General features: G+C 60.1%; 122 protein-coding genes and 3 tRNA genes (1 of these 125 cut by a window edge). 61 read left to right on the top strand and 64 right to left on the bottom strand.

Annotated elements, in window-relative coordinates:
* The 4 genes in view from SynA1524_RS09400 to coxB are tightly spaced (at most 54 nt apart) and all read right to left on the bottom strand, a layout consistent with a single transcriptional unit that may run on beyond the window.
* On the bottom strand, nucleotides 1-50 hold the start of the coding sequence (locus tag SynA1524_RS09400; RefSeq protein ID WP_186497228.1) for an AbrB family transcriptional regulator. It extends 391 nt beyond the left edge of the window; the window shows 50 of its 441 coding nt (coding positions 1-50); the start codon lies at nucleotides 48-50; its stop codon lies beyond the left edge, outside the window.
* 54 nt (nucleotides 51-104) lie between these two features.
* Complete coding sequence (locus tag SynA1524_RS09395; protein WP_186497226.1) at nucleotides 105-713, bottom strand: cytochrome c oxidase subunit 3; 609 nt, start codon at nucleotides 711-713, stop codon at nucleotides 105-107.
* On the bottom strand, nucleotides 710-2380 hold the full coding sequence (gene ctaD / locus SynA1524_RS09390; RefSeq protein ID WP_186497224.1) for a cytochrome c oxidase subunit I: 1671 nt from the start codon (nucleotides 2378-2380) through the stop codon (nucleotides 710-712). Before ctaD ends, SynA1524_RS09395 begins: the two co-directional genes overlap by 4 nt.
* Before the next feature lie 4 nt (nucleotides 2381-2384).
* Nucleotides 2385-3200, bottom strand: coding sequence for a cytochrome c oxidase subunit II (gene coxB / locus SynA1524_RS09385; protein WP_186497222.1), 816 nt, complete (start codon nucleotides 3198-3200; stop codon nucleotides 2385-2387).
* A gap of 198 nt (nucleotides 3201-3398) precedes the next feature.
* On the opposite strand from coxB, the gene SynA1524_RS09380 reads away from it, so the two are divergent.
* Genes SynA1524_RS09380 through SynA1524_RS09355 form a run of 6 tightly spaced genes read left to right on the top strand, consistent with a single transcriptional unit; the run spans nucleotide 3399 to nucleotide 8310 of the window.
* Entirely contained in the window at nucleotides 3399-4328 is a 930-nt protein-coding gene (locus SynA1524_RS09380; protein WP_186497220.1) for a COX15/CtaA family protein, read from the top strand.
* Nucleotides 4321-5301, top strand: a complete 981-nt coding sequence (locus SynA1524_RS09375; RefSeq protein WP_186497218.1) for a heme o synthase — start codon at nucleotides 4321-4323, stop codon at nucleotides 5299-5301. Before SynA1524_RS09380 ends, SynA1524_RS09375 begins: the two co-directional genes overlap by 8 nt.
* Nucleotides 5302-5337: 36 nt before the next feature.
* Nucleotides 5338-6351 carry an ABC transporter ATP-binding protein gene (locus SynA1524_RS09370; RefSeq protein WP_186497216.1) on the top strand — a complete coding sequence of 338 codons (1014 nt, stop codon included), beginning with the start codon at nucleotides 5338-5340 and terminating at the stop codon, nucleotides 6349-6351.
* Between the two features lie 15 nt (nucleotides 6352-6366).
* Entirely contained in the window at nucleotides 6367-7215 is an 849-nt protein-coding gene (locus SynA1524_RS09365; RefSeq protein ID WP_186497208.1) for an ABC transporter permease, read from the top strand.
* A gap of 3 nt (nucleotides 7216-7218) precedes the next feature.
* Nucleotides 7219-7614, top strand: a complete 396-nt coding sequence (locus tag SynA1524_RS09360) for a hypothetical protein (protein ID WP_186497206.1) — start codon at nucleotides 7219-7221, stop codon at nucleotides 7612-7614.
* 6 nt (nucleotides 7615-7620) lie between these two features.
* Nucleotides 7621-8310, top strand: coding sequence for an N-acetylmannosamine-6-phosphate 2-epimerase (locus tag SynA1524_RS09355; protein ID WP_186497204.1), 690 nt, complete (start codon nucleotides 7621-7623; stop codon nucleotides 8308-8310).
* On the opposite strand, the gene groL is transcribed toward SynA1524_RS09355, so the two are convergent.
* Nucleotides 8311-10026 (bottom strand): chaperonin GroEL, encoded by a 1716-nt coding sequence (groL, locus tag SynA1524_RS09350; RefSeq protein WP_186497202.1) that lies wholly within the window; start codon nucleotides 10024-10026, stop codon nucleotides 8311-8313.
* Between the two features lie 130 nt (nucleotides 10027-10156).
* Between groL and SynA1524_RS09345 the strand changes: the two genes are divergently transcribed.
* Nucleotides 10157-10333 carry a hypothetical protein gene (locus tag SynA1524_RS09345; protein ID WP_186497193.1) on the top strand — a complete coding sequence of 59 codons (177 nt, stop codon included), beginning with the start codon at nucleotides 10157-10159 and terminating at the stop codon, nucleotides 10331-10333.
* Between the two features lie 4 nt (nucleotides 10334-10337).
* Here SynA1524_RS09345 and fabG read toward each other — a convergent pair whose 3' ends face one another.
* Genes fabG through SynA1524_RS09330 form a run of 3 tightly spaced genes read right to left on the bottom strand, consistent with a single transcriptional unit; the run spans nucleotide 10338 to nucleotide 13048 of the window.
* Nucleotides 10338-11090: a 3-oxoacyl-[acyl-carrier-protein] reductase gene (gene fabG / locus SynA1524_RS09340; protein WP_186497191.1), complete on the bottom strand. Its 753-nt coding sequence runs from the start codon at nucleotides 11088-11090 to the stop codon at nucleotides 10338-10340.
* 47 nt (nucleotides 11091-11137) lie between these two features.
* Nucleotides 11138-12205: a potassium channel family protein gene (locus SynA1524_RS09335; RefSeq protein ID WP_186497189.1), complete on the bottom strand. Its 1068-nt coding sequence runs from the start codon at nucleotides 12203-12205 to the stop codon at nucleotides 11138-11140.
* Nucleotides 12206-12214: 9 nt separating this feature from the next.
* A complete protein-coding gene (locus SynA1524_RS09330) occupies nucleotides 12215-13048 on the bottom strand; it encodes a glycosyltransferase family 9 protein (RefSeq protein ID WP_186497187.1) in 834 nt (277 codons plus the stop codon).
* Nucleotides 13049-13121: 73 nt separating this feature from the next.
* Between SynA1524_RS09330 and ispD the strand changes: the two genes are divergently transcribed.
* Nucleotides 13122-13802 (top strand): 2-C-methyl-D-erythritol 4-phosphate cytidylyltransferase, encoded by a 681-nt coding sequence (gene ispD / locus SynA1524_RS09325; RefSeq protein ID WP_186499602.1) that lies wholly within the window; start codon nucleotides 13122-13124, stop codon nucleotides 13800-13802.
* On the opposite strand, the gene SynA1524_RS09320 is transcribed toward ispD, so the two are convergent.
* Both SynA1524_RS09320 and SynA1524_RS09315 read right to left on the bottom strand, forming a co-directional pair.
* Nucleotides 13786-14664 carry a S66 peptidase family protein gene (locus tag SynA1524_RS09320; RefSeq protein WP_186497185.1) on the bottom strand — a complete coding sequence of 293 codons (879 nt, stop codon included), beginning with the start codon at nucleotides 14662-14664 and terminating at the stop codon, nucleotides 13786-13788. The genes ispD and SynA1524_RS09320 overlap by 17 nt on opposite strands.
* Nucleotides 14661-15554 carry a 4-hydroxybenzoate polyprenyltransferase gene (locus SynA1524_RS09315; RefSeq protein WP_186497183.1) on the bottom strand — a complete coding sequence of 298 codons (894 nt, stop codon included), beginning with the start codon at nucleotides 15552-15554 and terminating at the stop codon, nucleotides 14661-14663. Before SynA1524_RS09315 ends, SynA1524_RS09320 begins: the two co-directional genes overlap by 4 nt.
* Nucleotides 15555-15643: 89 nt before the next feature.
* Between SynA1524_RS09315 and SynA1524_RS09310 the strand changes: the two genes are divergently transcribed.
* Nucleotides 15644-17275, top strand: a complete 1632-nt coding sequence (locus SynA1524_RS09310; protein WP_186497181.1) for a Ppx/GppA phosphatase family protein — start codon at nucleotides 15644-15646, stop codon at nucleotides 17273-17275.
* Here the strand turns inward: SynA1524_RS09310 and SynA1524_RS09305 are convergent.
* The 6 genes from SynA1524_RS09305 to petC form a co-directional block, all read right to left on the bottom strand.
* On the bottom strand, nucleotides 17259-18020 hold the full coding sequence (locus SynA1524_RS09305; protein WP_186497179.1) for a helix-turn-helix domain-containing protein: 762 nt from the start codon (nucleotides 18018-18020) through the stop codon (nucleotides 17259-17261). The two genes, SynA1524_RS09310 and SynA1524_RS09305, sit on opposite strands and share 17 nt — an antisense overlap.
* A 98-nt stretch (nucleotides 18021-18118) precedes the next feature.
* Nucleotides 18119-18190 (bottom strand) — tRNA-Val (locus SynA1524_RS09300).
* A 27-nt stretch (nucleotides 18191-18217) separates the two neighbouring features.
* Nucleotides 18218-19024 (bottom strand): precorrin-4 C(11)-methyltransferase, encoded by an 807-nt coding sequence (gene cobM, locus SynA1524_RS09295; RefSeq protein WP_286188553.1) that lies wholly within the window; start codon nucleotides 19022-19024, stop codon nucleotides 18218-18220.
* On the bottom strand, nucleotides 18973-19809 hold the full coding sequence (gene lgt, locus SynA1524_RS09290) for a prolipoprotein diacylglyceryl transferase (RefSeq protein ID WP_186497177.1): 837 nt from the start codon (nucleotides 19807-19809) through the stop codon (nucleotides 18973-18975). The genes cobM and lgt overlap by 52 nt, the downstream gene beginning before the upstream one ends.
* A gap of 5 nt (nucleotides 19810-19814) precedes the next feature.
* Nucleotides 19815-20750: a cytochrome f gene (gene petA, locus SynA1524_RS09285; protein WP_186497175.1), complete on the bottom strand. Its 936-nt coding sequence runs from the start codon at nucleotides 20748-20750 to the stop codon at nucleotides 19815-19817.
* A gap of 40 nt (nucleotides 20751-20790) precedes the next feature.
* Nucleotides 20791-21327 (bottom strand): cytochrome b6-f complex iron-sulfur subunit, encoded by a 537-nt coding sequence (gene petC / locus SynA1524_RS09280; RefSeq protein ID WP_011128699.1) that lies wholly within the window; start codon nucleotides 21325-21327, stop codon nucleotides 20791-20793.
* 104 nt (nucleotides 21328-21431) lie between these two features.
* Here petC and SynA1524_RS09275 point away from each other — a divergent pair, with 104 nt between their 5' ends.
* The gene (locus tag SynA1524_RS09275) at nucleotides 21432-21791 is read left to right on the top strand and encodes a DUF3067 family protein (RefSeq protein WP_186497173.1); all 360 of its coding nucleotides are present in this window, start codon (nucleotides 21432-21434) and stop codon (nucleotides 21789-21791) included.
* Here SynA1524_RS09275 and tatC read toward each other — a convergent pair.
* A complete protein-coding gene (gene tatC / locus SynA1524_RS09270) occupies nucleotides 21772-22476 on the bottom strand; it encodes a twin-arginine translocase subunit TatC (protein ID WP_186499599.1) in 705 nt (234 codons plus the stop codon). The genes SynA1524_RS09275 and tatC overlap by 20 nt on opposite strands.
* 124 nt (nucleotides 22477-22600) lie before the next feature.
* The gene (locus SynA1524_RS09265) at nucleotides 22601-24295 is read right to left on the bottom strand and encodes an Rqc2 family fibronectin-binding protein (protein ID WP_186499600.1); all 1695 of its coding nucleotides are present in this window, start codon (nucleotides 24293-24295) and stop codon (nucleotides 22601-22603) included.
* A gap of 87 nt (nucleotides 24296-24382) precedes the next feature.
* Here SynA1524_RS09265 and gmk point away from each other — a divergent pair, with 87 nt between their 5' ends.
* Nucleotides 24383-24931 carry a guanylate kinase gene (gene gmk / locus SynA1524_RS09260; protein WP_186499598.1) on the top strand — a complete coding sequence of 183 codons (549 nt, stop codon included), beginning with the start codon at nucleotides 24383-24385 and terminating at the stop codon, nucleotides 24929-24931.
* 59 nt (nucleotides 24932-24990) lie between these two features.
* Here gmk and psaJ read toward each other — a convergent pair whose 3' ends face one another.
* Together psaJ and SynA1524_RS09250 are read right to left on the bottom strand one after the other, a co-directional pair.
* Nucleotides 24991-25107 carry a photosystem I reaction center subunit IX gene (gene psaJ / locus SynA1524_RS09255; RefSeq protein ID WP_007098612.1) on the bottom strand — a complete coding sequence of 39 codons (117 nt, stop codon included), beginning with the start codon at nucleotides 25105-25107 and terminating at the stop codon, nucleotides 24991-24993.
* Between the two features lie 32 nt (nucleotides 25108-25139).
* Nucleotides 25140-25616: a photosystem I reaction center subunit III (PsaF) gene (locus SynA1524_RS09250; RefSeq protein WP_011128694.1), complete on the bottom strand. Its 477-nt coding sequence runs from the start codon at nucleotides 25614-25616 to the stop codon at nucleotides 25140-25142.
* A 79-nt stretch (nucleotides 25617-25695) separates the two neighbouring features.
* Here SynA1524_RS09250 and tsaD point away from each other — a divergent pair, with 79 nt between their 5' ends.
* Both tsaD and SynA1524_RS09240 read left to right on the top strand, forming a co-directional pair.
* Nucleotides 25696-26760: a tRNA (adenosine(37)-N6)-threonylcarbamoyltransferase complex transferase subunit TsaD gene (gene tsaD / locus SynA1524_RS09245; protein WP_186497171.1), complete on the top strand. Its 1065-nt coding sequence runs from the start codon at nucleotides 25696-25698 to the stop codon at nucleotides 26758-26760.
* Between the two features lie 37 nt (nucleotides 26761-26797).
* A complete protein-coding gene (locus SynA1524_RS09240) occupies nucleotides 26798-26977 on the top strand; it encodes a chlorophyll a-b binding domain-containing protein (protein WP_186497161.1) in 180 nt (59 codons plus the stop codon).
* Here SynA1524_RS09240 and SynA1524_RS09235 read toward each other — a convergent pair whose 3' ends face one another.
* Nucleotides 26978-27856, bottom strand: a complete 879-nt coding sequence (locus SynA1524_RS09235) for a type IV pilus twitching motility protein PilT (protein WP_502707921.1) — start codon at nucleotides 27854-27856, stop codon at nucleotides 26978-26980.
* Between SynA1524_RS09235 and SynA1524_RS13255 the strand changes: the two genes are divergently transcribed.
* The 5 genes from SynA1524_RS13255 to SynA1524_RS09215 all read left to right on the top strand — a co-directional run bounded on the left by SynA1524_RS13255 (nucleotide 27815) and on the right by SynA1524_RS09215 (nucleotide 31424).
* Nucleotides 27815-27979 (top strand): hypothetical protein, encoded by a 165-nt coding sequence (locus tag SynA1524_RS13255; protein WP_502707895.1) that lies wholly within the window; start codon nucleotides 27815-27817, stop codon nucleotides 27977-27979. The two genes, SynA1524_RS09235 and SynA1524_RS13255, sit on opposite strands and share 42 nt — an antisense overlap.
* Nucleotides 27980-28240: 261 nt before the next feature.
* Nucleotides 28241-29353, top strand: coding sequence for a non-hydrolyzing UDP-N-acetylglucosamine 2-epimerase (wecB, locus tag SynA1524_RS09230; RefSeq protein ID WP_186497159.1), 1113 nt, complete (start codon nucleotides 28241-28243; stop codon nucleotides 29351-29353).
* Nucleotides 29322-29924, top strand: coding sequence for a DUF1643 domain-containing protein (locus SynA1524_RS09225; protein ID WP_286188552.1), 603 nt, complete (start codon nucleotides 29322-29324; stop codon nucleotides 29922-29924). Before wecB ends, SynA1524_RS09225 begins: the two co-directional genes overlap by 32 nt.
* A complete protein-coding gene (locus SynA1524_RS09220) occupies nucleotides 29924-30169 on the top strand; it encodes a hypothetical protein (protein ID WP_186497155.1) in 246 nt (81 codons plus the stop codon). The genes SynA1524_RS09225 and SynA1524_RS09220 overlap by 1 nt, the downstream gene beginning before the upstream one ends.
* Complete coding sequence (locus SynA1524_RS09215; protein ID WP_186497153.1) at nucleotides 30159-31424, top strand: cation:proton antiporter; 1266 nt, start codon at nucleotides 30159-30161, stop codon at nucleotides 31422-31424. The genes SynA1524_RS09220 and SynA1524_RS09215 overlap by 11 nt, the downstream gene beginning before the upstream one ends.
* Here the strand turns inward: SynA1524_RS09215 and gltX are convergent.
* From gltX to SynA1524_RS09185, 6 genes are all read right to left on the bottom strand, one after another.
* Nucleotides 31371-32804: a glutamate--tRNA ligase gene (gltX, locus tag SynA1524_RS09210; RefSeq protein ID WP_186497144.1), complete on the bottom strand. Its 1434-nt coding sequence runs from the start codon at nucleotides 32802-32804 to the stop codon at nucleotides 31371-31373. The two genes, SynA1524_RS09215 and gltX, sit on opposite strands and share 54 nt — an antisense overlap.
* A 21-nt stretch (nucleotides 32805-32825) precedes the next feature.
* Nucleotides 32826-32899 (bottom strand) — tRNA-Asp (locus tag SynA1524_RS09205).
* 202 nt (nucleotides 32900-33101) lie between these two features.
* A complete protein-coding gene (locus SynA1524_RS09200) occupies nucleotides 33102-33290 on the bottom strand; it encodes an SH3 domain-containing protein (protein WP_006043540.1) in 189 nt (62 codons plus the stop codon).
* 38 nt (nucleotides 33291-33328) lie between these two features.
* Nucleotides 33329-33401 (bottom strand) — tRNA-Trp (locus SynA1524_RS09195).
* Between the two features lie 62 nt (nucleotides 33402-33463).
* The gene (gene rplS / locus SynA1524_RS09190; protein WP_186497142.1) at nucleotides 33464-33934 is read right to left on the bottom strand and encodes a 50S ribosomal protein L19; all 471 of its coding nucleotides are present in this window, start codon (nucleotides 33932-33934) and stop codon (nucleotides 33464-33466) included.
* A 28-nt stretch (nucleotides 33935-33962) separates the two neighbouring features.
* Nucleotides 33963-34247 (bottom strand): PepSY domain-containing protein, encoded by a 285-nt coding sequence (locus SynA1524_RS09185; protein WP_186497140.1) that lies wholly within the window; start codon nucleotides 34245-34247, stop codon nucleotides 33963-33965.
* Between the two features lie 54 nt (nucleotides 34248-34301).
* Between SynA1524_RS09185 and map the strand changes: the two genes are divergently transcribed.
* On the top strand, nucleotides 34302-35141 hold the full coding sequence (gene map, locus SynA1524_RS09180) for a type I methionyl aminopeptidase (RefSeq protein WP_186497131.1): 840 nt from the start codon (nucleotides 34302-34304) through the stop codon (nucleotides 35139-35141).
* Here map and SynA1524_RS09175 read toward each other — a convergent pair.
* Nucleotides 35122-35871, bottom strand: a complete 750-nt coding sequence (locus tag SynA1524_RS09175) for an SDR family oxidoreductase (protein WP_186497129.1) — start codon at nucleotides 35869-35871, stop codon at nucleotides 35122-35124. The two genes, map and SynA1524_RS09175, sit on opposite strands and share 20 nt — an antisense overlap.
* Here SynA1524_RS09175 and ebsA point away from each other — a divergent pair.
* From ebsA to SynA1524_RS09160, 3 genes are read left to right on the top strand one after another with little or no spacing between them, the layout of a single operon-like run.
* Nucleotides 35852-36274: a type IV pilus biogenesis protein EbsA gene (gene ebsA, locus SynA1524_RS09170; protein WP_186497127.1), complete on the top strand. Its 423-nt coding sequence runs from the start codon at nucleotides 35852-35854 to the stop codon at nucleotides 36272-36274. The two genes, SynA1524_RS09175 and ebsA, sit on opposite strands and share 20 nt — an antisense overlap.
* Nucleotides 36275-36300: 26 nt before the next feature.
* A complete protein-coding gene (locus SynA1524_RS09165) occupies nucleotides 36301-37398 on the top strand; it encodes a phosphotransacetylase family protein (RefSeq protein ID WP_186497125.1) in 1098 nt (365 codons plus the stop codon).
* A 16-nt stretch (nucleotides 37399-37414) separates the two neighbouring features.
* Complete coding sequence (locus SynA1524_RS09160; RefSeq protein WP_186497123.1) at nucleotides 37415-37948, top strand: DNA-processing protein DprA; 534 nt, start codon at nucleotides 37415-37417, stop codon at nucleotides 37946-37948.
* A gap of 25 nt (nucleotides 37949-37973) precedes the next feature.
* Here SynA1524_RS09160 and SynA1524_RS09155 read toward each other — a convergent pair whose 3' ends face one another.
* Nucleotides 37974-38426, bottom strand: coding sequence for an MAPEG family protein (locus tag SynA1524_RS09155; RefSeq protein WP_186497120.1), 453 nt, complete (start codon nucleotides 38424-38426; stop codon nucleotides 37974-37976).
* Nucleotides 38427-38483: 57 nt separating this feature from the next.
* Between SynA1524_RS09155 and SynA1524_RS09150 the strand changes: the two genes are divergently transcribed.
* The 3 genes from SynA1524_RS09150 (at nucleotide 38484) to SynA1524_RS09140 (ending at nucleotide 40342) form a co-directional block, all read left to right on the top strand.
* Entirely contained in the window at nucleotides 38484-38981 is a 498-nt protein-coding gene (locus SynA1524_RS09150) for a YajQ family cyclic di-GMP-binding protein (RefSeq protein ID WP_186497110.1), read from the top strand.
* Nucleotides 38982-39052: 71 nt separating this feature from the next.
* Nucleotides 39053-40030 carry an extracellular solute-binding protein gene (locus SynA1524_RS09145; RefSeq protein ID WP_186497107.1) on the top strand — a complete coding sequence of 326 codons (978 nt, stop codon included), beginning with the start codon at nucleotides 39053-39055 and terminating at the stop codon, nucleotides 40028-40030.
* Between the two features lie 45 nt (nucleotides 40031-40075).
* The gene (locus tag SynA1524_RS09140; RefSeq protein WP_186497096.1) at nucleotides 40076-40342 is read left to right on the top strand and encodes a hypothetical protein; all 267 of its coding nucleotides are present in this window, start codon (nucleotides 40076-40078) and stop codon (nucleotides 40340-40342) included.
* Nucleotides 40343-40578: 236 nt separating this feature from the next.
* Here SynA1524_RS09140 and SynA1524_RS09130 read toward each other — a convergent pair whose 3' ends face one another.
* Nucleotides 40579-40818, bottom strand: coding sequence for a hypothetical protein (locus SynA1524_RS09130; RefSeq protein WP_186497092.1), 240 nt, complete (start codon nucleotides 40816-40818; stop codon nucleotides 40579-40581).
* Between the two features lie 35 nt (nucleotides 40819-40853).
* On the opposite strand from SynA1524_RS09130, the gene SynA1524_RS09125 reads away from it, so the two are divergent.
* On the top strand, nucleotides 40854-41249 hold the full coding sequence (locus SynA1524_RS09125; RefSeq protein WP_186497090.1) for a phosphoribosyltransferase: 396 nt from the start codon (nucleotides 40854-40856) through the stop codon (nucleotides 41247-41249).
* Nucleotides 41249-41716: a nucleoside 2-deoxyribosyltransferase gene (locus SynA1524_RS09120; protein WP_186497088.1), complete on the top strand. Its 468-nt coding sequence runs from the start codon at nucleotides 41249-41251 to the stop codon at nucleotides 41714-41716. Before SynA1524_RS09125 ends, SynA1524_RS09120 begins: the two co-directional genes overlap by 1 nt.
* 148 nt (nucleotides 41717-41864) lie before the next feature.
* Here SynA1524_RS09120 and SynA1524_RS09115 read toward each other — a convergent pair whose 3' ends face one another.
* The 8 genes from SynA1524_RS09115 to hemL form a co-directional block, all read right to left on the bottom strand.
* Nucleotides 41865-43745, bottom strand: a complete 1881-nt coding sequence (locus SynA1524_RS09115) for an adenylate/guanylate cyclase domain-containing protein (RefSeq protein ID WP_222930483.1) — start codon at nucleotides 43743-43745, stop codon at nucleotides 41865-41867.
* A 264-nt stretch (nucleotides 43746-44009) separates the two neighbouring features.
* On the bottom strand, nucleotides 44010-44927 hold the full coding sequence (locus SynA1524_RS09110) for a cache domain-containing protein (RefSeq protein ID WP_186497084.1): 918 nt from the start codon (nucleotides 44925-44927) through the stop codon (nucleotides 44010-44012).
* Nucleotides 44928-44995: 68 nt separating this feature from the next.
* Nucleotides 44996-46339 carry an ABC transporter substrate-binding protein gene (locus tag SynA1524_RS09105; RefSeq protein ID WP_186497082.1) on the bottom strand — a complete coding sequence of 448 codons (1344 nt, stop codon included), beginning with the start codon at nucleotides 46337-46339 and terminating at the stop codon, nucleotides 44996-44998.
* Between the two features lie 113 nt (nucleotides 46340-46452).
* Nucleotides 46453-47433 carry an AEC family transporter gene (locus tag SynA1524_RS09100; RefSeq protein WP_186497080.1) on the bottom strand — a complete coding sequence of 327 codons (981 nt, stop codon included), beginning with the start codon at nucleotides 47431-47433 and terminating at the stop codon, nucleotides 46453-46455.
* A gap of 298 nt (nucleotides 47434-47731) precedes the next feature.
* A complete protein-coding gene (locus SynA1524_RS09095) occupies nucleotides 47732-48331 on the bottom strand; it encodes a hypothetical protein (protein WP_186497078.1) in 600 nt (199 codons plus the stop codon).
* A gap of 26 nt (nucleotides 48332-48357) precedes the next feature.
* Nucleotides 48358-48768, bottom strand: coding sequence for a cytidine deaminase (locus SynA1524_RS09090; protein WP_186497076.1), 411 nt, complete (start codon nucleotides 48766-48768; stop codon nucleotides 48358-48360).
* On the bottom strand, nucleotides 48755-49222 hold the full coding sequence (locus tag SynA1524_RS09085; RefSeq protein ID WP_186497074.1) for a hypothetical protein: 468 nt from the start codon (nucleotides 49220-49222) through the stop codon (nucleotides 48755-48757). Before SynA1524_RS09085 ends, SynA1524_RS09090 begins: the two co-directional genes overlap by 14 nt.
* A 14-nt stretch (nucleotides 49223-49236) precedes the next feature.
* Nucleotides 49237-50538, bottom strand: a complete 1302-nt coding sequence (hemL, locus tag SynA1524_RS09080) for a glutamate-1-semialdehyde 2,1-aminomutase (protein WP_286188743.1) — start codon at nucleotides 50536-50538, stop codon at nucleotides 49237-49239.
* Between the two features lie 125 nt (nucleotides 50539-50663).
* On the opposite strand from hemL, the gene SynA1524_RS09075 reads away from it, so the two are divergent.
* Nucleotides 50664-52115: an FAD-linked oxidase C-terminal domain-containing protein gene (locus tag SynA1524_RS09075; protein ID WP_186499596.1), complete on the top strand. Its 1452-nt coding sequence runs from the start codon at nucleotides 50664-50666 to the stop codon at nucleotides 52113-52115.
* Nucleotides 52116-52122: 7 nt separating this feature from the next.
* Here the strand turns inward: SynA1524_RS09075 and xth are convergent, their stop codons facing one another.
* Nucleotides 52123-52959: an exodeoxyribonuclease III gene (xth, locus tag SynA1524_RS09070; RefSeq protein ID WP_186497072.1), complete on the bottom strand. Its 837-nt coding sequence runs from the start codon at nucleotides 52957-52959 to the stop codon at nucleotides 52123-52125.
* A 55-nt stretch (nucleotides 52960-53014) separates the two neighbouring features.
* Between xth and SynA1524_RS09065 the strand changes: the two genes are divergently transcribed.
* Nucleotides 53015-53317 (top strand): hypothetical protein, encoded by a 303-nt coding sequence (locus SynA1524_RS09065; protein WP_186497064.1) that lies wholly within the window; start codon nucleotides 53015-53017, stop codon nucleotides 53315-53317.
* Here the strand turns inward: SynA1524_RS09065 and SynA1524_RS09060 are convergent.
* A complete protein-coding gene (locus SynA1524_RS09060) occupies nucleotides 53271-54068 on the bottom strand; it encodes a tetratricopeptide repeat protein (RefSeq protein WP_186497062.1) in 798 nt (265 codons plus the stop codon). The two genes, SynA1524_RS09065 and SynA1524_RS09060, sit on opposite strands and share 47 nt — an antisense overlap.
* A gap of 91 nt (nucleotides 54069-54159) precedes the next feature.
* On the opposite strand from SynA1524_RS09060, the gene patR reads away from it, so the two are divergent.
* Genes patR through SynA1524_RS09030 form a run of 6 tightly spaced genes read left to right on the top strand, consistent with a single transcriptional unit; the run spans nucleotide 54160 to nucleotide 60690 of the window.
* Entirely contained in the window at nucleotides 54160-54780 is a 621-nt protein-coding gene (gene patR, locus SynA1524_RS09055) for a heterocyst master regulator PatR (protein WP_186499595.1), read from the top strand.
* On the top strand, nucleotides 54780-55427 hold the full coding sequence (locus SynA1524_RS09050; protein WP_186497060.1) for a hypothetical protein: 648 nt from the start codon (nucleotides 54780-54782) through the stop codon (nucleotides 55425-55427). Before patR ends, SynA1524_RS09050 begins: the two co-directional genes overlap by 1 nt.
* Nucleotides 55424-56656 carry a nickel pincer cofactor biosynthesis protein LarC gene (gene larC, locus SynA1524_RS09045; RefSeq protein ID WP_186497058.1) on the top strand — a complete coding sequence of 411 codons (1233 nt, stop codon included), beginning with the start codon at nucleotides 55424-55426 and terminating at the stop codon, nucleotides 56654-56656. The genes SynA1524_RS09050 and larC overlap by 4 nt, the downstream gene beginning before the upstream one ends.
* Entirely contained in the window at nucleotides 56650-57570 is a 921-nt protein-coding gene (locus SynA1524_RS09040) for a lysylphosphatidylglycerol synthase domain-containing protein (RefSeq protein ID WP_186497056.1), read from the top strand. Before larC ends, SynA1524_RS09040 begins: the two co-directional genes overlap by 7 nt.
* Nucleotides 57571-57575: 5 nt before the next feature.
* Complete coding sequence (locus SynA1524_RS09035; RefSeq protein ID WP_186497045.1) at nucleotides 57576-58529, top strand: esterase-like activity of phytase family protein; 954 nt, start codon at nucleotides 57576-57578, stop codon at nucleotides 58527-58529.
* 10 nt (nucleotides 58530-58539) lie between these two features.
* Nucleotides 58540-60690 carry a PhoX family protein gene (locus SynA1524_RS09030; RefSeq protein WP_186497043.1) on the top strand — a complete coding sequence of 717 codons (2151 nt, stop codon included), beginning with the start codon at nucleotides 58540-58542 and terminating at the stop codon, nucleotides 60688-60690.
* Here the strand turns inward: SynA1524_RS09030 and SynA1524_RS09025 are convergent.
* From SynA1524_RS09025 to SynA1524_RS09000, 6 genes are all read right to left on the bottom strand, one after another.
* Complete coding sequence (locus SynA1524_RS09025; RefSeq protein WP_186499594.1) at nucleotides 60669-62177, bottom strand: ABC transporter permease; 1509 nt, start codon at nucleotides 62175-62177, stop codon at nucleotides 60669-60671. The genes SynA1524_RS09030 and SynA1524_RS09025 overlap by 22 nt on opposite strands.
* The gene (locus SynA1524_RS09020) at nucleotides 62174-63217 is read right to left on the bottom strand and encodes an extracellular solute-binding protein (protein ID WP_186497041.1); all 1044 of its coding nucleotides are present in this window, start codon (nucleotides 63215-63217) and stop codon (nucleotides 62174-62176) included. The genes SynA1524_RS09025 and SynA1524_RS09020 overlap by 4 nt, the downstream gene beginning before the upstream one ends.
* Nucleotides 63218-63351: 134 nt before the next feature.
* Nucleotides 63352-63513: a hypothetical protein gene (locus SynA1524_RS09015; protein ID WP_011128656.1), complete on the bottom strand. Its 162-nt coding sequence runs from the start codon at nucleotides 63511-63513 to the stop codon at nucleotides 63352-63354.
* Nucleotides 63514-63550: 37 nt separating this feature from the next.
* Entirely contained in the window at nucleotides 63551-64690 is a 1140-nt protein-coding gene (locus tag SynA1524_RS09010; protein ID WP_186497033.1) for a CobW family GTP-binding protein, read from the bottom strand.
* Nucleotides 64691-64709: 19 nt separating this feature from the next.
* Nucleotides 64710-65006 (bottom strand): 4a-hydroxytetrahydrobiopterin dehydratase, encoded by a 297-nt coding sequence (locus SynA1524_RS09005; protein WP_186497031.1) that lies wholly within the window; start codon nucleotides 65004-65006, stop codon nucleotides 64710-64712.
* A gap of 35 nt (nucleotides 65007-65041) precedes the next feature.
* On the bottom strand, nucleotides 65042-65605 hold the full coding sequence (locus tag SynA1524_RS09000) for a secondary thiamine-phosphate synthase enzyme YjbQ (protein WP_186497030.1): 564 nt from the start codon (nucleotides 65603-65605) through the stop codon (nucleotides 65042-65044).
* 5 nt (nucleotides 65606-65610) lie between these two features.
* Here SynA1524_RS09000 and SynA1524_RS08995 point away from each other — a divergent pair, with 5 nt between their 5' ends.
* From SynA1524_RS08995 to SynA1524_RS08975, 5 genes are all read left to right on the top strand, one after another.
* A complete protein-coding gene (locus SynA1524_RS08995; protein WP_286188551.1) occupies nucleotides 65611-65901 on the top strand; it encodes a hypothetical protein in 291 nt (96 codons plus the stop codon).
* Nucleotides 65898-66323, top strand: a complete 426-nt coding sequence (locus tag SynA1524_RS08990) for a thiol-disulfide oxidoreductase DCC family protein (protein WP_186497028.1) — start codon at nucleotides 65898-65900, stop codon at nucleotides 66321-66323. Before SynA1524_RS08995 ends, SynA1524_RS08990 begins: the two co-directional genes overlap by 4 nt.
* A gap of 82 nt (nucleotides 66324-66405) precedes the next feature.
* Nucleotides 66406-66582: a hypothetical protein gene (locus SynA1524_RS08985; RefSeq protein ID WP_011128650.1), complete on the top strand. Its 177-nt coding sequence runs from the start codon at nucleotides 66406-66408 to the stop codon at nucleotides 66580-66582.
* Nucleotides 66583-66786: 204 nt separating this feature from the next.
* Nucleotides 66787-68301, top strand: a complete 1515-nt coding sequence (locus SynA1524_RS08980) for a carboxypeptidase M32 (RefSeq protein WP_186497026.1) — start codon at nucleotides 66787-66789, stop codon at nucleotides 68299-68301.
* A 124-nt stretch (nucleotides 68302-68425) separates the two neighbouring features.
* The gene (locus SynA1524_RS08975; RefSeq protein WP_011128648.1) at nucleotides 68426-69013 is read left to right on the top strand and encodes an inorganic diphosphatase; all 588 of its coding nucleotides are present in this window, start codon (nucleotides 68426-68428) and stop codon (nucleotides 69011-69013) included.
* Between the two features lie 65 nt (nucleotides 69014-69078).
* Here SynA1524_RS08975 and SynA1524_RS08970 read toward each other — a convergent pair whose 3' ends face one another.
* The gene (locus SynA1524_RS08970; RefSeq protein WP_186497024.1) at nucleotides 69079-69969 is read right to left on the bottom strand and encodes a phytanoyl-CoA dioxygenase family protein; all 891 of its coding nucleotides are present in this window, start codon (nucleotides 69967-69969) and stop codon (nucleotides 69079-69081) included.
* Between the two features lie 84 nt (nucleotides 69970-70053).
* On the opposite strand from SynA1524_RS08970, the gene SynA1524_RS08965 reads away from it, so the two are divergent.
* Nucleotides 70054-70536 (top strand): L,D-transpeptidase, encoded by a 483-nt coding sequence (locus SynA1524_RS08965; RefSeq protein ID WP_186497008.1) that lies wholly within the window; start codon nucleotides 70054-70056, stop codon nucleotides 70534-70536.
* A gap of 6 nt (nucleotides 70537-70542) precedes the next feature.
* Here SynA1524_RS08965 and hemC read toward each other — a convergent pair whose 3' ends face one another.
* The gene (gene hemC / locus SynA1524_RS08960; protein WP_186497006.1) at nucleotides 70543-71496 is read right to left on the bottom strand and encodes a hydroxymethylbilane synthase; all 954 of its coding nucleotides are present in this window, start codon (nucleotides 71494-71496) and stop codon (nucleotides 70543-70545) included.
* A gap of 223 nt (nucleotides 71497-71719) precedes the next feature.
* Here hemC and SynA1524_RS08955 point away from each other — a divergent pair, with 223 nt between their 5' ends.
* A complete protein-coding gene (locus SynA1524_RS08955) occupies nucleotides 71720-72076 on the top strand; it encodes a DUF6561 domain-containing protein (RefSeq protein ID WP_353616554.1) in 357 nt (118 codons plus the stop codon).
* Between the two features lie 540 nt (nucleotides 72077-72616).
* Nucleotides 72617-73291: a recombinase family protein gene (locus SynA1524_RS08950; RefSeq protein WP_186496996.1), complete on the top strand. Its 675-nt coding sequence runs from the start codon at nucleotides 72617-72619 to the stop codon at nucleotides 73289-73291.
* Between the two features lie 93 nt (nucleotides 73292-73384).
* Here the strand turns inward: SynA1524_RS08950 and SynA1524_RS08945 are convergent, their stop codons facing one another.
* Nucleotides 73385-74638, bottom strand: coding sequence for a hypothetical protein (locus tag SynA1524_RS08945; RefSeq protein WP_186496994.1), 1254 nt, complete (start codon nucleotides 74636-74638; stop codon nucleotides 73385-73387).
* Between the two features lie 414 nt (nucleotides 74639-75052).
* On the opposite strand from SynA1524_RS08945, the gene SynA1524_RS08940 reads away from it, so the two are divergent.
* From SynA1524_RS08940 to SynA1524_RS08925, 3 genes are all read left to right on the top strand, one after another.
* The gene (locus tag SynA1524_RS08940) at nucleotides 75053-75736 is read left to right on the top strand and encodes a recombinase family protein (RefSeq protein ID WP_186496992.1); all 684 of its coding nucleotides are present in this window, start codon (nucleotides 75053-75055) and stop codon (nucleotides 75734-75736) included.
* Nucleotides 75737-76165: 429 nt separating this feature from the next.
* Complete coding sequence (locus SynA1524_RS08930; protein ID WP_186496988.1) at nucleotides 76166-76453, top strand: hypothetical protein; 288 nt, start codon at nucleotides 76166-76168, stop codon at nucleotides 76451-76453.
* A gap of 378 nt (nucleotides 76454-76831) precedes the next feature.
* Nucleotides 76832-78085 (top strand): VapE domain-containing protein, encoded by a 1254-nt coding sequence (locus tag SynA1524_RS08925; RefSeq protein WP_222930482.1) that lies wholly within the window; start codon nucleotides 76832-76834, stop codon nucleotides 78083-78085.
* A 108-nt stretch (nucleotides 78086-78193) separates the two neighbouring features.
* On the opposite strand, the gene SynA1524_RS08920 is transcribed toward SynA1524_RS08925, so the two are convergent.
* Both SynA1524_RS08920 and rpoD read right to left on the bottom strand, forming a co-directional pair.
* Nucleotides 78194-80044 carry a site-specific integrase gene (locus tag SynA1524_RS08920; protein ID WP_222930481.1) on the bottom strand — a complete coding sequence of 617 codons (1851 nt, stop codon included), beginning with the start codon at nucleotides 80042-80044 and terminating at the stop codon, nucleotides 78194-78196.
* Between the two features lie 81 nt (nucleotides 80045-80125).
* Nucleotides 80126-81541, bottom strand: coding sequence for an RNA polymerase sigma factor RpoD (rpoD, locus tag SynA1524_RS08915; protein ID WP_186496982.1), 1416 nt, complete (start codon nucleotides 81539-81541; stop codon nucleotides 80126-80128).
* Between the two features lie 313 nt (nucleotides 81542-81854).
* Here rpoD and priA point away from each other — a divergent pair, with 313 nt between their 5' ends.
* Nucleotides 81855-84098: a replication restart helicase PriA gene (gene priA, locus SynA1524_RS08910; RefSeq protein ID WP_186499592.1), complete on the top strand. Its 2244-nt coding sequence runs from the start codon at nucleotides 81855-81857 to the stop codon at nucleotides 84096-84098.
* Between the two features lies 1 nt (nucleotide 84099).
* Here the strand turns inward: priA and SynA1524_RS08905 are convergent, their stop codons facing one another.
* From SynA1524_RS08905 to SynA1524_RS08895, 3 genes are read right to left on the bottom strand one after another with little or no spacing between them, the layout of a single operon-like run.
* The gene (locus tag SynA1524_RS08905; RefSeq protein ID WP_186496980.1) at nucleotides 84100-85149 is read right to left on the bottom strand and encodes a DUF3153 domain-containing protein; all 1050 of its coding nucleotides are present in this window, start codon (nucleotides 85147-85149) and stop codon (nucleotides 84100-84102) included.
* 3 nt (nucleotides 85150-85152) lie between these two features.
* Nucleotides 85153-86034 carry an acetylglutamate kinase gene (gene argB / locus SynA1524_RS08900; RefSeq protein WP_186496978.1) on the bottom strand — a complete coding sequence of 294 codons (882 nt, stop codon included), beginning with the start codon at nucleotides 86032-86034 and terminating at the stop codon, nucleotides 85153-85155.
* The gene (locus SynA1524_RS08895; RefSeq protein WP_186496976.1) at nucleotides 86027-86563 is read right to left on the bottom strand and encodes a DUF2854 domain-containing protein; all 537 of its coding nucleotides are present in this window, start codon (nucleotides 86561-86563) and stop codon (nucleotides 86027-86029) included. The genes argB and SynA1524_RS08895 overlap by 8 nt, the downstream gene beginning before the upstream one ends.
* A 71-nt stretch (nucleotides 86564-86634) precedes the next feature.
* Here SynA1524_RS08895 and SynA1524_RS08890 point away from each other — a divergent pair, with 71 nt between their 5' ends.
* Complete coding sequence (locus SynA1524_RS08890) at nucleotides 86635-86826, top strand: DUF8666 family protein (RefSeq protein ID WP_186496974.1); 192 nt, start codon at nucleotides 86635-86637, stop codon at nucleotides 86824-86826.
* A gap of 2 nt (nucleotides 86827-86828) precedes the next feature.
* Here the strand turns inward: SynA1524_RS08890 and SynA1524_RS08885 are convergent, their stop codons facing one another.
* A complete protein-coding gene (locus SynA1524_RS08885) occupies nucleotides 86829-87266 on the bottom strand; it encodes a single-stranded DNA-binding protein (protein ID WP_186496972.1) in 438 nt (145 codons plus the stop codon).
* Nucleotides 87267-87295: 29 nt separating this feature from the next.
* On the opposite strand from SynA1524_RS08885, the gene SynA1524_RS08880 reads away from it, so the two are divergent.
* Nucleotides 87296-88108 (top strand): precorrin-6A/cobalt-precorrin-6A reductase, encoded by an 813-nt coding sequence (locus tag SynA1524_RS08880; RefSeq protein WP_186496970.1) that lies wholly within the window; start codon nucleotides 87296-87298, stop codon nucleotides 88106-88108.
* The gene (gene cutA, locus SynA1524_RS08875; protein WP_186496968.1) at nucleotides 88101-88478 is read left to right on the top strand and encodes a divalent-cation tolerance protein CutA; all 378 of its coding nucleotides are present in this window, start codon (nucleotides 88101-88103) and stop codon (nucleotides 88476-88478) included. Before SynA1524_RS08880 ends, cutA begins: the two co-directional genes overlap by 8 nt.
* On the opposite strand, the gene SynA1524_RS08870 is transcribed toward cutA, so the two are convergent.
* From SynA1524_RS08870 to SynA1524_RS08855, 4 genes are all read right to left on the bottom strand, one after another.
* Nucleotides 88414-89418 (bottom strand): adenosine kinase, encoded by a 1005-nt coding sequence (locus SynA1524_RS08870; RefSeq protein ID WP_186496966.1) that lies wholly within the window; start codon nucleotides 89416-89418, stop codon nucleotides 88414-88416. The genes cutA and SynA1524_RS08870 overlap by 65 nt on opposite strands.
* Before the next feature lie 39 nt (nucleotides 89419-89457).
* Nucleotides 89458-90777: an adenylosuccinate synthase gene (locus SynA1524_RS08865; RefSeq protein WP_186496964.1), complete on the bottom strand. Its 1320-nt coding sequence runs from the start codon at nucleotides 90775-90777 to the stop codon at nucleotides 89458-89460.
* Between the two features lie 87 nt (nucleotides 90778-90864).
* On the bottom strand, nucleotides 90865-91290 hold the full coding sequence (gene psb27, locus SynA1524_RS08860) for a photosystem II protein Psb27 (RefSeq protein WP_186496962.1): 426 nt from the start codon (nucleotides 91288-91290) through the stop codon (nucleotides 90865-90867).
* A 25-nt stretch (nucleotides 91291-91315) separates the two neighbouring features.
* Entirely contained in the window at nucleotides 91316-93097 is a 1782-nt protein-coding gene (locus tag SynA1524_RS08855; RefSeq protein ID WP_186496954.1) for a proline--tRNA ligase, read from the bottom strand.
* Between the two features lie 146 nt (nucleotides 93098-93243).
* On the opposite strand from SynA1524_RS08855, the gene SynA1524_RS08850 reads away from it, so the two are divergent.
* The 4 genes from SynA1524_RS08850 to SynA1524_RS08835 all read left to right on the top strand — a co-directional run bounded on the left by SynA1524_RS08850 (nucleotide 93244) and on the right by SynA1524_RS08835 (nucleotide 95288).
* Nucleotides 93244-93708 (top strand): DUF8631 domain-containing protein, encoded by a 465-nt coding sequence (locus SynA1524_RS08850; RefSeq protein ID WP_186496952.1) that lies wholly within the window; start codon nucleotides 93244-93246, stop codon nucleotides 93706-93708.
* A 274-nt stretch (nucleotides 93709-93982) separates the two neighbouring features.
* Nucleotides 93983-94492 carry an inorganic diphosphatase gene (locus SynA1524_RS08845; RefSeq protein WP_186496950.1) on the top strand — a complete coding sequence of 170 codons (510 nt, stop codon included), beginning with the start codon at nucleotides 93983-93985 and terminating at the stop codon, nucleotides 94490-94492.
* Between the two features lie 71 nt (nucleotides 94493-94563).
* On the top strand, nucleotides 94564-94923 hold the full coding sequence (locus SynA1524_RS08840) for a 2Fe-2S iron-sulfur cluster-binding protein (protein WP_011128628.1): 360 nt from the start codon (nucleotides 94564-94566) through the stop codon (nucleotides 94921-94923).
* Between the two features lie 11 nt (nucleotides 94924-94934).
* Nucleotides 94935-95288 carry an arsenate reductase family protein gene (locus tag SynA1524_RS08835; RefSeq protein WP_186496948.1) on the top strand — a complete coding sequence of 118 codons (354 nt, stop codon included), beginning with the start codon at nucleotides 94935-94937 and terminating at the stop codon, nucleotides 95286-95288.
* Here the strand turns inward: SynA1524_RS08835 and SynA1524_RS08830 are convergent.
* Nucleotides 95251-96756 (bottom strand): hypothetical protein, encoded by a 1506-nt coding sequence (locus SynA1524_RS08830; protein ID WP_186496946.1) that lies wholly within the window; start codon nucleotides 96754-96756, stop codon nucleotides 95251-95253. The two genes, SynA1524_RS08835 and SynA1524_RS08830, sit on opposite strands and share 38 nt — an antisense overlap.
* 76 nt (nucleotides 96757-96832) lie before the next feature.
* Here SynA1524_RS08830 and lepB point away from each other — a divergent pair, with 76 nt between their 5' ends.
* A complete protein-coding gene (gene lepB, locus SynA1524_RS08825; RefSeq protein ID WP_186496944.1) occupies nucleotides 96833-97504 on the top strand; it encodes a signal peptidase I in 672 nt (223 codons plus the stop codon).
* Here the strand turns inward: lepB and SynA1524_RS08820 are convergent.
* Nucleotides 97501-98760, bottom strand: a complete 1260-nt coding sequence (locus SynA1524_RS08820; RefSeq protein WP_186496942.1) for an amidohydrolase family protein — start codon at nucleotides 98758-98760, stop codon at nucleotides 97501-97503. The genes lepB and SynA1524_RS08820 overlap by 4 nt on opposite strands.
* 3 nt (nucleotides 98761-98763) lie before the next feature.
* The gene (locus tag SynA1524_RS08815; RefSeq protein WP_186496940.1) at nucleotides 98764-100092 is read right to left on the bottom strand and encodes a histidine phosphatase family protein; all 1329 of its coding nucleotides are present in this window, start codon (nucleotides 100090-100092) and stop codon (nucleotides 98764-98766) included.
* Between the two features lie 76 nt (nucleotides 100093-100168).
* On the opposite strand from SynA1524_RS08815, the gene SynA1524_RS08810 reads away from it, so the two are divergent.
* The 6 genes from SynA1524_RS08810 to SynA1524_RS08785 all read left to right on the top strand — a co-directional run bounded on the left by SynA1524_RS08810 (nucleotide 100169) and on the right by SynA1524_RS08785 (nucleotide 106902).
* Nucleotides 100169-101437, top strand: coding sequence for a CPBP family intramembrane glutamic endopeptidase (locus SynA1524_RS08810; protein WP_186496938.1), 1269 nt, complete (start codon nucleotides 100169-100171; stop codon nucleotides 101435-101437).
* 54 nt (nucleotides 101438-101491) lie between these two features.
* Nucleotides 101492-101932: a hypothetical protein gene (locus tag SynA1524_RS08805; protein ID WP_186499591.1), complete on the top strand. Its 441-nt coding sequence runs from the start codon at nucleotides 101492-101494 to the stop codon at nucleotides 101930-101932.
* On the top strand, nucleotides 101932-103731 hold the full coding sequence (locus SynA1524_RS08800; protein WP_186496936.1) for a peptidoglycan D,D-transpeptidase FtsI family protein: 1800 nt from the start codon (nucleotides 101932-101934) through the stop codon (nucleotides 103729-103731). Before SynA1524_RS08805 ends, SynA1524_RS08800 begins: the two co-directional genes overlap by 1 nt.
* 50 nt (nucleotides 103732-103781) lie before the next feature.
* Nucleotides 103782-104954 carry a transaldolase gene (locus SynA1524_RS08795; protein ID WP_186496934.1) on the top strand — a complete coding sequence of 391 codons (1173 nt, stop codon included), beginning with the start codon at nucleotides 103782-103784 and terminating at the stop codon, nucleotides 104952-104954.
* A 79-nt stretch (nucleotides 104955-105033) separates the two neighbouring features.
* Nucleotides 105034-105417 (top strand): Crp/Fnr family transcriptional regulator, encoded by a 384-nt coding sequence (locus tag SynA1524_RS08790; RefSeq protein WP_186496932.1) that lies wholly within the window; start codon nucleotides 105034-105036, stop codon nucleotides 105415-105417.
* 9 nt (nucleotides 105418-105426) lie between these two features.
* On the top strand, nucleotides 105427-106902 hold the full coding sequence (locus SynA1524_RS08785) for an FAD-binding domain-containing protein (RefSeq protein ID WP_186496930.1): 1476 nt from the start codon (nucleotides 105427-105429) through the stop codon (nucleotides 106900-106902).
* Here SynA1524_RS08785 and SynA1524_RS08780 read toward each other — a convergent pair.
* Together SynA1524_RS08780 and frr are read right to left on the bottom strand one after the other, a co-directional pair.
* Nucleotides 106899-108044 (bottom strand): NAD(P)/FAD-dependent oxidoreductase, encoded by a 1146-nt coding sequence (locus tag SynA1524_RS08780; protein ID WP_186496928.1) that lies wholly within the window; start codon nucleotides 108042-108044, stop codon nucleotides 106899-106901. The two genes, SynA1524_RS08785 and SynA1524_RS08780, sit on opposite strands and share 4 nt — an antisense overlap.
* Entirely contained in the window at nucleotides 108041-108589 is a 549-nt protein-coding gene (frr, locus tag SynA1524_RS08775; protein ID WP_186496926.1) for a ribosome recycling factor, read from the bottom strand. Before frr ends, SynA1524_RS08780 begins: the two co-directional genes overlap by 4 nt.

Raw genomic sequence — 108589 nt, 5'->3', positions numbered from 1 at the left:
CGATTGCTGAGCGATCTGGCCTTGTTCAGCAGTTCTTCGCCGACCAGCATTGTCGCGATCAATTCAACTGAATTGTGGCCATGCATCCCAGCCCTGACAAGCGATCAGAGCAAATAAAGGATGACGAACAGAATGACCCAGATTCCATCCACGAAGTGCCAGTACAGCTCGGCCGCTTCGAGGGGGAAGTGATCCGCAGCCGTCACACGACCAACGTCAGCGCGAGCCTGCCACCAGACAATCAAGATCATCAGAGCGCCCAGGGTGACGTGCAATCCGTGGAAGCCCGTGGCGGCGAAGAAGGTGCTTGCGTACAGGTTGTCTGTCAGGCCAAAGGGGAGGGTGAAGTACTCGACCATCTGACTCACCAAAAAGGCGAGCCCCAACCCTGCCGTCACCAGCAGCCAGTTGCGGCAACGGCCTTGCAGGTTCTGGCGGATGGCCTGCCCGGCCTTGTGAAATGTGGCACTGCTCACCAGCAACAACACGGTGTTGAGGATGGGCAGCGGCAGCTCCAGCTCATAGATGGCTCCCTCAGGAAGAGGATTGACGGCCTTGAAGGTGAGATAGGCCGCAAAAAACCCGGCAAAGGTCATCGCATCAGCGACGAGAAAGGTGGCCAGGCCGAACATGCGGTGGTCAGCGTGTTCCTCAAGCCCGTGGGAGTCGATGGCATGGGAGCTCTCCGGCTGAACGGGGAGTGTCGAGGTCATTTGCCGCTGCTCCAGAGGTCGCGACCGCTGGTGGCGGTCAGGTCAAGTTGATCCATGGGAACGCCGTAGCCGTAGGGCTCCTCCACGAGAGGCGCGTCTCCGATCCAGTTCTCCACCGGTGGTGGTGAGCTGGTGAGCCATTCCGGTGTCAGGGCATTCCAGGGGTTGTCTCCGGCAGGTTTGCCGCTGAGGGCGCTCTGAACAACGTTCCAGAGGAATGGCAGCGTGCTGATGGCCATCAGCAAGGCCCCGACGGAACTGATCTGATTGATCAAGGTGAACTGCGGGTCGTATTCGGCGACGCGACGTGGCATGCCATTCAGCCCGAGCCAGTGCTGCGGACCAAAGCAGAGGTTGAAGCCGATGAAGGTGAGGGCGCAGTGGAGCCGCCCCAGGTCTTCATCGAGCATGCGGCCCGTGAACTTTGGATACCAGTGGTAAACCGAGGCGAAGATCACGAACACCGACCCACCGAAGACGATGTAGTGGAAATGGGCCACCACAAAGTAGGTGTCATGCACATGAATGTCGAAAGGCACCTGAGCCAGTGCCACACCGGTGATCCCCCCCAGCACAAAATTGACGATGAACCCGCAGGAAAACAGCATGGCGCTGTTCAGGGTGATGCGACCGCCCCAGAGGGTGGCTAGCCAGTTGAAGAATTTGATCCCCGTCGGTACGGCGATGAAGGCGGTCGCGATGGTGAAGAACAACCGCATCCAAGGCGGTGTGCCGCTGGTGAACATGTGGTGGGCCCAGACGACGAGGCCGAGCACCACGATGGCCATGATCGAATAGACCATCGTCACGTAGCCGAACAGGGGCTTGCGGGCGTGAACGGGGAGGATTTCACTCACCAGGCCGAAGGCCGGCAGCACCATGATGTAAACCGCCGGGTGGGAATAAAACCAGAACAGGTGTTGATAAACGACAACGTTGCCCCCCAGTGTCGGGTTGAAAAAGCCGGTGTGGGCCACGATGTCGAAACTGAGCAATACCAGTGTCCCCGCCAGCACAGGGGTTGAAAGAACCACCAAAATGCTGGTACCCAGCATCGCCCAGCAGTACATCGGCAATTGCATCAACTTCAGCCCCGGGCGACGCAGTTTGAGAATCGTCGCGATGAAATTAATGCCGCCAAAGATGGAACTTCCCCCCAGTAGAAGCACACTCAGAATCCAGATGATCTGACCTGTGGCAGGAGTGGTGATGCTCAACGGGGGATAGGCAGTCCAGCCGGACTGCGCAGCGCCAGTGAGGAAATAGCTGGTTATCAGCATCAGCCCCGCTGGGGGAATCAGCCAGAACGCCACCGCATTGAGTCGTGGGAATGCCATGTCCCGGGCACCCACATAAAAGGGAATCAAATAGTTGCCGAAGGCGCCATTCACCACCGGCACGATCCACAGAAAGATCATCACGGTCCCGTGCAGGGTGAGGACCTGGTTGTAAACGTCCCTGGCCATGAAGTCCGAGACCGGACTGGCCAGTTCCGTACGAATCGCCCCGGCGAGGGCTCCTCCGATCAGGTAGAAGAGAAAGCCGCAGACCAGGTATTGCAGGCCGATCACCTTGTGATCGACGCTGAAGCTGAAATAGCGAAGCCAGCCAGTGGGTTGAAGCCTTGGGCTGGATGAGCTGGTCTGAGGTGGGATTGCAACGGTCATCGGATCAGGTTGTGGTGGTGTCTTCCGTTTTGGCGTTGCTGCTAAACCAGGCATCCCATTCGTCCGGTTCGTCAACAACCACGGTGGAGCGCATGCCTCCGTGATACGGGCCACAGAGCTCTGCGCAGACGATCGGATAACGACCGGGTCGCGTGGCCGTGAAGCTGAGTTGGGTCGGTTGCCCAGGAATCACGTCCTGCTTGAGACGGAACTCAGGAACCCAGAAGGCATGAATCACATCCTTTGCCTCCATGTGGAGGGTCACTGGCCGATTGGCTGGTACGTGCAGCTCTCCAGCGGTGATGTCTCCCTCTGGGTAATGAAAGAGAAAGGCAAACTGCATTGCGGTCACATCAATGGGCAGTGCCGTTGCTGATGTGTTGTCCGTTAGCGTTGAGCCGGAGCTGATGCCTCCCCAGATGCGCTCTTCACCGGCCACAGCCATGTGGTCGTGAGCCAGCGGCACCATCCCGCCCATGCGGTCGTAGATGTCGTAGCTGTAGAGGCCAACGAACAGCACAACAACCGCCGGAACGGCTGTCCAGAAAATCTCTAGGGGGAGATTGCCTTCGATAGCAATTCCGTCTCCGAGCTGACCACTTCGTCGACGAAAACGGATCAAGCTATAAACAAGAAGCCCAACGATGCCCACAAACAGGATTGTTCCGATTGTGAACAGAACCTGAAAGAGCTCGTCGTAGATCGGTGCGTTCAAACTGGCATCAATCGGCAGAAGATTGATGTTCTGGCCGATCCAAAGCCCTCCCAAGGCGAGGAGCATTCCGATCACCAGAGTGACGATGGCTGATGGGATCTGCATGGCTCCAATCCCCAACTCGTCTTAGCGTATGCAGCCAGTTCAGCTTCTCCATGGATTGTTTGTTAAGGCGCTGGTTGTGTCAGCAAAGGTGCACCTTCGGGAGGTTGATGGTGTTGTAGATGTCCACACAAGGTGACGTTCAAAAAGACATCGCTACGTTCCGAGCAGGCCTTCGCAGGGTCTTGAGATGGACGGTCGATGATGCTTTCTGCCACGACTCCGATGCGACGTCGTCTTGGGCGCCTAACGGCTCACCTCGTTGTCGCTGTAATCGCGCTTGTGGTGATCGGAGGTGCAACCCGCGTCATGGAGGCGGGTCTGGCCTGTCCGGATTGGCCCCTTTGCTATGGGACGTTCCTGCCTGGGCGTCAGATGAACCTACAGGTGTTCCTGGAGTGGTTTCATCGCCTTGACGCCTTCGTCATCGGCATCGCTCTGGTGGTGATGTCCGTCGTCTCCGTCGTCTGGAGGCGATCTCTGCCGCGTTGGCTCCCCTGGATGAGCGGATTGTTGGTGCTGCTGGTTGTTCTGCAGGGTGGCCTCGGGGCTTTGACGGTGCTGCAGCTGCTCCCTTCAGGAGTCGTCACGGCTCACCTGGCTCTGGCCCTGACGCTTGTGGCACTGCTCAGCGGACTGACGCAGCGTCTGCTGCAATCCGGCGAGGGTCAGCCCCCCTGGTGGTGGCGTCCTTTGTCAGCCCTTGCTCTCGTTGGGGTGGTGAGCCAGTGCCTCCTCGGTGCGCGCATGGCCACCTCATGGGCTGCCCAGCGCTGCCTTGCCGGCGGTGAGGCCTGTCGCTGGCTGGTCTGGCATCGCTCCGCTGCAACTCCTGTCGCAGCTCTGGTTCTGCTTTTCGTGGTGTTGGCTTTGCTGGCCGGTGGGTGGAGCCGCCGTCAGTGGCCCCTGCTGCTCTCAGCGGTGCTGCTGGTGGCGACCCAGGTGAGCCTCGGTATCACCACGCTCCGACTCGGGCTGGATCAGCCCCTGGTCACGGTGGCCCATCAGCTGGTGGCGGCGCTGCTGGTGGGTGTTCTGGCGGCGCTGCTGGTGCGCTGCCCCGCGTTTGTTGCTGCCGTCCCCTGTCCTGTCGTCCTCGACGACTCCTCTCTGGAGCCCTGTCATGGCTGAAGCCATTTCCGCTGCCCTGCCCACCCGCGATCAGGTCGTTCCCTCAAGAAAACGGGTCAAGCTTCCCCCTTGGCTTGAAGTGGCCAAGCCAAGGCTGATCCCACTGCTTCTGGCCACCACCCTTGGCGGCATGGCTCTCACCGAGGGATGGCCCCTGTCGTCTCCCCGTCTGGTCTGCACCCTTGGCGGCGGTGCCCTGGCCTCCGCAGCGGCGGGAGTTCTGAACTGTTTATGGGAACAGGATCTTGATGGCCGCATGGCGCGCACCAGCGGCCGAGCCCTGCCATCTGGACGTCTCTCCCCGACGAGTGCCTTCATCGGCGCCATCGCCTGCACCCTGGCGGCGGCGATGCTGCTGGTGAGCGGTGTGAACTGCCTGGCGGCTGGTCTGTCTCTGCTTGGGCTCTGCAGCTATGTGTTGCTTTACACCGCTCTGCTTAAACCTCGGACAACGCAGAACATCGTCATCGGTGGTGTTGCAGGGGCGATCCCTCCACTGGTGGGAGCTGCTGCGGCGACCGGCCACGTGGGATTGGGGGGCTGGTGGCTGTTCGCTCTCGTGATGGTCTGGACACCCGCTCATTTCTGGGCGCTGGCCCTGTTGCTGCGTGAGGACTACCGAGCTGTCGGCATCCCGATGTTGCCAGTGGTGAAGGGACCCGTGGTTACGGCCCGTGCGATCCGTCGCTACGGCTGGGCCACGGTGCTGCTGAGCGGGTTTGGTGTCCTGGCCCTGCCAACGGGTGGTGTCTTCTACGGGTTGATGCTGCTTCCCTTCAACGGACGACTGATTCAGATGGTGCAGCGCCTGTCGATGGATCCCGACAGCCTGACGGCTGCCAAGGGACTGTTTCGCTGGTCGATCCTTTACCTGTTCGGCATCTGTCTGTTGCTGATCCTCAGTCGCACTGATCTCGCCTCGAACTTTGATCAGCAGGTGATGTTTGGTCTGCAGCATCTGCCGATCGTTTGATCGGTTCTTAGATTCCGTTTCTGGGTTGGCTGTGCGATGCCACTGATTGAACTTCGGCACCTGCACAAGGCCTACGGCTCTGTTGTGGCACTTGAGGACCTCAACCTTGAGGTGCCTGAAGCCTGTTTGTATGGCCTCCTGGGCCCGAATGGTGCGGGGAAAACATCAGCACTTCGCATCTTGGCCACGTTGCTGGAACCCGATGCGGGGTCTGTTGAGGTGGCTGGCATTGATGCTCTGAAGCATCCCAGAGCTGTGCGGCGGCATCTCGGATACGTGGCTCAGGAGGTGGCCATCGACAAAATCCTCACCGGGCGTGAACTTCTCCAGCTGCAGGGTGATCTTTATCACCTGCAACGCGCCGATCGTGATCAGCGGATGTCTGATCTGATCGAGCTGTTGGCCATGGGGGATTGGGTGGATCGACGCTGCGGCACCTATTCCGGAGGAATGCGGCGCCGCTTGGATCTGGCGGCGGGTCTGTTGCATCGGCCACGCCTTCTGGTGCTGGATGAGCCCACCGTGGGCCTGGATATCGAAAGCCGATCGGCCATCTGGGACCTGCTACGCCAGCTGGTCAGTCAGGGCACCAGCGTGCTGCTCAGCAGTCACTACCTCGAGGAGGTCGAGGCCCTCGCGGATCGAATGGCGATCATCGATTCCGGACGGGTGATCGCAGAAGGCACCCCGGATGGGTTGAAACAGCAGCTTGGGGGCGACCGTGTGACGCTGCGGGTGCGGGAGTTCAGTGATGCCGCAGAAGCGGACCGTGTGAGCGCACTGCTGCGGCCCCTGGACGGGGTCCGTCAGGTGGTGGTGAACCGTGCTCAGGGGTTTTCGCTCAACCTGGTGATCGATGGGGAAGCTGTGATCAACAGTGTTCGCCAATGCCTTGACCATCAGGGAGTGCCGGTGTTTGCCCTTGCCCAAAGCCGTCCCAGCCTTGATGACGTCTACCTTCAAGCGACGGGCCGGACCCTGATGGATGCGGAGCTGGCCCTTGCCGGTCAGCGCGATCTCAAACAGGAAAAGCGCCAATCCATGCGTTGAGTCCGCCATTCGCTCATGATCTCTCCAACCTCCCCTTCCCTCGCAGACGACTCCGGTGCTCTGTCGGAGCTCACACAGGAAACAGTGGCGTTGACGCGCCGGCTGTTCCTTCAGTTGCTGCGTCGTCCCTCCACCCTGATCGCCGGCATCCTTCAACCGTTGATCTGGTTGATCCTGTTCGGCGCCCTGTTTGCCAATGCACCGGAGGGCCTGCTTCCTGGGGGCATGAGCTACGGAAGATTCCTCGGCGCTGGCGTGATTGTCTTCACCGCATTCAGCGGCGCCTTGAATGCCGGATTGCCGGTGATGTTCGACCGTGAGTTCGGTTTCCTTAATCGGCTCCTTGTGGCGCCCTTGCGCAGTCGAAGTTCGATCGTGCTGGCTTCAGTGATCTACATCACTGCCCTCAGCCTTCTGCAGAGCCTGGCCATCATGTTGACGGCTGCAGCGCTGGGGTATGGCTGGCCGGGCGGGGCCGGCCTTGTGTTGGTGCTGGTGACCCTGCTGCTGCTGGTGTTTGCCGTCACCGCCCTCAGCCTCGGTCTGGCCTTCGCACTGCCGGGACACATCGAGCTGATTGCTGTGATCTTCGTGGCCAACCTGCCGCTGTTGTTCGCCAGCACAGCCTTGGCTCCGCTGTCTTTCATGCCCTCCTGGCTGGGCTGGCTTGCGGCCCTGAATCCCCTTACCTTCGCGATAGAACCCATTCGCGCCGCTTATCGCGGTCCACTGGATCTTTCGCTGGTTCTTTTGGAGGCCCCCTTCGGCGATGTGACCGGTTTCGGCTGTCTCGGCATCCTTGTTGCTCTCACCGTTGGACTCTTCCTTCTGATCCGCCCTCTGCTCAACCGCAAGCTGTCCTGACCCGTGCTCACCTCTCCGTTTCAGCCTCCGTCTCAGCGTCAGAACGTCCTCGCCGGCCAACTGAACGCCGCCCACGCCGCCGATGATCAGAAGCGATTGCTGCTTTTGCGCAGCCAATGGGTGCATCGGTTCGGTGTGGACACGCTGCCGGAGTTCTCACGCGTTGATCCGGTTGAAGAGGCCGAGTCTGGTGCCGACCAGCCGGGGGCATTCGAGCGGGTCTCGAGTGATCTGCGGCAATCATTCAGCGAGGTGAGCCGAGCACTGGATGAGCCGACGATGTCCGTTGACGATCCGGCTGATGAGCTCCAGGAGGTGACGGCTCCCCCGCTGAGCACACCACGATCTCTGCGGAGATGGCTGGTGTCGGGCGATGACAGCGTCCCTAAGGCCTCCTGATCGCTGATGATCCCAACCAACGAGCGGCTTGAACAGGGACTGATCGTTTCGGTGCAGGCCCCCCAAGGGTCTCCGATGCGCGATCCTCAGGTCATCGCCGCAATGGCGGAGGCGTCACTGCGCTGTGGTGCTCTAGGGGTGCGTTTGGAGAGTCCTGAGCACATCGGGGCCGTGCGGCGGCGGTGCCCTGATGCGCTGATCATTGGACTGTGGAAATGCACGTTCCCAGACAGTTCCGTCTACATCACGCCGGGGTGGAGAGAGGTTCAAGCGGTGTGGTCCGCTGGCGCCGATGTCATCGCGTTGGATGCCACCCAGCGTCATCGGCCTGAGGGACAACGGCTGGATGCGTTGATTCAGCGTTGCCGGTCTGAGTTGCGGGCTCCTCTGATGGCCGATGTGGATAGCGTCACCAACGGCATCCGTGCTGCCGAGCTGGGTTGCGACTGGGTTGGAACCACGCTGTATGGCTACACCGAGGACACGGCTGAAGAATCACCGCCGGCACTGGACCTGCTGCCGGAGCTGCGGAAGGAGCTGAAAACGTCGGTTCGCTTGATCTGTGAAGGGGGAATCTCCTCGCCAACCGCAGCACGCGCCGCCCTCGAAGCAGGCGCGGACAACGTTGTTGTTGGAACGGCCATCACCGGCGTGGACCTGCAGGTGCAGGCCTACTGCCGGGAGATGGGGGGCTGATCACATCATCCCGGGCATGCCCATACCGCCCATTCCACCCATACCGCCCATTCCACCCATACCGCCCATGCCAGGCATGCCCATGCCGCCCATTCCACCCATGCCTCCCATGGGATCACTGCCGCCATCGGCAGGGGGAGCCTCTGGCTCAGGCTTATCAGCGATCACCACTTCCGTGGTGATCAGCAGCGAGGCGATCGAAACAGCATCCTGAACGGCAAGACGCACCACCTTGGCGGCATCGACAATGCCGGCGGCCATCAGATCCTCGTAGGTGCCCGTGAGGGCATTGAAACCATGACCGCTATTGCGCATGGCTTCGATCACCACGTCGCCATTGTGTCCGGCATTCGTGGCGATGTGATGCACCGGTGCCACCAGGGCACGCTGCAGAATCTCGACGCCAGTGCGCTGATCGCCCTCCAGCTGCTCGACAAGGCTGCTCAACCCATCGGCCAGTTGCAGGAGTGTTGTTCCACCACCGGGAACAATGCCTTCTTCGATCGCTGCACGCGTGGCGTTGAGGGCATCCTCAATCCGCAGCTTGCGGTTCTTGAGTTCCGTTTCTGTTGGGGCACCGACCTTAATGACGGCAACGCCGCCGGCGAGTTTGGCGATGCGCTCGTTCAGCTTCTCGCGGTCATAGTCGGAGTCGGTGACATCGAGTTCCCGCTTGATCGCTGCGACGCGGTCTGTGACGGCGGCACGGTGATCATCCGTGGCCACGATCGTGGTGTTCTCCTTGCTGATGGTGACGCGACGGGCTTTGCCTAGGTCAGACAGCTGGACCTTGTCCAGAGTCATCGCCCGGTCTTCGCTGATCAGTGTTCCACCGGTGAGGATGGCGATGTCGGCCAGGGCCGCTTTGCGACGTTCTCCGAAGGATGGGGCACGGACAGCTGCCACCTGCAGCACGCCGCGGTTGCGATTCACCACGAGGGTCGCCAGGGCTTCGCCTTCCACTTCCTCGGCCAGGACGAGCAGAGGAGAACCACTCTTCTGCACCGCCTCCAGCACGGGAACCAGGTCAGCAATGGCGCTGATCTTGCGATCAGTGAGCAGGATCAGCGGATTTTCGAACTCACAGATCTGACGATCGGCGTCGGTCACGAAATAGGGAGAGCTATAGCCGCGATCGAAGGCCATGCCTTCAGTGACCTCAAGCTCCGTGTTCAGGGATTTGGACTCCTCAACGGTGATCACCCCATCGGCGCTGACGCGATCCATGGCTTCGGAGATCATCCGTCCCACTTCGTCGTCACCACCGGAACTGACGGTGGCCACCTGACGGATGGCATCTCCAGCTACGGGGTGACTGCGCTGCTGGAGGCCATCCACCACCTGGGCGACAGCTTTTTCCATGCCACGTCGCAGCTCCACAGGGCTGGCTCCTGCAGCGGTGTTGCGCAGACCTTCCCTCACCATCGCCTGGGCCAGCACCGTGGCCGTGGTGGTGCCGTCGCCGGCCTTGTCTTTGGTGCGCGAGGCCACCTGCTGGATCAGTTTGGCCCCGAGGTTCTCGAAGGGATCGTCCAGTTCAATCTCTCGGGCGATGGTGTCGCCGTCATTGACGATGTCGGGAGCGCCGAATTTTTTTTCGAGCACCACGTTGCGGCCCCGCGGGCCGATGGTCACGCGGACGGCGTCAGCCAGGGCGTCAACGCCGCGTTCCAGGGCGCTGCGGGATTCGTCAGAGAAGGAAAGGAGTTTGGCCATGATCTCGGGTCCGCCGTTGGTCACTGTCCCACAGCACTTGAGACCTTCAACAGGGGGGCAACGGTGGGGAAAGCCGAATCGGAGCGCCTCCGCTCCTGTCGGCATCACGCACCCTGATTAACGTCCGCACATGGGTGACAACGGCACGCTGTTCTTTGTCCTGATGGCGGGCTTGGCCGGCTCCATGGCCCTCGTTTACGTCCCGCTGCGGATTTTTCTCACGGCGACGGAACGAAGCCGGCGATTGCGCCTGCTGCAACGCATCCGACGCCTCCGGGAGGAGCTGGCTCAGCCGCTGGATTCCTGACCGATCAGGCCATCACCATGCCGCCATCCACCTGCAGCACCTGACCGGTGATGTAGGCAGCAGCTGGGTCCGCCGCAAGAAAGCGCACGGCTCCGGCCACTTGTTCCTGGGTGCCGAACTGGCCCAGGGGAATGTCCTTGAGGATGGCGTCGGCATCTAGATCCTTGGTCATGTCCGTGGCGATGAAGCCAGGGGCGACGGCATTAACGGTGATGCCCCGGCTGGCCAGTTCCTTGGCGGTGCTTTTGGTCAGGCCGATCACACCGGCCTTGGCGGCGGCGTAATTGGCCTGACCGGCATTCCCCATCAGCCCCACCACGGAGGTGATGTTGATGATGCGGCCGCTTTTCTGCTTCAACATCGGCCGAGCGACAGCGCGGCTGCACAAAAACACTCCGCTGAGGTTCAGGTCGATCACCGCGTGCCAGTCGCTGGTCTTCATACGCATCAGCAAGCCGTCCCTGGTGATGCCGGCGTTGTTCACCAGAACATCCAGGCGGCCGCTGCGCTCCAGCACTGCCTTGATCAGTCCGTCCACCTCCTCTTCGATGGAGACGTTGGCCTTCAGGGCGTAGGCCTTCCCACCGGCTGCGGTGATGCTGGCGATCACCTCGTCGGCGGCGCCAGCGGAATTGGCGTAGTTCACCACCACCTCAGCACCGGCTTCGGCGAGGGCCAGGGCGATGGCTTTGCCGATGCCACGTCCGCCTCCTGTCACCAATGCGGTCTGACCGTCGAGGGAGGCGGAGCTGAGCATGGCGGCTGCTGTGATCGGAGGATCGTAGGGATGCGCCTGGAGCCGGCTCAACCCGCCATGGTTTCGATGCTGTCGACCGCCTCGCCAAGCAGGTCTTGAAAACGCTTGAGTTGCGGCTTACTGCCCAGCACGATCAGCAGTTGGCCGGGGGCCAATTGGGTTTCCCCGCCTGGGTTGGCGATCAGCTCACTCCTGTCTCGGATGGCAAGCACGAGGGCTCCGCTGCGGCGGCCCAGTTCCAGTTCCGCCAGGCTTCTGCCTCGAATGTCCATCAGATGCAGAGGGTCACGGCTCAGCTGGAACTCCTCGATTTCGAAATCCGACCCCGCCAAAAGTTCCATGAAATTCAGGGCCAGTGGACGGAGTGCGGAGGCTGCCATCACCCGACCACCGGCCACATAGGGACTCACCACAACCGTGGCGCCGGCGAGCCGCAGCTTCGTGGCTGCTTCATCGCTGTTGGCTCGTGCAATGAGCCTGCAGCTGGGGTTCAACCCCCGGGCGCTGAGAGTCACGTACAAATTCGAGGCATCGCCAGGCAGGGCGGCCACCAGGCTTTGACAGCGTTCCAGGCCAGCGTCCAGGAGCGTTTCATCGAGGGTCGCATCCGCCTGAAGCACCTGCAGTCCATTGGCTTCTGCAACATCCCGACGATCCGGGTCGGTCTCAATCACCACGAGGGGAATCTGATCACGCTGCAGCTGGGCTGCGATCTCCTGACCGATGCGCCCGTAGCCGCAGAGGATGACGTGATCATGCAGGCTTTCCAGCATGCGGTGGATGCGGAACTCCTGCAGTCTGCGGAAATAACCCGCGTCCTTCAGGCCAAGCACCCGCTGAATGGCAAGTTGAACAACGATCAGGCCACCGACCACGATCAGCACCGTCACCAGCCGTCCAGCTGGGGAGAGGGTTTCCACCTCCCCGTAGCCGATGGTGCTGATGGTGATCAGTACCATCCACAGACAGTCCCCCCAATCCCAGCCTTCCGTGAGGCGGTAACCGATCGCACCGATCAGGATCACGGCCGATAGGGCGCTGAAGGGACCGCGCCAGGGGGCTGCCAGCAGCTTGAGCTGGCGTCGGCTCGTCCGGCGTCGGGATCCCTGGGTCATCAGCAGCGGTCAGAACCCGAGGGCCTGCAGCACCTCGCCATCCTTCAGGGCGCTGAGATCAGCTTGGTGCCCAAGACAGCGAATCTCTGGCCGGTTGGGAAGGTTTTCAGGTTGTGCTCCCAGCGCCACCAGCGGCACGCCGCTGTAGACCGCCAGCCGCTGGGTCACCGGACAGCTGCTGAGAACCACATCGGAGCTGGCGACAGCCGCTGCACGACGGTTCAGGGGCTGCTCAGGACTCAGCTGCAAGGTGCGCAGTCCCTTAAGGCGCTGCGCAATGGACTCAGGCAGTGATGTCCAGCGCTGCTCCGGCCAATCCCCTGTCGAGCCAGCAGGAGCGAGAAGCAGCATCGGGCCTTCGCCAGCGGGTTGCTCGGCGCGGGCGGCATCGAGATCCTTGCTGGAGAGGGCCAGGCGGAAGCGGTCCGCATCCAGGGTGCAGCCCAGTGGTTTCAAAAAGCTGGCCAGGCGCTGGGCACACCAGCCCTCGCCGGTGGAGACGATCACAGTGCTGGAAAAGCCACTGCTGGCGACGCGCGTGGGGATGTGACTCATCGACAGCATCAGGTTCACTTGCTGTCCTTCAGCGAAGTTGAGGCAGACCTGAAAATCTGGCTCGCGCACGCAGCCCAGCAGGTTGGCCCAGTCCGCCAGGGTGGGGGTTGCCTCGAAATCGAAGGGGAGGATCTTCTCCACCTGGGGAATGAAGTCCCAGGCCCCGCGACAGGTTGGGGCGCAGGCCACCTGCAGGGTGGCTCCCACCTGTTCGCAAAAGCTGACCAGAGCAGGCAGTCGATCGAGTTGCAGCGCAAGCGAGCCAGGGCTGAGAGCAAGAACACGCATGGACTCGCCTCAGGGCGTGGTGCGAGCTGATTGTATGGAGGCCGTTTCGGCCTGCCTGCGGCAGGAGTCGCTTGTGCATCTGTTGATCGCCGCAGCGGGCAGTGGTCGCCGCATGGGCGCGGATCGCAACAAGCTTCTGTTGCCATTGGCCGGGAAGCCTGTGATCGCCTGGACGCTGAAGGCGGCGTTGGCTGCTGAACACATCCAATGGATCGGTGTGGTGGGTCAGGAGATCGATCGCGAACCGATCCTTGACCTCGTGCGAGATGCCAATAAGCCAGTGACCTGGATCCAGGGCGGCAGCACGCGGCAGGAGTCGGTGTTGCGCGGACTGGCGGGCTTGCCGGAGGCTGCTGAGCAGGTGCTGATCCATGACGGCGCCCGCTGCCTGGCGGAACCGGCACTGTTCGATCGCTGCGCGATGGCCCTGGCATCGGGTCAGGCTCTGATCGCGGCAACCCCCGTCACCGACACGATCAAACGGGTGGATGCCGATGGCGTGATTACAGACACGCCGGACCGCTCGGAGCTCTGGGCGGCTCAGACCCCTCAGGGTTTCCAGGTGGACCAGTTGCGCCAGGGCCATGCCGAGGCTGAGGCCAAGGGGTGGACTGTCACCGATGACGCGTCGCTGTACGAACGCCTGGGCTGGCCAGTGCAGGTGCTGGATGCAGGACCGTCGAACATCAAAGTGACCACACCGTTTGACCTCAACGTCGCCGAAGCAGTGCTTGCCCTCAGGCATCAAGACTGAGGCTGCCGAGGTTGCCGTCGAGACAGGCCAGCTGCCCCATCGGCAAGGCGGCATTGCCGCAGATGTGGCCAACCGGAAGGTTCTTCACCACGGGAATGTTCAGATCGGCGGTGCGCTCGTCGAGCACTGCCTCGAGAGTTGTGGTGAGCGGGTCATTCAGGCTGCGGTCGCATCCTTCGAATTGACCGAAGCCAATGCCGCCGAGCTGTTGAAGTGCACCGCACAATCTCCAGTGGGTCAGCATCCGGTCGATTCGATACGGCGCCTCGCCCACATCTTCAAGAATCAGGATGGCGCCCTGAAGCTCCGGCACGTGATCAGAACCGAGCAGGTGGCTGGCCACGGTGAGGTTGGCTGCGATCAAGGGACCTGTGGTCTGCCCTCCTCCCCGTGGTTCCCCCTTCAGAGCTGGAGGTGTCTCTCCGAACAGCAGCTGACGCAACCGTTCCTGGCTCCACGCCGGTTCCGCCCCGAGGGTGGTGAGGAGCGGGCCGTGAATGCCGCCAGCCAACCCTGCTTTCAACCTGGACCAGAGCAGGGAGGTGATATCGGAGAAGCCCAGTAGCCAGCCTGGTTTCCATCGAATGGACCATTCCAGCAGCCGTGCCGATCCCCAGCCGCCCCGGGCACAGGCCAGCAGTGGCGCCTCCTGGCATAAGTCGCTGAAGCGCTCTTGGTCGGTTCCAGCCAGGTGCCCCCAACGACGCGCGCTCACGTTCTGCTCCAAGGGGCACAGCCCCCAGCCCCTTAGCACCGCCAGACCCTCCTGCAGGCGTTGGTCGTCCTCCAGGGCCGAGCTCGGAGCCACCGTGGCGACGGTGTCTCCCGGGCGGAGAGGGATGGCTGTCTGCATCGCGCTCATCCGGATAGCCCGCGGCTCACGATCAGCCCCAGCAGCAGCAGGCTGCCCAGCTGGACCTGACGGCGGAAGTGCAGGCCAAAGCTGGCCATGGTGGCGTTCCTGTGATTCAAGGATTGGCAACTGATCTGCATCAGCAGGGAGGCGCCGAGCCAGAAGATCCAGAACAGTGGATGAACCCCTGCGCTGGCGGCGGCCACCCCAAGAGCGACGACCGTCAACACGTAACAGGCTCTGACGGTGACGACGGCTCGGTTCCCCAGGCTCAATGCACTGCTGTTGAGACCGATGAACGCATCATCACGGCGGTCGGCCATGGCATAAACCGTGTCGAAGCCAAAGGTCCACAGAAGCGTGGCCAGCCAACAACCGATCAGGGCCGGCTGCAGGGTCAGGCTCCGTTCAGCTGCAGCCCAGGGGATCAGCACGGCAAAGCCCCAGCAGAAGGCCAGCACCGCCTGGGGGTAGGCGAACCAGCGCTTGGCGGAGGGATAGAGCAGGATCGCTGGCAGGGCGCCGATGGAGAGCAGCAGGCATAGCTGCCGGCTGGCTTCATCAAGGCTGAGAACCACGGCAAGGCTGAGGGACAGCAGAACGATCAACAGCACTAGGGCTGATGTCGGCCGGATCGCACCCCTGGCCAGGGGACGCTGTTTGGTCCGTTCCACCCGGCCATCAAAACGGCGGTCCCAGAGATCGTTGGCGATGCAGCCGGCACCACTCACAGCCAGGCCACCAACCACGATCTGCAGAAGCAGATCCAGTTCCGGCGGTGCTGAGGGGGACAACCAAAGGCTCCAGCCGGCGGGAATCAACAGGATTAGGCGACCCGTCGGCTTGGTCCAGCGCAGCAGTTCAAGCCAGGGGCCAAGGCGTTCACGAATGCTGTCCACGGAGCCCGAAGATTTGAAGAACCCTAGTCAGCGCCTGGCGAGAACGACCATCGGTGGCAAAGTGGATCGACTCCTGGACAGGGCCGACGATGCTGGACGCTGTGTCTGAATCAGAGGCTCCGGCAGGGTCGCAACCGACGAGATCGTCGGCCCAGACCCGCCGGGTGGCCGCCATCGACATCGGCACCAACTCCACTCATCTGCTGGTGGCCTCCGTTGACACCACCCTGGGCACCTTCAGCATCGAACAAGCGGAGAAGTCGACCACACGACTCGGGGAGCGGGATCCGGATAGCGGCGAACTCACGTCGGCGGGTATGCAGCGCGGCTACGAAACGCTGCGGCGTTTCCGAGACCTGGCGATCAGTCACGACGTTGAGCAGATCGTGACCGCAGCCACCAGCGCCGTGCGGGAGGCTCCCAATGGTCGGGAGTTTCTCCAGAGCATCCAGGACGGTCTCGGCATGGATGTGGACCTGGTCAGTGGCCCGGAGGAGGCCCGTCTGATCTATCTCGGGGTGCTGTCCGGTATGTCCTTCGGAGATCGCCCCCACCTGCTTCTGGACATCGGTGGCGGATCGACGGAACTGATCCTGGCCGATGGACGCGATGCCCGAGCCCTCACCAGCACCCGGGTGGGTGCGGTGCGGTTGCAACGGGATTTCGTCAAGGACGATCCAATCCCCCCCCAGCGTCGTTCGTTCCTGCAGGCCTTCATCCAGGGCTCCCTGGAGCCGGCCGTCGACAAGGTGCACCGGCGGATCAAACCCGGGGAAATTCCTGTTTTAGTGGCCACAAGCGGCACGGCCATGGCCATCGGGGCACTGGCGGCTAGTGAGGACGATCGCCCTCCGTTGAAACTGCACGGCTATCGGGTGTCGCGGCAGCGGCTTGATCGGGTGGTCGAGAAGCTGGTGACGATGACTCCGGAGCAGCGACGGGATCTATCGCCGATCAATGACCGAAGGGCCGAAATCATCGTGCCCGGGGCCCTGATTCTGCAGACCACCATGCAAATGCTCGGCGTGGATGAACTCGTTCTCAGTGAACGGGCGCTGCGGGAGGGACTGATCGTTGATTGGATGCTGCGCCATGGCCTGCTTGAGGACCGCTTCAGTTTTCAGAGCAGCATTCGGCAGCGCACGGTGATTCATCAGGTGCAGCGCTTTGCAGTGAACCAGCGGCGAGCCGAACGGGTCGCCACTCATGCCCTGAGTTTGTATGACGCCACGGAGGGCCTGATGCACCAGGACGATGGCCAGGGACGTGAGTTGCTCTGGGCTGCCGCGATGCTTCATGCCTGCGGACAGCACATCAACCTCAGTGCGTATCACAAGCACTCCTGGTACTTGATCCGTCATGGTGAGCTTCTTGGCTATTCCGAGGCGGAGCATCTGATGGTGGCGGCGATTGCCCGCTATCACCGCCGCAGTCTTCCCAAGAAACGGCATGAGTCCTGGCAGGCGCTGGTGACGCGTGACAACCGTCGTCGCGTCAGCGAAATGGCTCTGCTGTTGCGTTTGGCCTCAGCCCTTGACCGTCGACCAGAGCCTGTGGTGGCGTCGTTGCGGGTGAACACCACACCGGATGTGCTCGATCTGGTGCTTGTGCCGGAGCGACTCAACCAGAACCTGAGCCTGGAGCAGTGGAGTCTGGAAAGCTGCGCGGAAGTGGTTCGTGAGGCTTCCGGAGTGAAACTTCGGGTCAGCGTTCAGGGTTGAGCGAGTACCAGCGCAGGTCGTTGATGCCGCCGAGGGTGATCGGTTCGTCTCCAGCTCGACGCAGCGTCACCAGATCCGGACGACCGGGATAGATCTCAACGCCTTCGGAGTTCTCCACTGTTCTGGATGTCTCCAGCATCCCCTCGAATTCAACAGTTCCATCCCGCCGCAGGGCGATCCAACACGGTTCTGTGCAGTCAAGGGTGATCGAAGCGGTGGTCTCAGCTGCAACGATCTGATCCGCCTTTTGAGGCAGTTCAGCCGGGGTTTGCTTCACCGTTTCCGGAAAGGCCTTGATGGTGGCTCTTTGGCTTATAGCAGCACTGCTGGTGTTGGGTAGCAGACGACGGGCCCAGCTACCGATGCCGATCAATGCCAGAAGCGATATCAGTATGGCGAGCCATGGTGTTCCGGAGGACTGTTCGGCGGCTGATTGTGCGGGCGGAGTCGTGTTGGCAGTTGGGGGACGACTTAAAACAGGCCCGAGTTGCGCCACCAAAGAATCGGCATCAAGTTCCAGGTGACTGGCAAGCCGTCGCACCATCGCCTTGATGAACACAGGCTCCGGTAAACGGTGGCGATCCCCTTGCTCCAGAGCCTCCAGTTGCTCACAGCCCATGTGCAACCGCTGGGCCAGGGCATCGCGACTGATTGAACGGGATTCGCGCCCCTGACGGATCGCAGCACCCACAGCGTCGATGCCGGAGGGCTGAGTGGTGTTTGTCTTGGGTTCGCTTCCGTTCATCCGGAAGGACTTGCGTCAGAACACCCGGAAGGTAGGTCGTTTATGCGGAATTGACATTTTGTTGTCACGCAGAAGGCGTGACAAAACCAGAGCACATATGGGCGATACTGGATTCGAACCAGTGACCCCTTCCGTGTGAAGGAAGTGCGCTACCACTGTGCTAATCGCCCGCACAACCCAATCTTAAACCACCACCCTCAGTGTCTTTGTCGGAACAGGTGGTCGTGATCTGGTGAATACAAACGGGACCTTTGCCGACCTCCGTTGAGTGCCGGACTGATGATGTAAAGGGTTGTGCGGATCAGTTGGCGCTCCTTGCTGGCAGCGGCCATCTGCGCAAGAGGAACCACAGACATCCACTCATCCGGCCAGCTCACGCGGTAGGCAATGGCCACCGGGGTGTCGTCGGGGTAGTGCCGTTGAAGGGTGGCCTGCACGTCGTCGATATGACGGGCACTGAGATAAAGGCAAAGGCTGGCGCCGAGCCCTGCGAGCCGATCGAGCTCTTCTGACGGCGGAACCCCCGTGCGGCCCCCGGCGCGACCAAGAACAATCGTCTGAACCACTCCGGGAATGGTGAGTTCGCTGGAGAGCCCCGCCGCGGCCGCTTGATAGGCACTCACTCCGGGGACCAATTCCACCGGAATATCGGCGTCATTCAGAGCACAGATCTGTTCGTTGATCGCGCTGTACAGGGCGGTGTCACCGTCGTGCAGACGCACGACCTTCGCCCCCTGTCGTTGTCGATCGATCAGCAGGGGGATCACCTCTTCTAGCGTCAGTGTGCTGGTACGGATCCTTTCGCAATGATCAGGAGCAAGCGCTGTGATCTGGGGGCAAACCAGAGAGTCAGTCCAGATCAGAACATCAGCCTGACGGATGCGTTCAGCGGCACGAAGGGTGAGCAGGTCTGCTGCACCAGGACCTCCCCCTACAAAACAAACGGGTTGAGTTAGCGGTTGGTTGACGTTGGCAGCTGTTGTTGTCGCCGGTTCAACCACCACAATCCCAATCCACCCAGAACCATCAGCATGGCACTCATCAACTGGGCTATGCGAACACCACCCTCACAGGCCGGTGGCAGCGCTCCCACACAGAGAGGATCGATGCGGAGTCCTTCGATCCAGATGCGCCCGAGGCTGTAGCCGATCAAATACACACAGCTGAGAGTTCCTGCTGGAAAGTTCTGACGCTCTCGACTTCCCCAGCGGAAGAGGACGAGTAGCAGCACAAAAAGCAGCAGATTCCAGATCGACTCGTAAAGGAAAGTTGGGTGGAAAAACTCGGCGTCGGCGTAGATCACGGGCCGATTGGCATAGGGAATGAACAACTTCCAGGGAAGATCCGTCGGAACACCGAAGGCTTCGGAGTTGAAGAAGTTTCCCCATCGACCGATGGCCTGCCCTAGCGCAACAGAGGGCACCAGCACATCAAGAACATCCAGAAAGGGCTGACGACGCCAGCGACAGAACAGGATCAGCGTGAGAGTTCCGGCGATCAGTGCCCCGTGGATGGCGATACCTCCCTCCCAGATCGCTAAAGCCTTGATCGGCTGGTTGGCGTAGTTATGCCACTCAAAGGCGACGTAATAGAGCCTTGCTCCGATCACAGAGAACAACACCAGCAGGGGCAGAAGATCACTGATCAACCCGTTCTCAAGCTTGCGGGACTGCGCCAGGCGACTGGAAAGATTCAATCCGATCAGCACGGCCGTGGCGATCAGCAGTCCGTACCAGCGAAGGGTGAGCGGCCCGAACTGAAACAGAACGGGCCCTGGTGATATGAACATCTGAATCAGAAATTGCCCTCAGCAGCCTGAACCTTTTCAATCTGTCTTTTCTTCAGCACCAGCATGATTTGGGCCAAGGCCACAGCTGCGAAGAAAGCGAGCAGGCCATAGATCCGAACGGGGTTCTGCAGAACGATCTCGGCATCAACCTGGCCGAAGCCACCCACATTGGGATCGTTGGTCAGAGCAGCGCCGGCTTCAACGTTGTCGCCAACGTTCACAAGCAGCTGAGGACCAACGGGGATGGTTTCCGTCACAGCCGCGCCATCAGCGGTGTTGATGGTGAGGATGCTGGAGCCATTGTCTCCATCCTCAATGGCTGCAACAGAGCCTGAGGCAGGGGCTGTGTAAACGGCGTTGTTGCTCTTTTCACCGGTGGGGTACACCTGGCCGCGACCACGGTTACCGCCCACATGGAGCTGATACTTGCCGAAGTGAATGTTGCTGTCGGTGGCGGGGTCGGGGGACAGCAGCGGGAAGACCACTTCCTGGTGCTGATCACCGGGGATCGGACCCACCAGCAGAATGTTGGGTTGGTCGTCGCTGTACTGAGAGAAATAGACCCCTTCGGTCTTCTCCTTCATCTCATCAGTCCAGCGATCCTGAGGCGCAAGGGTGAAGCCATCAGGCAGCATCACCACCGCACCGACCTGAAGGCCCACGTCGCTGCCATCAGCGCCGATCTCCTGCAGACCCTCCTCGTAGGGGATCTTGACGCTGGCAGTGAAGACCGTGTCGGGGAGCACCGACTGGGGAACTTCAGCCTGGGTCAGCTTCTTGGCCAGGTGGCAGTTGGCGCAGACGATCTTGCCGGTGGCTTCCCGTGGGCTGTCGTAATTCTGTTGAGCCCAGAAGGGGTAGGCCCAACTGGCGGCGGGGGCGATCAGCAGGCTCAGGCCGAGCACCAGGGATCCGAGCAGAAGGGAAAGGTGGCGACGCATGGAAACGGTGAGGGAAGGAGGGAACGCGTAGGAGAAGGGATCAGGCCCACCAGGGCTTATCGCCCGTGCGGAAATCGGTTTCAGTCCACTGGCTCACAAAAACGTTGTCGTTCTCGACGCTCACGTTGGCCAGAGCAAGGGAGAGGGGTGCGGGGCCGCGAACCACCTTGCCGGTGGCGTCGTACTGACTGCCGTGGCATGGGCACATGAACTTGTTGGCGCCGCTGTTCCAGGGCACCACGCAGCCCAGGTGGGTGCAGATGGCGTTGATGCCGTAACTACCGATGGCATCGGGCCCTTCCACAATCAGGTATGTGGGGTCACCCTTGAGGCCCTGGACCAAACTGCGATCACCCTCAGGGTGAGAGGACAGCCAGCCGGTGGCTGTGATGGCATTGCCAAGTTCATCCTTCGCAGTGGTGCCACCGCCAGCTCCAGCGGCGCGGGGAGGAATGAAGTAATTGACGACGGGGTAGAGAGCACCCAGGGCAACTCCGGTGACGGAACCGAAGGTCAGCAGATTCATGAACTGCCGACGACCCATTCCGGGCACATCGCTCGAGGAAAGTTGGGTCATGACGGACGGTCACCCAGCACGTAATGGCAATCATTATGGACGCCTAAGTTCCTGTCACGCTTTGCAACGACTGGCCTTTTCACCTTCTTCGTATCGCCACAACTGTGCTTGATCTCTCCACTGAAACCCCTTCGGATCCCCTCGGAGTTGAGGAGTTGATTAGCTGCCTACGCCAGCGCTGGCGGGCGACTTACGACCTTCAACTGGTGGTTCGACGGCAACGTTTGTACCTGCAGGTGATGTGGGCTTATTTGGAGCAACAGTCCTTTCCCATGGACGAAGTCACTTATCAGGAGCACCTGGCGGAAGTGCTGGATGTTGTGAATCGTCTTGGTTTGGCGGCTGAAGTGCGCCAATGGATCACCACCACCCGGGATAAACCACGTCTCGGCAAGGCCCTGAGCCTTCAGCTGCGAGCTGAAGGACCTGCGGCGGAGAACCTGCTCAGGGAGTTTCTGGTCTGAGGCTCTCGGTGAATGCCATCAGCCCCACGCCGATCAGGAACAAGGCTGTGATAGCGCCCGCCAACAACAGCATCGTGATCGGGTCGGTTGAGGGGGTCAGCACGGCCCCGGCGAGGGCTGAGCCCACCACCACCCAACGCCAGGCCCCAAGCATGGTGCGCCAGCGCACCAGCCCCAACACGCCTAGCAACAGCTGCAGCACCGGCAATTGAAAGGCCAGGCCTGTGGCCAGCATCAGCAACAGAACGAAATCCAGGTAGCGCTCGATCGACCAGAGCGGCTCCACCACATCGGCGCCGTAGTTCACCAGAAAGCGCAGGGCTGCCGGGACCAGGGCCCACCCGGCAAAAGCAATCCCCGCCAGAAACAAAACCGCCGATCCAGCAACCGCGGGTGCGATCAGCCGACGTTCCCGAATCGTCAGTCCAGGGAGCACAAAGGCCAGCAGCTGAAACAAGACATAGGGAAGGGCAAGCGTGAGGCCGGCGTAGCCGGCCACCTTCAGCGACACGAACAGGAATTCACCAGGAGCCAACTGCAGGAAGTGAATTCCCTGGGCCGGAGCCTCCAGCAGCCGCACCAATGGCTTCACCGCCAACAGACAGACCAGGGCTGAAACGACCACCGCCAGCAAGCTGCGCAGCACCCGCTGGCGCAGTTCCTCGAGGTGATCCACCAGAGGCATCTCCACCTCGTTGGGCAATGCGCTCGGGTCGGTGCCACCGCTGATGCGGATCGGCGGCGGGGGCTTGAGAACTGGACCGTCGGAACTGTCGGGCACGGAGGGGATGGCTGGTCTGGCCGACGCGTCAGCCATTGCTGCTGGCCAGGCTAGAAGCCTCGAGGCTGCTGAGCCGGGTCTCGGCACGGAGTGGCTCACCCCAGCGCACCTCACCGCCGCTGTGGCGAACGGTGCCTGGGCCTGCACCGGCGATCCGCTGCAGATGATCCGTTGGCACCATCACGACGGGCACTCGCACGTTGCCGCGAGCACGGCTGAAATACGACGCCAGGTCGCAGGCCAGCTGCAGATCGTCGTCATCCGCCAGACCTGCCGAGCTTTTCAGCACCACATGGCTGCCGGGACATTCCTGGGCATGAAACCAGAGGTCACCGCTACGGGCCTGGCGCAGGCTGATCCAGTCGTTCTGGCGATGGTTGCGGCCCACCTGCAGCACAAGGCCACTGGGGCTGGTGACTTCCAGGGGTTGGGGTGTGCCCTGTTGCTGGCGCTGCTTGCGCTCCTGGCGTCCCACCGGATTGAGCAGCTCGTCCAGTTCCCGCCGTAGATCGCTGAGGGCTTCAAGGCGTGCCGCCATGGGTTGCCAGGCCGCCGCCTGCAGATCATCGATAAAGGCCTCGCTGCCGTTGATCAGCTGCAGCCGACTGTTGTGGTGAAGGATGCGCTCCTCAAGAACGTTGCTGGATCGCCGCAGCTTGCGGGCCCGTCGGTAGAGCTTCTGGGCCAGATCCACTTCGTCGCGATTCGGCGCGGGCAGGCAGAGCAAGGCATCCGCCTGCTGCTGCAGATCGGTGCTGTCGGCGCAGGCGGCCAGTCGCCTGCGCTGATCCTCCAGAGCCAGGTCTTCCTTGGATCGCCAGCGGCTCAGACGCTGACGCAGCTCGTCGCAGGCCCGCTGCAGATCGCGCTGGTCAATCCGGGTTCGATACCAGTGCCCCAGGGCGAGAGCCAGGTTGCCTTCGTTGCCTTCAGCGTCGCCGGATTGATCAGGATGGCTCGACCAGACCTGATATCCCTTGGCATCAAGAACAAGTGTGAATTGCTCCTTCTCGAGGCAGGCCAGCCAGGCCTGCCAATGGCGATGCAGCTCACACCATGCGGATTGTTCAAGCTGCTCCACTGAGGTGGTCAGCAGCTCCCCGGCCAGTTGCCTGGCCAGGGGAGGACTGATGCCTTGGTAGGCCTGCGGCAGGGCCTTGCGTAAGGGCAGTGGCAGGAGGCGGATGCGGTCTCGCCAGCGCTCAAAGCCTTCCGTGGAACTGGGGGCCTGTCCCTGCAGGGGTGGCGGGGGGAGGTAAGCATCACCGGTTCCGATGGGACGAACCCGGGACTGGTGGTCGCGCACCTGACGGCCCAGGGCAACCACCTGCCGTTGCTCGTCCAGCAGCAACAGGTTGCTGTGGCGGCCCATCAGTTCCAGCACCAGCACGCGCTGGATGGCATCGCCGGGCCTTGGTGCCATCCGGAACTCCACCACCCGTTCGAACCCCGTTTGAACCAGCTCGATCAGCGCCATCTGGCGGAGGCTGTGCTGGATCTGCTGTGAAAGGGTGCTGCCGGCACCCTGCCGCGGAGGCGGTGGTATCTGAACCAATCGCGGAGCATCCGCTTGCCAGCTCAGCTCCAGCCAGAGCATGCCCTGCAGGCTGCGGAACCCGAGTTGCAGGGTGGCTGGATCCGGTTGTTGAGCCTTTTCGAACCGGCTGGGCAGCAGCCTGGGACGAAGATCACTCAGCACCGCCCGCAGGGTGGTGAGGTCCATCAACTGAAGCCGTGCCGTGCTGGTCACCCGTCGTTCAGGGGGCTTCCTACTCTGCTGGCCCACGACGAAGCAGTCATGTCAGACGGCATGGGCACCCTCACGGTGATCACCGGGCCGAGCGGCGTCGGTAAGGGAACGTTGGTGCAACGCCTCCTGGCGCGGCACCCCAGCATCTGGGTGTCAGTGTCGGCCACCACCCGTGCGCCTCGGGAGGGAGAGCGTGAGGGGGAGAGTTACTTCTTCCACAGCCGGGAGCGATTCGATGCCCTTGTTCAAGAGGGTGGATTGCTGGAGTGGGCTGAATTTGCCGGAAACTGCTACGGAACTCCCCGGGACCCTGTGGAGCAGCAGTTGCAGGCCGGGCGGCCTGTGCTGCTGGAGATCGAACTGGAGGGAGCGAGACAGGTGCGACGCAGCTTCTCCAAGGCCCGGCAGATCTTTTTGTCACCCCCCAGCTTTGAGGAACTCGAGCGTCGCATCCGCGGCCGTGGCACCGATTCAGAGGAAGCGATCCAGCGGCGTCTGCTGCGGGCTCGCGAGGAGCTAAGCGCTCAGGGTGAATTCGATGCTGTGGTGGTCAACGACGATCTTGACCAGGCGTTGCTGAAGCTGGAAGGGTTGATGGGGCTGGGTTGATGGCACAAAAAAAAGGGGGCATGAGGCCCCCCTTTTTTTGATGTTGGAGAAGACCCCAATCACATGGGGTGGAAGAGCAGGTCGGGGAAGAAACGGTTCCACTCGATCAGGATCCCGGCGGTCAGGGTGAACCAGATGGCAGCGACCACTGGAGCGGTGGTGAGGAATTTCTGCATGGGTCGTTAGTTGGGTGGAATGTTGTTGGAGATCAGCGTGGGGAGACGGTCACTTTGTTGTCGTCCTCCAGCAGCTTTCCGCTGGTGAACTCACCGAAGGCAGCCAGGGGCCAGGTCGCTGCAGCAAGAAGGCTCTTGAAAGCAATGCCCAGGTCGATCTGAATTTCATTCATCGCGGCGTTCTTGCCCCGGGTTGCCTTGAGGTACTCACGGCCGGCCCAGCCGATGCAACCGGCCACGTAGAGGAACATGATTCCGGGGTAAACGAAATCACCGGCATGGCTCCAGCGGCCATCAACGATCAGGTGGGGCAGGCCGTCATCGCCGCAGGAAGCTTGGCTGTACATCTCGAAACGAGCCTTGGCCTGGGGCGTTGTGGCAGCAGCGGCGCGCTGCTGGAAGCGGGCGCTTTCGGAGCAGGGGGTCAGGCCGGCCACATCAGCCTTGGCGACGGGAGCGAAGCCGAACACCAGGAGGGCCGAGAGCAGGGCGGCGAAGAGACGACGCATCGGAACGATTCCTGTTTGTAAACTGCCGTTTGAAGGGCAGGATGTCACTTGCGGACAGTAGGGGAGGGCCCCCACCCCGATGACATCAGTCTTAGCCCTCGAAACAAGTTGTGACGAGTCGGCAGCGGCCTTGGTCTGCCGACATGCCGATGGAAAATTCGAGGTTCGATCGGCACGCATTGCCTCGCAAGTGGAAGAGCATGCCCGCTGGGGCGGTGTTGTGCCGGAGATCGCGTCGCGTCGTCACGTGGAAGCGTTGCCGGGGCTGATCCAGCAGGTGTTGGAGGAGTCGGGTTCCACCCTCGACGAGGTTGATGCGATTGCCGCCACGGTGACGCCAGGGTTGGCCGGCGCGCTGATGGTGGCCTCTGTGACCGGACGCACCTTGTCAGCGCTGCATGACCGCCCCTTCCTGGCGGTGCACCATCTCGAAGGACATCTGGCATCGGTGCACCTGGCGGAGCGTCGCCCTCAACTGCCCTATCTGGTGCTGCTAGTGAGCGGTGGGCACACCGAACTGATCCGCGTCGAAGCGGATGGGGTGATGCAGCGGCTTGGCCGCAGCCATGACGATGCTGCAGGGGAGGCCTTCGACAAAGTGGCGCGTTTGCTTGGCCTTGGCTACCCGGGCGGGCCGGCCATTCAGGCAGCGGCTGAGGGCGGTGATGGTCGTCGGTTCAAGTTGCCGAAGGGGCGTATCTCCCTGCCAGAGGGAGGCTTCCATCCCTATGACTTTTCGTTCAGCGGGCTGAAAACGGCCATGCTGCGCACCGTGGAGGCTCAGTCAGGTCCGCTGCCGACGGCTGATCTTGCCGCCAGTTTTGAGCAGGTGGTGGTGGACGTTCTGGTGGAGCGCAGTTTGCGGTGTGCCATGGACCATGGCCTTGAAGAGCTGGTGATGGTGGGTGGTGTGGCGGCCAACCGCCGGTTGCGACAAACCCTGGAGCAGCGCTCCAACGCCGTGGGGGTGCGGGTCTCGGTGGCACCGCTGTCGTATTGCACCGATAACGCCGCCATGATCGGTGCGGCTGCCCTGTTGCGTTGGGACGCTGGCGTCCGGGGCTGCTCCTGGAGGACCGGGGTGTCGGCGCGCTGCCCCCTGGATCATGCGGACCAGCTTTACAACGAGCAGCCAGCCTTTTGAAAACACTCGTAGGGTGTTGGCGCACGGCACTGAGGGCATGGCTGAGCAACTCGAAAAGACCAGTGGCGTCGCTGAGCCCGTCGGGTCGGACGAACTGAATGCCTGGAAGCGTGGATTCACACCGCAGGCTGAAATCTGGAACGGACGACTGGCCATGATCGGCTTGTCAGCCGGTTTGGCGGTTGTGCTGCTCGTCCGAGTGTTTGCCGGGAACTGATCAACTCCTTCCCCGCAGGACCTGGGCCAGCTCATTGGGTTTGAGACTGACGGCCACAGCCTTGTCGGGCTCCACACGCCCAGCTTCGACGAGCGCTTGCAGGGATTGGTTGGTGGTCACCATTCCATCAAAACTGCTGCGCTCCAAAATTTCTTCCACCTGATCCAGGGCTCCGCGTTGGATGTAGTCCCTGCAGGCATCCGTGTTGATGAGGATGTCGTGGAAGGCTGCCCGTTTTCCGTCGGTGGTGCGGATCAGTCCCTGGGCGATGACCCCTTGTAGCGATTCCGAGAGGGAACGCCGCACGCTGTCTTGCTCTTCGGGTGGAAACATCCCCAGAACCCGCTCGACGGTTTTCACCGCTGAATTGGTGTGAAGGGTGCCGAACACCAAGTGACCCGTCTGGGCGGCTTCCAGGGCGGTGGAGAGGGTTTCCTGGTCGCGAATCTCCCCGACGAGAATCACATCGGGGTCTTCCCTCAGGGCGGCACGTAGGGCGTTGTGAAATTTGAGGGTGTGCATCCCCACCTCCTGGTGCCGGATCAGGGATCGTTTGCTGTCGTGCACGAATTCCACCGGGTCCTCAATCGTGAGGATGTGGCGGGTTTCATTGCGATTGATCCAGTCGATCATCGCGGCGAGGGTGGTGCTTTTGCCGGAACCGGTGGGGCCTGTCACCAGGATCAGACCCTTGGGGCGACCGGCCAGTTCGGTGAGCACCTCAGGCAGCTTGAGCTGTTCCATCGTGAGGATGGTCTGAGGGATCAGCCGTAGCACCATCGCCGGGCCCCGCAAGGAATCGAGCAGGTTGATCCGGATGCGCACGAAGGGGAACGCATGGGAGCCGTCGAACTCCTTTTCGCGGAAGAAGGAATCGATCTGCTGCGGGGACAGGATCTCGTGCAGCCACCCCTAAAGGTGGAAAGGTCGGTGGCGGGCCATTCGGTGCTCTGCATCTCACCGCGGGCCCGGTACCGCGGCACTTCGCCAACGCCGAGATGAACGTCGGAGTGTCCTTCCTCGTGGGCGATCTTGACGATGGCCTCCAGGTTGGGTGCGCCATGGGGTGTTGACGTTGGCGGTCCAGCGGGCGGTGCTACGGCTGGCTGCGATGACGCTCTTGGTCGCGGCGGGAAGCTGGGGGGGGGAAGACCGGCTGGGCCACGGCGATTCAAGGGAGTGCTTTCAGGATCGTCCCGATGGCTCCGCTGGCAAGTCCTTCTTGAATATGAGCCGTAAGATCCGGTCACTGCACTAACGGTGATGACGGAGCAGCCCCGGGTCACGATCGTCCTGGGCACCCGACCGGAGGCCATCAAGCTTGCTCCGGTGATCAGGGTTTTTCAGAACTCCTCAGCAGTGCGCACCCGGGTGGTGCTGACTGGTCAGCACAGGGAGATGGTGTCCCAGGTGATGGACCTGTTCCAGCTCACAGCGGACAGGGATCTGAATCTGATGGCACCGCGCCAGACTCTGACGCACGTCACCTGTGCAGCCCTGGAGGGTCTGCGGGAGGATTTTCAGGCTTACCCACCTCAGCTGGTGCTCGTGCAAGGCGACACCACCACTGCCTTCGCAGCTGGCCTTGCGGCGTTCTATGAGCAGATCCCCGTGGGCCATGTCGAAGCCGGCCTGCGCACGGACAACCTGCTGGATCCGTTCCCGGAAGAAGCCAATCGACGGCTTCTTTCACAGATCGCGACCCTGCACTTCGCACCGACGCAGAAAGCGGAGGCCAATCTCAGGGCGTCAGGGGTCGTGGGTGAGGTGAGCGTCACCGGCAACACCGTGATTGATGCCTTGCTGTTGATGGCGGAAACGGCACCGCAGATCAGCTTCGATGGTCTCGACTGGGACAACCAGCGGGTGATCCTGGCCACAGTTCACCGCCGTGAGAACTGGGGGGAGCGGCTGAAGGACATCGCCTCAGGGATGCTGCAGGTGCTGGATCGCCACCCCGATACGGCGCTGCTGTTGCCACTGCATCGCAATCCCACCGTGCGCGAACCGCTGCAGGCCCTGCTGGGGGATCACCCACGGGTTGTGCTGACTGAACCGCTCGACTACGACCGATTGGTGGCGGCCATGAAGGGTTGCACCCTTCTGTTGACCGACTCTGGCGGCTTGCAAGAGGAAGCTCCGGCTCTAGGGAAGCCCGTGCTGGTGCTTCGCCGCACGACTGAACGGCCAGAGGCGGTGGATGCAGGCACGGCGCGACTCGTTGGCACTCAGCCTGGGGCCATTCTGGAGGAAGCTTCACGGTTGCTCAGCGACGCTGCGGCCTACGAGGCGATGTCCAGGGCTGTTAACCCCTTTGGTGATGGCAAGGCTAGTCAGCGCATCCTTGAGCTCAGCCGGGCCCATCTGGGGGTCTGACGCCAGCATCAGTGCCGACGGCTGCTTCCGCTGGTGGCTAACGCGACGTTGGCGGCCGGGCGGCAGGGTTTTGATCTTTCTGGGGTTGAATCCGTCTCGGGCTGATGCAGAGCGGGACGATCCCACCTTGCGCCGTCTGATCGGCTTCGCAGGGGACTGGGGCTATGACGCCCTGGTGGTGGTCAATCTGTTTGCCCGCATCTCTCCATCCCCCTCCGTGTTGTGGCGCTGCCGCGATCCCGTCGGGCTGGACAGCGACAGTGCGTTGTTGCAGTGGTGCCAGTTATGGGCGCACCAGGAGGCTTGGGCGCTCTGGTGTGGCTGGGGTAATAGCGGTGGCCGGTTTGATCGTGCGCAAGAGGTGATGGACCTGTTGAAGCCTGTTGTGCAGCAACGGGCTGAGCGGTTTCCGCTCGCGCCGGGGCCTCAGGCCATCGCGCTCACCCGCTCCTGCCAGCCGCGCCACCCTCTTTACGCCCCGCGGGGATTGCTGTTGAAACCATTCCGATGGGCAGGACCTGATGCCATCGGGCATCCTGAGGAGACTCCAGCGGTCTCCGTTCAGCACTGATGTCCCGAACCCCACGACGTTATGCCGTGCATCTCCATCTGGTGGGAGGTCAGACCGAGCGGGTGTTCTTCCCCAAGCTGGAGCTGTTTCAGGAGTGGTATCAGGGCGTGGTGAACGCCGAAGGGCAAGGCGGCTTCGTCAACGTGCCGTTCAGTGATTTGGACGGCGAGTATCTGGTGGTGCGGCCGGAAGCGGTGATCGGCCTTCGCGTGGAACCTCAGTTCTCATCCGTCGATGACGCCTGAGCGTCTGGGTCTCCTTTGGGGCGTCACGGTGTTCGCCGGGGCCGGTGCACGGTTGCTGGCGGCGGTCTCAGGACTGCCGGGGGTTGTGTTGCTGCTGCTCTCCGGGATGTTGATCGGTCGGTCCGGCCTCGGTCTGGTGGAGCCATTGGATCTGGGCCCGGGTCTTGGCACGGTGGTTGGCCTCCTGGTGAGCCTGGTGCTGTTTGATGGCGGCCTCAACCTGCGACTGCCGGGGGACACGATCCGGGCGACCGTGAAGCGGATTGCTGTGCTGCGGTTGCTGATTTCCCTCGGTGCAGGGCTGCTGGCGGCCCACTGGCTGGCCGGTCTGAGCTGGTCTGTTGCTGCGGTGTTCAGCGCCATCGTTCTCGCCACCGGCCCCACGGTGGTGACACCCCTGGTGCGTCAGATCCGCCTGGCTGCTCCGTTGGGGGATGTGCTCGAAGCGGAGGGCCTGGTGCTCGAGCCGATTGGTGCAGTGCTGGCGCTGCTGCTGCTGGAGTTGGTCCTTGGCAACCTGCACGGCTGGCGCGAACTGGTGCTGGGTCTGCTGGAACGCCTCGGTGGGGGGGTCCTGATCGGCGCCAGTGTGGGGTGGTTGCTGTCGGAACTGCTGCAGCGGCTGAAGCCCGATCAGTCCTCCGGCCTGCCACTGCAGCTCACGCTGGGAATGTTGTTTCTGATGTACGGCATCAGCGAGTGGCTGTTGCCGGAATCGGCTCTGCCGGCGTCTGTGGCGGCGGGGATCGTGGTCGGTCGTCGCCAGACAGCGCACACCGCTGATCTTGATGGTCTGATCCAGGAATTGGCGCAACTGGCAATCACGATGCTGTTCCCGCTGCTTGCCGCCGACGTGTCCTGGGCAGAACTCAGCCCATTGGGTTGGGGTGGAATCAGCTGCGTTCTCGTGCTGATGCTTGTGGTCCGCCCCATTGCGGTGGGTGTGGCGACGGTGGGCCTACCGCTCAATCTCCCCCAGAAGCTTTTTCTCGGCTGGCTGGCACCACGGGGGATCGTCACTGCGTCGGTGGCGTCCTTGTTTGCCATCAGGCTGGAGCAGGCTGGAATCCTCGGTGCTGGTCGCCTGCAGGGCCTGGTCTTCCTGACCATCCTGATGACCGTTGGCCTCCAGGGCCTCACGGCTCAACCGCTGGCCCGCGCCCTGGGACTGATCGAAGATTCCGGTGACGAGACGACGTCGTCAGGCGAGGCATCGCTGCAACCTGGGGAGGTCCTCCCCGATCCCGGCCAGTAGACACCAGGTGGTGATCAGATCAGGACCCTGCAGTCGTCCGAGCAGGGCTGCGCGAAGAGATTTCATCACCACGCCTTTCTTGACGCCTGCTCCCTTGGCGGCATCCGCCAGAAGCTGTTTGGCGCGATCGGTGTCCTTGCCATCCCAGGGCTCGGCCTCGAGGATCTGCAGCAGTTGAGCCACAGCGGTCCGAGCCCCGTCAGCTTCCAGCTGGCGCAGACCATCGTCCTCAAGATCAGGACATTTGAAGAACGGCGTCGCCTGCTCCACCCCGTCTTTGAGCAGCGTTAGGGATGGTCCCAGCAACTCGCAAAGCTCCAGCCCCCAGTCGCTGTTATCCGGCAGCGTCCAGCCTTGCTCTGCCCAGAGCGGACGAAGGTCATCCAGGAGCTGCTGCGCAGGCAGGGCGTGCAGCACTTGTCCGTTGAGCCAGTTGAGTTTGTCCCAATCAAAGCGCGCACCGGCTTTGTTCACTCGATCGAAGCTGAACACCGCTGCTGCTTCAGGCAGGGTGAAGCGCTCCTCCATTCCTTCGGGCACCGACCAGCCCAGCAGGGTCATGTAGTTGGCGATTGCTTCTGCGGTGTACCCCATAGTGCGGAACTCATTGATTGAGGTCACTCCATCCCGTTTGGAGAGCTTGCGGCCTTCCGCATTCAGGATCAGGGGTGCGTGGGCGAAGGTCGGTGCCGGTAGGTCGAGGGCCTCGTAGAGCAGCAATTGCTTGGCGGTGTTGGCGATGTGGTCTTCGCCGCGAATCACGTGGCTGATGGCCATGGCGGCGTCATCCACCACCACCACGAGGTTGTAGAGGGGATCTCCGATCTGATCGGCAGGAGCCCTGCGGGCCACGACCATGTCACCACCGAGGTCCGCACCACGCCAGGACATGGCGCCACGCACCATGTCGTTCCAGCGGATCTCAGCGTTGTCATCGATGCGGAAACGGATCACAGCGTCCCGTCCTTCCGCCTGGAAGGCCGCTTCCTGTTCCGGGGTGAGATTGCGGTGGCGGTTGTCGTAGCGGGGTGCCTGGTTGCTGGCCTTCTGGGCCTCGCGCATGGAGTCCAGTTCGGCCTCGTTGGCATAGCAGCGATAGGCCAGACCCTTCTTCAAGAGCGTTTCGATCGCGGCACGGTGCTGCTGCACCTGTTCGCTCTGGATCAACGGCTCTTCATCCCAGTCGATTCCAAGCCAGCGCAGACCCTCAAGGATGTTCTGGGTGTATTCAGGCTTGGATCGTTCTTTATCGGTATCTTCGATTCTCAGCAGGAACGACCCCTGCTGGCGCCGTGCATACAACCAGTTGAACACAGCTGTACGTGCTGTACCGATGTGAAGCGTGCCCGTGGGGCTGGGGGCCAGACGAACGCGCACCATTGCGGTTTCGGGTGGTGAGAACGGGACCGACGGGATTCGAACCCGCAACTTCCGCCGTGACAGGGCGGTGCTCTAACCGGTTGAACTACGGTCCCAGACCTGACTCAGACACGAAGGACTCGCCTTGTGGAATCTGATCTGTGTCGCCTGCGCGACCAAATCAGTATTGACCCTCGCCCTGCCCTCCGTCAACAATTCCGTTCAATTGCTGTGCTGATCAGCATTGTTGCAGTCTGGGCACAACAAAACCCCCAAGGACGAAGTCATCGGGGGTTTGCGGATGAAGCCGCTCAGCGATCAGGGACGGAAGCCCGCAGGCTCAATCAGCCGGACTTGATTGCCTCGGGCGGTGAACTCCCGACCTTGATCGCTCTGCACGACCACGCGTCCACCTGATTTGACGCGAATCACGCGGGCACGAACCCAGCCGAGGGCGGCTGACTCGAGCACCTTCACGACATCACCAGGTTGAAGATCCAACTCCATGCTCAGAACCGGGAAACTACACAACGGGATTCATCGGACGCGCCGTGGAGGACTCGAACCCCCGACATCAGGTTTTGGAGACCTGCGTTCTACCAACTGAACTAACGGCGCAAGGCGATGAACCCCTGCCGACATCAAGGATGTCAGCGACTTGATTGAACGAGGCCGAAACCTCAGCGATCGAAGCGCTGCTTCACGCGGGTGGCCTTGCCCACCCGTTCCCGCAGATAGAAAAGCTTCGCCCGACGTACTTTACCGCGCCGTTCAACCTTGATGTTGGCCACTTGAGGGCTGTGGAGCATGAATACCCGCTCCACGCCGATGCCCTGAAAAATGCGGCGTACGGTGATCGTCTGGTTCATCCCGCCGTGGCGCTTGGAGATCACCACCCCTTCGTAGGGCTGAACTCGTTCTTTGTTCCCCTCACTGATGCGGACGCCAACTCGAACGGTGTCGCCGACGTAGATCTCAGGCAGATCGCTCTTCATCTGTTCGGTTTCGAAGGCCTTGATCAAGGCTTCGGCGCTGAGCTTCTGTGCTGGGCTTGTCGGAGCACTTGCCACGGTCTCCACCTCAGCCACAGCTTCCGCTGCGGTTTCGGTGTTTTCTTCCGTCACCGTCGTGTCCTTCGGATCGGCTGCCATCCCAGCTCCGCGTTGAATCGCCAAACAATCAGTGTACCTTCCGACGCCAGCGTTCAATCAGTAATCCGGCACCACTGATCAGCATCCAGAGCAGCCCCAGGGCGTTCAGCAGCACCACCACCGGTTCCAGGGTGGAGCCAAGCCACTCCCCTTCGTGCAGGGTCATCAGCCAATGCACCTGGTCACGCTCAAAGCCCAACCAGTCGCGGGCAAGTCGGTAGCCAACCCCTGAGCAAACGGTGACGAACAGCGGCAGCAACACCAACGGGGCAACGGCCCGATGCAGTTCGCGCACCCGCACAAGCAGGCTCATGGCCAACCTCGAAGCAGTTGCAGTTGATAGCGTGACGCATATAGAAGGTGATTGATGAATTTATTCGCAGACTTACTGGCGACCACTCAGGCTCCGAGCGCAACAGCCACTGGACCCCGGATTCAGAAGCGTCGGGGGGTGGAAATCAAATCGGCCCGCGAGATCAAAATTATGCGCGAGGCCAGCCGCATCGTCTCCACAGTGCTGCGTGAAGTGATGGCCATGGTTGAGCCGGGACAGACAACCGGCGACCTTGATGCCTTTGCCGAAAAGCGGATCCGAGAGATGGGCGCTACCCCGAGTTTCAAGGGTTACCACGGCTTTCCCGCAAGCATCTGCGCCAGCATCAACAACGAAGTGGTGCATGGCATTCCCAATGCCAAGAGAGTGATTCACAAGGGAGACCTCCTGAAGGTGGATACCGGCGCCTACTTCGAGGGATACCACGGCGATAGCTGCATCACCGTTTGTGTGGGCGACTCGTCGGCTGAGGCGCAGACCCTTAGCCGTGTGGCTCAGGAATCGCTGATGGCTGGATTGAACCAGGTCAAAGCTGGCAACACGCTTCTGGACATCGCCGGTGCCGTTGAGGACCACGTCAAGGCCAATGGATTCAGCGTCGTTGAGGACTACACCGGCCATGGCGTCGGCAGAAATCTGCATGAGGAGCCTTCGGTGTTCAACTTCCGCACCGATGAACTGCCGAATGTCACGCTGCGTCCAGGCATGACGCTGGCGATCGAGCCGATCCTTAATGCCGGCAGCAAAGCCTGCCGCACCCTGAAGGATCGGTGGACGGTGGTGACCCGTGATGGATCACTCTCGGCTCAGTGGGAACACACCGTTCTTGTCACCACTGACGGCTGCGAAATCCTCACCGATCGGGGCGACTGAGGGCACGGCTGTAGAGCCGTCGCCCAATTTCCGTTAGCGGCATTAGCAAATAAGTCATTGGATTCGGCGTGACGATGATCAAGCGGGCTCCCATGCGCGCTTGCCAAAGCACCTGCCCTGCCACGAAGTCGGCAGTCATCACGCCGATGGGGTTGAGGTCTGAGCGGAACGGGCCTAACACCAGTTTGCGCAGCACCAGCTGTGAGCGCTCCTCAGCAGAGCGAGTGGCCCCACGCATGCTCACCAGTTGTCCGAGCAATCGTTTGCTCAGCTCATAGGCCGGGCTCACGGCCGGTTGAATTTCGGCTTCGGAGGTGTTGATCCACACCTCAAGCGCATGCGTCGCATGTTCGTGGCAGAGACGCTCGCAGCACTGCAGCATTCGCCAGCTGCTCAAGGCATTCACCTCCAGTGCCTTGCTCATCGTCCCTGGGCGTTGATCACCCTGAGGATTGATGCCGTGGTTCAGCACCAGCACGTCCAGGTTTTCGAGGTGGGGCATCAGAGCCTCCTCCTGGCCGCAGCTCCACGAGACCCAGTGATCCACTGGCCCGTCGGTTCCGCTGGGTGGATCCCCATGGGTGAACCCGGTCACCACGGCACAGGCCTGTCGAAAACGGCTGGCCAACGCTTGCCCGAGAGCCCCGCGGGCTCCGGTGATGCCGACACGGCTCCCCCTCCAGCGGTGATTGCTTGTTGAGGACTGTTCCATGGAATCAGCTTGGGCCATCCTTGTGGGCAACCGCTCGCCGGTGTCCGCGTCTGTGTCTGATGTTGCCCTGCTGGCCCTGTTCGCGCCCTACTGCGGCGGCCTGACGCGAGAGCGGTATCTTCGTTCCGCCTTGCAGACACTGCTGGCGGGCGAGTTTCGGGGGATCCGTCCACGGGAGGGTATGGACGGGCATGCGTTTCAACTCAGTTGGGAGGGCGGCCATGCCCCACTGGAGATCGCAACCTGCCAACTGGTTCTACCGGAGACCACCGTCCAGCCCTACCGCTTCGAGCTGGTCACCCATCAGTTGGTGCTGTGGTTGATGGAGTGCTCCATTGGGGAGGCAGGGAATCGGGACCTTCCTGATGCGTTCTGGACTTGGTTGCTCATTGGTACAGACCTGGAGGGTGGTGACACTTAGATTCACTGGTTAAAGACCCGCGGTTCATGGGAACGACGCTGCTGATCGGATCCTGTGAGCCCTTCAGCGGTAAGTCCGCTCTGGTTCTCGGGATTGCTCAGAAGCTCACACAGGAGGGGCAAAAGGTCCGCTTCGGCAAACCGCTGGCCACAAGCCTGGATTGGGATCCCAACAAAGGTCCCCTGCCTCAGCCCCTGATCGACGACGACGTCCGCTTTGTCAGTGAAACCCTGGGACTCGCGGCCGACCGGCTGATCCCGTCGCTGCACCTGTTGTCTCCCACCACCGCAACCCAGCGCCTTGGCCAGGGGGATCTGCAGGCTGGCGATGGATTCGACGCCATGCGCCAGCAGATTGCAGACGATGACGGACTGACCCTGCTGGAATGCGCCGGCAGCCTTCAGGAGGGACTGCTCTATGGCTTGAGCCTGCCTCAGATGGCGGAGGGCCTGGATGCCGGTGTTCTGCTGGTGCATCTCTGGCAGGACAGCTGCAGTGTTGATGCGCTGCTGGCGGCCAAGCAGACCCTGGGTAATCGCCTGGTGGGGGTTGTGCTGAATGCGGTTACCCCTGGTGAGGTGGAGAGTCTCGAGCGGCAGGTGGTTCCAGCTCTTGAAAACCTGGGTTTACCGGTGTTTGGTGTGATGCCGCGTTCACCGTTGCTGCGCAGCGTCACGGTGGGTGAATTGGTGCGGCGCCTTAGTGCCCGTGTGATCTGCTGCGAGGAACGCCAGGAGTTGCTGGTGGAGACCCTCAGCATCGGAGCGATGAATGTGAACTCCGCCATGGAGTTTTTCCGCCGTCGCCGCAATATGGCTGTGGTCACCGGAGCGGACCGCACCGACATCCAGTTCGCGGCGTTGGAGGCTTCCACCCAGTGTCTGATCCTCACCGGTGCCGGTGAACCGCTGCCGCAATTGATCAGCCGTGCGGAGGAGCTGGATGTTCCTCTGCTCAAGGTTGACCACGACACGCTGGCCACGGTCGAGGTGATTGAACAGGCTTTCGGCCATGTGCGGTTGCATGAAGCCGTGAAGGCCACCTATGCCTTCCGTCTGGTGGAAGAGCACTGTCGATTGGACCGCCTGTTTTCAGCTCTGAACCTGCCGGTTCACGACGCCTGATGGTTGCTAGCTTCCAATGAAGGCCGGCGAGTTGTCCTTGGGTCAGTCACTGGATCTTCCAGCTCTCGATCGGGTCGACACCCTTGCGCAGGAACTTGCGCTGTTGCAGGACAAGGGCAAACGACGAATCGCCATTCTTGGCAGCCGGCATGTTCCCGTCGTTGCTATTCACCTGGTTGAACTGGTGGCCCGCTCGTTGGTGCAAGAGGGTCACTCGCTGATCACATCCGGTTCCCAGGGTGTCAATGCTGCTGTGATTCGTGGTTGTTTGGATGTGGATGCCTCTCAACTCACAGTGCTGCTGCCCCAGAGCCTGGATAGGCAGCCCACGGAAATCCGCGACCTGCTCGACCGAGTGCTGCATCTGGTTGAGAAGCCTGAACAGGACGATTTGCCCTTACCGATGGCCAGCAGCCTCTGCAACCAGGAGATCATCAACCGCTGCGACCAACTGATCTGCCTGGCCTTTCATGACAGTGAAACCCTGTTGGCGAGCGCCAGAACTGCGGAAGATATGGGAAAAGTGGTGAGTCTTCTGTATTTCGATTAATCGGTTCTGAATCATCCGTTCGGGATCAACCATTGAGCAATGCTTTAAGCCCTTCGCTGTAAAGAATGCCGCTGCAGAGCAGTCCCGTGGCCCAGCAAAGCCCCCGCACGGGGGGCACGTTGCCGACGTAGGCCGCGATGTACGCCAGCCTTAGGGCTGGATGCAGGAAGGCGGCGGTGACCGCCAGCCTGGGCAGCGGGCCGGTGTGCAGCGCGGCGATTAAGGCCAGTACCGCTGCCGGTGCATGAAGGGTGAAGGCTTCGAAGCTGTTCTGATGGGCCCAGCTGGCCCGTTTGCCCCAGGCTGGAAATCGCTCGAACATGGCCCGGGGGGCGGCCATGTCTTTCATCTCGAAATTCGCAGCCGAACGGGCGGCCCCGAGGGGGATGATGCTGGCGACAACAGTTCCGCCGGCCAGGACCAGGGACCAGGCATAGGGAGCGGCATCCGTGGCGGTGAACAGCTGCAGCAGAGACATCGATATGATCCGTGAATCGGGGCCTTTCTAAGCTGGGGGCTGGAACGAACGCGAGTCATGGCAAGCACATCGTCCTTTGATGTGGTCTCCGACTTCGACCGTCAGGAGCTGGTCAACACCCTTGATCAGGTGCGACGTGATGTCGGCAACCGCTACGACCTCAAGGACTCCAACACGGAGATTGAGCTGGAGGAAACCGAACTGGTGATCACCACGGCCAGTGACATGACCTTGCAGGCGGTGGAAGATGTGCTGCGGACCAAGGCCACAAAGCGCAATCTGTCGCTGAAGATCTTCGATTTTCAAACCCCTGAGAGTGTCGGTGGCAATCGGGTGAAGCAGGTGGTGAAACTGCGTAAGGGCCTCAGCCAGGAGATCGCCAAGAAGCTCAGCAAGATCGTGCGCGACGAATTGAAAAAAGTCACCGTGGCGATTCAGGGCGAGAGTGTGCGGATCACGGGCAAAAGCAAGGACGATCTGCAGGCAGCGATTCAGTTGGTCAAGAGCAAGGAAGACGAATTGGATGTGCCGCTGCAGTTTGAGAACTACCGCTGATTCAGGTTTGTTGAAGGGGAGGACAAGTCGGTTGGATCGCTTTACGATTAAGCGAAGGTATTGAACCAAGCATGAACAACCTGATCAGACCCTCAGTCGTGTCAGGCGCGGTTCTGCTGCTCAGCCTGAGCGGTTCTGCTTTGGCGTCTGGGCGGATCACCGGAGCAGGAGCAACGTTCCCTGCGCAGATCTATCAGCGTTGGTTCGGCATGCTGGCCGGAAACGATGGTCCGATGGTTAATTACCAGGCCATCGGTTCCGGTTCTGGTCGCAAGGCTTATCTAGATCAAACGGTTAATTTCGGTGCATCGGATGACCCGATGATCAGCCGTGATCGCCGCAAGGTGAAGCGTGGAGTTGTTCAGATTCCGATGATCGGAGGCACCATTGCCTTCGGATTTAATAAACCCGGCTGTGATTTGCAACTCACCCAAGAGCAGGCGGTGAAGGTGGCCATGTCTGCAATCAAGGATTGGTCGGAGTTGGGTTGTGCCGCCGGACCGATCAGCTGGGTTCATCGATCCGATGGCTCTGGAACCACCAAGGCCTTCACCAGTTCGATGGCAGCCTTTTCATCGTCCTGGACGTTGGGAACCGGTAAAGCGGTGAACTGGCCCAGTGGTGTTGGTGCCAAGGGTAATGCTGGCGTTGCAGCTGTGATCAAGAAGCGGGAGGGGGCGATTGGTTATCTCAATCAGTCGTACATCCGTGGTTCGGTCAAAGCAGCTGCGTTGCAGAATTTGGCTGGTGAGTTCGTCAAGCCAAGCGTTGAGGCAGGTGCCATTGCCTTGAACCAGATCACCCTCGATCAGAATCTGGCTGGGGAGAATCCGAATCCAACAGCATCTGGTGCTTATCCAATCTCGACACTCACCTGGGTGTTGGCCTATGAGCGGGGCAATGGTCCTGATGCAGCCACCATTAAAGAAGTGTTCAACTTCATGTTGAGTGATGAAGCACAAAATGTGGCCCCACGGCTTGGTTTTGTACCTCTGCGGGGTGACATTCTGGCGAAGTCGAAATCTGCGGTGAATAAGATCGGGGAGTGATGGTTACACTTGAATGAATACGATGCACTGATTCTTTGAAGGATGATGGATAAGGATGCTGCAGCAAAGATGATTGATGACATGCAGGAGCGCTTCCCTGGGCTGACGCCTGAATTGGCAGCCCAGACGATTTTGGTGGAGTCCCTTAAGGCTTGTCAGTCGGTGAAGGATCTCACGCATTTGCCCATTGATCCACGGGTGCTCAACCAGCTTCTTGAGGGTGGTTTGATTGACAAAGCTGAATGGGAGCGCGTGATGGCCATGTTGGATCCCACGTCTCTGACTCCACCTATTGACCCCTCCGGACAATGAAGTTTGAACCCAATCTGAATTTGACCCAAAATGACCATCGCAACTTTTCTTTTTTTGAGGACGGGCCGGAACATTTTCAAACCCCAGGTAAAGGCTGATATCACCCAAATCGATTCGCCAAAGGTTGTTGCCATATCGTCAATGTCCGACTCTGATGTCATCCATATCGGACCTCGCGGTGGTAAATACCGTGTTGATGCTCACGGCCGCAAGGTCTACTTGAAGTCAGCTTGATGTCAGGCTCGGCGGGCATCAATGATGCGGGCCAATTCCAGGACATAGCCGGCGGTGCACCAGCGACCATGGCTGCGGGAACGATTTTCATGATCGGAGCGGATCTCGGCGGTTTCCGCCATCAGCAGATTCAGTTCGCCCTGAGGAAGGTCATACAGCTCCTGGAGTTCCACTTCGCGGTTGAGCAGATGGCTGCGGAACCATTTGCGCACCTGTTCCTGCGGCGGGATGTCGCTGGTCATGGGCCACTACTGCCAACTTGTTTCATTGTCCAGCCATGAGGGTTCTCAGCTGGTTGGAATTTGATCAGGCCGTGCAGATCCTGGTTGAACAGTTGTCTTCGGCGTCGTTTGCGGGTGTTTATGGCGTGCCACGCGGTGGACTTTGTCTGGCCGTGGCCTTGAGCCATGCGCTCGAGCGACCGTTGTTGGCTGAGCCCCAGCCCGATGCATTGATCGTGGACGATGTCTATGAGACCGGCCGCACCTTGGAATCGCTGCATATCCGCTTTCCCAAGGCCAATTTTGTAGTTTGGGTGAGCAAGCGCCCTCCCCAGTGGTGGGACGCGGTGGTTGTCACAGACAGCTCCGAGTGGTTGCTGTTCCCTTGGGAAAACGCCGCCCAGGCCCTCGCCGATGAGCAGACTTATCTCAGCTCCCGGGGGGTGGGCTGATGGCCAAGCCCACGATCTATCTCGCTTCCCCTTACGGATTTTCAGCACAATGGAAGCGTCTGCTGCTGCCGGAATTCATCAGAGCTCTTGAAGGGCTGGGTCTTCAAGTTTGGGAACCGTTCGCCCGCAACGGCCAGTTGGATGTGGCCCAGCCGGGTTGGGCGCACCAGGTGGCCCAACGTGATCTGCAGGATGTGAGGGATGCCGATGGCCTTTTCGCGATCGTGAACGGAACGCCGCCCGATGAGGGGGTGATGGTGGAACTGGGTGCAGCGATCGCCCTGGGTAAACCCACCTTTTTGTTCCGCGACGACTTCAGGCGTTGTACGGATTCCGAAGATTACCCGCTCAACCTGATGCTGTTCGCCGGTCTGCCGGCGCAGGGTTGGCAGGACTTCGTTTACACCAGTCTTGAGCAGATCGCCGACCCCGGAAAAGCCATGGCACGCTGGGCGCGCGATTGCTGAGGACAGGCTTCCTTCTTGGTGGTCGGGTGATCAGCTTTCTTGAGCCACGGTCAACAAACACGCTCTCAAGCGAGTGATTCAAGCGCTCATTTCAATAAAAAGCGGCTTTGTTGGAGTTGTTCCGAGGAATGGTTGAACTAGGCCGGTGTCATGTTGTGTGGTGGATTGACTTCGCCGACGACTCAAGCTCTTGTTTGAGTTGAATCAAAAGCGGATGAGCTCTGAGCTCCTCGTTTTCAGCCGCCAACTGCTCCAATGCGGCGAGATTGCCGCCATCAATAGCTCGTTTCATGATGCAGTTCCATGCATCCAGGGCTTCGATCTGGGGTTGTCGAAGCGAGCATCGTTGATCATAAAGTTCGTAAATGATCGTGCTTTTACTTTTGCCTTTTACTTTGACTTCGCCAATCATGCGAAAGGCAAACCGATGCAAGGCCTGCTCCTGCTCAAGTTGTGCCAGGAGCGCATGGCTGACAATGATGTTGGTTTTGTACGTTTTGTTCGCACCTTCAAGACGACTTGCCAAGTTCACAGTGTCTCCCACCATCGTGTAATTGAATCGATCAGCTGCGCCGACATTGCCAACAATGGCTTCTCCGTAGTGTAGACCGATTCGAGTGTTGAATCTCAGTGGTGCGTTCTGTTGAGCCCACTCATCCCTCAGTCGATTGCTGGCATTTCGGAGTGCGATGGCCGTTTCGCAGGCCAGTTCACATGGATTTGTCAGCGGAGTGGGCATCCCCCACATCACCATCATTGAATCGCCGATATACTTATCAATCGTGCCCTTATTTGCTCTCACATGATTAGTGAGCTCGGTGAAATATTCATTCAGATAGCGGAATAAATCCTGTGTCTGAACTGATTCTGTGTACGACGTGAAATTATCGATATCGGTGAACATCACTGCAACATGTTCAGTTGTACCGCCCAATTCAGCCCGCCTGTCGTTCAGAAGAAGTGACCGAACAACTTCATTTGGTAGATATCTAGAAAATGATTCGATAGCGCGTGTCAGTCGATTGGTTGCCAGTGAGACATTATTGATCTCGCGGATCCAAGCCTCCCGGATTATGTGATTTTTACTTAGGCTTATGTCTAGGTCACTTAGAGCTTGTATGCGTGAGATGATTTGATTCAACGGCCGTGTGAGCTGTCGGCATACAAAATAAATCGCGACACTTGTAATCAGCAGCGTTGAGAGTTGGAGGATCAGCAGTTGAAAAAGAGACTTGTTTAAAGGATCAAAGATTGTTTGTTTGTCGATTGCATTGACAGCAATCCAGTTAGTGTTGCCTGCTGATGAAGTCATCGCAAACGTTAAAAGTTTATTTCCATCTAGGTTGATTTCTTGAAAGGTATTGAAGTTGCCGCGACGTGTTATGAGCTTATTCAATCTCCCCCAAGCTGTTGTTGATAGACGGCGAGGGGACTGAATTGAAATTCGTACAAAACGAGAATCAGATGCGGTCGGAAAAACGATGTTGCCACTTTCGAAAATAAGATAAGTCACACGGCCCTTATAATCACCGCGATGGAATTCAAGATAGTCCGGATTTTTGGTTGGACTTAGCCTGTTGGGTAAGACTGAATCGCTGAGTGTTTCGTCACTTCTCATTTGATCGGTTCCAGCAATGCCAATGGCTGCTCCCAGTTTTTCCAGTGGCAGACAGAAGCTCAGTGTGCCGATGACTTCAGATGTACCACCAGGACTGGCTGACTTAAAGATTGGCTGATCAGCACTCAGGCATCCTTCGGTTTTAATACCTGCTTGCAGGAAAGCAACACTCCAACTGAATTGTCCATTGCGAGCTTTCTTGAAACCTTCGTAGTCTTTGTGTCTCAGTTCAAGAAGCTTTTGCTGATGCGGAGATTGTTCAGATTCAAGGCTTGTGTAAACCAAGTTCCCTTGACGGTCAAAGACACGCCAGACTCTGTCAGCTGTCAAGCGTGTGACTTGCCTCAATGTTGCATTGATTTGTGTGTCGTCCAGATTGATTATCCCAGGTTGTTTGCTCAATGTATCCATCAGTAAAACAGTCGACTTTTTCCACTGGTTTATGTTGCTCACGAGACCTGTTACCTGATCTCTGTTTCTAAGGTGAGTATTGCGAATCAGACGCTCTGATGTTGTGCGGAAGATGACTACGTTACCGATCGAAAATAGCAGTATGATTACAAATGTGATCTGGGCTGTAAACGTAAATTGCAGTGTTTTAATTACCCTGAATTTGTTTTTAAGAGGTAGTACGGGCTTAATAAGCCACCTTTGGAATTGAAGAGACATATGAATTTATAGGTTTTTCTTCGAGTTCTGCGTTTTCAGCTGTTTTAATGCCAGAAAAGCAATGCCAGATATCGAGAATCCGGTGATTAGAATTTTTATTAATCTACGTCTAGCTTGCTTGAACAAAACAGACTGGTCTCTTTCAATCAAGAGACCCATGTTGGCCGCGGGGATGTATTGATAAGCACCCACGACAGGTTTTCGTTGATGATTTAGATAGAGATATGTTCCAGGTCTGTCGTTGAGAGCATTGTTGATACCTTCGCTTTTTAATGGTGGGTATTGGTTTGGCTCAATTGGATTGTAAATTTCAGTAATTCGATTCAATGATGTATAGGCAACGGCATGGGTGTTCTCCGGGGGCGAGAGGGTGCTGGATTGATTTTGTTTGAACATTGAGCCATGCAATATTTTTGGATTGATGTCAACATAATAATATCCACGTCTTTTATTTGTATCGTCACGAATTGGTAGGGCAATGGTTGCGGTAGGACGTCCAGCTCGAGGATCCTTGAAAAATCGCAGGCCAACATCAATTGATTTTTCGGGGTCAATGTAGGTTGTTGTATTTTGAACTGGTTGATAGCGACCTGTTTTCTTGGCTTCTGTTGATAAAGCAACAATGGCACCAGCTGTGAGGATTGATATGCTTTCTGCTTCTAGATTTGTTTGAAAAATTCCTGCTGTGTAAACATCTCCATTGGTATTGGAGTCGGTACTTGGTCGGCTTGGACGCAGACGTTTTTTCGATGATAATACTTTAATGCTTTTTTCCTTGAATTCAGGGTTCTTCAAGTGTTGGCTGATCAAGTCGATCAGAGACTTTTTTGCTTCGGTAAATGCTGTAGCTCTTTCAGTCAAAACTTGCTTTTGCGCTTCATATGCCTGATGCCCGGTTGTTCTTGTATCACTGAAATATGTCAACAGGCCAACGGAGCTTGTGACAGTGAGCAAGACAATGAAAATCTCGGTGCAAGACATGTGTGAAATTTTCATGATCTCTCCCACTTCTTGAAGATTGATTCGATCGACTCGATGGCGTTGTCAACAGCAACATCAACTGGAGTGTTGTTGACGCAGACTTGTTCAATGGCTTGAGCCCAAATATTCAGTCTTCTGACCTCTGTGTAAGCTGGGTTTAGTATTTGGTAAGCAAGTTTATAATTTTCTACGGTCTCACGAGATGCTTGGATATGTGTGTTTCGCAATTGATTCCAAAATGGATTTTCTAGAATTCGCTGTGAAACGGGTAGATAACGACCTTGTGATCCTTCAACATAGGCCGACAAATTTTCTGGTTTTATGAGATTGCGTGCATAGGACTTGGCCTCTTTGGCTTTGTTGGTGTCAAAGATAAACATCTGTTTCACCGAAATATCTGTACGAACTTTCTTGCCAGTCATGCCTTTGGGCCACCCGATTGATGCAATTCTTTCGTAGTAGGCGACTTCGTCTGCCGTTTGAGACCCTGGAATCGATAATGTGGGGTTGGCTGTCATCAGAGACAAGCTGCTCAGGAAATTAATGTTGTTGTCTACGTCACCCCATTCGGTTGCCTTTGAGGGCACCCAGCCTCTTTTGTAGAAGCTGGTGTAATTTTCCATTGCCTTGATGACTTTTTTGCGTTCTTCGGGCTTTCTCAACAACAGCTCTCCGGATGTGTTGATAATCTTGGCTTCGTGAGCTTCCAGGAAAAAGTCAAACAGAATATGGGTATCAGATGTCGAACTTGCCATCGGTAGGCCAACGCCTTTGATATCGACGAAGCCAGCCTGAATTGCTTTCTTTTGATTGACGCCCCAGAATTCCCAGAACTCGTTCCAGGTGTCTGGGATATTGATTGCCAGGTCTGTCGCGTTTGCTTCTTCAAGTAAATCCTTCCAGTAGTGAATGTAGGCTGAGCTCACTGAAAGAGGTATGGAATATGGATGTCTCTCTTTAGTTTGTTTATTCAGAAAAGTGATGTTTTCAATGATTCCAGGTGAATAGTCACTTTTGAATTCTTCGATAACGTCACTTGTTTCAAGAAGAAAACCTTTGTAGGCAAACGTTGGTCCATGGCTGTCTCCAACGCTGTAGCCATACATCAAGTCTGGCTTCGGGCCTCCATTCAGAATTTCTGTTGCCCTCTGTGAGATTTCACCATCATTGAAAAAAACAAGCTTTACTTTGTTGCCGCTTGCTTTTTCCCATTGACGGGTGATTGATTCAATGGCGTCCGTCTCTTCTGGGTAATACCCCTCAGACCACCAAATGAGAAGTTCACGATCGTTGGAGGTTGGTGAAGTTGCTTGGTTCCCCCCGGTGACGTTGCAGCCACCAACGGATAAGCCCAACAGGATTGATGCGAGAGCTAGCTGACCCTTCAAGCGAAACTCCGGAGCCTCAAATTATTCTAGTGAATTCCTGTAACCCTGCTGCAGTGCCCACAGGGATTGATCTGATGATGTCACCAGGAGGTTAAGCTAAGAACCCAGATCGGAAGCGTAAGCAGCAAAATAAGATTGCTTATGATTAATGTTTGAACTGTAAGTGCTCGATCGAGGTTGAAATTTTCGGCTAACACCAGAGTCGCGAAGGCGCAGGGCATGCCCGCTTGCAGTACTAGGATTAAGCGTTCAGGGCCGGCAAATCCTGTCGCTGTCAGCAAAGCTCCGATGAAAAGTGGTACAGCCACCATTTTGATTAGAACGGCTTTAAGCGGCAGTTGAAATGAGCCAGAACCGCTGAGCTGTTGAATTCTCATCCCCATGGTGAGCAAAGCCAGCATGATCGAGCCCCATGCAATCACGCTGAGGATGGAGTTGATCGTTTCCGGAAGTTCAACCAATTTGAGGAGAAGTCCAGCAACAAATGCCAGCAGTGAGGGATTTTTGTAGAGAAGTTGGGTCGTTTTGATTATGGCGCTGCGCCATGAGCTTCTTGTGTTGCCGTTCTCTCCTCGGGTTGCAATCCATGCCCCCAGTCCATAGCCGCCCAAAACGGTTCCGAAGATGTCGTATAGAACGGCGACGCCGAAGTAGCTGGGGCCAAGTTGCGGCAGGAGTAATACCACAGGAAATCCAATGAAACTCGTATTTCCTACGTAGCTGCTGAGTTGAAAGCTGCGGCGAGTGGCAGCAAGAATGGAGCTCATTGGCCCCAGGATGCAGGCGGAGCAAAGTAAGCCCAGTGCAATCGCCAGGCTTGCCGTGATCGGAGCAATCCAGGCGCTGGCAGAGAGCTCCGTGCTGCGCACGAAGTTGGCTATTCCGATTGGGATCCCAATGCGCAGCAGGAATTGTGCGAGGAAAGCCGGTATGCGTCTGCTGTTGCTTTCTCCCCAGGCTCCTCCGTAGGAGACCAGCAGTTTGCTGAAGATCATCCCGCTGCCAACGGCTGCCACGATGGGCAGATACACCGATGTGACAATGGAGGAAAGATCGGTCAACGTAGCTACTCTCCCCGTGCAAAATTAAATCAAACTTATGTTCGCATGTGTTGCTTGGTTGGTCAATGGTTTGTTGGGAATGGATGCGTATATAAATGTCGATTGAATTGCATCTTGGCTTGAAATTGATGCTTCCGTTCAGTAGCCCATCACTGTTGAAACCATATCACCTTAGACAGGCAATCATTTGGTCTCTTTGCCCCTTTTGCTCGGCCTTGTCGCAGTCATCTGGTTGCAATGTTTACCGGTTTTTGACTGATCAACTGTCGTGCTGTCCCTGAAATTTCTAGCGTGTCGTTTATTCCTCGCCACTCTCCTTTGGAAGGTTATGGGTGGCTGAGCAGTAGCGATCGGCCACCGCTTGTGCGGTTGGATCGTTGTCCACGCCCATCCAGCCTTTGTTGCCGAATCCGCTGAAGTCGCCCTTGCGATCAAATGTGAGGTCTTTGCAGTCCAGTTGGTATCGAAAGCTGCGTCGTTCCACACCTCCCGGCGTGCCGGGGGTGTAGCTCGGTGCCACATAGCCCACTTGCTGGCAGGTGGTGGTCTGGGTCTGCTTGTTGAAGCCGTAGGTGGTGTTGCACACCTTCCTGCCGGGCATGCCCGGGTTGTAGCTGGCTGGCTTCCCAGCGTATTCATTCAACGTGGTGCCCACGAAGCTGATGTAGCGGCCGTAGCTGCCGCGAGCCTTCATCTGGCGCACTGAGCTCGGTTTGTAGTTGTGGTCCCCTGTCGTTTTCACCTCAACATTGCCTGAGGTTTGCTCAAAGTTCTGGCCGGACTGGTACTCCTTGCAGCCCTTGTAGTCCGCTGCCTTCAGACACGGATCGTCCTCGGCCTGTGCCAAGCAAGGTGTGGCGATCAACGCGATCACCCCGAACAACAGTCGCCAGTTCATGGGATCCGCAGGTGATTGCGTTAACCCTAGGGAGCGTTTTTTGCTGAATCCAGTGAAAACGCATCCGGTAGCAACTCTTTCAGCCGTCTTGAATCGACTCCGTCGATGTGAATGATGGCGCTGTTCGGCATCAGTTCCTGCATCACTTGGCGGCAGGCACCACAGGGCATTCGCGATGCCAATGGCGCGTTGTTCTGGGCATCGACACAGCTCACTGCCAGTTCAAGCGGTTGCAGACCCTGGGCCACACAGTTGAACAAAGCCACCCGTTCAGCACAGATGGTGAGGCCATAGCTGGCGTTCTCCACATTGCAGCCGCTTACCACCGTGCCGTCTGTGCAGCGCACCGCCGCTCCCACATGAAAGTTTGAATACGGGCAATGGGCCTGGTCAGCTGCCTTACGGGCTGCCGCCAGCAATGCTTCAGCGTTGTTCACGGCACGCACCTGAAGCGCTGTCCTGAAGTGTCGTCAGTGCTGTGGTGCTGCCCTCGGCGGTCATGGCAGACACGTTCACCAGATTGAACGACCGGTTGGGCTGGATCAGCAGTTGCCCTTCCACGCTGATCGACGCGTTGCGGTTGGCGTCTCCGGCAGTCGCGGGCGGTGCCACCGGACCCAGCGGTGCGATGTAGTTCCAGCTGTAGCGCAGCCGCTCGTTCTCGATTGAGCCAACCGGCGGCTCTGTTTCCTCCGCCAGGCTGGTGATCCGGCTGTCGATCACATATCGAGGATTCACCGTGATCTCCGGTGTGAGAACCACCGTGAACGTCTGGCCCTTCAGCATCCGAACCCCGGCAATTTTGCGCGGGGTCCAGCGACTCTCAACGGTTTCGATCGTGCAGATCAGGGGAGGCTGCGTTTCAGCTGCTGCCAGAACAACGGGAATCACCGCACCAGTGACGATCAGGCCACTTCCGCGAAGCTCTCGCGGAAGGCATTGAGGGTGGCCTCAATGTCTGCATCGGAGTGGGCCAGGGAGGTGAATCCCGCCTCAAAGGCAGATGGGGCGAGATACACCCCCCGCTCGAGCATGGCGCGATGCAGCTTGCCGAACCGCTCGGAATCGGTGGCTTTGGCGTCTTCAAAGTTGCGCACCGGTCCTTCGCAGAGGAAAAACCCGAACATGGCGCTGACGCTGCCACCTGTGAAGGGAAGACCCGCAGCCGTGGCAGCCTCCTTGATGCCGGTGATCAGTTTTTCTGTGGTCGCGGTGAGTTTTTCGTAACTGCCGGGCTGTTTCAGCAGTTCCAGCGTCTTGATGCCAGCTGTCATCGCCAGTGGATTGCCGCTCAATGTTCCGGCCTGGTACATCGGCCCAGCTGGAGCCACCATGCCCATGATGTCGGCGCGGCCGCCGTAGGCACCCACGGGCAGACCGCCACCGATCACTTTGCCCATTGTGGTGAGGTCCGGTGTGACGCCGAAGTGGGCCTGCGCACCGCCGTAACTGATTCGGAAGCCGGTCATCACTTCATCGAACACCAGCAACGCGCCATGTTCCTTGGTGAGTTCCCGTAGGCCTTCCAGGAAACCAGGCTCAGGCTGAATGAACCCGGCGTTGCCGACGATCGGCTCGAGAATCACGCCGGCAATGGCATCAGGGTTCTCGGCGAACAGAGCCTTGACCGCCTCCAGGTCGTTGTAAGGCGCCGTGAGGGTGTTAGCGGTGGTGCTGCGTGGCACGCCTGGGGAATCGGGCAGGCCGAGTGTGGCCACACCGGATCCGGCCTTCACCAGGAACATGTCCGCATGTCCGTGGTAACAGCCTTCGAACTTGATCACCTTGTCGCGGCCGGTGAAGGCACGCATCAGGCGGAGCACCGCCATGCAGGCCTCTGTGCCGCTGTTGACGAATCGCACCATCTCCACACTGGGGACGGCGTCGATCACCATCTCGGCCAGGGTGTTCTCAAGGGCGCAGGGGGCTCCGAAGCTGGTGCCCTTTTCTATCGCTTCCTGCAGGGCGCTGATCACCTCGGGATGGGCGTGGCCGCAGATGGCCGGTCCCCAGCTGCCGATGTAGTCGATGTACTTGTTGCCATCAACGTCCCAGGCGTAGGGACCCTTCACCCGGTCGAACACGATCGGCTGACCGCCAACCGACTTGAACGCCCGCACAGGGGAGCTCACGCCACCGGGCATCAGCCCCTGTGCTGCGCCAAAGATGGCCTGGGAGCGGCTGGTGTTCAACGCGGGTGCTGTCACTGGAACCGACGCCAAGAGGCTGATGCAAACCGTGCAACATCCTGACCCAGGAACGACCGGATCGGTCTGGAGTGTGTCAATCGACCCCAGTTGCTTGCTTACTCTGGCCCGGGTTGAAGGTTGCTGTGTTCCACGATTGGTCAGCGCTGGAGAGGGATCTCCGCCGGTCTCTGCCGCCGAGGGCCGTGGTGACGAAACGTCAGGAACTACTGAGTTACGACTCTGATGGTCTGACCATGGATCGTCACCAGCCGCCCCTGGCGGTGCTTCCGGAAACCACCGACCAGGTGGTAGCGGTCCTTCGCTGCTGCCATGCGCACGGGATTCCTTTTGTGGCCCGTGGCAGCGGCACGGGGCTTTCCGGTGGTGCACTGGTAGATCAGCAGGCGTTGCTGGTGGTGACCAGCCGCATGCGGCAGATCATCGAGGTGGATCTCGCTAACCAGCGGGTCACGGTTCAGCCGGGCGTGATCAACAGTTGGGTGACCCGCGCCGTTGCCGGAGATGGTTTTTATTACGCACCGGATCCCTCCAGCCAGGTGGTCTGCAGCATCGGCGGCAATGTGGCTGAGAACTCCGGCGGCGTTCACTGCCTCAAGTACGGCGTCACCAGCAACCATGTGCTCGGAATGGAGGTGGTGCTGCCGGATGGCACGGTGACACAGCTCGGCAACGGTCTGGCGGAGTCACCTGAGCTGGATCTGCGGGGGGCCTTCATCGGTAGCGAGGGCACCCTCGGCATCGCTACGGCCATCACCCTGCGGCTGCTTCGGGCACCGGAATGCGTCAACGTGCTTCTGGCCGATTTCCCCACGATGGAAGCGGCAGGGGAGGCAGTGTGCTCCGTCACCGCCGCCGGACTGTTGCCATCCGGGATGGAAATCATGGACAACGTCACCATCAACGCTGTGAATGACTTCTTCGGGTACGACGAGTATCCGCGGGATTCGGGGGCCGTGCTGTTGATCGAGCTGGACGGTCAGACGGCAGAGGTCGAGGCCTCCGCTGAACAGGCAGAAGTGTTGTGCAAAGAGGCCGGTGCCAGGCATCTGCGACGGGCTGAGGACTCCACGGCATGCGAGGTGCTGTGGAAGGGACGAAAGTGCGCGTTCTCAGCGGTCGGAAAAATCACCCCTACTTATTACGTACAGGATGGTGTCGTTCCTCGGAGCTGCCTGCCCTGGGTGTTGACGTCTATTGAGCAGTTGAGTCGGGAACATGACCTTCCTGTCGCCAACATGTTCCATGCCGGTGACGGCAATCTGCATCCCCTGATCCTGTACTCCGCCAGCGCCCCTGATGCGGAGCAACGAGTCAAGAATCTCGGTGCGGCGATTCTGCGGGTTTGTCTGGATGCCGGCGGCAGCATCAGCGGTGAGCATGGCGTCGGAGCCGACAAGCGCTGTTATCTCGATTGGATGTTCGAGCCCGAGGATCTTGAAACGATGGGTCTACTGCGCCGGGCCTTTGATCCGGAGAACCGTGCCAACCCCGGCAAGGTGCTCCCAACCCCGCGCACCTGTGGTGAATCAGCCAAACGTGTGGTGACGTTGCCGGCGGGGGTCGAGCTCTACTGAGCCCCCCTCAAAACAGCTGATCGTCCTCGTCTTGTTCATCGTCAGCAGGAGGCCACTCCAGATCTACGCTTACTGGAGCATGATCACTAGGTTGATCGTTGCCACGCACCTGTTTGTGGATGCTGCAGCTGCGGGCGAGCCCCATCAGCTCCTCACAGAGGTAAATGTGATCGATGCGCCAGCCGCGATCTCGATCCCAGGCGCCGGTGCGGTAATCCCACCAGCTCCAGTGGCCAGCGTCGGGCTCGAACATTCTGAAGGCATCCTGGAGCCGGTTCCCCAGGGCTTCGTGCAAGGCATCCCGTTCCGCATCGCTCGCCATGACCGAGCCGCTGAGGCGATCGGGGTCGTGGATGTCCCTGGCCTCGAGAGCGATGTTGAAGTCCCCCACCATGCACAACGGTTCCCCCCGCTCGGCCTGGGCGTCCAGGTACCGCTTCAGGCAACAAAGCCAGGACAGCTTGTATGGGTATTTTTCTGAAGACAAGCTCGAACCATTCGGTACGTAGAGATTCAGCACCCGCACCCCACCCAGCAGGCCACTGATCACGCGCTTCTGTTCCCCCAGGGTCGCGGCTTCGGCATCATCAGGGAGCTCACCAACGAAACCACAGCGGACATCCTCGAGGGGCTCGCGGCTGACCAACGCCACTCCGTTGTACGACTTCTGGCCATGGATGCTGACCTGCCACCCGGCGTTCTCGAAGGCCTGCATCGGAAACAGAGGATCGTCGACCTTGGTCTCCTGCAGGCAGAGCAGATCTGGCTTGGTTTGCTCAAGCCAGCACAACACTTGCTCAAGGCGGGTGCGCACTGAATTGACGTTCCAGGTGGCAATCCGCACGGTTGTTTGTTGTTCCCAGAAGGACCCTTAGCATCGCTGCAATAGCCTTTCCACCATGCCGCTTCGCTCTGCGGTTCCACTTCTGATCACCGTGACGTCCCTGGCGTCACTGGTGACTCCGGTTTCGGCCCAGGTGGACGGCGGATATCAAAACCGTGAGGAGCGGGAGATCTTCAGTACCGGTCCGGGTGGGGATGGGGATTCCGGCGCGATTCTGGATGCCACCAATCCGATGGATCTGATCAACCGCATCCAGCGGGCCGGCGCAATGGACGACGCAACCCCGCCATCAGACGCCATCGATGCTGCGCTCAAGGCGTTGGAGCAGGAACCTCAGAACGCTGCTGCTCAGCCCTGACGCGGGCTGCCCTTAGCCCCCACCGATAGGCCAGGTCGTCGATCAGGGGGTCCGGTCGATCCTCGTTACCCCTACGCAGCCGAGCCTGTTCGAGCCACCGCTGCACCTCGGCGCCATTGCCCTGTTCCTGGTGCAACATCGCCAGGGCGATGACAGCCCTGACGTCTTCAGCTGATTCCTTCGCGAGTTGCTGATATTGATCAGCGGCTGCTTTGGATTGGTCGAGCTGACGATGCAGATCCGCGAGTAGGAGTCCGAGTTCCAGGCGCTGCCCCTCCGGTCGAGCAGCGAATTGGGCCTTCAGACGTTGAACTGCGTTCTGCCCGCGTCCCTCCTGGAGATCCACCAGAACGGCCAGCTGCAGCAGCTCCTGATGCGAAGGATGCAGCCGCAGCAGTTGCTCCAGCTCCCGCCGGGCTGCTTCAAGGGAGCCGGAGCGGCGGTGAAGGTCTGCCATCAACAGCCCCAGAGGCAGGGAATGGGGTTGTTGATTCAGCCATTGCTGCAACAGCAGCTTGGCGTCCTCCAACCGATCTAAAAGCAGAAGTCGTTCCAGCAAGCGCTCCCGCTCCCCTGCGTTGAGTTCTCGCCGTTGCTTGGCATTCAGCAGCTGGCTGACCTCGTCGTCCACCACCGTCCTGCTGCCGCTGGCCGAGGTCTGTGGGGCCAGCGTCAATGCAGCGACCCATCCGCTGGCCACAGCGGCGCCAATCAGCAGGGCCCACATCACACCTCGACGGGCCCGCTGCATGGATGGCCTGTTGATGTGGGCATTCTGAGGTCATCCACGGGGGCTGGCTACAGTCCTCACAAGGGCTTTTGATTTGACGAGCACCGTCTCAATGCGCGACCACCCCATTCCCCAGGTCACCGAACCGCAGCAATACCGGGCCATTGGGGTGGTTCGTGGGCTTTACAAACCCAGCGACGATGACCAGCTCACCCGGGGCACGCTGATCGATGCCGAAGGCGGTGAGGTGGAGACGGTGGTGCTCGGCCGAGTGCTCACGTTGATGCGGCGCCATCTGGCCATGGAACAGCCCCACCTTTGGGTGGTGTACCCCCGCTCCCGAGACAACGACCAACTGCATCTCCAGATCGCCGGAATCTGGGAGCCGAGCACGTTGTCTCCCGATCAACCCGATCTTGATGATTGCCTGCCCGAGGGGGACGACTACTTCTCCATTCGCGGTGAACTGATTTTCACCAAACCGGAGACCGGTGAGCTGGTGGTGAAGGTGCGCCAGCAGCCCCGTGCCGATGGCAGCCGGCCACTGCCCTTCAAGTTGCAGGTCAAAGGTGAGCTGCCCCTCGAGCACCTGCGGCATTTCGTCAGCCTGGATGTGCGCCGACAGGGGCAGCAGCTTCATCTCGAATCCCATGAGGTGATCGCTCCGATGCCCACCCGGGGCGGCAAGTCCCGCGGCTCGCGGGGGCGTGCCCCTGCTCGCAGTCGCGGCTGATGGCACCTGCTGGTGAGGGTTCGACCGGAACGCTTCGGGCGGGTATAGTTGTGGTTGTCATCTCGGGGCTTGGAGCCTTCGGACCAGTGCTAGGCCTGTCACCGGCCTGGATTGTGGTTACCGTCGGCGGTGGTCTGATCATGCTCAGCGTTGATGCCGCCAGCTGGCAGGGCATGGGGGGGCATGTGCTGGCGGAGGCCCTGCCGGGCGGTGAGGGGCGGCTGCGGCGGATTGCCGTTCATGAAGCCGGTCATCTGCTGATCGCCGAGCAGGAGCAGATGCCGGTGCAACGGGTGCTGGTGGGCACCCTGGCCTGTCTGAAGGCGGGGCTGCGCAGCAGTGGTGCCACTGAGTTCCCAGTGCCGGACAGCGTTCGCATGCCCCTGGAGGATCTTCGCCGCTGGAGTCGTGTGCTGCAGGCCGGGATTGCGGCGGAAACCGTGGTTTACGGCAAAGCCCGTGGTGGCGCTGATGACAGGGCTCTGCTTGGGCAGCTCTGGGGGCTCTCGGGCCACGACGTCGCCACGGCCCAGCGGGAACAGCGTCGCGCCCGTCGGGAAATCGAGCAGCTGCTGCGGCGTGAACAGGCTGACCTCAGCCAGAGAGCCGATCAGTTGTTGAGCGCGGCACCGCGACTGGGGCGATGACCCCGGACGCGACCGCTGGATCGCTGCATATCGACTGTCCGACCGGATTGGCCGGCGACATGCTGCTGGCGGCTCTTCTCGACCTTGGGGTTCCGCTTGAAGTGATCAAGGCTCCCCTGGCGCAGCTTGGGCTGAAGGATCTGGTGCGCCTGGACGTGGAGGAGGCCCGCAGCGGTGGCCTGCGGGGGCGTCGCCTCAATGTTGTCGGGCTGGAGCCTGACCCGCCTCATCGCCACTGGGCGGAGATCCGCGACCGCCTGCAGAACTCCTCCCTTGAACCCAAGCTCCTGCATATGGTGCTGGCGGTGTTCACGGCTCTGGCCGAAGCGGAGGCCACGGTCCATGGCCAGACCCCCGAGTCGGTGCATTTCCATGAGGTGGGCGCCATCGATGCCCTGGTGGATGTGGTGGGGGTCTGCGCAGCCATCCATCACCTGGTTCCGTATCGGATCAGCTGCGCCCCGCCGCCGGCGGGTCACGGCAGCGTCACCACCGCCCATGGTCTGCTGCCGGTGCCAGTGCCGGCGGTGCTTGAGCTGGCCCGTGCCCATCAGGTGCCGCTGCGGCACGACCCCTCGCTGCCGGAGGGAGAGCTCACCACACCCACCGGTCTGGCGCTGGTGTCCGTTCTGGCCGAGCGCTTCACGGCGCCACCTTTGTTCACCGCTTCTGCCATCGGCATCGGCCTGGGTCACCGCCGCCTGGATAGGCCCAACCTGGTGAGGCTGTGCCTTGGCCAAGGGGAGAGTTCCACCCCAGAGCTCGAGCCCCGTTGGCAGCCGCTGGTGGTGCAGGAGGCCTGGATCGATGATGCCTCGGCGGAAGACATCGCCTGGCTGCTGGATCGATTGCGCCAGGCCGGTGCCCTGGATGTGGCCTGTCAATCTCTGCAGATGAAGAAGGGCCGCTCTGGGGTTGCTGTCACGGCTCTGGCGACAACCGAGCATGCCCCGCAGCTGCGACGGACCTGGTTTGAAGCCGGCCCCAGCATCGGTTTGCGGGAGCGGCAACAGGGGCGCTGGCTGCTGCCCCGACGTGCCGGAACCCTCTCCACCCCCTGGGGTGTGTTGACGGCCAAGCAGGTCCGCCGCCCGGATGGTCGTTGCACGGTGAAGCCGGAGGCTGATGCGCTTCAGCGGCTCAGCCAGGCCAGTGGTTGTTCCATTGCTGATCTGAGAGTCGCGGCCCAGGCGGCCAGCTTCGAGAGTGAGGAGCCCTGGACGTGGTGATCCGATCCCTGCTGAAACCAAAGCTGTGGATCACCCTGGCCAGCCTGGCCTTCATCGCTGTGGCCCTGGTGCATCAGGGGGAGCAGCTGCGGCAGATCAATCTCGAATCAAATGGCTGGTGGTTGCTGCTGCTGGGCCTCGGCCTCACCTGGCTCAGCATCCTCATCAATGGCTTGGCCTGGCGGGTGCTGCTGGATTGGCTGGGGCAGCGGCCGCCTGGCCTGGCGCTGGTGCCGTTGTTTGTGCGCAGCAATCTGCTCAAGTACCTGCCGGGGGGCATCTGGCATCTGGTGGAACGGGTGCGGGTGCTGCGACCCGCCATCGGTGCAGGTCCCGCTCTGGCGGGGGTGATCCTGGATCCACTGCTGATAGTGGCGGCCGCCTCGCTGTTGTTGCTGGCGGGGGGATGGCAGGACGGTCTGTTGGTGCTGGCACCGATCCCGTCGCTGGTGCTGCTGCTGCCGCGCCTGCGGGAGCCGGTGCTGCGGCGACTGGAACGCTCCAAGGCCGCTCAGTTGCAGACGGCGGTCAGCGGAGATCTGCCGGTGGATGGCAGTGGCCGCGGCGGAGCTCCCTGGTGGCCCTTGGCAGCTCAGGTGGTGTTCGTGCTGGTTCGTTTCGCCGGATTTGCCTGTTGCCTGGTGGCCTTTGATCTGATTCCACCGGCAGTGCCCCAGTGGCTGGCCGGCTTTGCCCTGGCCTACGCGGTGGGATTGGTGGTGCCTGGAGCACCCGGGGGACTGGGGGTGTTTGAAGCCACGCTTTTGTTGCGCCTGGGGACCGGCCTTGATGAGGCCTCCCTCCTGGCGGTGGTGCTGAGCTACCGGGTGATCTCCACGGTGGCGGACCTGCTTGCGGCCGCTGTGCTTGCCGCCGATCAGGCCCTGATGCAACGGTTGCACCCTGCGCCCTGACCGCCATGGACCTACCCCTGCCCTGTCCGCTGGAGGCCGGCTGGGAGCTGGTGCGCACGATCGCGTTGCCCAGGACCCTTGCTGATGGCCGTCCCCTGGGTGGCTTCTCGGCAGCGGCCTACCAGCCCAAGCAGGACCGTCTCTGGTTGCTCAGCGATGCACCGATTGGCCATCTGGTGCCCTGGGGGGGATTGGCCCGATGGCTCGAGGGTCAACGCGACACGCTGCGACCGGGTCGCAGGCTGCTGCTGAGGGGAGGCGATGGCGAGCCCCTGCCCGAGGGGTTCGATGGGGAGGGGTTGGTGATCGAGGGTCGGCAGGCCTGGATCGCCAGTGAGGGTCGCCGTTCCCAGAACCGTCGCGCCCGGTTGATCCGCATTGATCTCGCCAGCGGTCGGCTGCAGCAGGAGCTGCCGTTGCCTCAGGCCTGGCGTGCCAGCCCAGGGCAGGGCCTTGACTCGAACAAAGGTCCGGAATCGCTCACGGCCCTTGCCCCTGGCGATCTTCTGATGGCTGCGGAGGCGCCGTTGCTGCAGCACCAAGCCGAGGATGGGATCAGCCTGATGCGACGCGCGCCTGGGAATGTGCTCCGCACAGCTGGGGCCCTCAATGTGGGCGCCGCTGGCCGCCATGACGGACTGACGGAGCTGCTGGCCCTGCCAACCCGGCAGCAGCTGCTGGGTCTGCGGCGGGGGTTTGCGCCCCCTGATCAATGGACGGCCAGGCTTCAGCTGTTCGCCTTGCCTGATCCCCAGGGGCCTCCGTTGCAGCCGATTATCGGCTGGGACCTGCTGGAGGCCGGTCTGCCTCCGGACAACTGGGAGGCCATGGCGCGGGGACCTGTGATGTCGGATGGACGACAGACCCTGGTGTTGGCCAGCGATGACAACTTCAATCCGCTTCAGTCAAGCTGGGTTGGGGTGCTGAGTCCACGCCGCACCACCGCCTGCACCGATTGAGGTCTGACCGATGCGCCGACGTTCCGTGCTCTCCCTGCTCGGCCTCGGCGGAGTCGGTGTGTTGACGGCCAAGGGACTGTCGGGCTGCGTCGCGCCAGTTGGCAACAGCAGCGGTGTTGTCAAAGGATTCCCCTTTCAGCCGGTGCAGGTGCCCCTTCCGGTGAACAGTGATGGGCTTCAGGCCAGCGAACAGCAGTCCACCTATCGGGAGCTGGCGGTGGAGGACCGGCTGACGGTTCCGGAGGGGTTTCAGTCGCAACTGCTGGCGGCCTGGGGTGATCCCCTCGGCGACAGCCGCTTCGGGTTCAACAACGATCACCTCGGTTTTGTGCAGCACGCACCGGATCGGGCGTCGATGACGGTCAATTTCGAATACATCAGTGCCGTGCCCTGGGTGCAGGGCTTTGCCGAGGTTGTGGGTCGCCCCCTGCCCTTTGCCGCCCTTGTGTCGGCCCTCCAGAGCAGCGATGGCGTCATCGACTGCACGGCGCTGCCGGCTGGTGACCGCCGTTTGCCGCAGATCCGCACCGTCGCGGATGAAGCGATGACCGACCTCGGAATCGGGGTGATGACCCTGCAGCGGGATGGTCAGGGCCGGTGGAAACGGGCTCAGGCCCCCCAGGATCGACGCATCACGGGCATCAGCGGACTGGAAGAGCCTGAGCAGCAGCTGCTCAGCACGGGTCCAGCTGCGGCGGTGTTCCGGGCCAGCAACCGGCAGGGCTATGACGACGGCCTGGGCGACAGGATCGTGGGCACGTTTGCCAATTGCGGTGGCGGCACCACGCCCTGGGGGACCGTGCTCAGCGCTGAGGAGAATTTCCAATCGCAGGTGCCGGAACCGGTCTATGCCGATGGCAGCGCGGCGGCTCCGTCGGAGCGGCCGTTTGTCTGCAAGGACGGAAAACTGGGGGGACTTGGCAACGTCTACGGACTGGCCGGCAACAAGTACGGCTGGATGGTGGAGGTGGATCCCAATTCAGCTGACCAATCGGCGGTGAAACACACGGCCCTGGGCCGTTTCCGCCATGAAGCCGTGGCGGTGCGGGCCGAAGCCGGCAAGCCGCTGCAGGTGTATTCCGGCTGTGACCGCCGCGGCGGGCATCTGTATCGCTTCGTCAGTGCAGAACGCGTTGAGACGGTGCAGGACAAGCGGAATTCCCGCCTGTTTGAAGTCGGCGAGCTTCAGGTGGCGCGGTTCCGTGCCGACGGCAGCGGTGAATGGCTGGCGGTGACTCCCGAGGCGGTGGTCGATCCCTTCCGGCCCAGCCGCTTCAGCGATGCGGATCTCGGCTGTCCGGTGGAATTGCCCCACCGTGATCGCAGCCAGGCAGGCGCGGAACTGTTCCGGGAGGACGCCGCTGTTGAGGACTACTGCCGTCGGTTCGCCACCCTGTCGGATCTGTACCGCGGCGAAGGAGAGGCTCTGCAGGGGGCGATCTTGGTGGATGCCCACCTGGCGGCCAGCGCCATCGGGGCCACCCCAACCGCCCGTCCGGAGGACACCAAGATCGATCCGGTCAGCGGAGATCTGCTGATCGCATTCACCTCCGGATCCCCTGGCAGTACTGGGGGGGCTGATCCCGCGGTGTTCAAGGGACCGGAGGGTCAGAGCAGCTGGCCCAATGGCTGGGTGATGCGTCTGAGTGAATCCGGCGAGAACGGTTTCACCTGGCGCATGGCGGTCACCGGAGGAACCCCATGGGCCGGTGGCCTTGGATTCACCAATCCCGACAACGTTGCCCTCGACAGCAAGGGCAACCTCTGGATCGTCACCGACCGATCGATGAAGGCGTCAGCGGGCGATGTGTTCGGCAACAACAGCTGCTGGTTTGTTCCCAGGAGTGGCAACGGGGAGGAGCAGGCGGCCTGCTTTGCCACAGGGCCGATGGAGTGTGAGGTCACTGGGGTCTGTCTGGATCAGGCTGAGGCCTCTGTGTTTCTGGCGGTGCAGCATCCCGGTGAGGTGAACGGCAGCCGTTCCCAGGGGGATGAGGAGATTCAGGCCCATGAACTGGTGGATCGGGACGGCGGCGTCTTCCAGCAGCTGCGCACGGTGCCGCTGGGGTCCAACTGGCCGGCGCAGGCACCGGGACGACCACCTCGCCCGGGGGTTGTGGCGATTCAGCGCAGCAACGGTCAGCCTTTGCTGGAGGCCTGATCCAGGCTCGGCACCAGGGCCATCGCTGCCACCAAACCAAGCGACAGGATCATCAGGGCCGGCAGCAGTGCCGCCGCCAGCCGCTCGTCGCTGGCGTACTGATACACCCGCACCGACAGCGTGTCGAAGTCGAAGGGGCGCAGCGCAAAGGTGAGGGGCAATTCCTTCACGGTGTCCACGAACACCAGCAGCAGCCCAACGGTCATCGGACCCCGCAGCAACGGCAAATGGACCCTGCGCAACACCTGCTGCCAGTTGAAACCCAAGCCTGTGGCGGCTTCATCGAGGTTGGGGCTGATCCGTTCCAGGGCGGCATCGAGGCCGCCCTTGGCCACCGCCAGAAAGCGGTCGCTGTAGCCCCAGAGCAGCAACAGCAGCGGAGCCAGTTGCCAGGGAGCGCCGGTCAGCAGCAGTGCCAGGGCCAGCACTGTGCCGGGGATGGCGTAGCCAATGCCGGCCAGAAAGGTGAGGCTGCGCAGCCAAACGGCCGAGCTCCAGCGTTTGGCAATCGCCAGCAGCAAGGCTGCCGCCAGGGCCAGCAGGGCAGCACTCACCCCCAGCAACAGGCTGCGCAGGCTGAGGGGCAGCAGGTCGTCGCGGAGGCTGCTGCCCAGCTGGTCAAGATTGGCGAGGGCCCAGACCAGAGGAATCCCAAGGCTGAGGGTTGGTGGGATCAGCCCCAGCAGCTGGGCGGCCAGGGCCCGGGTTCCGTGCAGGGGCCAGGCGGTGGCATCACCGCCGGCAACGCCATCACTCCAGCGTCGGCTGCGACGGCGCAGCCGACGTTCCCCCACCACCAGGCCCAGCACGATCACCAGCGTGACCAGAGCCAGGCTGATGGCGGCGGTGGGATCACTGTTCGATTGCCAGGCGTCCAGGATGCCGGCCGACAGGCTGGGGATCCCCAGCAGCTGCACAGCCCCCAACTCGTTGACGATCTCCATTCCCATCAGGGCCACACCGGCACCGATCGCTGGCATGGCGATGGGTAGCGCCACGCGCCGAAAGGCAGACCAGGGACCAATGCCCATGCTGCGGCAGGCCTCCAGTTGGCGTCTGCCGCTCATGCCAAAACTTTCCGTGCTCAGCAGAAACACGTAGGGGTAGGTGGCGAGGGCCATCACGGCGATGCCCCAGCCCAGTCCATGAATGCGCCAACCGGCTCGGCTGCCCAGATCCACCAGGGTGGCGGACAGCAGATAAGCAGGGGTTGCCAGTGGAATCAGCTGGGCGATGCGCAACCAGCGCCGTCCAGGAAAACGGCAGTTGATCAGCAGCCATCCGTTGGCGGTGCCGATCACCGTGCCCCCCAGGGCACTGCCCAAGAGCAGCAGGAGAGTTCCGCGGATCTGACGTCCGCCATCCGGCCCAAGCTGCACGAGCCCTTGCTGCAGACCCTGCAGCCCCTGACTCAACAACTGCAGCAGAGGCCAGAGGGCCAGCAGTGCCAGAGCAGAGGCCAGCAGCGTCAGCAGACGACGGCTCATTGCCAACCGTTGGCGGCCATCAGCTCGAGCGCTTGCGCGTTCAGCTCGCCAAGACGCTCAGCGGACACCTTGGCCTGGTTGAAAGGCCCCCAAGCCTGCAGCACCGGGTCCTCCCCGATTCCTTTGAGTGGATATTCGTGGTTTGCCGCGGCGTAGCCACCCTGGGCCTGATCCGAGCTCAGAAATTCCAGCAGACGTTGGGCTGCCTTGGGGTTGCGGCTGGCACGGGTGACACCACCGCCAGTGATGTTCACGTGCACGGGATCGGGCCAGCGCACGGTCACCTTGCCCGACAGGGTCCTGTCGGATTCCCCTTTGTCGCCGGCCTGCATCCGGCCCAGGTAGTAGCTGTTGGCCAGGGCGACACCGCACTGCCCCTGGGCGACAGCTCGGATCATCGGCGTGTCGCTGCTGAAGACAGGTTCCGCCAGGTTGTTCACCATGCCTTTGATCCAGTCCTCCGTGGCGGCCTGCCCCTGTTCATCCAGCATGAAGGCCACCAGGGACTGGTTGTAGACACTGCGGCGGTTGCGCAGGCATAGCTTGCCTTTGAGGCTGGGGTCGGCCAGCACCCCATAGCTGCTCACCTGCTCGGCGTTGACGCGGTCAGCGTTGAACATCGGGGCCCGCAGGCGACGGGTCAGGCCGAACCAGCGTCCCTCGCGGTCACGCAGATCACGGGGTACCGCCTGGTTGAGGGCATCGGAGTCGACCGTCTGGAACAGATTCATGCCGGCGGCCCTGTCGAGTCGGGCCACATCCGCCAGGATCAACACATCGGCGGGGGAGTCATCTCCCTCGGTGTTGAGCCGTTCGATCAGGGCGTCGTCCTTGGCTTCCAGCAGCTTCACTTGAATGCCGGTGGCCTCGGTGAAGCGCGCATAGAGGTCCTTGTCGGTGTTGTAGTGACGGCCTGAGTAGATGCCGATCTGGCTGGTTGTCTCAGGGCCGCTGCAGGCACCGAGCAGGGCGCCCATCGCCAGTACCAGCGCGGAAGCGTTACGTCGTGACTTGACGAGCTTATTGAGAATGAAAACCATTCGCTTCTTGTTGGTTTTGAGAATGATACACAATAGCGATGGGCGGTCTGCGCTTAGGGCGATCGAGATGACACAACGTGCAAAAAAAATCCCCCGCCGTTGGCAGGGGATCGGAGTGGGATTTGAATTTCGGCTTACCGACGCTGTTGATCGCGCACCCGCACAGGAATCAGAACAGGCTCTCTGAGGCCGCCACCGCTGTTGTCATCGTCGGAATCCTGCAACAGAAGCAGCAGACCGACGATCACGAGCAACGCCAACAGCGTGATCGGTTCGGCCATGAGGGTGTTCTCCATGTCAACACCTTAGTGGGGTTGCCTTGATTGCGCTGAGTCAGGCGAATCCTTGTCCGGCATCCTTGGCCACGCAAGCGTTCAGCTGCTGGCGCAGGGTGGTGTGGTCGATGTTGCGACCAATCAACACCAGTTGATTCTTGCGATCGCCTGTCCAGTCGGTGTCGTCGATGGAGAAGCGCTTGCCGGCGAGGTGAAACACGTGGCGTCGTTCGCTTTCGTTGAACCAGAGAATCCCCTTCGCTCTGAACACCTCCTGGGGCATCTGGTTGTCGAGGAAGTTCTGGAATTTGCGCAGGGAGAAGGGACCATCGCTCTGGAAGGACAGGGATGTGAACCCTTCGATGGCCAGATGATCCGAGTCTTCCCCATGGCTGTGGTCATGGTCATGGTGATGGCTGTGGTCATGCCCCTCGCTGTGGTCATGCCCCTCGCTGTGGTCATGCCCATGGCTGTGGTGATGCCCCTCGCTGTGGTCATGGTCATGGCTGCAGTGGCCATGGTCGTGATCACAGTCGCTGTGGTCGAGGCAGGGGTCCTCCACGGGCGTGGCCACCTTGTCGGACTCGAACAGGCCAACACTCAGCAGCAGGGCCAGGGGCACATCCCCCTTCACCGACCGCAGGATGCGGGCATCGTTTTTGACGGCCCGTAATTCCGCTTCCACCTCCGCCAGCCGCACTTCAGAGACGAGATCGCATTTGTTCAGCAGCAGGATGTCGCCGTAGATCACCTGAGCCCGCCCAACTTCGGTGTCCAGCAGGCCTACCTCGAAATTCTCCGCATCAATCAAGGTGATGATCGAGTCGAGGCGGGTTGAATCCCTCAGCTCACTGCCGAGAAAGGTCATGGCCACCGGCAGTGGATCAGCCAGTCCGGTGGTTTCAACAACGATGTAATCCAGTGGCTCAGGGCGTTCCAGAATCCGCTCAACGGACTCCATCAGTTCGCCGTTGATCGAGCAACAGATGCAGCCGTTGCTGAGTTCCACCATCTCCTCACCGGTGGACACGATCAGATCGTTGTCGATGCCGATCTCGCCGAACTCGTTCACCAGAACAGCGGTTTTCACCCCCTGCTGATTGCTGAGAATGTGATTCAGCAGGGTGGTTTTCCCCGCCCCCAGAAAGCCGCTCAGGATGGTCACGGGGGTGCCGGAGGCGACAGGTGCGGTCGTCATGCGATCAAGACCTCTCCAGTCATGCTGGCAGCAGTTGATCGATTGCTGCAGCCAGCTCGACATCGAGATCGCTCAGTCCCCCCAGATCGTGGGTGGAGAGCGTGATAAACACGCGGTTGTAGACGTTGCTCCAATTGGGGTGGTGGTTGCGACCCTCCGCCAACAGAGCCACCCGGCTCATGAAACCGAAGGCTTCGTTGAAATCGTTGAACACCAGCTCCCGGCTGATGGACTGCTCATGAATGGTCCAGTTCGGCAGCGTCACCGGCAGCATCTGCCGTTGGTCTGCTGAGAGCAGGGAGGGCATGGCGATCATCCACGACAGTCACCGCCATCTTCGGCCTATGTCGATCAGGTGTCCGCCAGGTCGTGCAGTTGGTCCACCAGCAAATCCACCTCCGTTTCGATTCCTCCATCCGCAGCCCAGGCCTCGGGGTCGTGGCGTGCCTGGATCTGCTGGTTCAGGGTTTTGCTTGTTGTCTCTATTGCGGCTGGTTCTCCAAGGAGATGACACAGCACGCGCCGTTGATGGGGACGGCGTCGGTGCTCCCAGAGGTAGACCGCCTGCCAGGTGCCCAACACAAGCTGGCCGGCGTCAACGCTGAGGCTCAGGCTCTGAGCGGTGAGCGCTGTGCGGATGTGGGCCGGCATGTCGTCGGCTCCTTCGTCGTCATGGCTGTAGCGACGGAACTCGGGAACGATGTCCGCCATCCAGTCGGCGAGATCGTTCAGAACGCGTGGATCAGCGTTTTCATTGATTGTGAGGCTGCAGCTGGTGTGAAGGCAGGTGAGATGCAGCATTCCCTGCCAGAGCCCAGTGCCACGAAGCCATTGGTTGATCTGGCGATCCAATCGCGTGAAACCCTGGCCCTGGGTGGCCAGCTCGAGCTGATGCAGAACCTGCTGCAAGGCCATGGCAGATGCAGAACGCTGAGCTCCTTAAGTTTGTGGTGCGTTCTGTTGGTTGTTCCACCATCGCGCTGCTGGGTTTCGTCATTGTTATTGCTGTGCTGTTGCTGGAGCCAGTGCCTGCAGCTGCTCAGCGTGTGGTGCCAAGGCTGAATGAAGACTGTCCCATTGGTTACGCCGACACCCGCAATGGCCGCTGTTGCAGTTTTGGTCGTCGTGTCGAGCGGTTGAAGCCCCGTCAGGGTCGCGATTGCCCAGCGCAATGGATCAACGTGGGAGGCGGTTACTGCAAGCGGGAATGACAAGGTCTGCTTCTCCTGAGCTCACCGTGCTGTTCGACGGAGGCTGCCCGTTGTGCGTGCGTGAGGTGACCTTTCTCAGGGGACGCGATCGCCGGGACGCCCTGGGCTTTGTTGATATTGATGCCCTGGACTACGACCCTGAGTCCCATCAGGGCATCAGCTACGAAGAGGCGATGGGTCGCATCCATGCCATCACCGCCTCCGGTGACGTGGTGTGTGATGTTGCGGTGTTCCGCGAGGCCTATCGGCTGATCGGCTTGGGCTGGTTGTACGCCCCCACACGTTGGCCCGTTGTTTCAGCTGTTGTCGACTGGTTGTACGGCATCTGGGCGGCCCGTCGGCTGCAGCTCACACGACGGCCTGATCTGCAAAGCCTCTGCGACGAGCGGCAGCGGTGCCGCCTCGAGACTTCTACCCGTTGATGCTGCGGTATGCGGATTTCGTGGCCTGCGGAAACGCTTCGTTCACTCCAGCGCACAATGCGGTGAAGTCCCCGTTGTCCCTGTGCAGGAACGATCGACACCACCGTTTGAAGGGTTCTCCGAGCGCGTCACCGATGGCAGTGACGATGACCGTACCGTTGCCTATGGCCGCTGGCTGAAGCGACTGCGTCAGAACCAGTCCGATGCGGAGGGGGAAGACGCCAGTGCCGATCAGGTCGCTGACGACGAGGCCCGCTGATCAGGGCTTGGCCGCCGGCTGGCGGTAGATCAATTTGAGCGGCCACAGCGCCAGGGGGAGGGCCAGAGCCAGGGTCGTGGACATCAGCAGACGGCGCATGCTGGTTCGGATGCGACAGCTTCAGGATGGCTCGAGGGAAGCCCTCCCTGCCAGTTCCGTTCCGGTGGATCTCGTTAAGGTCTTTGCAGAAGTGAACCGAATCTGATGCTGCCCGCATCACCGGCCTGGAGTCGTCTCGGTGAGCATCTGCGGGAAACCCAGATCATTGGTTCAATTCAGAGCACGTTGTATTGGGATCAGAACACCCGCATGCCCAGTGGTGGTGCGGCCTGGCGTGGCGAGCAGCTGTCACTGCTGGCGACCCAGTTGCATGCCCGGCAAAGCTCCACGCAGTACGCCGACCTCGTGCAAGCGGCGCGAGAGGAGTGGAACCAGCAGTCAGAGAACGATGACCGTGGCCCGCGGGGTCGCAACCTCGATCTGTTGGAGGAGGATCTGCGCCGCCAGCAATCGCTGGATCCCGCTCTCGTGGCTGCCCTGGCAACCGCCAAAGCAAGCGGATACAACCAGTGGCAACAGGCGCGGTCGGCCTCGGACTTCTCTCAGTTCGCGCCAGCCCTGCAGCGCCTGATCCAATTACGCCAGGAACAGGCCCGTCAACTGGCCGAGCCCCGGTCCTGCTGGGAGACCCTGGCCCAGCCGTTTGAGCCAGGCCTCAGCCTCAAGCGGCTGCAGGAGGTGTTTGCTCCCCTGCGAGAGGCTCTGCCAGACCTGGTGGCCGCAACCGCCTCTGGCCCCCGTTCCCGCACCGCCAGCTGGGATCTGCCGGAGACAGCCCAGCAGCAGCTGTGCGACGCGCTGCTCAACAGTTGGGGGCGTGATCCCTCGATCACCTGTGTGGCGCGTTCGCCCCACCCCTTTTCCATCACCCTGGGGCCTGCCGACTACCGCATCACCACCCGGGTGGTGCAAGGTCAGCCCCTGTCCTGTTTTCTGGCGACGGCCCATGAGTGGGGCCATTCCCTGTATGAACAGGGTTTACCGGACCAGAGCCATCAATGGTTTGCCTGGCCGCTCGGCCAGGCGACGTCCATGGCTGTGCACGAGAGCCAGTCGCTGTTCTGGGAGAACCGGGTGGCCCGCAGCCGTCCTTTTGCGGAGCAGTGGTGGCGTCAATTCGCCGCGATGGGCGCTCCCCTTGATGGAGCGGAGGATCTCTGGCGGGCTCTGAACCCTTTGGCGCCGGGCCTGAACCGCGTGGAGGCCGATGAGCTCAGCTACGGACTCCACATCCTGATCCGCACCGATCTCGAGATCGCCCTGCTGGAGCAAGGGCTGGACGTGGCGGATCTGCCGGCGGAGTGGAACCGCCGCTACGGCGAACTGTTGGGGGTCACGCCCGCCAACGACGCCGAGGGCTGTCTGCAGGACGTGCACTGGAGCGAGGGCCTGTTCGGCTACTTCCCCTCCTATCTGCTGGGACATCTGATCAGTGCCCAGTTGTGCCAGGCGATGGCCTCCGAGATCGGTGCCCTCGAGGACCATGTCGCCAACGGTGACATCACTCCACTGCTGGGATGGTTGCGGCAGCACGTGCATCCGGTGGGACGGGCTTTGAATTCTGAGGATCTGGTGCGTCAGGTCACCGGACGTCCGCTGGACAGCACGGCTTTTCTGCAGCACGTGAGAGGAAAGGTTCAGGCCTTACAGCCGGCATGACACCTGAACGGCACGATATTGAGTTAATAATAACTCAATATAGGTGAGATTTCGTGCCATAAAGGCTTTGTCTCAGCGATTGGTCGGGCTGCCCGTAGGATCCCGGCGCTAACGTCCGCCATCCATGGCCAACCTTGATCAGGCTCCCAGCCGCAGCATGCCCAACCTGCTGCATGTGCTGCCGGCCTTTGCTGATGAAGCCGAACTTCGCCTCAACACGATCGTGGAGCTCAACTCCAACACGATCAACAAGTACGAGCTGATCACGGAAACCGGCCACCTGAAGCTGGATCGTGTCGGTTATTCCTCCCTGGCCTATCCCTTCGCCTACGGCTGCATTCCCCGCACCTGGGATGAAGACGGCGACCCTCTCGACATCGAAATCGTCAACGTCACCGAGCCGTTGGTTCCTGGTTCCATCGTTGAGGCTCGCATCATCGGTGTGATGACCTTCGACGACGGCGGAGAAGTGGATGACAAGGTGATTGCTGTGCTTGCTGACGACAAGCGCATGGATCACATCAAGAGCTTCGAAGACCTTGGTGAGCACTGGAAGAAGGAGACCACCTACTACTGGGAGCACTACAAGGACCTCAAGAAGCCCGGCACCTGCAGCGTGAACGGTTTCTTCGGCACCGAGAAAGCGGTGGAGATAATCAAGGGCTGCGAAGCGCGCTACATGGCCGAGATCGACCCCAAGCTGGTGGACTGATCCTTCACAGGATCCACTGACCCTCAGGGGATCAAGGCGGGGCAAGACCCCGCCTTTCTCATGCGTCAGCGCTGATACATGTTCACCAGCACCGCCCGCCTGGCGCCCGGGTGCTGGGGATGGCCGCGGTGGGCACCACGCTGGCTGGAGATCACCATGTCTCCGGCCTTGGCCAGCAGCGGCAGCGCTTCAAGCCCCTGCAGTTGGCTGTATTCATGACGGTTGAGGCCATTGGCCTCATTGAACTGGCGGCTGCGTTTCCAGGAGCGTCGATCCCGGTGCGTGGCCGGGACATAGCAATAAGGGCCATCGCTGAGGTTCCGAACGTCCGTCAGGAAGACAAACGACTTGAACTTCTGCGATCGACCATCGCAGTGATACCCCCGGGTGTCCTGTACGCCGTGGTTCACGTAAAGGTTGCGGCACTTCACCCGCATCGGCAGCAGCGATGAGGTCAGCAGCAGTCTGCTGATCAGGCGTTCGTGTAAGCAGACCGACACCCAGTGCGCCATGGCTTCGCTGAGGCGTTCCGGGTGAAAGATGTCCACCATGCCGGCATCGCTGCCGCTGCGGCCATCCGGCCGTTTCACTCGGTGGTTGATGACGGCCTGATCAGCATCCACGAAGTTCTCATACCCCTTTATCAGCCGCTTGTTCGGCAGATTGAGGATGGCGATGGAGGCCAGTTGTTTCGTTTGCCCGGCGTCCAACTGCGCCAGCAGTTGATTCACCTCCGCATTGAAGGATTCGAGAGGTTGAGGGGGAACGGCCTGGCGCACCACTAGGACCCCCTGGCGTCGCAGGATCAAGGCTGCCCGCAAAAAGGCACGCTTGCTGCAGCTGAGGGCGTTGAACCCAACGCTCAGGCGGTCCATGGCCGCCTCCCGCTCCGTTCCGCCCAGCATTAGCGGCAGGCCTGAAGTGTCGGCTGAAGTGGGTTCGGCCCGCGTGGTCATGGAATTCAGCGTACCGGGACAAAACCGCGTAGCTGAACCAACCAGCCGTGCATAGCTTGAGATCAGCGAGTCTCGTGAGTCTTGATGCGGAATGTCGCTGTTTTCGTTGGACTGTTTCTTCCCATGGGCTTAATGGCGCCTGGGGTTGCGCAGGAGCTGGCGTTGCGGACGTCAACTGACACCAGGATCGTTCTGGATCTGCGGCGTCGGCAAATCAGTGTGATCCCTGCCGGTCAACGCCTGGGTCCCTGGCCTGTCGCCATTGGTGATCCCCAGACGCCGACCCCGAAGGGAACGTTCTCCATCGTGTCGAAACAGGTCAATCCTGTGTACCTCTCCACCAAGGAAGGCCAGCGGCGCGAGCTGGTGGGACCGTCCAGCCCCATCGGCGATCGTTACTTCGGGTTCCATCGCGATGGCCGCGGTGAATTCGGAATTCATGGGACCCCATGGCCCCACTGGGTCCGCAGAAGAGCCTCCGTCAGCCGTGGATGTGTGCGCATGCTCAACGCTCACATTCGTGAACTGTTCGATGTTGTTGAGGTGGGGACACCTCTGCAGATTTAGGGCTGATCAGGCCTCGGGACGGACCTCATCAAAGATTTCCTTGAGGATGGCTCCTGCGCCCTGCTGCTTGAGTTTGCCGGCCAGCTCGATGCCGATGGACTCGGGGTCAGCAGCGGAACCACTGGCCTCATCGCGGATCAGGCGCCTGCCATCCAGGCTTGCCACCATGCCCGTGAGGGTGAGGTCGTCATTGCTGATCTGGCTGTTAACACCAATCGGCACCTGGCAGCCCCCCTCCAGCTCTCGCAGGAAGGCGCGTTCTGCCAGACAGCGGCGGGAGGTGGTGGTGTGCTCCAGCACCTTGATGATTTCCAGAACCTCTGGTTTCCATTCCACGCATTCGATGCCAAGGGCGCCCTGGCCAACGGCATGAAGAGAAATGTCACCGGGGATGATCTGGTGGATCCGGTCGCCGAATCCCAGGCGGCTAAGGCCAGCGGCCGCCAGGATCAGACAGTCGTAGTCGCCTGAGTCGAGCTTCTCAAGGCGCGTGATCACGTTGCCGCGAACGTCCTTGAAGATCAGGTGGGGGTAGTGGTGACGCAGCTGTGCCAGCCGGCGCAGGGAGCTGGTGCCCACCACCGCTCCTTGGGGAAGGGTGTCGAGCTTGAAAGCCTGATTCTTGGCATTCACGACCAGTGCGTCGGCGGGGTCTTCCCGTTCGCTGATGCAGCCCAGCATCAGGCCCTCAGGCAGGTTGGTGGGTAAATCCTTGAGGGAATGGACGGCGATGTCCGCGCGTCCCACCAGCATCTGCGCTTCCAGTTCCTTGGTGAACAAGCCCTTGTCGCCGATCTTGGCCAGAGCCACATCCAGGATCTTGTCCCCCTGCGTGGCCATCGCCTCCACCATGATGGTGAGTCCAGGGTGGGCTTTCTCCAACTCCGCCTTCACCCAGTTGGTCTGCACCATCGCCAGCTGACTGCGACGTGAGGCGATGCGCAGTTCGGTGAGAGCCATGGAGAGTGCGAATCAGCCGCCAAGACTACGGACTCGCGGCCTGTTGGTTCTGCGAATGTGAAGCTGCTGCGGTGGATCGTGGTTCTGTGAAGACTGCGTAACATTGTCGCCATCAGCCCGTCGATGTATGCCAGGCCCAGTTGTGAACGGTGTACGTCAGGCCACGTTGTCGAGTTCGTCGTCCGTGACAGGTGGGTCGTCGGACGAGCCCCAGCTGCCTCTGATGGCAGAGGGCACCATTCGCCTTCTCCTTTTAAGCAGTGGTGAGTTGCTCATGGCACGGTTGCGCACCACCACTGATGGCGACGGTCAGCCTGCTTATCAATTGATTCGCCCCAGGCGGGTGCTTAGCTGCGACAGCGAGGCTGAGGGCTTCACCTTGACCCCTTTCCTCAGTGGACTCACTCCCCAGAGCAACCTGGTGTTGTTCAAGCATGCCGTGGCCTCAGTCCTTGAACCCGATGGCCTCCTGTTGCAGGCTTACGCGACCCAGACCTCCCAGGAGTGCCCCCTGGAGGAAACACCGGTGGAGCGACTGAAACGCGCGTTTCAAGAATTTACGGAGAGTTTTGAGGACTAAGCCGCGTTTGGTCTTGCTGCCCGTCAGTAACGCTGTTTGAGCCAAAAAAAACCCCGGTTTCCGCCAGGGTTTGATCTCTTCCGTGTGAGGAGGGCGTCTCAATTCCCTCTTCACCCTTATAGGGCGGCTGGGGGAGCCTAGGTAGGTGCAGATGTACTTATGTGATGTGGCAGTCCTGCCAAACTTTGATCACTTGAAGAGGTGCAGTGAACGAGGCTTACGTGCTCATGGCAATCATTCTCTGCGTCTGGCTACTGGTGAAGTTGCTGCCGGGGATGGAGCCCTGAAGGGCTCCTGCAGGACTTACTTGATGTTTTCCGCTCTCGGCTGAAACCCAAGCTGGGCCAAAGGCTTGGGAGCGGACGAGATACCAGGTGAGGTACCGAGGTGGGTACCAGGTTGTTTCGTTTGTAGTGAAAGTGCTCTGGGTCATTACAGAGAGCTCGGATATAGGAAAACAACGGATTCAGACATCTCGGCCGACCGCTCAACTGACCGTTTTACGAGGTCAACGTCCGTTGGCCGGCGTAAATTGGCTTCATGGGTCAGTTCGTCGCCTACCTCCGCTTGTCTCGCGACAGCAAAAACGGCAGTAATTACGGCCTCGACGCTCAGCGGCGCGACTTAGATGTCTTCTTGAGCGCTTGCTGCCCTGATGCTGATGGCTGCGAAGAGCTTGGGAGCTACCAAGAAGTCGAAACCGCAACTGACAACGATCGTCCTGAGCTGACCAAAGCCATCGCGCAGTGCAAGGCAACAGGAGCAACGCTGCTCGTGGCGCGTCTTGATCGCTTGTCGCGTCGTGTCTCCTTTATCGCCTCGCTGCTGGAAGAGAAGGGCTTGGAATTCAAGGTGGCTTCGATGCCACACGCGGATAAGTTCCAACTCCACATTTATTCAGCCCTGGCGGAGCAGGAGCGGGAGTTCATCAGCGCAAGAACGAAAGCTGGCCTGGCGGCAGCCAAGGCCCGCGGAGTGAAGCTGGGAGGACTGCGGCCAAATCAAGAACGAGCAAGGGCTGCTCAGCAAGCAAAGGCGGATTCAGAAGCAGAGAGGCTCCGCGGCTTTCTGTCTGCATTCACTACCAACACCGCAACGCTCGCTCAGATTGCTGAAGCGCTCATGGCGGCTGGTATGAAAACACCAGCAGGAAAAACTGTCTGGCAGCCGACTCAAGTTGCGAGAACAATTAGGCGACTTGGTCTGGAGCGATGATGATCTTTCAACTAACATGATTTCAATTTTTAACGCAGACTATTTTATAATTTTATTCAACTTGGCATTGACTTGACTGGCTTTTATTGTAAGTTATTGGATTGATTTGTATTTCGTGGTGAACTCATCTTCCGATGTCTGTTCGACTGAGTCGATATATAGTCCAGTACTTTTGGGCTTCGGTAAGCAGCCGATCTCCTTGAAGAGAGCCTTGGCTACAAAGTAAGCTTGCGGATGTATATACATTCCTGAGTGCTCCATGGTCACCCTCGAGGAAAATTCACCGACAATGCTCCTTGAACAAGCTGTCATTAAATCTGATTTGAAAAATAATTCATTATTGCAACTTCCTTTTGAGTCTTTGAAATAGATACTGTTTTTATGCGCGAAAAGCATTGTCTGTAGATATGATCTTTCTCCTTCAAGGAAAGGAATGTTTTTACCAGCCATTACTATAGGATATAAATTTGAGTTTTGTATTAGTTCATTAACAAGGTAGAAGTCTCTTGTCGCTCCAGTCCCGCAAACAAGTAAAAGGCTATTTTCTGTACTTTTTTTATCAACCATGTTGATATATTCAACAAAATCTTTCTTGTCCATTTCCTGCAGGCAGCCATTTGCAATCCATAAGTCGGGACTGGTGTCTGATTCTTTGAAGTCATTGATATGCCACCAGGGAATTGATATTAATGCTCTATGAGCATTAGGATTCAGTAACTGTGAAGGCAAGCCAATGCTAGTCGCTGTTATTGTCGATTCTGGTGAAAATTGAAATCTGACATTGTCAGCTAGATCTTTATATTTTTGATTGCTTTGGCTTAGGTCGTAATGGTGATATTCATTGTTTAAAGTCTCAGAGTAATTAAGTCCAATGCTCTGCAAAGAAAAGTAGGGTTGATAAACATCAAAGTGAATATATCTCTCGAGGTCTATGTTTGAAATGAGTAATGGGGCTAGAAATCCAGCTCCAGGTCCTGTCTCAAAGATAGTAATGGGCTGCATGCTGAGCGAATTTACTATTTTGCAGCAATTTTCTGCAAAATGGTAGTTGTGGATTGCTTTCAGTATGGTGTCGTTGGGTATTATTTGTAATTCTTGGCGATTGTTTTTGTGGTTGCTTATCTTGAGAAGGTAGAGGTAGTACTTGCAAAGTTGGTCGGCTAGTGAGTTGAAATTTGACGGAATCACAAACTTATCATAATTTTTATTCCCCTCCATTGAGAGTATCGTTGCCGGGATTTCTTGGCGGTCTTGGATGTTTATGCTGAAATCGTCTTTCTTGAACCAAAAGGGATAATTTATGCCTTTTGAGGATGATTTTTCGAGAGCAGAGTTTTCATTTGACAAATATTTTTTGAATTCGTGCATTGAGGCTAATTAGAGGTTTGTCGGTTCAAATGTATCATATTTGATCTTTGGTATTGGGTTTTTATTCGGCCGGCGTGAAGTATTGCGGTTTGGTGTGACTTTCTATCCACGGCCCGCCCTCTTTTTATCTGGCTTCGGCAGAGGAGAATGACTATTTTTATATATCTCGGTTGCACTTGATTGGTTAAAAAAAATGACACTTTTGATTTAAATTTTTTTGGTTAATTAGATATGATTCAGAGCTTCCAGTTATTGACCGCTGCCTGACATATTCCAGCGCTGTTGCATTCGGAAGCTTGTTGCCTCATGTTTTGCTTCGTACTGCAATTGAAAGGAATTGATGCGGTGGAGATGTTTTAGATGGTTAATAGAGGAGGCTTGCGCAAAGGCTTCATGGGTCACTTCGTCACCTACCTCAGTCTGTCGCATGACAGCAAGAACGGCCGCAATTACGGTCTGGATGCTCAGCGCCGTAATTTGTACGTTTTTCTGAGCGCTTGCTGCCCCGACGTTGAAGGCTGCGAAGAGCTTGGGAGCTACCAAGAAGTCGAAACCGCAACTGACAACGATCGTCCTGAGCTGACCAAAGCCATCGCGCAGTGCAAGGCAACTGGAGTAACGCTGCTGGCGGCTCGTCTCGATCGCTTGTCGCGTCGTGTCTCCTTTATTGCTGCGCTGCTGGAGGAGGAGGGCCTGGAGTTCAAGGTGGCCTCGATGCCGCATGCGGACAAATTCCAACTCCACATCTATTCAGCCCTGGCGGAGCAGGAGCGGGAATTCATCAGTGCAAGAACGAAGGCGGGCCTGGCGTCAGCCAAGGCTCGCGGGGTGAAGTTGGGAGGGCTGCGGCCAAATCAAGAACGAGCAAGGGCTGCTCAGCAAGCAAAGGCGGATTCAGAGGCAGAAAGGCTTCGCGGCTTTCTGTCTGCCTTCACTGCGAACACCGCAACGCTCGCTCAAATTGCTGATGCGTTGATGGCAGCAGGCGTCAAAACGCCTGCTGGCAAGACCGCTTGGCAACCAACTCAGGTGGCGAGAACGATGAAACGACTTGGTTTAGAACGCACAGCGCAATAACACCGTTTGTAAGGGCATCTTCGCTTGCCCCACCATTGTCAAATCTGCTGCCTTTTAGATCAGTTTGTGTTGACGTGCTCGGGCACGTTGTTTGATTTAGCGTCGTTAGAATAGTTTTATACGTAGTGATGTAATTATGGGCACAAGGTGTGTTCCTTCCCCAGACAATTTGCTGGAGTGTGAACTCTGGAAGAATAGGTGTTCTCGTTTAAACGAGCAGCGTCACTTTTCTCTTTGCAAGCTTCTTGGAGTGAAACCCGCAGGGTTGGAAATGGCGCTTTTGGAAGCGCGCACTCTCGGTATGACCCATGAAGTCAGACATGCATCGGCGCTGTGGATGGAGAGCGAGGACGAGCTTGCTCACGCGATCACTCTTCTGGAAACTGCCGAGGTAATTCAACGAAATCGCATTTCCCAACGACTGGACGAATGATCAACGTACAAGCACACGCACCTGCTGGCACTCCACTTCCATCGGGCTGGAAGCACACTGCGCCACTAAAGGCGCAGCAAGCCACGCAAGACTATCTGGACAGGCTCCAAAATGCCTGGCTTCAGCAACTTTCTCGTACTAATCAAAGTGAGCTGATGGACGCGAGATTGCGTCCTACCAGTGATTCAAGGGCCGATGCTTTGAGCATGGTTAGTGATGACGAGATTGAAGAAGTCTGGTCTTCTGCTGGCGCAGTTGTGCGCATCAAGAAAAGGCATCGTTGATAGTGCTATTGACAGCCAAAACGTGCTCTTTGTTCAATATTTGCCGCTAAAATTAAAGGGTACGCGTAACTCGGCGCGTGCGATTGGCGGTCCATTCACTTGCTGTCAGGGGCGTTTATAAGGGGCGCCCCTGTTTCTTTCTCTATGGCGAATCTAAACACATACTCACCCAAAGGTTCTCGCTTTCTTCCTGATCAATTGAGGATAATCGATGAGGCTGCTGGGCTGAAGAATGTCTCGCGTTCTGTGTTGATCCGCCATGCAGCAACGGCTTATGCAAAGCAGGTGATCGAAGGGAAGCTCTAAGGCTTCCCCCTTCATTGGATTGCTGATCGGCTTTTTTTTGTGCTGTCGCCGAGCACCAAGAGATATCCCGCCATGACTGCCATTACTAATCGAATTACATCACCGCGTGAAGTGGTGAAACTGTTGACTGAGTTATTTGGTGACAGGCTCAAGTTCAACGAGATGCGCAACGATGTTGAACTGGATGGAGAGATTCTGCTGAACCGAGATACTCAGCAGGCTTACTTCATCTTGTCAGAAGAGCTTGACGTTGAAGTTACGAAGGCTCTTGCAATGGATGCCATGATCCGCGCTGCATTGAAGAACAGCTATCACCCTGTTCGTCAGTATCTTTATGGACTGTTGGGGAGTTACGAAGAAGGTTTGCTGGAGCCTGCAAACCTTGATTCGCTAGTTGCTCGTTATTTGAGACCTACGGGTGAATCCAAGTTTGAAGAGCTCTATTCGGTCTATTTACGTAAATGGTTGATTGCCTTCGTTGCTAGGCAGTATGAGCCTGGCTTCAAGTATGACCACATCGTCACTTTGCAAGTGGAAGGTGGTTGCCGTAAATCTTCGTTCTGGTCTGCCTTGGTCGGTGGTGACTACATCACTGCTGGTTTCTCAATGCCAAAGTCGGGTGATGTCACTGCCAAGGTATTGCAGACCATCCATCAGTTTGCCGCTGTAGAGCTAACTGAGTTGGGCAAGCGCGTCTCTGGACGTCTTGAAGCTACTGACAGCTTCAAGGCTTTCGTGACGAGCGTTAGGGATGACTTTGTTCCTCAATACGGTCGAACTTCAGAATCCCATAAGCGTGGGTTTGTTCTTTGCGGCTTAATTAACGACGAAGCTAACTTCCTCAGCGATCCAACTGGCAATAGGCGCTATCAGATCATTACTGTTCAGAAGGCCAAGGTCGATCCCATTGACACTGACCAGCTCTTGGCTGAGCGAGATTCCATCTTGCTGGCAGCAGTCTTGGCATACAAAGAAGGAGAACTTCCAATGCTTCCGCTTGAGCTTTCTGAGCTTGCTGACGAAGACAACCTTCAGTACATGCAGGAAGTTGCCATGACGCTTGAAATTGCCCGATTTGCAAAACAGCGTCCTTACTTCCGAGGCATCGAATGTTGGAAGGAAGTCTTCAACGGTGAAGAGAAGGACTATGAACGCAACAAAGGGATGGTTGGCCGAGGTATTGCCCCGATCAAGTGGATCAAGGCAGGACAGAAGGAGTGGATCGAGGGATCACGCCAAAATGTCTATCGGTGTAACCACGAGTTGCGCCTGGAGATCGAGGACCAAGAACGCGCAATGCAGTTCGGCGACGGCCCACTGTTCTGATCTTCCATCGCCTCTGTCCGAGTGTCCGATTGATTTTGGGCACTCGGCTTTTTTAGTGCCTGTGCTCAGACAGCGGCTTTTCAGGTACGGGTGTTTTCTTATTTTCTCTCAGACAGTAAGACACTCAGACTCCCCCATGGCCAGGGCGATTTTGTCGAAGCCTGTGACCCTCGCGTAGATCTCGGCTGCCCTGGCGACCTGCCTGACTTCTGAGTCGTCGTAGATCCTGGCAATGGATCCGTCGGCGTGGCCTCTCATGAGATTGAGGTGGTCTCGGCTCACGTGATCTTCTCCAGTGAGATCTCTCAGGATTGATCCAATAGAACGTCTGAATACTTTTGTTGTCCAGTATTCATTCGGGAGTTCGCGTTCAAGTTGGTTGTCTTTTGCATATTTCCTCATCCATCTTCCAAGATTGCCAGCAAAGGTAGTTGCCCATTCTGTCCTCATGTTACCCATCTTGTCTTTTCGTTGGGTCATGAACTTCGGCCAAATCACACTTTTGTCATCGCTTGCATAGGTATCCCACAGCCATTCGATGCAAGCTGGCACTGGGAGGATCTTCTTTGTCTTTCCGTTCTTGAGTGATCGGAGAGAATGCTTGACGACAAAGATACACTTTTGACCTTTGAATTCTCTGAAGTCAGAGTGACGTAGGCCAGCAAATTCGGAGATGCGTCCTCCGAAGCATCTTTGCAAGATCCAAAGATGTAAGTCTTCAGGGTTGTCGAAAATACCGTTAGTGATGATCCTGTCGATCTTCCTGATTTGATCAACTGTGAATCCCTTGCTGTCGTCTTCTTCGTCTGTCTCTGACTTCTCAGGTGTCCATACGTTCGACCATCCTTCAACTGGATTTTTCTCTATATATTGCATGTCGACCGCCCATTTGAACAGTGAGTTCAGGTGCCGCATGTTTGTCATGAAGGTGGAATCCTTCCAGGCTTTCTTTCCGCGTTTCTCCCTGCCTTTCAGTTGGTGATCGCTGATCAGCTTGTGTCTGTCGTTGATGGATGTCTGATCCAGATGTTGTTTCCAAGTTACCTCAATGAAATGCTCCATGGCCTTGTGCTTGGTGTCGTAAGCCCCTTTCTTGGCTTCGATGTACAGACGTGGCAGGTCTTCCAATTTGCGTTTGACGGCGGGAACCTTCTCTGGCTCCAGCACCATTTCAAAGCCGTCGCGATTGACGCTCAGCCTTTTCCCCTCGTGCTTGCCCTGGAGGTGGGCGACTAATGCCGTGGCTCGGCGCAGCAGATCGCCATCGACGTCTTGCCCTTCATCGATCAGGCGGGCTCTCGTTTTCTTCAGCTCTCCCGCCAGCTCTTTGTCGCTTGTCAGCAGTCCAGACGGAGCTTCTTCCGTCGATGCCGCAATTTGTCCTACTTCCATCGTCAACGTCTCGCCTGCTGTCGCGTCTTCGATCTGTTGGAGCTTGGCCTCAGTGAGTTCAAACCTCGTCAGCAGGTGTCTTGCGTCAGGCAGTTGCGTTGCGAGTCGGACGCCGCCGTTCTTGTCTTTTGTCTGTTCCACAGTCGTTGGTGCCGCCTCAAGCGGCACCACTGCCGTGTCGTCTTTCAGGTGTTGAGCGATGGCGGACCGCTTGGCCTTGTTCAGGAGCAACGCCGATTCGCCAGCGATGCCCTCAGGCACTTCCAAACGCTTGTTGTTGGTCTTGGCTGCGATGCGCCGTGCCAGCAGCTCCACGGCTGCTGGCGACGGCGGCACTTCGCTTGTGATCGTGCTGATCAGCTCGTTGGTCTTTCTCTCGTGTTCCGCCGCTTTGATCCGACAGCCGTTCTCGTCGTTGATCGGCCCGAGCCTGTACGCCCATTGGGCGGTGCCTAAGGCCTCTCTGCAACTGGCAGGCACTCGCCGCTTGAACCACCAAGCGTTGCCCTTTCTCCAGGCATAGCGGAACGGTGCAGAAGCCAGAGTGAGGTACAAGCCGAGGTACATATTGAGGTCCCTCGGCGTGCAGTTGTCAAGGCTGTATCTGTGAACTCAGTAATAGCAGCGCTTTTCAGCGATGCTTGAGGATCATTTGATGTACTCCTTCAGAACACCGTTGCGGTTGGGGTGGCGCAGTTTGCGCAGGGCCTTGGCTTCGATCTGGCGGATGCGTTCGCGGGTTACATCGAAAATCTGACCGATCTCTTCGAGGGTCTTCATCCGTCCGTCATCCAGGCCATAGCGCAGCCGCAGTACATCCCGTTCGCGGGGGCTGAGGGTGGCGAGAACTCCTTCCAGATCTTCCCGAAGAAGATTTTTGGCCACGTCCTGCTCAGGATTCTCAATGTCGGCTTCGATGAAGTCCCCGAGGCGCGAGTCTTCTTCCTTGCCGATGGGGGTTTCCAGGGAGATGGGCAACTGGGCACTCTTGGCGATGAAGCGCAACTTCTCGATGGTCATCTCCATCGATTCAGCAATTTCTTCTTCGGTTGGCTTACGACCGAATTCCTGGGAGAGGACCTTGGTGGTTTTCTTGATGCGGGAAATCGTCTCGTAGAGGTGCACCGGCAGGCGAATGGTGCGGGATTGATCCGCGATGGCACGGGTGATGGCCTGCCGGATCCACCAGGTGGCGTACGTGGAGAACTTGTAGCCCTTCTCGTGATCAAACTTCTCGGCGGCGCGAATCAGGCCGAGGCTGCCCTCTTGGATCAGGTCCTGGAAGCTCAGGCCCCGGTTCATGTACTTCTTGGCGATGGACACCACCAGGCGCAGGTTGGACTGCACCATCTTTTCCTTGGCCCGACGTCCGAGCATCAGGCGTCGGCGGAAGCGGATCAGGGGCATCTCCACTAGAGCCGCCCATTCCTTGTTGTCGGGTTCCCGGCCGTTGTCGCTCTCGAATTGAGCGGCGAGCTCTTCAAGGTGGAGCAGATCGGCGATTTTCCGAGCCAGCTCAATCTCCTCATCGGGCCGGAGCAGGCGGATACGTCCGATTTCCTGGAGATACACCCGAATGGAGTCTTCGGTGTAGACACCCTTCGGGCCGATCTTGATGCTGGCCAGCGCCTTGGCTTTCGCTGCCTTCTCAGCAGCAATGGCTTTGGCTTTCTCCTCTGGAGACAGCACGATTTCAGGCTTGGCCACCACAGCCTTGGCTGGTGCCGCATCAGTCGCAGCGATGGTCTTGCTGCTGGCTTTCTTGGCGGTGGCTTTCTTGGCAGAGGGTTTCTTGGCTGTTGCTGCCTTGGCCGTGGTCTTTTTCGTGCTGGCCTTCGGAGCTGCTTTGTCTTTTGTTTTGCTGGCCTCTGCCTTCTTCGGGTCGGCGGCGGCTAAAAGCTCGTCGGCTTCTGTTGTTAGATCCTTGGCGCTGGCCTTACTGCTGCGACGTCGGGCTGGAACCTTCTTGGTTTCAGCGGTTGGCATGACCTCCCCCACCTCTCCCTCGGAGTTGGCCAGCAGAACGATGTCCGGCTTGGCGGTTTTGGTGGCGGCAGGGCTCATGGTCGATGAAGCGTGAAAAGGGGAAGACGAAGAACAGCACCAATCCCAGTGGAGTCCCGTGCAGACGAAACCCTGAGAAAGTCACGGCGGTTTAAATCTCGACGGCAGTGCCGCGATGAAGAACGTCGCTCGTGATCAATGGAAAGCTGTGCAGGTGACCGCTGATGGGGTCTCTTGGATCAGGATTCTGTGCTGTCCGGGGTGGTCTCAGACCGGTCGAAGTGGCAGGTCGTAGGTCCTGACTTCAGACTGCGTGTCTTCCCGCTGGATCGAGCGCAGTGTCGACCAATACTTAGTCAACATTTCCACCTTAATGAAGTTTTCGGGCCTTTGCAACCCTTCCGACAAGCCTCCTGATCTCGTTGAGGTCTGGCTTGAGGCTGGGCGTGAGGGCAGGACCTTCACCTACAGCGCCGATGCAGCGCTTGGGTTGCAGGCCGGCGACCTGGTGCGGGTGCGGTTGAGGGGACGTCCTCTGCATGGATTGGTGGTTGCCAGATACAACGTGTCCCTTGGAGCCACCGTGCCGGAGAAGCTTCAGGCGGTTGAAGGCCTGGTGCAACGAGCTGCAGTAGACCCCCAGTGGCGCCTCTGGCTTGAGGGGGTGGCTGAACGCTGCCATCTCAGTGTGTTCCGGATGCTGAAAGCAGCCCTCCCCGCCGGTTGGCTGGGCCAGGCCCGGACCCTGTCTGAAGGTCGTGCATTGTTGTGGGTGGAGCGGTTGCAGCCACCCGAGCCCGCTCCCCGCCTCACGTTCCGCCAGCAGCAACTCCTGGATGCGCTGGATGCTGCGGGGTCGGGACTGTGGCAGCGCTCGCTGGAAGCTTCCGGCTTCAGTCCTGCCATGGTCCGGTCCATGGAGGCAAAAGGCTGGGTGCGCCGGGATCGGCGTCCCCTCTCCACAGGGGTGATGTCTGCTGCCCCGCTGGAGGCCGCCAGGCCCCTCACCAGTGAGCAGCAGCAGGTGATGCAGCGCTTTGAGGCCGTTCCCGATGGGGAGGGGATGCTGCTCTGGGGCATCACCGGGTCCGGCAAGACCGAGGTGTACCTGCAGTTGGCGGAGCAGGAGTTGGCGGCCGGCCGTCATGTGTTGATCCTCACCCCTGAGATCGGCCTGATTCCTCAGTTGGTGGATCGTTGCCGGCGTCGCTTCGGCTCCAGGGTTCTCGAATATCACAGCGGTTGCCGGGATCGGGAGCGCCTCCAGGTGTGGCGTCGCTGCCTTGCGCCCGAGCAGCCTCTGCTGGTGGTGGGAACCCGCTCAGCGGTGTTCATTCCCCTCTCGCCGCTGGGGTTGGTGGTGCTGGATGAGGAACACGACAGCTCCTACAAACAGGACTCCCCGATGCCCTGCTATCACGCCAGGGACCTGGCTTTGGATCGGATTCGTGCCAGTGGTGGGCGCCTGGTGCTCGGCAGCGCCACCCCATCACTGGACAGCTGGGTGCAACTGCATCCCGATGGGCCCCTGCATCTGGGACGTCTGACCCAGCGGATCTCTCAGCAGTCTCTGCCTCCGGTCCATGTGGTGGACATGCGGCATGAGCTCGCCGAAGGACACCGTCGACTGATCAGTCGGCCGCTGATGGATCGATTGGCCGAGCTGCCGGAGAAGGGGGAACAGGCGGTGATCCTCGTGCCACGACGGGGCTACAGCCCTTTTCTGGGGTGCCGTAGTTGCGGGGAGGTGGTGATGTGCCCGAACTGTGATGTGGCGCTCACCGTCCACCGGGGTTCCGGCGGTCGTCAGTGGCTGCGTTGTCACTGGTGTGATCACCGCGATGCAATCGGCAACCGTTGCGCCCATTGCGGGTCCACCGCCTTCAAGCCCTTCGGTGCCGGAACCCAGAAGGTCATGGAGTTGCTTAATCAGGAATTGGATGGGCTGCGGCTGCTCCGGTTCGACCGGGACTCAACCGGTGGTCGAGACGGACACCGTCGCTTGCTGGATCGTTTTGCCTCCGGCGAGGCGGATGTGTTGATCGGAACCCAGATGCTGGCCAAGGGCATGGACCTTCCCCAGGTGACGCTGGCGGCGGTGCTTGCGGCGGATGGCCTGTTGCACCGTCCCGATCTACGGGCCTCTGAACAGGCTCTGCAATTGCTGATGCAGCTGGCGGGTCGTGCTGGGCGGGGCGAACGCCCCGGTCAGGTGCTGGTGCAGACCTACTGCCCAGACCATCCCGTGATTCGTCATCTGGTGGATGGCCGGTACGAGGATTTCCTGGCCCAGGAGGTGCAGCTGCGGCGGGAGGCGGCGCTCGTGCCCTTCAGCCGCGCCTGTCTGCTGCGGTTGTCCGGTGTGTCCGCCAGCGCCACGGCCACAGCGGCATCGGTTCTGGCGGAACGGGTACGTCCTCTCTGTCGCGACCGTGGCTGGTGGTTGTTGGGGCCGGCCCCAGCCCCGGTGGCACGGGTGGCAGGGCGCAGCCGATGGCAGTTGCTGCTCCACGGTCCGGTGGGCTCCCCCCTGCCGCTTCCCCCCGGGCAGACCCTCTGGGACGAACTTCCCCGCGGTGTGGCTCTGGCGGTGGATCCTGATCCGCTGGAGCTGTAGGTCAGGAGGGAAGTTCCGGGAAACCGAATCCGAGACGACGTCGAACCCCCTGCAGCAGCAGACTGAGCAACAGCAGAACCGCCACCACAAGGCTGCCCAGACCCAGTGGACTCCAGCGCCAGCTGCTGGCTTCCAGGTTGATGTTTTTAGTTGGGCGAAGGGTTTGGTTCACCTGCCCCTGGTTCAGTCCGAGGGTCAAATCAACCCCGGGCAGCTCTGGCAGTCGATCGAGATCCAGTTGCAGGATCAAGCGCTGCTGCACCCCCACCAGCCAGTTGCGCTCCACGAGCCTGATCCTGGGTTCCGGTAGGTCGATCCCAGCACTGGCGCTTAAGAGTTCAAACACCTGGGTGAGGGTTGACCGGAAGGCTGCAGAGGGCATGGCGGCGGTGGTGATCCGCTGAGTTCCCGGACGGGGATGCTCCACGGTTACATCAGGCTGAAGCGGCTGGAGCTTGCGGTCAAACCGTTGCTGCCAGGGCAGGAGTTGGCCGGTGCTGCTCTGGATCTCCCAGGCGAGCTGTAGGCGATTCGGCGCCGGGCTGCTGAGATCGGCTTGCATGCGAACGCAGCCGCTCAGGGCCACCGTCAGGGCCAGCAGCACGGCGGCGACCAGGACGGCAAACCCCAGTGCCGGAGGCCGGGTGGGACCTGTGGGCGGTGGTGGCGGTTTGCGCGAACGTCGACGTCGGGACGACACCGGTGCGGCATCGCCAGTGGCTTGAATCGATAAAGGCGGAAGCCGCATGGACCACCGCTCTGGACGGTCCAACGCGGGGGCTTCGAGGATCGTCAGCAACTGACGGGCCTGCTGGCGCAGCTGCGGTTCACCGGAACGGCTCAGCAGCTGACAGATGGTGAGGGCCTCCTGGTCCCGCCCCTGACCCATCAAGGCCGTGACCATCAACAGCCGGACCCTGGCTCCCTCGGGATCCGGTAAAGGCCGGGCTTCCGCCAACGGGGTCAGCTGTTCCAGGCACTGGCCGTAGTCACCGCGTTCCAACGCGGTTTGAGCGATCGTTAGGTCCAGCGGAGCCGGTTGCTCGTCCACGCTTCAGCCGCGTCCCACGACCATGGTGCCGATGCCGGCATCGGTGAACACTTCCAGCAGCAGAGCGTGGGGCACCCGTCCATCAACGATGTGAGCCGCTGAAACCCCTTGCGCCAGGGCCCGGATGCAGCATTCGGTCTTGGGGGTCATACCACCGGCCACAACACCATCATCGATGAGTTGACGCGCCTCTGAGAGACGCAGTTTGCGAATCAGTGAGTCGGGATCGTCCCGATCCCTGAGGATTCCGGGGGTATCGGTCAGCAGGATCAACTTCTCGGCCTCGAGGGCTGCCGCCAGCTCGCCGGCCACGGTGTCGGCGTTGATGTTGTGGGCGCGGCCATCACCCGGGGTGGCGGCAACGCTGGAGATCACCGGCACATAACCCCGTTCCAGCAGCGGCTCCAGCACATCCGGGTTGACCCGGGCCACATCTCCCACCAGTCCATGGCTGCCGTCGCCCCATGGGCGTGCTTCCACCAGGCTGCCGTCGCTGCCACTCAGACCCACGGCCCGCGTTCCGAGTTGATTGAGTCCGTTGACAATCTGCTTGTTGACCCGCCCGACCAGCACCATCTCCACCACATCCATCGTGTCGGCATCGGTGACCCGCAGGCCGTCGCGGAATTCGGCAGGGATCTCCAGACGTTTGAGCCATTGGTTGATTTCCGGCCCTCCGCCATGGACCACCACCGGCTGCACCCCAACACAGGCCAGCAGGGCGAGATCACGGAACACCGCCTCGCGCAGCTCGGCATGGGCCATGGCGGCACCGCCGTACTTGATCACGATGCGGCGGCCAGAAAATCTCTGGATGTACGGCAGCGCTTCACTGAGTACCGACACCCTCAGGGCATCGTCACCGGATTGAATCGGCTCAGGCATCAGGCAGGAGCTTCAAATCGAAACAGGTTTGATCAACAGGGGTCAGTTCCGCCTTCATCCCCTTGGCGAAAAAACGACCGAGGCGATCGAGTTTGTCTTCCCAGCGATCCATCGGTACGGCGTTGCCCTCAAACCGGAGTCGCAGGCCATAGCCCGCAGCGGATGACAACTCTTCAATCTCGGTGAGAGCCGGTGGGTTGTCTTCGTCCCAGAGTTTGAGGGCTTCAAGGGAGGACTCCAGATGGGCCTTCTGCCCATAGCGCCACCGGGTCACATCCCCAAGCAGCTTGCCCAGCTCTGGAGCGGCTTGCTCGCGTTCTGCCTTGAGCTGGGCCTTGGGGGTAACCCGTCTGGCGGGTGGGAGTTCCGATGACTTCAGTGCCAGCCCCCCCAGAAGAATCGGGATCCCGTAGAAGATGGTTGGGAGGCTGAGATTGGCACTTCCCGTGGCATAGGCCACACCACCCACCACGGTGAGAACGCCACCGGCGACGGTGACAAGGCTTCCGGGAGACAACAGATCTTTCATCGACGCCAAACTAAGGACGCCATTGTGACTTCTCGGCCTTCAGGATGGAGAGATGAAGGCTTGTGGTGACCGTGACCGGTTCTTCCTCCGACGATCTCAAGGTTCTGCTGCAGCAACTGGATGCTGATCGCGCCTGGCTGTTGCAGCAGATCGATGGAGGACGCTGGCCAGACCTGCGGCTTGATCTGGCTGCCCTGGAACGGGAACTCGGTCAGATGATCTCCCGGGTCGTCGAATTGGAGGAGGAGTCCGGAGCGCGGTGAGCTCAGAAGGGAATCTCGTCCGTATCCGGCACCAGGGGGGCGGCATTCCAACTGGCGGCCTCGGGCTCGGCCTTCGCTGGTGGCGCAGCCGCTGCGGTGGGGGCCGCTGCTGGCTGAGACGGTTGGGGAGCGGAGCCTGGAGTGATGGGATGCATGCGCGCCAGAGTGAATTCCGCCCGCTTTTCCTTCATCCCGTCCTGGCGGGGCACAGTGTTCATCCGAAGACGCCCTTCCAACATCAAGCGCTGGCCGACCTGCACGCGGCTCTGCAGTTCCTGGGCCAGATTTCCCCAACCCACCACCTTGAGTTCACCGGGTTGATCGCCCTCCCTAAGCGGATCAAACCGAACCGACATCTCGGCGATCGGCGTCTGGTTGTCCTGGGTGTATCGAACCGTAGGTGCGTCGATCACCTCCACTTCCAGCACACAGTGGTTCATGGTTCACACCGTCTTCGTGGTGCATCCTGATGCAAGGTCGGGGGAATGGCCAGGGGCGGATCTGGTTGCTGTCGGGGACCGGTGAAGGGCCACCATTGGCGGCGGCTTTGTTGCGGACTGGCTGGCGGGTCGAAGTGAGTGTGGTGACCCCCTCCGCCGCCCGCCCCTACACCGGGCTCGACCTCGATCGGATGGCTGTCGGCTCACTCCAGGGAGAGAAAGCCATCGAGGCTGTTTTGAACAACGGTGCTGGCTTTCGCTGGGTGATTGATGCGACCCATCCCTTCGCGATTCGCATCAGCGCAGATCTGGCCCGGACCTGTGCCAGGTGCGGCCAGCCTCTGCTGCGCCTGCAACGGCCGCTGGAACAGGGCGGGGTAGTGCAGCTGTTGGATCGGTTCAGTGACCTGCGGGGGGTCGATCTCGGCGGTCGACGTCTGCTGCTGGCCTTGGGGGGGCGGCATCTTCCTGCTGTGCACAGCGATGCCGTCGCCGCCGGCGCTGACGTCTTTGCCCGTTGTCTCCCCTCCGCTGATGGTCTCAGGGCCGCACTGGCCGCCGGTTTACCCCCGGATCATCTGGCGGTGGTCCGGCCGCTGCAGGGGGACCGTGCCGGTGCGATCGAACGGGCCCTGTGTCGCCGCTGGCGGATCACGGATGTGATCTGCCGGCAGTCGGGTGGTGTGACGGAGCGCCTCTGGCGTCAGCTGTCCGCCGATCTGGACCTGCGGCTGCTGATGTTGCGTCGTCCGGCGACCCCAGCAGGCGTCGAGACTGTGGAGAGTGAACCCAGCCTGATGAAGCGGCTGCAGGAGGCTCCCCGTGTTGGCGCTGATGACTGACTCCCCACGCCTGGTGCTGGCTCTGACCACGGAGGCGGATCAGGCCAGAGCTCAGACCCTGGCGGAGGCTCTGCTGGAGCGCCGCTTGGTGGCTTGTGTGTCGTTGCAACCGCTCCAGTCGCTGTACCGCTGGAAGGGTGAGCTGCAGCGGGACGCAGAAGTGCAGTTGCTGCTCAAAACCAGCGCCGATCAGCTGGGCAGGCTGCGGGAGGCCGTGATAGAGCTGCACAGCTACGACACCCCGGAATGGTTGACCTGGCCGGTGGAGGCCTCAGGCGCCTATGGCGCCTGGGCCTTGGCGCAGCTCAGTTCAGATGGGCTGCGGCCAGCTCCCGCAGGGACACCTGGGGACGAGCCCCCAGCTGGGTGACGATCTGCCCGGCACAGAGGGCCCCCAGTTGACCACAGCGTTCCAGGGATTCTCCCTGGGTGTAGCCGTGCAGAAAACCGCCGGCGTAGAGGTCTCCGGCCCCGGTGGTGTCGACCAGCTCGCCCAGGCCGAAGATGCCGATGTCCCAGCGTTGATCACCGCTGAGCACCACGGATCCCTCCCCTCCACGGGTGACGGCGATCACCGAGCAGCCGCCGCCTACCTTCTTCAGAGCGGTGTCGAAATCGTCGGTTTCGTAGAGCGATTTGATCTCCACCTCGTTGGCGAACAGCACATCCACATGACCGTTGACGAGTTCGAGAAAGCTCTCGCGGTGCCGGTCCACGCAGAAGCCGTCGGACAGTGAAAGGGCGACCTGACCGCCGGCCTCGCGGCAAACGTCCGCCGCGGCAATGAAGGCCCGCTTAGCCGCTGGACTGTCCCAGAGGTAGCCCTCGAGGTACAGCACCTTGGTGTCACGCACCATCGAGAGGTCCAGGTCTTCCGGCTCCAGCTGGGTGGAGGCGCCAAGGAACGTGCACATCGTGCGTTCCGCATCCGGGGTGACGTAGATCAGGCAGCGGGCTGTGGTGGCTCCCGTGGTGGCAGCAGGTGTGTCGAAGCGCGCACCGACGGCGCGGATGTCGTGGCTGAAGATGCCACCGAGCCGGTCATCGCGCACCCGTCCGATGAAGCCTGCCCGTCCCCCCAGCTGGGCAATTCCCACCATGGTGTTGGCCACGGAACCTCCGGAGGTTTCCAGACCTGGCCCACTGGCGGTGTATAAGGTCTCTGCCTGCTGTTCATCGATCAGCGCCATCCCGCCCTTCTGCAGTCCGTGTTGCGCCAGAAAGGCGTCATCGGTCTGAACCAACACGTCCACGATGGCGTTGCCGATGCCCACCACATCAAGGCTGCAGGTGCTGGGGAAGCGCGTCATGACGGGGTCACAGGGGCTCGCAGTATGGCCTCCAGCGGATCAGGCGCTGAGCAGAGCCCGTTTGGGGCCGTGGATCGGATCTTCCACAACGATGGTCTGATCGCGGCTGGCACCCAGGGAGACAATCGCGATTGGCACCTCCATCAGATCAGCGAGGAAGCGCAGGTAGGCCATGGCAGCGTCCGGCAGATCCTCGAGCTTGCGGCAGTCCTCGGTGGAGCACTGCCAGCCGGGAAGGGTCTCGAAGATCGGGTTGCAGCGGGCGAAGTCCTCGGCGCTGCTGGGGAAATGCTCAATGCGTTCACCATCCAGCTCGTAGGCCACGCACACCTGGATGGCATCCAGCTCATCCAGCACATCGAGCTTGGTCACGGCGAGGCAGTCGAGGCCGTTCACCTGAACCGCATAACGGCCGATCACCCCGTCGAACCAACCACAGCGACGTCGGCGGCCGGTGGTGGTGCCGAATTCGCCGCCACGCTCGGTGAGCTGGTCGTTCAATCGGCCACTGAGCTCCGTCGGGAAGGGGCCTTCGCCGACACGGGTGGTGTAGGCCTTGGCCACGCCGATCACCCGGTCGATCAGCGTCGGTCCCACGCCGGCACCGATGCAGGCCCCACCGGACACCGGATTGGAGGAGGTGACGTAGGGATAGGTGCCGTGATCGAGATCCAGCAGGGTGCCCTGGGCACCTTCGAACAAGATGTTTTTGCGGGCCCTTGCCGCCTGGTGGATGGCCTGGGTGCACTCCACCACGTGGGGGGCCAGGCGCTTGCCGTAGCCCAGGTACTCCTTGATCACGGTCTCCGCATCGAGGGGCTCGACGCCGTAGATCGTCTCCAGCAGTTGATTTTTTTCCTGGAGGGGTCCCTCAAGACGTTCCCTCAGCCGTGCTTCATCCAGCAGGTCGATCACACGGATACCGCTACGCTGGGATTTATCGGCATAGGTCGGTCCGATGCCGCGGCCGGTGGTGCCGATCCGCCGGTCGCCGCGCTGCTTCTCCATCGCCAGATCAAGCAGGCGGTGGTACGGCATGGTCACGTGGGCCGTGGAGGCCAGCTGCAGGCCGGAGATATCGATGTCGTTGGCGATGAGCATGTCCAGCTCACCGAGCATCACCTTGGGATCCACGACCGTGCCGGACCCGATCAGGCAGATCGTGTCCGGATAAAGGATTCCGGAGGGGATCAGATGCAGCTTCAGCACACGGTCGTCCACGACGATCGTGTGGCCTGCATTCACACCACCTTGGTAGCGAACGACCACATCGGCGGAGCGGCTGAGGAGATCGGTGATCTTTCCTTTCCCTTCGTCACCCCACTGAGCTCCGATGACGACAACGTTGGCCAATGACACTGCGGCCCGAAGCCGCGAATCTGCACAATCCGCGACTATGTCGGAACCTGTGGGGGTCTGTCAAAGACCTCTCATCAAACCGTTGCTTCAGCTGCCCCGGACAGCGGACTTCTCAGCTTTGCCGAGTTCCTTGGCGATGCGGTCGTGCAGAGCTTCCGGCAGAGGACGGTTGGCGTAGGAGGCGTAATGACCGGCCAGGGAGTTCAATGCCGTCTGCATCGTGGTGAACGAGCTGAGACCGTTCACCCGGGGTTGAGGCCGGTAGCGGGACATGTAGTCGTTGATCAAGGCCCGGGCTTCGGATTCCGCCTCACCACGGTTGGCGGCGTCCTGGGGCAGATCGATCACCTCACGCAGGCTGTGGGCCACGGCAATCGTGTCTTCGACGTAGTCACCGGTGAGACGGGCCTCAGCATCACCGCTGCAGGCGGTCAGCAGCAGGCAGAGTCCGAGAACAAGGGCGACCGCTGCCCTGGACAGTTGCTGGATCAGTCGGGCCAGGGCGGAGATCATGGAACTGGAAAGATTGAGCGGGACTTTAAGGGCGCAGGGCCTTCAACAGTTCGCCGATCGCTTCGCCGTGGGGCAGTTTGCGCATCTCACGATTGCACCGCTGAACCATCTCAACGGTGCCTTCGGCGGCGTCACGTCCGATGACCAGCCTCCAGGGAATGCCGATCAGATCGGCATCTTTGAATTTCACCCCAGCCCGTTCCTTGCGGTCATCCAGCAGTACATCGATGCCCGCCTCCAGGAGCGTCGCGTACACCATGTCTCCGAGATCGGTCTGGGCGTCATCCTGAATGTTGGCGATCACCACGATGACTTCATAGGGAGCAATGGCGGCGGGCCAGCTGATGCCGGCATCGTCGTGGTGCTGCTCCACCGCTGCCTGGGCCAGGCGTGAGACGCCGATGCCGTAGCAACCCATCCAGAACGGTTCATCACGGCCGTTCTCGTTGGTGAAGCAGCAGTCGAGAGCCTGGGAATACTTACGCCCAAGCTGGAAGATATGGCCCACCTCAATGCCCCGCTTCTCCTGGAGTCGGGCGTCCGGGTTGTGAACGCAGCGCTCCCCTGCACGGGCTTTACGTAGGTCTTCTCCCACTGGAGCCCCACCCAGGTCACCCCAGCTGCAGTGGCTGCGGTGCTGGTCTTCAGCATTGGCGCCGCAGTGGAACAGCTCCAGCTCCGTGGCGGTGGTGTCGGCCAGGCGAAGAAATGAGGTCGTCCAGCTGGCGGCGTCAGCCAGCACCTCATCGGCAAGATCCGGGCCGATGGATCCGAAGGGAATGGTGTTGATCCCCTGCCGCTGTAGATCGTCTGGGCTGATCGGTCGGCAGTCGAGAACGCCCTGCTCGCTGCGGCGACTCACCGCATTCACCAGCTTCACCTCATTCAGCTCCTGGTCCCCCCGCAGGGACACCAAGACTGGCTGTTGTTGGCCGTCCTCAAGCCGTGCCAGCAGCAGCAGCACCTTCACCAGCTGCCCCGGCTGCCAGCCCTGGGCTGTGCATACCCCTTCAATCGTGGTCTGCCCAGGTGTCTCGAGGCGGGTGAGTGCTGCAGGGGGTAAGGGAGCGACCGCGTCGGGGATCGACACGGCTTTCTCCTGGTTGGCGGCATAGGCACCGTCAACGCTGATCAAGATCAGGTCTTCGCCAGCTTCCGCCGTGACCATGAATTCCTGGGATGCCGCACCACCGATGGCGCCGCTGTCGGCATCCACAGGCACCGCCTCGAGTCCGCAGCGCTCGAAGATGCGTCGGTAGGCCTGATCCATCACGGCGTAGGTCGCCTGCAGATCGGCTTTGTCGGCGTGAAAGGAGTAGGCATCTTTCATGATGAATTCACGCCCCCGCATCAGGCCGAACCTGGGGCGGATCTCATCCCTGAACTTCGTCTGCACCTGGTATATGTTCACGGGAAGTTGCCGGTAGGAGCGCAGCAGCTCGCCCGCCAGGCTGGTGATCACCTCCTCATGGGTCGGTCCCAGACCCAGTTCGCGCCCTTGGCGGTCCTCCAGGTGAAACATGATCCCTTCGCCGGCGGTGTATCCCTGCCAACGGCCACTGCGTTGCCAGAGCTCCGAGGGGTGCAGCTGGGGTAACAGAGTTTCAAGAGCACCAGCACGATTCATTTCCTCGCGGATGATCGTGGTGATGCGCTGCAACACCTTCCACATCATCGGCAGATAGGCGTAGATCCCAGAGCCGACTCGGCGAATGAACCCTCCACGCAACAGCAGCTGGTGGGAAGTGATTTCGGCTTCAGCTGGCACATCGCGCAGCGTCACCAGCATCAGGCGGGAGACGCGCATGGTCTGACTTTCAGCAGGCTCGAGAAACTATCACTGATCCAGAAGTATGCCGATTACACAACTGTCTCGCCCCCCGGAAAACCGCTGTGCGACCTGAGTCTCGACTGCTACCGTCCGCTCAGTCCAGGCTGTCCAAGGGCCGTCTCATGTTTCCTCGATCGGTTGAATCAGTGAACTCCCACATTCAATCCTCGGTAGAAATTGCCCTTGATCAGGCAGCTGCTTCTGCTTATGCCGACGTCCTGGTTGGTATCGACGACGTTCAGAAATCGCTGAATCGTTCGAGAGCTTCGGTCTACCGCTACACCAATACCGATCCACGCAATCTCAACCCGCCGTTCAACCCACGGAAGTTGAACCCCGAGTACCGCAGCGATCAGAAAGATCCCCTGCTGTTCCACCCCAATGAGGTGGCTCGTTTTGCAAAGGACGTCCTCCGCATCAAAGAAGTCACGGTTGAGGTCCTCAACTCGCCGTCGACGGCCACGCAACAGATGCTGGGTGACATCCTTCAGGAGCTGAGGGGAATCCGCTCCCACCTTGAGGGGCTTGATCAGCAGGCGTCGGATTTCACCGCGCATCGTGAACGGCAGGACAGGCCCGCTGCGTGAAGTCGGGATCAGTGACAGAATTACGCGTATCTCCGTGAATGAATGCGAACACGCTCCGGTGTGTTCCTGAACATGGCATCAGACCCAGACCAACCCTTTCACAACGAAGCATCCGCCCACGAGGAGCAAGAAGAACCGTTCAGTCCGGGTTCACCGTCTCTCGTTCTGGCAGGTCTGATGATCTCCATGCTGAGCGTCACAGCACCGATGCTTGCAGTGATTTCAGACCGGGGCTCGCTGCCAAACCGGCTGAAGCCGACTGCACTCGATCGCGATGGATCTCAGCCGCCTGTCCCCCTCACCGTCCTCCGGCCTGGTCAATCTTCTGGTGGAGATTCCCGCTGGAAGTCGCAATAAATACTCCTATTGCCATTCCACTGGATTGATGGTGCTGGACCGCGTTTTGCATTCTTCGATCCGGTACCCGTTTGATTACGGATTCGTTCCCAACACCCTCGCTGCCGACGGCTCCCCCCTAGACGCGATGGTCATCATGGCCGAGCCGACGTTCGCGGGTTGTCTGATCCGTGCGCGACCGATTGGTTTGCTGGATCTCAAGGACAACAACGTCGCCGATGCGAAGCTGCTGTGTGTCCCGGATGCTGATCCTGGACAGCGGGACATCCACAGCATCCGCCAAATCGCCCCGTCTCAACTGGAGGAGGTGGCTGAGTTTTTCAGGACTTACCGAAGCTTCGAGGGGCGTTCGCTTGAAGTCAGCGGCTGGAGAGATGCGGGTGCTGTTCCGGCATTGCTTGACCAGTGCATCCAGGCCGCCGATTGATTCGTCGCCCAACTGCAGATCACAGGCCGGATGCTTGTAGGTTGGTGCGCACTTGAGACTCCGTACGACCCGTGCCCACCATCCGATTTGAGCAGGAAGGCCAGCAGGTTGGATGCATCGAAGGCGCGAACCTCCGCAAGGCTGCCCTTGATGCCGGCATCAATCCCTACAACGGTGTCAACAACCTCAACAACTGCAGCGGTGTTGGCCAGTGCGGCACTTGTGTGATGGAAGTGGTGGAAGGACAGGCCAACCTGTCCCCTCGCAGCGACGTTGAAGAGGTTTATCTGGCTGACCGCCCGGCCAATTTCCGTCTCAGCTGCCGGACCACCGTCAACGGTGATGTGACGGTTCGTACCCGCCCCGCTGAGGGCGTCGGCCGCGGTTCCAACAGCCTGATCGGTGCCATCAAATCGCTGTTCGGCCGCTGATTTCGGCACATATGCTTCAGGTTTACAGCTACAACCGCTGCAGCACCTGTCGACGGGCTCTATCATGGTTAAGTGACCACGGTCTGGATCATACGGTGATCGACATCACAGCGGATCCTCCGTCGCGAGAGATCCTGGCCTCGGCCATGGAGCAATTCGGCGACCGTCGCCCACTGTTCAACACCAGTGGACAGAGTTACAGAGCCCTTGGTGCAGTAGTCGTCAAGGCCATGTCTGACGATGAAGCACTCGATGCCCTGGCGGCGGATGGCCGTTTGATCAAGCGACCGTTCGCTATCACACCTGATGGGCAGGTCTTGGTGGGCTTCAAACCGGAGGTTTGGCAGGACCAGTTGAAGGGCTGAAATTCAGCCCATCCAGTTCGTTGATCAAGTCATCCACACCCCCTTGATCACGCAGCTGCCGGAAGCTTGAGCGCTTGATGTCCTCCAGAAACGACGCCAGCAGCGTCTGGCTCCGCTCCAGCACAGGCCCATCGTCCAAAACTCTGGCAAGTTCTTCCCAAAATCGATCCAGCGCATCGGTCCCCAGTTGATCAAGGGTTTGGTCGCGCTGGCCCAGACGGCTGCCGGTGGTTCTGGAGAGATCCAGCAAGGAATCAATCACGCCACTGGCCAGCTGCCGACTGAACTCCGATTCCGCTCTTAGCAGGCCTGGAAGCCGTTGCAGTGTGTCGGGTCTGATTCGGCTGTTCATGCTCTGTTGAAGCACGTGACTCAGCAAGGCAACCAGTTGAGGCCGTAGTGAAGGCCCCACCCGGGTGAGCAGCAGAGGCCCCCAGAGTCGCAACAGCTCCAACAGCTCACGCTGGTCGTTCTGGTCCGTGGTCTGGTACGTGCAAAAACCCCGAATTCGTTGCGGCAGCTGGGGGGATCGGATGATCTGCTGCAGGGCATCCACCACGCGAATGGTGATCACCTCAAACAGCTCCACAGCGAGTAGCGCCACAACGCCTCGGCTGATGACGGCCCTCAGCGGTTCCAGCTGGATCAGTCCTGAGACGGAACAACGTTCGGTGACAGGAACGATCCGCAGCAGTCGCCAGAAGGGAATCAGCAGGGGCAGATCAATCCACCGACGCAGCAGGGCATCCCGCCAGCGAATGGCGGGGTAGCGCCGTTTCAGCCGCAGGGTTCGCAGCAGGATGTCCAGGAGGAACAGCAGCTGGAAGGGGGTGTCGATTCTCCAGCTGAGATCCGTGAGCTGGCCGCTGTCGTCAAGGCTTCTCCAGTAGTTGATCTCCACCAGCGGCAGGATCTGCCTGCGCCAGAACGCTCGTTCCTGACTCCATTCGACCCCCTTGATGTGATCCGGGTCGAGCAACAGGGATGCTGACTGTCGGGCGGATTCGAGGCCGGCATGGGCTCGTAGTCGGTTCTTGATTTTTTCCAGCGCACCAGTGTTGCCGGAACTCAGGAAGGGATTGGCCTCCAACATGCGCAGCGTGAGCTGGCGTTGTTGCTCCAGCAGTGCGTTCTCCGTCGCCGGCGACTGGGCTTTGCTGCTCAGGGCCTGATCCAACACCTGGAACTGCTCGAGATACCTCTGGGTGTCTCGGTGCGGTTCGATGCCCTTGATCCGGTCATAGACCGGAGTGATGTCCGGCAGCCAGGGCAGCGGCACCACCAGTGGCAGCGTTGGCAGCGGGTAGAGATTCCGCTGCAGCCAGAAGTTGCGCAGGGGGATGTAGGAGACATCGAAGATCACCCAGGCCAGGTTCGTGGCGGCCAGCAGAGCGATCGCCTGGTCCCATCGGCGCCAGGAGCTCCAACGGGTGGATCGGGATAGCCCTTGCCAGCGGGGACGGATCATCGGCTGATCAAGGGGCTCAGGAGAAGAGGCTCGGCATGCCCTCTATCGTGAGCCAGATTTCCCCGGAAAGGGCCCGTTGGCAAGCGATCGTTCAAAGACAAACGAGGGAAATCAACATCCCTTCTGGGATTTCTGGGGGCCAATTCTTTTCATGTTCGCCCTGTATTTGGGCATTCGTCAGGTCTTGGTTGAAGCTCGATACATCCCCTCAGGGTCGATGCTGCCTGGCCTTCAGATCCAGGATCGGCTGCTGGTGGAGAAGCTCACTTATCGATCACGCCCCCCGAAGCGCGGAGAAATCGTCGTCTTTAACTCCCCCTACGCCTTTGACCCGGCCTTGAAAACGCCGGTTCGCCCTTCAGTGGTGCGCTGTGCCCTGGTCAACCTTCCCTTGCTGGGCCTGATCCCTGGACTGGGCAATCCGGCTTGCGACGCCTATATCAAGCGGGTGATCGCCATTGGCGGCGATCGGGTTGAGGTCAGCCCCAGTGGAGCGGTCACCCTCAACGGTCAGCGCATCGAGGAGCCTTATGTGGGTCAGGCCTGCCTGGTTAATCAGCAGGGAATGAGTCCCTGTCGAACCCTGAACGTCACCGTCCCCAAGGGCTCGGTGCTCGTGTTGGGTGATAACCGCCGCAACAGCTGGGACGGACGCTTCTGGCCAGGTGGTGCCTTCCTGCCGGAGCAAGAGATCATCGGCCGGGCCGTGTTCCGCTTCTGGCCCTTCAACCGTTTTGGTCTTCTCTAACTACTAAGCCCGCAGGCCACCACCCGCCCTTGCATGGTGCGTCCCAGCCAGGGCAGGTTTGCGGCTCCCGGTGCGGCGGGATCATCGCGGTTCACCGTCCAGCTGATCTCGGGGTCAAACAGCAGCCAGCGGCGGCTGCCGACCAGCAGCGATTCCGCCGGCTGGTCCAGAAAAGCGGATGGACCGAAACTGAGCACATCCCAGAGGGATTCGATCGAGAAGTCACCCTGATCAACCAAGGCAGACCAGAGCGCCGGCAACACGAGGTGGTGCCCACTCAGGCCTGGAGGCCGCTGATCCGCCGGCAGCACCATATCTTCCTCATCAAGGGGCACGGCATGCACGGCGATCGCCTGAATGACGCCGGACTGCAGGGCTGAACGCAGGCTCAACCGGTCCGCAGCTCCTCCGAGGGATGGACGCACGCGGCAGCCGGGATCTGTGCTGGAGAGGCTGCTGCCATCTACCAGCAGATGCCACCAACACACACTGGCCTTGAGCTGTCGGTCGGCTTGGCCGAGAAGGTCTACGGCAGCAGCTGTGGAGATGTTCATCAACCGCAGCTGCCGGTCGGGATGACGCTGCTGCAGGGCCAGAAGCTGTTGAAGGGGCAGCAGTTCGCTGATCAAGGGATCCGGTGCCCAGCCAGCCCGCAGGGTCTCGACCCCCTCCCGAGTCAGGCCGTCCCCCTGGAGATTCGGATCCCTGGGGGCAATCAGCACGGGGCAGGATCCCATCTCGCCAAGGAGGAGACCTCTCTCCAGCAGCGGCAATGGCACAACGGCATCGTCATCAGCAAGGCCGATGGCACCGTGTTCCAGTAGATCGCCGTGGGGTGCCAGCTCGTCTCCTTTGCCGTTCAGGCTGAAACCTCCCCAGAGGGGCAGGTGAACCGACGACGGGTCCGCGTTCTGAAGGCCGATCAGGCGCTCCGGCTGATCCCGCCAGCTCTGCCCTCGCGGCAACAGGGCCACCTGGCCGTATCCCCCTGCGGCAGCACAACGCCGCAAGCTACGGATCGTTTCCGTTGGCCCGCTGATCGGTGCGGGCAGAACCGTATGGGGGTCCACCAGGCAGGGGGCAAGCAGCTGCTGGGGGGCAGCGGTCGCTTGAATGCCGAGTTGTGCCGCTGCTGTGCGGGCCGCGTCACCGAAGCCGCTGAGAACCCCTGATTCGATCAGAGCAGCACCCTGCTGAAGCTCCGTTCGGGGGCCATGCAGAATCCGAACCGGATCCAGCAGCAGGATGTCGTGCATGGGTCAGAGGGCGCCCGCGGCGGTCCGATCGATCACGCTCCCGAAGTGGGACGTGAGGTTGAGACAGGTCACCACTTCAGGCTGGCTCGGATCCGGAGTGATGTCGACCACGGTGACCCCGCTGTTGCCCTGCTTCACCGCCCAGATGTCCGCAGGAGTGAGGCCGAGCAGATCGCAAAGGATGGTCTTGTTGACGGCATCGTGAGCCACAACGAGGGCGGTCTCCTCGGGTTTCAGCCCTTTGGCGATCTCCTGCCAGCTGGTGACGGAGCGGGCCCAGACATCTTGAATCGTCTCGCCTTCCGGCATCTGAACCGTTTCAGGAGCACGCTTCCAGGTTTCCAGCAGGTCGGACCATCCCTCCCGGATCTCGGATTCGAGCTTGCCTTCCCAGAGTCCATGGCCGATTTCCACGAGGCCATCGATCTGCTTAAGGGGCACCCCGGAATGGGCTTCGAGGATGATCTCGGCGGTTTCGGTCGGCCGGGAGAGGGTGCTGCTCCAGGCACGATCGATGGACACATCCTTGAGGAAGTCGCGTGCGGCGGCTGCCTGGCTGCGGCCATGGTCATTGAGGGGAATGTCGATCTGTCCCTGAAAACGCCCCGCCTTGTTCCAGTCGGTCTCGCCGTGACGCACCAAAATCAATCGAGCACCCTTCCCCCTTTCAGGCAGAGGCTGCAGATGGGTGGTGCTGTTGAGGCACTCGATCTGCACCTGCGGCTGATCGACTCCAGGCCTCAGGTTGAAGATTGACAGCGAGGTGTTGTCGACCCTGAGTCGTCGGAATCCCTGCTCGGGTTCTCCGAGCAGGGTGAGCATCAGGCAACGGAGGATGGCGTTGTGGGCCACCACGAGCACCGTGCCGTCCTGGTCAACCGGGTGGCGTTGGGTCAGGCCGTCCACGAAGCTGCGGGCCTGATCCATCAGCTCCACCAGCGGGCGATAGCCGCTGCCGTCCCGTCGCTGCAGTTCCAGTTCCAGTGGCTGGCGCTTCCAGGTGGCGAAATCCACGGGGTGGCGTTCCGTGAGCTCATCGATGCTCATCCCCGACCAGGGCTCCAAGTCCACCTCCAGCAGACCGTCATCGAACTCCGGTGTCGGTGCCGAGCCGCCGCGTCCCTCAAGCAGCGAGGCCGTGGTGGATGCCGCCCGTTGCAGGGGGGAGCTGTAGATCGCGTCGAAGGGAACCTCCGTCAGGCTGGCGCCGAGGCGGCGGGCCTGGTCGTGTCCCTCGTCGCTCAAATTGGACAGGTCGTCGCGACCCTGGATGCGACGTTCCTTGTTGAAGCTGCTCAGACCGTGGCGGACCAGGAGTAGGCGGAGGGTCACCGTTCAGCGTCAAGGCGCGGCCATCGTATGGGGCAAGCCCTTCAGAGGGACAATCGGGTGTAGTCGAGCCCACCTGGTGTCCCCTAGCTCCCATCGCCAGGCCCCTGTTCCGCCTTGGAAAAATCTGCTTGGGGCCCTATCCCTGCTGGCGGCTGCCTTGATCTGGACGTCGGGTCTTGTGAACAGCCTCTCAAGGCCTTCCGTGGCGCCGAGTCTGAATCTTCAGCAGCAGGAAGTTCAGCTGTTGGCCGAACCGGCTCTGCCGGACACGTTGGGTTCTGTCTTACGGGGGGGCGAGAACCCGCGATCCATGCTCAAGGGGTCCCTGGAGCAAATCCCAGCCGCTGATCGTTCCTGGCGTCAGGCCCAGCTGTTGGACCTGCTGCAGAACGTGGTGGCGACGGTGCCGGAGATCAATGCGGCAGACGATCCGCTGCTGGATCGACTGCTTTGTGAAGCCCGTGGTGGCACCCCTGGCGACTGCATCAACCCGGCCGTGGCGCGATCCGCGGCCGTTCGTTTGTCCGTGAGTGCCCTGCTGCCGCTGGTCACAGCCATAACTGGTTCGGCTCTGCTGCTGGGTCAGGGCTGGCGTCTCTGGCGTGGTCGCCGTGAGAGCTGGCCGGATCTCAAGGGCCCGACTCTCACCCTCCTGGACATGGCGCTGCTGGTGGCCGGTGGGTTTGTCGTGATCAGTGCCGTCGGTGTTCCGCTGCTGGCCCTGCCACTGGTCTCCAGGCTGACGGCTGGATTGGATAGTCCTCGCCGGGAAGCGGTGGGCGTAGTCATCAACTACAGCGTGATGGCCTTGCCCAGCCTGTTGATCCTGCGTCGTCAGCTGGCCAGCCTTCCCAAAGACATCACGCCGGAAGGGGGTTGGCTGCAGTGGCGGTGGCGGCCGCTGCCAGGAGCCTTCTTCACCGCTCTGGCCGGCTGGTTCAAAGTCACCCCCATCGTCGTGCTCACCGGCTGGTTGCTGGTGCGGCTGTTCGGAGATCCCGGGGGAAGCAACCCTTTATTGGAGCTGGTGCTGGAGAGTCGAGATCCGCTGGCCTTGTCCCTGCTGGCGTTAACGGCGGTGGTGCTGGCTCCTTTGTTCGAAGAAGTGATCTTCCGCGGCACGCTGCTGCCGGTGCTGGCCCGTCGGACCGGTTCGGTGTCGGGTGTGGTGCTCAGCGGTCTGCTGTTCGGAATGGCACACATCAGCATCGGTGAACTGGCCCCGCTCACCGTGCTGGGAATTGGGCTCGCTCTGGTGCGTTTATCGAGTGGACGCCTGTTTCCCTGCGTGTTGATGCATGCCCTCTGGAATGCGGTCACATTCGTGAATCTGCTTCTGTTGTGAGCCTTGCAGTGGCCAGGTGCGAGTGGTTCACTGGCACATCCGCCTGCAACTCCGCTGGTCGCCGCTCCGGAACAGCGTTCTTCGACGACAGCTCTGGGGCTGATCCAGGGCTCGCTGTCTTCCGGCCGGATTGCACGGCGGTCTCCTTTAATTGGGGGACTGCATCGTGTCGCCGATGGCAGTCTGCTCGGGGTGTTTGCCGCCCTTGCCGTTCTGGCGGGTCTCACCCTGCACTGGCAGCACCGTTGGACCGTGGCCTTTCAGCGCTTGGATGCCACAAGACTGCTGGCCCATCGCCTGACGGAGTCCACAGCTGTTCTTGAGCAGCATCTGCTCCAAGGCACCAGCCGACCTGAAGACCTGGTCCCAACCAAGGTGGTCAACCTCGTTCATCTCGAGCAGCCAGCCACCATTCCCGCTTCGGCTTCACCACGACCCGATCTGTTGCATTCCCTGGAGCAACTGACGCAACGGCGGATCCGCCCCGGCTACTGATGACCCGGACCGTTCCTCCCCCGTCCCGGAAACGGCTGCGCACCCGTGTCGTCCCCCTGGCCAAGGTTCCCACCAGGCGGCTGTGGATTGTTTTTCTGATCCTGTGCACCGGCCTTGTCGGTCTGGTTGGGCGGATGGCTTGGCTGCAGGTGGTCCAGACGGGTGAGCTCGAGTCCAGAGCCCGTCGCCTCCAGACCCAGACCAGCGCAACATTGGGGCAACGCCGCCCGATCGTCGATCGCAATGGTCGACTGGTGGCGATGGACGAAGTCCGCTTTCGGCTCTGGGCCCACCCGCGTTACTTCAACCTTCCTGGTGATGACCCCGGCCTGGTTCGGCCGCCTGAAGATGTGGTGGACCTGCTTGCTACACCCTTGGCACAACCGGCTCCGCAGCTGCTGAAGCAGCTTGGCCGGAGGCGCTCCGGGGTCAAGCTGGCGGAAGGCCTGGATCCGGAGACGGCTCAACGGATCCGTTCCCTGGGCATCAGCGGCTTGGATTTGGAGGCCTATCCCCAGCGGGTCTATCCCCAGGGGGATCTCTTCGCCAACGTCGTCGGTTTCCTCAACGACGAGCGTGTTCCCCAGGCGGGCCTTGAGCAGAGCAGGAACGCTGAACTGCTGAGGCATGAGCAGTCCAGGCGTCTGCGCCGCGGTGCCGACGGCACACCACTTCCCGATGATCTGGCCCCTGGGGCGTTCTATGGCGATGACCTGCGCTTGCAGCTCACCCTCGATGCCCGGCTTCAGGAGCTCGCTGTCCAGGCACTGGCGGCCCAGGTCGCCAAGTGGAAGGCCAAGAAGGGGGCCGCCATCGTCATGGATGCCACCAATGGTGAACTGCTGGTGCTGGCGTCAACACCGACCTACGACCCCAATCGCTACTGGCGCTTTTCACCGGCACGATTCCGTGAGTGGTCCGTGCAGGATCTCTATGAACCAGGATCCACCTTCAAACCGATCAATCTGGCTCTGGCGCTTCAGGAAAAAGCGATCAGTCCCACCGACCGTGTGAATGACGTCGGTCAGCTCACCATCGGCGGTTGGCCGATCAACAACCACGACAAGGAAGCCCACGGTCTGGTGGATTTCGCCACGGTTCTGCAGGTGTCCAGCAACGTCGGGATGGTTCAGGCGATGCGACGTCTGGACAACAAAACCTTCTGGGACTGGATGAATCGTCTTGGGATTGATCGGCGCCCGGACACCGATCTTCCTGGGGCTGTGGCCGGTCAGCTCAAGACAAAGGAGCAGTTCATCACCCATCCGATTGAGCCGGCTACCACAGCCTTCGGTCAGGGGTTCTCACTCACCCCGTTGAAATTGGTCCAGCTGCATGGGGTCCTGGCCAACGGTGGTCGTCTGGTGAGTCCTCACATCACCCGTGGGTTTCGCTCCGGCGATACTCTCGCGCCTGCGGCAGAACCCGGCGGTCAGCCCCTGCTGAAGCCTGAGGTGACCCGCACGGTGATGGCCTGGATGGAATCCGTCGTGGACAAGGGCAGCGGCAAGGGGGTGAAGACACCCGGATACCGCATCGGTGGCAAAACAGGGACGGCTCAGAAAGCCCTCAATGGGATTTATCTGCCTGGGGCCAAGATCTGCAGCTTTGTGGCGACCCTGCCTGTTGAGGATCCGCGATACGTGGTTCTGGTGGTGGTCGATGAGCCCCAGGGAGCCCACGCCTATGGCTCCACGGTGGCTGTTCCGGTGGCGAAGCAGATCATCGATGCCCTGCTGATCGTGGAGAAGATCAGCCCATCGAAACCTGCAGAATTGAACAAGGCGATGACGAGCTGACGGGTCTGAAATCGCAGCTACGTTTGCAACAAACGTGCCACATCTACGCCATGGCAACCCTGCTCGACCAGCTCTCTGCGATGACCGTCGTGGTAGCGGATACCGGTGATCTCGAGGCAATCCGTAAGTTCACGCCCCGTGACGCCACAACCAACCCGTCATTGATCCTGGCAGCTGCACAAATCCCTGCTTATCAAAGTCTGATTGATGAGGCGTTGCGCTCCTCACGCAAGCTCATCGGTGATGACGCTCCTGTTGAGGACGTTGTGCATGAAGCCCTGGATGAAATCAGTGTGATTTTCGGTAAGGAAATCCTCAAGATTGTTCCCCGCCGTGTGTCCACCGAAGTCGATGCACGCTTGAGCTACGACACCGACGCCACGATCGAGAAGGGTCGCAAGCTGATCCGCCTGTATAACGACGCGGGCATCAGCAATGACCGCGTTCTGATCAAGATCGCGTCCACCTGGGAGGGCATCAAGGCGGCTGAAGTGCTGGAAAAAGAAGGGATCCACTGCAACCTCACCCTGTTATTCGGTTTCGGTCAGGCCGTGGCCTGTGCTGAAGCTAGTGTGACCCTGATTTCTCCCTTCGTGGGCCGCATCCTCGATTGGTATAAGGCTGATACGGGTCGTGACTCCTATCCCGGCCCCGAAGACCCCGGCGTGATCTCGGTGACCCGGATCTTTAATTACTACAAGACATATGGCTACAACACTGAAGTGATGGGTGCCAGCTTCCGCAATCTCGATGAGATCACGGAATTGGCAGGCTGCGATCTGTTGACCATTTCACCCAAGTTGCTGGATCAGCTGCGCGAGAGCGATGCAGCCTTAAGCCAGAAATTGGACGCGAATAATCCCATTGGTGGGGAAGAACAAATCCATGTGGATCGCGAACGCTTCGACGCCATGATGGCGGAGGATCGGATGGCGACGGACAAGCTCGGCGAAGGCATTAAAGGCTTCAGCAAAGCGATTGAAACCCTTGAGCATCAATTGGCGCATCGACTTGCCGAACTCGAAGGTGGTGAAGCCTTCCGTCATGCGGTTCAGGAGATTTTCATGCTCAATGACATGAACGGCGACGGATGCATCACCCGCGATGAGTGGCTGGGCAGTGATGCCGTTTTCGATGCCCTTGATCTCGACCATGACGGTCGTCTGACCCCTGAAGAGGTGCGGAAGGGATTCGGTGCAGCACTGACCCTGACCACGGCTTGATCCGTTGGGGATGAATTGAGTGGCCTTTACCTCCTTTTGAATTTCAATCCCCACACTTTGAAGGTCTGGATTCAAATCGATGCACGCCCTTGACACGATGCGCGCTCTTGCCAGCAAAAGCGAAGTGTTGTCTCTGAACAGCGGTGATGTTCTGTTCAACACCGGTGATTCAGGTTCCACGATGTACGGAATTGTCGAGGGGTCGGTTCGACTCTCCTGGACAGATGGTGCAGGGAATCAGGGCCATGAGGACATCCCAGTTGGACACGTGTTCGGGGCCGGGGCGCTGGTGATGGGTGACCATCAACGTCTCGGCACCGCGACGGCACTTGAAAACTGCCGCCTGATCGAGATGACCAGGGAGAAATTCCTGTTCGCGGTTCAGGAAGCACCGATGTTCGCCATCGAACTGCTGGCCTCCATCGATGAGCGCCTGCGCGACATCAAAATGGGTGTGAATTGATCATCCCCGTTGTCGTCTCCGCAGATCGTCTGGTTTAAGCGCGATCTGCGGGTCGATGACCACCGACCCTTGCTGGAAGCGGCAGCCCATGGGCCTGTGCTTCCGCTCTATGTGGTGGAGCCGGAACTGTGGCAGCAGCCCGATGCTTCCGAGCGGCAGTGGTTGTTTTGCCGTGAGTCGCTGCTGGAGTTGCGCCAGGCCCTGGCGGACCTCGGCCAACCGTTGGTGGTGCGCTCAGGTGATGTTGTGCGGGTGCTGGAGCGGGCCCGACGCCAGTTCGGCATCGATGGGCTGTGGAGCCATGAGGAAACCGGCAACGGCTGGACGTATCAGCGCGACAAACGCGTGGGGGCCTGGGCGCAAGCGAATGGCATTCAGTGGCGTGAAATTCCCCAATTCGGGGTGACGCGGCGGATGCGCAGCCGCAATGGCTGGGCCAAGCGCTGGGAGGCGCAGATGGCGGAGCCGATCACACCAGCCCCTGCTGGCCTGCCCGCTTTGGAGGGCATTGATCCCAGCGTGATTCCGGAGCGGCCCTGTTCAGACCTGCTTTCGGATGGGTGTCCGAAGCGGCAGAACGGTGGGCGGTCGATCGGCCTGGGGGAGTTGCGCGATTTTCTGCAGCACCGGACTCCGCGCTATCCACGGGCGATGTCGAGTCCCAACACGGCATTCACGGGTTGTTCGCGCCTGTCGGCGTACCTCACCTGGGGCTGCCTCTCGATGCGCGAGGTGCTGCAGACCAGCCGCACATGCAGCGGCCGCGGCGTCAGCAGTTTTGTATCACGGCTGCACTGGCACTGCCACTTCATCCAGAAGCTGGAGGATCAGCCGGCGATTGAGTTCAGCGATTTCCATCCGTTCATGCGGGGCATTCGCGAGATGGATGCCGAGCGCTTGAGGGCCTGGAGCGAAGGCCGCACTGGCGTGCCTTTTGTCGATGCCTGCATGCGCGCTCTGCGGGCCCATGGTTGGATCAACTTCCGCATGCGGGCGATGTTGATGTCCTTCGCCAGTTACAACCTCTGGCTGCCCTGGCGGGACAGCGGCCTGCATTTGGCGCGCCAGTTTGTCGATTACGAGCCGGGGATTCACTGGAGCCAGTGTCAGATGCAGTCGGGCAGCACGTCGATCAACACGATTCGGATCTACAACCCGATCAAGCAGGGCATGGACCACGACCCAGAGGGCGTGTTCATCCGTCAGTGGTGCCCAGAACTGAAGGAGGTGCCCACGATTCACATCCATGAGCCCTGGATGTTGGGGGGTGGCATGCCAGCACCGATCGTTGACGTCACCGTGTCGATGCAGCAAGCCAAAGACCGCATCTGGGCGATCCGTCGCTCAGCCGGTTTTGATCGCCATGCCGATGCTATTCAGCGCATGCACGGCTCCCGTAAAGCGGGTCTCAAACCCACCACCCGTCGCCGTCAACAGAAGCGCTCCGTTGACGGCGGGGTGCAACAACTCAGCCTTGAGCTTTAGTTGCGTTGCAGCAACAGCCTGCGGATCACCCGTTGGGCGATGTCGCCGTAACCCATCTCGCCGGAGAGGATCTGGGCGATACGCTTTGGGGCTGTGGGGCGCTTGATGCCAAGTTGATAGCCCACACCAGGGAATCGGTAAAACACCTGGGCGATGCGCCGGCCCCAGGCCATCGATTCGCCCCAGCGCTCGCGCATGCTTTGGGTGTAGCCCCGCAGATCAGGCTGGTCGCCACGCAACCACTGGTTCAGATGAGCGGCAGCTTCACAGCCACTCATCAGGGCAGGCCTCAGCCCCTCCGCCAGAAAGGGGTCGCACAGTGACGCAGCATCACCCACCACCACAATCCCTACGCCATCAAGGCAGTGATGGCCGTTCCAAACCCGCAGTTGGCCCCGTTGACGCATGCCGGCATCAGCAGCGAAGCCAAGGTCCGGCAGCAGTTGCGCCAACACCTGCTCCGGATCGGCATCCTGCTTGCCGATGAAGCTGCCCACGCCGATGTTCACGCCACCGGCAATCGGAAACGCCCAGGCGAAGCCCTGTTTCACCAGGCCGAATTCAAAACGGGTGCTGCCATCCGCGAGATTGCCCTGGCCTTCCAGTCGTACCGACATCGTGGAGGCCATTTGTGGTTTCTTGGCTCCTAGCCCAAGTCGTTGCGGCCAGGGTGACCCCGACCCATCGGCGATCACCACGGCCTTGGTCTGCCAACGGCGACCATCCGTTGCCGTCACCTCCCACACGTCTCCGTTGCGGTTGATGCCGTTCACCGCAACGCCGGCACGTCGTTCGGCTCTAGCCAGCATCGCCTGATCCGCCAGCAATTGATCCAGCCTTTCGCGGCGCACGATCCAGAACGGTGCATCCCCCGGCAGTTCCGCGACCACCGGATCCTCCAGGCACCAGCTGAAATCCACCCGGCGGATCACCTGTTCCACCGCCGGTTCCAATGAAAACGGGAACCATTGCTGCACCGAAGCGGCCATGCCACCGCCGCAGTGTTTGATCCGCGGCTCGGCGTCGCGCTCCAGCACCAGCACGTCGTGACCCGCTGCCGCCAGATGAAACGCTGCCGCACCTCCCGCGGCACCGGACCCGACGATCAGCGCATCATGGATCCGCTCCGATCCGTTGCTCACACCTTGAGGATGTCGGCTTCCTTGTCAGCCAGGTGCTTTTCCAGTTCGGCGATGAACGTGTCGAGGGTTTTTTGAACGGCATCCTGTTCATCACGGCTCTGATCTTCTGAGAAGTCGCCGTCCTTTTCCTGCTTCTTGATCTTGTCGATCGCGTCGCGGCGCAGATTGCGCAGGGCCACCTTGCCTTCTTCTGCGTACTTCGACGCCAGCTTGCAGAACTCCTTGCGCCGTTCTTCGGTGAGGGGCGGCACGTTGATGCGGATGATCTTGCCGTCGTTGTTGGGGGTGAAGCCCAGTTCGCTCATGGCGATCGCCTTCTCAATTGAGGCCAAAGCACTGATGTCGAACGGCTGGATCTGGATCGTCTGGGAATCCGGGGTCGACAACGTGGCAAGTGATTTCAGCGGTGTCTCGGCGCCGTAGTACTCCACGCTGATCCGATCCAGCAGGGAGGAATTGGCCCGGCCGGTGCGGATCGTGTTGAAGTTGCGCTGGGTGGCCTCCACCGACTTGCGCATGCTGGCTTCGAGGTCCTGGGTCGACAT

The sequence above is a fragment of the Synechococcus sp. A15-24 genome, assembly GCF_014280195.1.
Lineage (GTDB): Bacteria > Cyanobacteriota > Cyanobacteriia > PCC-6307 > Cyanobiaceae > Parasynechococcus.
This window is presented reverse-complemented; position numbering and strand designations above follow the sequence as displayed.

Bases quoted from the DNA above. Each gene is read 5' to 3' on its own strand.
- SynA1524_RS09395 (WP_186497226.1), bottom strand. From the start codon at position 713: ATGACCTCGACACTCCCCGTTCAGCCGGAGAGCTCCCATGCCATCGAC.
- ctaD (WP_186497224.1), bottom strand. From the start codon at position 2,380: ATGACCGTTGCAATCCCACCTCAGACCAGCTCATCCAGCCCAAGGCTT.
- coxB (WP_186497222.1), bottom strand. From the start codon at position 3,200: ATGCAGATCCCATCAGCCATCGTCACTCTGGTGATCGGAATGCTCCTC.
- SynA1524_RS09380 (WP_186497220.1), top strand. From the start codon at position 3,399: ATGATGCTTTCTGCCACGACTCCGATGCGACGTCGTCTTGGGCGCCTA.
- SynA1524_RS09375 (WP_186497218.1), top strand. From the start codon at position 4,321: ATGGCTGAAGCCATTTCCGCTGCCCTGCCCACCCGCGATCAGGTCGTT.
- SynA1524_RS09370 (WP_186497216.1), top strand. From the start codon at position 5,338: ATGCCACTGATTGAACTTCGGCACCTGCACAAGGCCTACGGCTCTGTT.
- SynA1524_RS09365 (WP_186497208.1), top strand. From the start codon at position 6,367: ATGATCTCTCCAACCTCCCCTTCCCTCGCAGACGACTCCGGTGCTCTG.
- SynA1524_RS09355 (WP_186497204.1), top strand. From the start codon at position 7,621: ATGATCCCAACCAACGAGCGGCTTGAACAGGGACTGATCGTTTCGGTG.
- groL (WP_186497202.1), bottom strand. From the start codon at position 10,026: ATGGCCAAACTCCTTTCCTTCTCTGACGAATCCCGCAGCGCCCTGGAA.
- SynA1524_RS09345 (WP_186497193.1), top strand. From the start codon at position 10,157: ATGGGTGACAACGGCACGCTGTTCTTTGTCCTGATGGCGGGCTTGGCC.
- fabG (WP_186497191.1), bottom strand. From the start codon at position 11,090: ATGCTCAGCTCCGCCTCCCTCGACGGTCAGACCGCATTGGTGACAGGA.
- SynA1524_RS09335 (WP_186497189.1), bottom strand. From the start codon at position 12,205: ATGACCCAGGGATCCCGACGCCGGACGAGCCGACGCCAGCTCAAGCTG.
- SynA1524_RS09330 (WP_186497187.1), bottom strand. From the start codon at position 13,048: ATGCGTGTTCTTGCTCTCAGCCCTGGCTCGCTTGCGCTGCAACTCGAT.
- SynA1524_RS09320 (WP_186497185.1), bottom strand. From the start codon at position 14,664: ATGAGCGCGATGCAGACAGCCATCCCTCTCCGCCCGGGAGACACCGTC.
- SynA1524_RS09310 (WP_186497181.1), top strand. From the start codon at position 15,644: ATGCTGGACGCTGTGTCTGAATCAGAGGCTCCGGCAGGGTCGCAACCG.
- SynA1524_RS09305 (WP_186497179.1), bottom strand. From the start codon at position 18,020: ATGAACGGAAGCGAACCCAAGACAAACACCACTCAGCCCTCCGGCATC.
- lgt (WP_186497177.1), bottom strand. From the start codon at position 19,809: ATGTTCATATCACCAGGGCCCGTTCTGTTTCAGTTCGGGCCGCTCACC.
- petA (WP_186497175.1), bottom strand. From the start codon at position 20,750: ATGCGTCGCCACCTTTCCCTTCTGCTCGGATCCCTGGTGCTCGGCCTG.
- petC (WP_011128699.1), bottom strand. From the start codon at position 21,327: ATGACCCAACTTTCCTCGAGCGATGTGCCCGGAATGGGTCGTCGGCAG.
- tatC (WP_186499599.1), bottom strand. From the start codon at position 22,476: ATGCCTCTGGTGGATCACCTCGAGGAACTGCGCCAGCGGGTGCTGCGC.
- SynA1524_RS09265 (WP_186499600.1), bottom strand. From the start codon at position 24,295: ATGGACCTCACCACCCTGCGGGCGGTGCTGAGTGATCTTCGTCCCAGG.
- gmk (WP_186499598.1), top strand. From the start codon at position 24,383: ATGGGCACCCTCACGGTGATCACCGGGCCGAGCGGCGTCGGTAAGGGA.
- psaJ (WP_007098612.1), bottom strand. From the start codon at position 25,107: ATGCAGAAATTCCTCACCACCGCTCCAGTGGTCGCTGCCATCTGGTTC.
- SynA1524_RS09250 (WP_011128694.1), bottom strand. From the start codon at position 25,616: ATGCGTCGTCTCTTCGCCGCCCTGCTCTCGGCCCTCCTGGTGTTCGGC.
- tsaD (WP_186497171.1), top strand. From the start codon at position 25,696: ATGACATCAGTCTTAGCCCTCGAAACAAGTTGTGACGAGTCGGCAGCG.
- SynA1524_RS09240 (WP_186497161.1), top strand. From the start codon at position 26,798: ATGGCTGAGCAACTCGAAAAGACCAGTGGCGTCGCTGAGCCCGTCGGG.
- SynA1524_RS13255 (WP_502707895.1), top strand. From the start codon at position 27,815: ATGGGAGCCGTCGAACTCCTTTTCGCGGAAGAAGGAATCGATCTGCTG.
- wecB (WP_186497159.1), top strand. From the start codon at position 28,241: ATGACGGAGCAGCCCCGGGTCACGATCGTCCTGGGCACCCGACCGGAG.
- SynA1524_RS09220 (WP_186497155.1), top strand. From the start codon at position 29,924: ATGTCCCGAACCCCACGACGTTATGCCGTGCATCTCCATCTGGTGGGA.
- SynA1524_RS09215 (WP_186497153.1), top strand. From the start codon at position 30,159: ATGACGCCTGAGCGTCTGGGTCTCCTTTGGGGCGTCACGGTGTTCGCC.
- gltX (WP_186497144.1), bottom strand. From the start codon at position 32,804: ATGGTGCGCGTTCGTCTGGCCCCCAGCCCCACGGGCACGCTTCACATC.
- SynA1524_RS09200 (WP_006043540.1), bottom strand. From the start codon at position 33,290: ATGGAGTTGGATCTTCAACCTGGTGATGTCGTGAAGGTGCTCGAGTCA.
- rplS (WP_186497142.1), bottom strand. From the start codon at position 33,934: ATGGCAGCCGATCCGAAGGACACGACGGTGACGGAAGAAAACACCGAA.
- SynA1524_RS09185 (WP_186497140.1), bottom strand. From the start codon at position 34,247: ATGAGCCTGCTTGTGCGGGTGCGCGAACTGCATCGGGCCGTTGCCCCG.
- map (WP_186497131.1), top strand. From the start codon at position 34,302: ATGAATTTATTCGCAGACTTACTGGCGACCACTCAGGCTCCGAGCGCA.
- ebsA (WP_186497127.1), top strand. From the start codon at position 35,852: ATGGAATCAGCTTGGGCCATCCTTGTGGGCAACCGCTCGCCGGTGTCC.
- SynA1524_RS09175 (WP_186497129.1), bottom strand. From the start codon at position 35,871: ATGGCCCAAGCTGATTCCATGGAACAGTCCTCAACAAGCAATCACCGC.
- SynA1524_RS09165 (WP_186497125.1), top strand. From the start codon at position 36,301: ATGGGAACGACGCTGCTGATCGGATCCTGTGAGCCCTTCAGCGGTAAG.
- SynA1524_RS09160 (WP_186497123.1), top strand. From the start codon at position 37,415: ATGAAGGCCGGCGAGTTGTCCTTGGGTCAGTCACTGGATCTTCCAGCT.
- SynA1524_RS09155 (WP_186497120.1), bottom strand. From the start codon at position 38,426: ATGTCTCTGCTGCAGCTGTTCACCGCCACGGATGCCGCTCCCTATGCC.
- SynA1524_RS09150 (WP_186497110.1), top strand. From the start codon at position 38,484: ATGGCAAGCACATCGTCCTTTGATGTGGTCTCCGACTTCGACCGTCAG.
- SynA1524_RS09145 (WP_186497107.1), top strand. From the start codon at position 39,053: ATGAACAACCTGATCAGACCCTCAGTCGTGTCAGGCGCGGTTCTGCTG.
- SynA1524_RS09140 (WP_186497096.1), top strand. From the start codon at position 40,076: ATGGATAAGGATGCTGCAGCAAAGATGATTGATGACATGCAGGAGCGC.
- SynA1524_RS09130 (WP_186497092.1), bottom strand. From the start codon at position 40,818: ATGACCAGCGACATCCCGCCGCAGGAACAGGTGCGCAAATGGTTCCGC.
- SynA1524_RS09125 (WP_186497090.1), top strand. From the start codon at position 40,854: ATGAGGGTTCTCAGCTGGTTGGAATTTGATCAGGCCGTGCAGATCCTG.
- SynA1524_RS09120 (WP_186497088.1), top strand. From the start codon at position 41,249: ATGGCCAAGCCCACGATCTATCTCGCTTCCCCTTACGGATTTTCAGCA.
- SynA1524_RS09115 (WP_222930483.1), bottom strand. From the start codon at position 43,745: ATGGATACATTGAGCAAACAACCTGGGATAATCAATCTGGACGACACA.
- SynA1524_RS09095 (WP_186497078.1), bottom strand. From the start codon at position 48,331: ATGAACTGGCGACTGTTGTTCGGGGTGATCGCGTTGATCGCCACACCT.
- SynA1524_RS09065 (WP_186497064.1), top strand. From the start codon at position 53,015: ATGCCGCTTCGCTCTGCGGTTCCACTTCTGATCACCGTGACGTCCCTG.
- SynA1524_RS09060 (WP_186497062.1), bottom strand. From the start codon at position 54,068: ATGCAGCGGGCCCGTCGAGGTGTGATGTGGGCCCTGCTGATTGGCGCC.
- patR (WP_186499595.1), top strand. From the start codon at position 54,160: ATGCGCGACCACCCCATTCCCCAGGTCACCGAACCGCAGCAATACCGG.
- SynA1524_RS09050 (WP_186497060.1), top strand. From the start codon at position 54,780: ATGGCACCTGCTGGTGAGGGTTCGACCGGAACGCTTCGGGCGGGTATA.
- larC (WP_186497058.1), top strand. From the start codon at position 55,424: ATGACCCCGGACGCGACCGCTGGATCGCTGCATATCGACTGTCCGACC.
- SynA1524_RS09035 (WP_186497045.1), top strand. From the start codon at position 57,576: ATGGACCTACCCCTGCCCTGTCCGCTGGAGGCCGGCTGGGAGCTGGTG.
- SynA1524_RS09030 (WP_186497043.1), top strand. From the start codon at position 58,540: ATGCGCCGACGTTCCGTGCTCTCCCTGCTCGGCCTCGGCGGAGTCGGT.
- SynA1524_RS09025 (WP_186499594.1), bottom strand. From the start codon at position 62,177: ATGAGCCGTCGTCTGCTGACGCTGCTGGCCTCTGCTCTGGCACTGCTG.
- SynA1524_RS09020 (WP_186497041.1), bottom strand. From the start codon at position 63,217: ATGGTTTTCATTCTCAATAAGCTCGTCAAGTCACGACGTAACGCTTCC.
- SynA1524_RS09015 (WP_011128656.1), bottom strand. From the start codon at position 63,513: ATGGAGAACACCCTCATGGCCGAACCGATCACGCTGTTGGCGTTGCTC.
- SynA1524_RS09010 (WP_186497033.1), bottom strand. From the start codon at position 64,690: ATGACGACCGCACCTGTCGCCTCCGGCACCCCCGTGACCATCCTGAGC.
- SynA1524_RS09005 (WP_186497031.1), bottom strand. From the start codon at position 65,006: ATGATCGCCATGCCCTCCCTGCTCTCAGCAGACCAACGGCAGATGCTG.
- SynA1524_RS09000 (WP_186497030.1), bottom strand. From the start codon at position 65,605: ATGGCCTTGCAGCAGGTTCTGCATCAGCTCGAGCTGGCCACCCAGGGC.
- SynA1524_RS08995 (WP_286188551.1), top strand. From the start codon at position 65,611: ATGCAGAACGCTGAGCTCCTTAAGTTTGTGGTGCGTTCTGTTGGTTGT.
- SynA1524_RS08990 (WP_186497028.1), top strand. From the start codon at position 65,898: ATGACAAGGTCTGCTTCTCCTGAGCTCACCGTGCTGTTCGACGGAGGC.
- SynA1524_RS08980 (WP_186497026.1), top strand. From the start codon at position 66,787: ATGCTGCCCGCATCACCGGCCTGGAGTCGTCTCGGTGAGCATCTGCGG.
- SynA1524_RS08975 (WP_011128648.1), top strand. From the start codon at position 68,426: ATGGCCAACCTTGATCAGGCTCCCAGCCGCAGCATGCCCAACCTGCTG.
- SynA1524_RS08970 (WP_186497024.1), bottom strand. From the start codon at position 69,969: ATGACCACGCGGGCCGAACCCACTTCAGCCGACACTTCAGGCCTGCCG.
- SynA1524_RS08965 (WP_186497008.1), top strand. From the start codon at position 70,054: ATGCGGAATGTCGCTGTTTTCGTTGGACTGTTTCTTCCCATGGGCTTA.
- hemC (WP_186497006.1), bottom strand. From the start codon at position 71,496: ATGGCTCTCACCGAACTGCGCATCGCCTCACGTCGCAGTCAGCTGGCG.
- SynA1524_RS08955 (WP_353616554.1), top strand. From the start codon at position 71,720: ATGGCAGAGGGCACCATTCGCCTTCTCCTTTTAAGCAGTGGTGAGTTG.
- SynA1524_RS08950 (WP_186496996.1), top strand. From the start codon at position 72,617: ATGGGTCAGTTCGTCGCCTACCTCCGCTTGTCTCGCGACAGCAAAAAC.
- SynA1524_RS08940 (WP_186496992.1), top strand. From the start codon at position 75,053: ATGGGTCACTTCGTCACCTACCTCAGTCTGTCGCATGACAGCAAGAAC.
- SynA1524_RS08930 (WP_186496988.1), top strand. From the start codon at position 76,166: ATGATCAACGTACAAGCACACGCACCTGCTGGCACTCCACTTCCATCG.
- SynA1524_RS08925 (WP_222930482.1), top strand. From the start codon at position 76,832: ATGACTGCCATTACTAATCGAATTACATCACCGCGTGAAGTGGTGAAA.
- SynA1524_RS08920 (WP_222930481.1), bottom strand. From the start codon at position 80,044: ATGTACCTCGGCTTGTACCTCACTCTGGCTTCTGCACCGTTCCGCTAT.
- rpoD (WP_186496982.1), bottom strand. From the start codon at position 81,541: ATGAGCCCTGCCGCCACCAAAACCGCCAAGCCGGACATCGTTCTGCTG.
- priA (WP_186499592.1), top strand. From the start codon at position 81,855: ATGAAGTTTTCGGGCCTTTGCAACCCTTCCGACAAGCCTCCTGATCTC.
- argB (WP_186496978.1), bottom strand. From the start codon at position 86,034: ATGCCTGAGCCGATTCAATCCGGTGACGATGCCCTGAGGGTGTCGGTA.
- SynA1524_RS08895 (WP_186496976.1), bottom strand. From the start codon at position 86,563: ATGAAAGATCTGTTGTCTCCCGGAAGCCTTGTCACCGTCGCCGGTGGC.
- SynA1524_RS08885 (WP_186496972.1), bottom strand. From the start codon at position 87,266: ATGAACCACTGTGTGCTGGAAGTGGAGGTGATCGACGCACCTACGGTT.
- SynA1524_RS08880 (WP_186496970.1), top strand. From the start codon at position 87,296: ATGCAAGGTCGGGGGAATGGCCAGGGGCGGATCTGGTTGCTGTCGGGG.
- cutA (WP_186496968.1), top strand. From the start codon at position 88,101: ATGACTGACTCCCCACGCCTGGTGCTGGCTCTGACCACGGAGGCGGAT.
- SynA1524_RS08870 (WP_186496966.1), bottom strand. From the start codon at position 89,418: ATGACGCGCTTCCCCAGCACCTGCAGCCTTGATGTGGTGGGCATCGGC.
- psb27 (WP_186496962.1), bottom strand. From the start codon at position 91,290: ATGATCTCCGCCCTGGCCCGACTGATCCAGCAACTGTCCAGGGCAGCG.
- SynA1524_RS08855 (WP_186496954.1), bottom strand. From the start codon at position 93,097: ATGCGCGTCTCCCGCCTGATGCTGGTGACGCTGCGCGATGTGCCAGCT.
- SynA1524_RS08850 (WP_186496952.1), top strand. From the start codon at position 93,244: ATGTTTCCTCGATCGGTTGAATCAGTGAACTCCCACATTCAATCCTCG.
- SynA1524_RS08845 (WP_186496950.1), top strand. From the start codon at position 93,983: ATGGATCTCAGCCGCCTGTCCCCCTCACCGTCCTCCGGCCTGGTCAAT.
- SynA1524_RS08835 (WP_186496948.1), top strand. From the start codon at position 94,935: ATGCTTCAGGTTTACAGCTACAACCGCTGCAGCACCTGTCGACGGGCT.
- SynA1524_RS08830 (WP_186496946.1), bottom strand. From the start codon at position 96,756: ATGATCCGTCCCCGCTGGCAAGGGCTATCCCGATCCACCCGTTGGAGC.
- SynA1524_RS08820 (WP_186496942.1), bottom strand. From the start codon at position 98,760: ATGCACGACATCCTGCTGCTGGATCCGGTTCGGATTCTGCATGGCCCC.
- SynA1524_RS08800 (WP_186496936.1), top strand. From the start codon at position 101,932: ATGACCCGGACCGTTCCTCCCCCGTCCCGGAAACGGCTGCGCACCCGT.
- SynA1524_RS08795 (WP_186496934.1), top strand. From the start codon at position 103,782: ATGGCAACCCTGCTCGACCAGCTCTCTGCGATGACCGTCGTGGTAGCG.
- SynA1524_RS08790 (WP_186496932.1), top strand. From the start codon at position 105,034: ATGCACGCCCTTGACACGATGCGCGCTCTTGCCAGCAAAAGCGAAGTG.
- frr (WP_186496926.1), bottom strand. From the start codon at position 108,589: ATGTCGACCCAGGACCTCGAAGCCAGCATGCGCAAGTCGGTGGAGGCC.